Source organism: Pedobacter glucosidilyticus (genome assembly GCF_002483235.1).
GTDB lineage: Bacteria > Bacteroidota > Bacteroidia > Sphingobacteriales > Sphingobacteriaceae > Pseudopedobacter > Pseudopedobacter glucosidilyticum_B.
Map to the genome: position 1 here is coordinate 115,343 of NZ_DLHN01000021.1, position 115,343 is coordinate 230,685.

The following is a 115,343-nucleotide window of genomic DNA, read 5'->3' on the forward strand; positions in this document are numbered from 1 at the left end:
TTCGGTAATAGCAAAGTCGCTTTCATCAATACCTATAGTTGATGGATTATCATTGCCATATATTTCTAACGTTGAGCCATTTACATCTTTGCCAAATAGGGTGGGAGTTAATGGATTAGAGCCAGCTTTTAATCGGGTATTGGCAGATAAACCTAGTTTGTTAACATCAAATTGTTGGTCTGCTGGTGGTACAAAAGCTCCTGTTGCTTGAATCCTGAGATCAAATTTGCCTAAATTTTTAGTTTTTGCAGAGTTAAACCAGCCACTGTTCATCCCAAAGCCGAAACCTTTAAAAAAAGGATTAAAATAAGCTTGAGCTAATTTGGTAGCGTCTCCGGTACCTGCTTTTACAATAGCTCCAATATCATCTTGGGCAAATGTAAGCGTAGAAACACTCAGAAATGTTAATGTTAAGGCAAAATTTTTAGAAAAATATGCTATTTTTTTCATTTTAGGAATGATTTAGTTCAATTCCTAAAGTATATCTTTTTAATAAGAAATGGAAAAAAATTAAGTACAAATACAAATTTTTTAGTAAAGTCTTTCATCATGGTTTTTCTTAGTTTTTCTGATAGTACGAACCTTTAGTCAAATGTGATACCATTTTTTTGTAATTGATTGAAAATTATTTAAAAGGTTTAATTTTGTTTATGGATTTTAATGAAGAAGCATCAGAATTAGAGGAGAGCGACTTATATGAGCATCTTAGAATCAAGGTTGATAAGGGGCAGTCTTTACTAAGAATTGATAAGTTTTTGATGCATCGTGTAGAAAATGCTTCAAGAAATCGTATTCAAAATGCTATAGAGATGGCCAATGTTCTGGTAAATGATAAACCAGTGAAAGCCAGCTATAAAGTAAAACCAGATGATGATATTTCTATTGTTTTACCCCATCCACCAAGAGATACAACTGTTTATCCGGAAGATATCCCTTTAGAGATTGTTTACGAAGATGATGATGTGCTTTTGGTAAATAAAAAAGCCGGAATGGTAGTTCATCCAGGTTTTGGTAATTGGAATGGTACTTTGGTAAATGCCTTAGTTTTTCATTTTACACAACTGCCACAATTACCCGGAAATGATGGCAGGCCAGGGTTGGTGCATCGTATAGATAAAGACACTTCTGGCTTACTCATCATCAGTAAAAACGAAAGAGCCATGACTTTTCTGGCTAAACAGTTTTTTGATCATAGCATTAGTAGAAGGTATATTGCTTTGGTTTGGGGCGATTTGGAAACCGATGGAACCATAAGCGGTTATATCGGCAGAAGTGCTAAGGACCGTAAAGTGATGGATGTTTATGAAGATCCGGAAAAAGGAAAATGGTCTGTTACGCACTATAAAGTTTTGCAACGTTTTAACTATGTTACCTTGGTAGCTTGCGAGTTAGAAACAGGCAGAACCCATCAAATAAGAGCTCACATGAAGCATATAGGACATCCCTTATTTAACGATGCCCCTTATGGTGGAGACAAAATTAGAAAAGGAACCTTGGTAGCCAAGTATAAAACTTTTGTAGAAAATTGTTTTCAGATTATCCCTCGGCAGGCTTTACATGCGCAATCATTAGGCTTTATACATCCGGTAAGTAAAAAATATATTCATTTTGAAACAGCATTACCTGATGATTTTAAGCAGGTTATAGAAAAATGGACGAATTATATCCAACATCACTAAAATCTTATCATAAAAGAAACGTTCAATTTCTAAATTTGCAGCATGGCTAAACGCTTTATCAATTTTAATGGGGAGATTTATCAGGAAGAAGAGAAGCTACTGACTATTGCAAATAGAGGCTACAGGTATGGTGATGGCATTTTTGAAACCATGCGTATGTCAAAAGGAAAGCTAAATTTTGCTGATTTACATGCCGATAGGTTGCAAAGCGGGATGAAGACTTTGAAAATTGAGGGATATTCTCAATTAGATGCCTACTTTTTAAAAGATAAAACTGAAGAGCTTTGTAAGCGGAATAAGATTGCGCAAAACGCTAAGTTTAGATTAACAATTTATAGAAATGCAGGCGGATTGTATACCCCAGATCAAAATAAAAGTGCTTATAGCTTAGAGATTAGCCCTTTAGACTCTCCTTATTATGATATGAATACGAAGGGTTTAATTTTAGATGTTTATGAGGATATTCCAAAAGCAGTTAACAAATTAGCGAATCTTAAAACCTGCAATGCCTTAACTTATGTGATGGCAGGTTTATATAAAAAACATCACAAATTAGATGAAGCTTTTATTTTAAACCAACATGGTTTTTTATGCGAAGCTATCAGTGCAAACGTATTTATTGTTTACGAAGGTAATATATATACACCAGCTTTAAGTGAAGGCTGTGTAGGTGGTGTTATGCGCCAAGTGGTTATGAAACTAGCACAAAAAAACAATTTACGAGTTGTAGAAGCACAAATAAACCCCGAGATATTAAATATGGCAGAAGAAGTTTTTTTAACCAACGCTACCAAAGGCATACAATGGGTAATGGGCTTTAACAGAAAAAGATACTTTAATGAAGTATCAAGGTTTTTAGTAGAAAAACTCAATCAACAAATTTAACTAACCATCTAACTCCCGATAGCTATCGGGACTAACCATCTAACCACCTACCTAAACCTTAACCCCTCTCAAAAACTCCTCTATCTGCATTCTTTTTTTGCCTTCTAGTTGAATTTCCTTTACGGTTATAAAGCCATCTAAGGCAGCAAATTTCAGATATGTTTTACCATCTGTTAAGTATGCGCCTGGCTGTATATGAACCACAGCATTTTCTATCTGGGCAGAGAAAATTTTGAAAGTTTTATCCTGTAAATAAGTAAAAGCAGCAGGGTATGGGCTTAATCCTCTAATATGGTTATAAACCTTTTGTACCGGTTGGTTCCAGATAATTTTACAATCCTCTTTAAATATTTTGGGTGCATGTTTAAGCACAGCAATATCAAAATCATCTTGTGGTTTTTCCTGATAATTGCCTTCTTTAATAGCTGTAACAGTTTCTGTAAGCAATTTAGCACCCACCATCATCAATTCATCGTGTAACTGTCCAGCAGTCATATCATTGGTAATAGCAACTTTCTCAGAGAATAAAATATCGCCAGTATCTATTTCGTGTTTTAAAAAAAAAGTAGTTACACCAGATTCTTTTTCTCCGTTTAAAATAGCCCAATTAATAGGTGCAGCCCCACGGTATTGTGGTAGTAAGGATGCATGAAGGTTTATAGTTCCTAATTTAGGCATATTCCAAACGGCTTCTGGCAACATTCTAAAAGCTACTACAACCTGTAAATCAGCAGCTAATGCTTTTAGCTCTTTTAAAAATTCTGGAGCCTTTAATTTCTCGGGTTGTAAAATATATAAATGATGCTCTTTAGCATATCTTTTTACAGCAGATTCTTGTATTTTTTGCCCTCTCCCTGCTGGCTTATCAGGTGCTGTAATAACGCCAACAATATCAAAACCAGCTTTTACCAAGGCATCTAAAGATGCTACTGCAAAATCTGGTGTACCCATAAATACGATTCTCATACTTATATTTTCAATTATGTTTTAGTTGTATAATAAATATTTTTTTCTTGTTGCTTTGTATGATTCCAATCCGTTTGCCCAGCTAGCTCTTATTTCTGCTTCTGTTTTGCCGTCTTTAATTTGCTGCATCAATTGAGCATTACCTGCTAGTTTGTTAAAAAATGGGGTAAAGAATTTTTCTTTATCAGGAAAATCTTGGTAAAGTTGCAATAAGATACCCAAATTAAGTTGTGTTTGATTTTGAATATCCTTTAAAGCTGTATTTCTAAAATCAATACCATAGCAAACCTGATTTTCTAGAGGAGGGTTTTTACTCATCCCAACAATACTTATTGGTGTAAAATTAAATTCATACTTTCCTTTCAATGCCGGATGCCCTAAAACTTGGAAAGGATAAAGCGTTCCTCTACCTTGGCTTATGGCTGTACCTTCAAACATACATAAACTTGGGTACAGGTAAATAGATAAAGCATTAGGCAGGTTAGGAGATGGTTTAACTGGTAAGGTATAAACCATATCATGGTTGTAATTTTTAACCTTAATAATTTTTAATTCGCACTTTACTCCATTGCTAAGCCATTTTTCTCCGTTTACCATTTGTGCAAATTCTGCTGGTGTTAAACCATGGCCAATAGGGATTTTATGCATCCCCACACCAGATTTAAATTCTGGTTCTAAAATAGGGCCATCAATTAACTGCCCATTAGGGTTAGGCCTATCTAATATCAGTAGAGGTATTTGATTATCGGCGCAAGCCTGCATCACATAGGCTAAGGTTATTGTATAGGTATAAAACCTTACGCCAACATCCTGTATATCGTAAACTAAAACATCAATATTGGCTAAATCTTCTTTGGAAGGAGCGTGTTTCTTACCATATAGAGAGATTACCGGTAAACCAGTTTTTTTATCCGTATAGTTTCCAACTTTTTCGCCAGCATCAGCATCACCTCTAAAACCATGTTCGGGACCAAAAATAGCTTTAATATCAACACCTAAACTCTTTAAGGTATCTACTAATGATACTTTATTGATTTCTGCAGTTTGATTAATCACTAAACCTACTTTTTTACCTTTTAAATAGGGTAAATAAGCCTCTGTTTGTTGTGCTCCGGTAAGTATATTTTTCTCTGTTTGTACTTCTTTATGAGTATTAGAGGTTTGATGATTACCTGCCATACAACCGTAAGAGGACAATATGAAGGTTACAATAAGGCTGATTTTATACATAGAATATTAATTAAACGTGTTTTTTTGCGTAAATGGTCGCATATTTGTGGCTTACAAATAAACAAAAAGAATTTTTGAATCTTGCATTTTTTATAGCCAAAAGGCTTTCCTTTAAAGCAGAGCGTACATTTTCTAAATTGATTGTACGTATTGCCATCCTAGGCATAACGCTTGGTTTGTGCGTAATGTTATTGGCTATTGCGATTATGAAAGGTTTTAAAACCGAAATAAGAGAAAAAATAAGAGGTTTTAATGGCGATATTCAAATACTTAAATACGATTTAAATTCTTCTTACGAGAACTCTCCTTTTAATCTGGAGCAACAGCATTTAAACCAAATCAAACAGCTTCCTCAGCTAGCTGTGGTAGATGCTTTTGCTACAAAGCCTGGTATTATAAAAACCGATGACGAGGTAGAAGGTGTTGTTTTTAAGGGGGTTGATAGCACTTACCATTGGGATAATTTTCAAAAAGTTTTGATGCAAGGGAAAGTTCTGGATTTTACAAAACCCAATCATCAACAACAGATTTTAATTTCTGAATTGGTTGCCAAGAAACTAAATTTAAAAGTTGGCGATAACTTTTTGATGTACTTCATTCAGGAATCTTTACGTAAACGTAAGTTTGAAATTGTTGGTATTTACCGTACTGGAGTAGAAGAAGTAGATAAGATTTTTGTTATTGGAGATATGGATTTGGTGAGGAGGTTAAATAAGTGGGATGATAACCAAGTTGGAGGTTATGAGCTAAGAATTAAAGATTTTAATCAGCTAGATGAAGCTAGTTACGCCGTAGGCGACGAACTGCCCCCACAACTTAAAGCTGTATCTGTAACAACTAATTTTCCCAGTATTTTTGAGTGGCTTTCTTTACTTGACATTAATGCACAAGTGGTTTTGGTTTTGATGTTGATGGTGGCTATCATCAATATGATTTCTGCTTTACTCATCATTATCCTAGAACGTACACACATGATTGGCTTATTGAAAGCTTTGGGCGAGTCTAATTGGGGTATCAGAAAGATTTTTCTTTATAATGCGTTTTACCTGGTTGGTTTTGGTATGTTAATGGGGAATATTTTTGGACTAGGTTTAGGCTACATACAACAACAAACCCACTTTTTTAAGCTAGATGAAGCTTCTTATTACATGAGCTTTATCCCTATACAGTTTGAATGGTTAGATATTGTACTCATCAATATAGGAACATTGGTAATTTGCTTAGCCGTTTTAATTATTCCATCTATGTTGGTCAGTAAAATCTCTCCGGTTAAAGCTTTATCATTTAAATAATGATTTATTTAGGTTTAATCTGAAACTTACACCACTCGAGCCAATTTCTAACCTTTCATTACCTACTGTTCTTAAAGGATATTTGATAAAAGGTTCTATCGCTAAAGACGTAACATTTTTTACCGGAATATTAATGCCCACAGAGAAATTTAAAGTACGGGCAAGCTGTAAATTTGAAAATAAGTTGTTATTATTTTCCTCTTCTAAAACAATGTTATTGGTTTCTACGCCTGTGAAACTATAATTTACAACCGAAATATTATTTAAATAACGCTCGTTTAACAAGGTATACGAGCTAAAACCGCTGCTGATAAACCAGTTTATCTTTTTCGAGCTAGAAGTGTATTTGACCTGTAAAGGAATATCTATACCCACCAACCTGGCATTAGAAAAATTTTGTGTAACTACTGCAGCCACAGCGTTGGTAAAAGCTTTTTCTGTAGCCGTATTATTTTGCTGAGGATTGTTACTGATAAAAGCTGCTGTTTGCTTATTAAGGTTAAAACCAGAGCTTATACTAAACTTATTAGACAACCTGTACTCAGAAATAATTCCTATAGCTAAGTTTAAATCTTCATTAACACCTTCTTGTGTAAAATTCATGAAGGTAGAAGCATCTAAACCTAGTCTCATTTTTTTTAAAGTTTTAAATGGTTTAGCAATAGGATTTTTTACATCTCCTGTATAAGCATTTTGTGGTGTAGCAGCTAAAGCCAGAATAGAAGATGTTTGACCATTTGATGTGCGATGGTTTCTATCAGCCGTGATAACTTCACTTGTTGGTGGAGCAAAATCTACCGGAGTGATGCGATGCTGTGTAAGCTGCGTCATGAGGCTGATATTTTTAGCACTAATTTCTACCGGAGAAGCTGATGTATCGTTTAAGAAAAAATAGTCATCTACCACAAAATTGCTTGCTAAAGCCATAGAGGCTTCTGGATGAGCTTTCGGAGTTTTAATAAAAGTTTCTCTTTTCTTTATTTCATTTTCTGATACTTCAATGGTTTGATTATCCATCGCTATTTCAATTTCTTTTGAAACTGTTTTATCTTTAAGATGAATATTTTTAGAAGGTTTTTGTATAATATTTTTACCTATTTGAAGAGGTTTTAACGCTTCTTGGTTTTCTATTTGAACCGTGATATTCAATAACCATAGTATAGCTAATGCAGCCGCCATACCGCTAGGTACACTCCATAATAAAAAGGCTCTTAACTTTTTACGCTTTACTTTTTGTTGATATTTTTTCCAGCCGTCATCAGCCATTTGATCATGGTAAACATCAAATGTATCTTTTATATGATCTCTCAGCTCCTTATCAAATTGCTCGTTCATAATTCAGATAAAAGTGGTTATTTACTAGTTTTCTTAATTTATCTTTCGCTCTAGATAAATACACCCTTGAGCTACTGGAAGGGATGTCTAAAATGTCTGAAATCTCTTCATGCGAATAGCCATCAATCTCATAAAGGTTAAAAATTAACCTGTGTATTTCTGGTAATTCATCCAATAATTTTAAAATATCCTGTGCATTTATTTTAGAGATAATTTGGTTATTGGCTGGTTTCTCTTCGGCATATTCTATATCTAAAACCGTAGAATGTTTAAGATTTTTTCTTCTGCTATCTATGGCCGAGTTTACTACAATTTGTCTAAACCAAGGTTTTATCAATCTTTCATTTTCAAAAGTTTTAATGGTTTTAAACAATTTAATAAAAGCATCATTAACAGTTTCTAAGGCATCATCACGGTTAATACAGTAACGTAAAGAAATACCCATAGCATAGGCATAAAAGCGCTTATAAAGCATTTCTTGTGCTTTAACATCGTCTTTCCTACATTTTATGATAAGCTCTTGGTCGCTTAAACTGCTATAAGGATGCTTCATTTTTATTTTTCCAGTTTATAAATGTAGCTGGAATTTCCGTTTAATCTAGTGAGTATTAAATATTTATCTTGATTAGTGATTTCAAATGTACCGTTGAAAATGAAACTCCAATCAAAATCTGCTGTCCAAAAGTTTTCATCTCTAAAAATAGCTTGATTACCTTCTACACTAAAAGAGCCGCTGCCGCCTCTCATGGGCGAGTTTAAACCAGGTATAAAACTATATTTACCATTTTTTAGCTGGAGCACAAAAGGACTAGGCTCATAACGATAAGAGCTATTTTGAATGTAAAAAACACCTTTATAATCTTTTTCGAGGAGCTCTACCCGACTGGTTTTTTCACAGGCAGCAAATCCTATAAATAAAACAAGAATAAGACTGAAAACAGTTGATTGCAGATTATTCAAATACATAAAAGCGGTTTTATACCACTACTTACGTATGCTTTCTTCTTACTGATACACCGTTATCAAAGTTTTTTTGCTTCATTCCAAAATACATCCATTTCTGCTAACGACATATCTTTTAAAGATTTGCCCGTTTCTAAAGCTTTACTTTCTAAATATTGGAATCTTTTAATAAATTTTTTATTTGTTTTCTCTAAGGCGTCTTCCGGGTTAATGTCTAAAAAGCGGGCATAATTGATGAGTGAAAACATCAAATCACCAAACTCATTTTCTGCTTTTTCTTTATCTATTGCATGTTTATCTGCAATATTAAATTCGTTTTTGAACTCTTGAAGTTCTTCTTCAACTTTTTCCCAAACTTGGGTTTTATCATCCCAATCAAAGCCTACACCACGGGCCTTTTCCTGAATTCTGGATGCTTTAATTAAAGCAGGCAAGGATGCAGGTACACCACCCAGAACAGATTTATTTCCTTCTTTTAGTTTAATTTTCTCCCAGTTTTGCTTTACCTCTTCTTCTGTTTCTGCTTTGGTATCGCTGTAAATATGCGGATGTCTGTTAATTAATTTTTCACAAATACCATTTAATACATCAACCATATTAAAATCATGAGTTTCTGAGCCTATCTTGGCATAGAAAACCAAATGCAACATCAAATCGCCCAGTTCTTTTCTAATTTCTTGCATGTCTCCTTCTAAAATAGCATCAGAAAGTTCGTAGGTTTCTTCTATGGTTAAGTGCCTTAAGGTCTCCATGGTTTGCTTTTTATCCCAAGGGCATTGAGATCTTAAATCATCCATGATAGCTAATAACCTTTCAAAAGAAGTTGCAGGACTGTGCTGGGTATCAAATACGTTCATGGTTTAATACTTGTAAGTTAAACCCACTCCATACTGTTTAATAATAGTTTGATGGGTTGGGTGAAGCGCAAAAGGATTTCTAGAAAATAAATAGGTGTCTAATTGATGACTGCCTTTTTTAAAGTTGTAAGCTAAATAAAGATTTTCTAACCTTATGATTTTTTCCTCAATATCAATTTGTCTTGTTGGGCTTGATAGAGAAACTGTTTTATAATTAAAATCAAAACCGTAGAGCATATTAATTCCCAAATTGAAATTTTTATAGTTTAAACGATTGTTGAAGCTTCCAGTTTTATAATCATCAACCATATTAGGTTGAGGGATATAATCTGCGTCAATCTTACTATTATACCAATTAAAATTTAAAGTAGTATTCCATTTAAAATTAGAATTTTCAAAAATTACAGACTCTAGGTTAATGGATTGCAATACACTAGAGTTGATTAAAACATTTGGAATATAGACGATTTCAGAAAATCCTGGTAATAAAATATTATCTATAGTAGGATATTCAAATTTCGACCAATTATAGGTTAAAGAGTTTTTTTTGTAACTAATTTTTGCTGCTGCTTGGTAATAATCTAAATTACTTTCACTTTTTTCGAATGGAACTAAAAAGTTATAATTCAAATTTATAGGGCTTGTAATTAAACCTCTAGATACTCCTGTCAACTGAGGATTATTGTTTAAAGTAATATTTCTGAAATAAGATGAGTTTAATAAGATTTGCAAATCTTTCTGTTTGATAGGATAAAAGTCTAGACCAATAAATGGTGTAGGTGAATTTTTTTTATAGGATGGATTATTTTTGTTAAAATCAAACAGCCATGCATTTCTAAAAGCTAAAAGGTTTTTATAGTTAATTTCAAGATATGGTGTTAAGTAGGATGATTTGAAATTTGCTGTGGCTGAATCTGAACCTCTAGATGATAAATTATTATTGAAATAATTAGTAGTGCTCGTGTTTTGATCATAAGAGTTTTTTGCAAGCTCTAAATCTATAGCTGTTAAAATGCTAAATAAATTCGTTTTTTTAGTGTATGATAAATGATTTCTTAATCTTAATGATTCAAGTTTGGCATCTTCTAAATATAAATTATTTGAATTATAGTTTGTCATTTGAGAAAATCGCTCAATATTTATATCAAATGCTGATTTATTATAACCTAAAGAAAGTAAGTTTTGGAAACCTATTTTGCTTTTGTACCTGATATCAACACCATTTTGAAATAAATATTGTTTACCTGTGTTTTTTGATATACTGGTTTGAGAGTAATCAAAGTTGGAAAGATTACCTTGGGTATCTTGTTCTTGTTGAAAATAAGCGCTATTGAGGCTAATATCAAAATTCTTATTTAATGAATATGAAAATAAAACATTTGCCAGGGGTGAGCTTATCGAAGGCAAACTAGAAGTAAAGCGTCTTCTGTTGTTAACAAGGTTACTATTAGATAAACTAGTAAATTCTGGGTTCTTTTGTTTACTAAAAGCACCAGATATTTTGAATGTAATTTTATCTGACGAATAATTTAAAGAAGAATAGTACTGCTGGTTAAATTCTAAACGAGTACTATCTTTAGAAAAATTAGAATACAAAGATTGAGTTGAAGTAAAAGGATTATTAAAAGCAAATAAACTCTGCGGTTTTCTGTTTTCATAATCTTTAAAAGATAGTTGAGTAGAAAAGTTACCTGACCACCCTTGTCTTTTTTCCTTTTTAATTTTAATGAGAAAGATTGGCCTACTTTGTGTATTCCCAAAAAGAACTCTAGCACCTAGATTTTCAATTAAGCTAATGCTTTCTATATCAAACAAACTATAAACCGATATATTATTCATGATAGAACCTTCTACAAGATATAATGGTTCAAAGTAGGGTTGTGTAGTTATATTGCCTAAGAAAAATGTTTTAATGATATCATCAATATTATCAATAGGTAAATTTCTAAAATCTTTACTTTCGATAGTTTTGGAGATAATTAAATCCTGATTTAGAGTTAATCGCCCGACATCTAGCCTAGAAGTATCCTGAGCAAATAAGAAGGAGCTACTAAAAAGTAGCAAAAAAAGTAGATGTTTCAACTATAGATTTTTTTGTAAATATAAAATTTTAACAAGAAAAATGAAATATTACGGTATAACCTTTGATAGCTATAAACTATATCCACAATTTATGAAAGACATGAACCAAGAACCCATTCATCTAAAAATAAGATTAGATGGTGAAGAAACTCAGCTGAATGCTAAAAAAGAGGAAACTACTGATGGAATTAGTTTTTTTAAAATAGAACAGCAAGGTAAACTCATTACGCAAATAAGAAAAATAGATAACAAGTGGGAACAGCTTTGGGGCGATTTAAATCAACAACAAATTGATGAAATAGGTACAGCATTAGATAGGGAAGAAGATTAGTTTATACAGAATATAGAAATTTAGAACCTCCGTAAATTTTCATTACGGAGATTCTAAACTTGATTTGTTTAAAAAAAATCAACCCCAAGTAGGAAACTGTGTTTTATTTAAATCTAAAGCGGTAATAGTGGCCATATCAGCTTTGCTCAGTTTAAAATCAAAGATGTTGAAGTTTTCAATGATATGTTCTTTTTTAGAACTTCTAGGGATAGCAACAACGCCTCTTTGGTAATGCCATCTTAAACTCACCTGAGCATTTGTTTTATTGTATTTTTTGCCAATTTCGGCCAAAACAGGATTGGTAAATAGACCATTTCTACCTTGGGCAAATGGGGTATAGGCTTCCATTTGAACCTTATTTTCTTTTGAATCTTTATAAGTATCTACCTGATGGAAAAAAGCATGAGATTCTACCTGATTTACTGTAGGGATAATTTTAGCTTCTTTCATGAAATCTGCATATTGGGCAGGTGTAAAATTACTGAGGCCAATAGCTCTTATTCTACCTTCTTTATAAAGTTCTTCCATCATCTTCCATGAGCCTTTAAAATCTCCTCTTGGGCGGTGGATGAGGTATAAATCCAGATAATCAGTACCTAATTTTTTTAATGAAGTCTCAAAAGCAATTTTAGATTTTTCATAGCCAGAATCGGTTACCCATACTTTTGAAGTGATGAAAAGTTCTTCTCTTTTAATTCCGCTTTCTTTAATAGCTGCACCTACGTATTCTTCATTTCTATATAAAGTAGCAGTATCAATTAGTCTATAACCTACAGCAAGTGCCTCCGCTACGCTTTGCTGACATACAGATTCTCTTAACTGAAAAGTTCCGAAACCTAATACAGGCATTAAAACACCATTATTAAGCTTTACATTTGGTACTGATTTAGTCTTTAACGGAGGGTTTACAAAACCGTATGTATCATCACTTAAAAAAGGAAGCATTAAGGCAGAAGCAGCAAACAATGCACTTTTCTGAATAAAAGCTCTGCGTTGTATATGATTTTCTTTTTCTTCTTTCATGTTAGTCATCAAATTGGTTCATAAAATAATTGATTTGCTTGTGTGAGCAATAACAAATCAATAGGCAATTTATAGCAATTCTATATCAAACCGTTATACTTGATGAGCAATAAGATATGGTAGATTGGCATTTTTTTCTATTGATTGATTTTGTATCAGTCACCAGTTCTAAGTTCTTTTTCGATTTCATTAGCCTTCCGCCTTCTGCCTTTAGCCTTCTGCCTCTTCAGCTTTTCACAGCTCTTAACATCTCACGCTTTCCTGCTGCTCCAGGGGCTTTTTCTATTTTCATGTTAAGTGATTTCATGATGCGTTTTAAATCGCCTGTGATGGCATAAGTAACAAACACACCACCTGGTTTTAAAAAAGAAATGGTTTTAGTGATGGCTTCTTTGGTCCACATTTCTGGTTGGTTAGAAGATGCAAAAGCATCAAAATAAATCACATCAAAAAGTTGTGCGCTAGAGAAGCTTTCTAGTGGAATAGGTGCAATATGAAGCTCACAAAATTCATTTAAAGCAACAGGCTTTTGTAAAGCTTCATCATATAATTTGGTAAACATCCCCCAGGTATTAGCAGATACAATTTCTTGGTAAGCTGTTTCTTCAATCAAACTTAAATTAAGTGGATAAGCTTCTATACCCACATATTGGAGCTTTATTTCTTTGCCTTTACAAAAATCAGCAGTTAGTAAGAAGTTTAAGCCTGTACCAAAACCAATTTCTAATACAGAAACTTCTGTATGTTGTTTATCAGCCAGATAATAACGTAAACCAGAATTTAAAAATACATGGTTACTTTCTTGTAAAGCACCGTTTCGGCTATGGTAATTTTCTTTGATAATAGGATGATAGATGGTTTTAGAACCATCTGCTGTAGTAACAACTGTTAGCCTATCAGGCTCTAGCATATAACAATGATATTTAAATTAAAAAACTTTTGTGCCTCTTGATACCCATTTAGACCATTTCTTATTGTAGGTATGTACCTCAGAAGTTTGTACACCGTCTGATTTATATACAGGATATCCCTGATTGACCCATTCAAATATACTTCCATACAAATTAAAAACATTTTTATACCCGTTTTTAATAAGTTTTTCTCCTATTTTCTCGCTTCTATAACCTACAGAGCAATATACTACTATTGTAGCATCTTTTGGAATATCGTAAATATCTCGCATATCAAACCAGATATAACCTACATTTCGAGCGTGTTTTAAATGACTAACTTCAAATTCTTCTTTTTCTCTGGTATCTAATAAATACACATTCTTTAGCTGTTTTAAAGAATCAACAGTAATGAGAGGTACATGATGACTGTAAATACTATCTAGCATTTCTTTAAACTCAGGGTTTTTTATTTGTGCTGATATAGACTGTGGTAAAGCCAGCAGAAGTAAATAATAAAATTTTTTAAACATCATAAATTAACGCTACGACTCATATTTGCGTATAAATATACGGAAGCAAATACATTTTTGTTTGCCTGATGGCACAGGATTTTAATTTTAACTCCAAATAAAAAGCCGTTTATGAAATAGCTAAACTATATCATAAACGGCTTAAATAGCAAACACTTTGATTACCAGATTTTTATTCTATTTTCTGGTGCTTTATAAAGTTTGTCTCCTGGTTTCACATCAAAAGCAGTATACCATGCATCCATATTTACCAAAGGTCCAATAGTTCTGTATTCGTTTGGCGAATGTGTATCTACAATAATTAGCTGAGCTGCTGTTTCTGGTAAAGAACTACCTCTCCACACTTGTGCCCATGCTAAGAAAAATCTTTGATCTGGCGTAAAACCATCTATTTTAGTATTTGATTTTCCTTGCTCGGTCATTTTAAACGCTTCATAAGCAATATTTAAACCACCAAGGTCGCCAATATTTTCTCCCAAAGTTAATTTACCGTTTACTGGGATGGTATCTAACACCCTGTATTGATTAAACTGTTCTACCAAATCAGCAGATTTTGCTTTAAATCTTACTAAATCATCTGCTGTCCACCAATTCCGTAAGGCTCCATCTTTATCATACTGGCTGCCAGAATCATCAAAACCATGAGACATTTCATGCCCAATAACAGCACCAATACCTCCGTAGTTAATCGCATCATCTGCATTAGGGTCAAAGAATGGAAATTGTAAAATACCCGCTGGGAATACAATTTCATTCATTACTGGGCTGTAATAAGCATTTACGGTAGGGGGTGTCATTCCCCATTCTGTTTTGTCTACGGGTTTTCCTAGTCTGCTAATCATTTTTTGATAAGCCCAAGCTCCAGCATTTCTAACATTTTGGAAGTGCGTATCCGGCTTAATAACCAAACCATCATAGGTTTCCCATTTATCTGTATATCCAATTTTAGGTGTAAAGGCATGTAGTTTATCTAAAGCTTTCACTTTAGTTTCCTCACTCATCCAGTCTAAAGTTTTAATCCTTTTCTCAAAAGCTACAGAAAGATTATTTACCAATTCTTTCATTCTGGCTTTAGCTTCTGGCTTAAAGTATTGTTGTACATACAATTGTCCTAACAAGTCGCCAATAGTACCATCAGTTAAAGAAGACATTCTTTGCCAGCGTGGCGTTTGTACTTTTTGACCGCTTAAAACTCTTGAATATTCAAAATTTGCCTTTACAAAGTCTGAACTGAGGTGAGAAGCAGCATTTTTAATGATATTCCACTTTAGATAAGTTTTTAAATCAGCAACAGCTGTTTGGGTTAATAAGCTATCAGCAGATTTGAAAAATTTGGGATTGCTTACTAAAATGGTATCCTCTCCCTGAACTTTCATTTTAGCCAATAAATCCTTCCAATTTAGGTTGGGTGTGGCTTTAGAAAAATCAGTAACAGCAAACTTATTATAAGTTTTGTAAGGGTCTCTCATCTCTAAACGGCTCATTTGTGCCGCAGCGAATGATTTTTCTAAGTTAAAAACAGTAGTAGCATGTTTTTTAGCATCTTCTGCCGATGAACCTGTAAGTATAAACAGCTTTTGAACGTATTGGTTATAGGCTTCTCTAATTTTTATACTTCTAGCATCATCTTTAAGATAGTAATCTCTATCGGGTAGGGTAGTACCTCCCTGACTTAGCTGAGCGACCATTAGTTGCGGATTTTTTCTGTCTTGGGCAATGTAAAATCCAAAAACTGGAGATGCTATACCTTGTGTACGTAAAGTAGCAATAGCATGAATGATATCATTAGTGCTTTTTAAGGCGTCTATTTTAGCTAAATCTGCTTTTATTGGGTTATAACCCAGCTTCTCTATGGTTATACTATCCATAGCAGCTTTATAAAAATCTCCAACTCTTTTTTCTGGCGAACCAGCAGGCGCATTTGTTTTAGCCGCAGCACTATTTAAAATCGTTTTAACGGCATTGATATTGAAATCTCTCAATTCATAAAAACTTCCCCATCTGGTTTCTTTAGCAGGTATAGGATTATTTTTAACCCAAATACCATTGGCATATTGTGCAAAATCATCGCCTGGCTTCACACTAAAATCCATATTGGCAGGGTCAATAAATTTTTTTACTTCTTTTTTGCTCTTGTCATCAGAGCTTTTGGGCTCTGTAGCAAATAATGTTGAGGCAGCCATACTTAATCCTATGGCTGATAGGGCAATGCTGAATTTCATAATTCTGTTAGTTAATTAGCTGATTAAATTTACCTTTTACACCAACAAAATGTTTAAACATCAATAATTTTGTTACTAACGATTAAACCAGTTATAAATAAATCTTAAACCTGTTTTGGATAAAAAGGCATCAAGAATGTGAGCATTCATTCTTATTTTCATGGTGATACGAGATTATACAACTATTAACTCATGATACATAAAAATATTGTTACAGGGATGAATAGTGTTAAGAATTGATGAATAGCATTTGCTGATGATATAAATCTCATAAGAAAGCTTATTTTTGCGGCTTATAAAGATTTCTTTAACAAATATGAGCATTTCTAAAACCTACAACCCTAAAGAGGCAGAGGCAAAGTGGTACCAGTATTGGCTAGATCATAAATTCTTTAAATCCGTTCCGGATGAGAGAGAACCTTACACTATAGTCATTCCTCCGCCAAATGTTACTGGGGTTTTACACATGGGGCACATGCTTAACAATACTATCCAAGATGTATTGATACGCAGGGCCAGAATGAAAGGTAAGAATGCTTGTTGGGTACCAGGTACAGACCATGCTTCTATTGCTACCGAAGCTAAGGTTGTTGCTATGCTTAAAGAAAAAGGCATCAACAAAAAAGATATTTCTAGAGAAGAGTTCTTAAAATATGCTTACGAGTGGAAAGATAAATATGGTGGCATCATCCTAGAACAATTAAAAAAACTAGGCGCTTCTTGCGATTGGGACAGAACTGCTTTTACCATGGATCCTGCTTTGTCAGAAGCCGTGATAGATACTTTTATTCATCTACATAAACAAGGACTTATTTACCGTGGTGTTAGAATGGTAAACTGGGATCCTAAAGGTTTAACCGCTGTTTCTGATGAGGAAGTTATCCGTAAAGAGGTAAACCAGAAGTTATATTACATTAAGTATGCTTTAAGTCCGATGTCCGAAGACGGAAGTATGCAATCTGAAGAGTCTCAAATCTCAAATCTCAATACGCAATACTTAATAATTGCTACTACACGTCCAGAAACCATTATGGCTGATGCTGCAATCTGTATCAATCCAAATGATGAACGTTATAGCCATCTGCAAGGTAAAAAAGTCTTTATTCCATTAATTAATAAAGAGATTCCGATTATTACCGATGAATATGTGGATATGGAGTTTGGTACCGGATGTTTAAAAGTTACTCCAGCTCATGATTTAAATGATTATGAATTGGGTATTAAACACCATTTAGAGGTTATCGATATTTTAAATGATGATGGTACATTAAATGAAAAAGCACAAATTTTAGTAGGCGAGGATAGATTTATCGCTCGTAAGAAAATAGCTAAATTATTAGAAGAAGCAGGGCATTTAGAAAAAGTTGAGGATTATAAATCTCAAATTGGTTTTTCTGAACGTACCGATGCTGCCATAGAACCAAAATTATCCATGCAATGGTTCTGTAAAATGGCAGAAATGGCTGGTCCGGCTTTAGATTATGTGAATAATGGTGATATCAAACTGATACCAGATAAATTCATCAATACCTACCGCCATTGGATGGAGAATGTGAAAGATTGGTGTATTTCTCGTCAGCTGTGGTGGGGGCAGCAAATACCGGCTTGGTACGCACCTAACGGAGAAGTAGTAGTTGCTAAAACCGCCGAAGAAGCTTTACATCAGTTCAAAAATCTAAAATCTGAATTCGTAAATCTGACATTAAACGATTTAAGGCAAGATGAAGACGTTGTAGATACCTGGTTTTCTTCTTGGTTGTGGCCAATATCGGTTTTTGATCCAACGGTTTGCGGTCATCCAGAAGCTAAGGGTAATGCTGATGTAAATTATTATTATCCCACCAATGATTTAGTTACAGCACCTGAGATTTTATTTTTCTGGGTAGCTCGTATGATTATGGCTGGTCATGAGTTTAGAGGCGAAGTACCTTTCAAAAATGTTTACTTAACGGGTATTGTTAGAGATAAACTAGGCAGAAAAATGTCTAAATCTTTAGGAAACTCGCCAGACCCATTAGACTTAATAGAGCAATATGGTGCAGATGGGGTTCGTGTAGGAATGCTTTTATGTTCGCCAGCAGGTAATGATATCATGTTTGATGAATCATCTTGTGAACAGGGCAGAAACTTCGCTAATAAAGTATGGAACGCCTTTAGATTGGTGAAAGGTTGGGAAATTGATGAAACCTTACCAAACGTAAACGAAACAACTATAGCTTGGTTTGATGCTCGTTTTAATGAAGCTTTAGCAGAAATAGAGAACAATTTTAACCAATATCGCTTATCAGAAGCATTAATGGCTTCTTATAAATTAGTTTGGGATGATTTCTGCGCCTGGTACCTAGAAATGGTTAAACCAGCTTATCAACAACCTATTGATGCTGCAACATACAAAGCAACCCTAACTTATTTCGAGAATATTTTAAAGTTATTGCATCCATTTATGCCTTTCTTAACAGAGGAGTTATGGCATGATGAGGTTTTTGGCTCCAGAACATCAGCAGATTGCTGTATCATCGCTCAAATGCCAGAAAGTAAAGCGGCAAATGCTTCATTGCTAAAAGAGATAGAGGTGGTTAAACAAGTGGTGTCAGAGATTAGAAATATCAGAAATACCAAACAAATTTCGCCTAAAGAAGCTCTAAATTTAGCTATTAAGGTAAGTTCTGATATCAATTTCGAATCTTATAAAGCTATTATTGCTAAGCTGGCAAACATCAGCGAAATATCTTATACGCCAGATAAATTAAGTGGTGCTGCTTCTTTCTTAGCTGGCAGAGATGAGTTTTTTGTTCCTTTAGCGGGAAATATAGATGCTGAAGCAGAAAAAGAAAAAATCAATAAAGAAATTGTTTATTTAGAAGGCTTTTTAAAAGCTGTTGATGCTAAATTAAGTAACGAGCGTTTTGTGCAAAATGCAAAACCTGAAGTAGTAGCCAACGAGCAAAACAAAAAAGCCGATGCCGAAGCAAAAATCAAAATATTAAAAGAAAGCTTAGCTGCATTTTTGTAGTGATATAGTAGAAAGTACAGAGTAGAAAGTAGAAAGAAGCAATTATCAATAAAATGAGATTGCTTCTTTTTTTGGAATTAGAAAGTTAAAAATTAAAAATTCAAAAACCTTTAAAACGTCTAAAATAGATACAACTGGTAACAGGAAACTGGCAACTGATTTCAAATCAATCCTTCACTCATTCAAAAATCAATCAATATTAAAAAGATTGCTTCTTCGTTCCTTATCGCAGTGACCTAACCAACTAACAAACTAACCACCTAACCAACCAATGCCTAATGAACTACTCCCTAACCAACTAACTCCCGATAGCTATCGGGACTAACCAACTAACAACCCATCTATATGGTTAGCAGGTTTTAGTTCTTCTATGTGATTTCTTAAAAATTCTTTGATTTCCCAACGCTTGGTATCGCATTTTACATTGTCTAAACCAACGCGATAGGTTTCTCCGTTTTGATGGTGAAAAATAATAGCGTTAAAGCGAGTTTCAAAACCTCTTAAAGAAGTAAAGGATAACTTTAAATCTTGCTGCTCGATACCCGAGTTATCTTTTATCAGCAGAAATTCATCTGTGATTAAGATAAATTGGTTCTCCTCAATTTTAAAGATGTAATAGAGATGAAATACCAATAAGGTCACAATTGGGCTAATGGTGTAAACCAAATAAGAAAATAAATCCTTAATAAGCACCTGATTAAAAAATAATAAGCTGGTAATGATACCAATGTTGAGAGTCGTGAGATAGATTAAAATTTGATGCTTAGAAAGCTTAGGCTCCTTGCATTTGATGTAAATTTTATCACTCATGATTTATTGTTTAATTATCCGTTTATACGGAGTGATTCCATAAAGGTTATCCTCTCAAATAAAAAATCAAACGGGATAAATCATTATTTATGTATGTATAAAGGCAGTTCTTCTAAGAATTGATAAGTCTGGTTTACGTAATCCATCCTACAATAAGCATGTGTAATACCATTGGTAACAACCAAATAATTTACCTGATGAATCATGTTGTAACGGGCTGCTTGGTCAAAAACATCCTGATTTATTTTTACGTGAGTAGCCTTACATTCTACCAAAACATCGGCTTTACCATCTTTATCAAAAACAACAATATCAGTACGTTTCTTTAGTTGATGCAGGTTTAAACCGCCTTCTAGTTTGATTAAACCTTTAGGGTATTTTTTTTGGATGATGAGATATTGCACAAAATGCTGCCTCACCCATTCCTCTGGCGTTAAAACCAATTGCTTTTTCCTCAGCTCATCATAAATAAAAAGCTGCTCTTCTTTTTGAATAAGCTTAAAAGGGTAGGGCGGAAGGTTTAAGGCTACAGGTTTAAACATGCTGCTAAATTAGAACGAATTTTAAATATGCTGAATTATTTTGATGATTATAGCTAATTTCGTTCATCATGACGGCAGAAGAAATCATTAAAGATATTAAGGCGAGAAAGCTAAAACCTATTTACCTTTTGCATGGCGAGGAAAGTTATTATATAGATTTAATTGCTGATGCGCTAGAACAATATGTCTTGTCTGATGCCGAAAAGGGATTTAACCAAACCATTTTATATGGTAAGGATACCGAAGCTATACAGGTGATCAACGCCGCCAAACGCTACCCTATGATGAGTGATTATCAATTGGTTTTGGTAAAAGAAGCTCAGGAATTAAAATTGGATAAAGCTGCCGACCAGTTTCAGGCTTATTGCGAAAGGCCTTTGCCTAGCACTATTTTAGTGCTTTGCCACAAGTATGGAAAGTTTGATAAGCGTAAGAAAGTTTATAAAGTTTTAGAGAAAACAGGCTTAGTTTTCGAATCTAATACCATTTACGATAACAAAGTTCCAGCTTGGATAGAAGATTTTATCAAAAGCAAAAAGCATCATATAAATCCTAAAGCATCAGCACTTTTAGCAGAATATCTGGGGAACGATTTAAGCAAAATTGCCAACGAGCTAGAAAAATTAATGCTGAATGTGCCACAAGGACAAGAAATTACCACCAAAGAAGTTCAGGATAATATCGGTATCAGTAAAGAATTTAATGTTTTTGAGCTGCAAAATGCTTTGGCTAGAAAAGATGCATTAAAAGCTAATCAGATTGTCAATTATTTTGAGGCTAATCCTAAATCAAATCCTATTGTATTGGTGATGGGCAATTTAAATACATGGTTTACCAAGATTTTGAAGTACCACTATGTTCAAGATAAATCGCAATTGGCTAAAGAATTAGGTGTAAACCCTTATTTTGTGAAGGATTATGATTTAGCTGCTCGTAACTACAACTTAGGTAAAACATTTCAGGTGATTTCTCTATTGCGAGAATACGATTTAAAATCAAAAGGTGTAGCATCTACTGGTAATACAGAACATGGTGACTTAATGCGGGAATTGGTGTGGAAGATATTGCATTGATTGAGTTCTTTTAGAATCTTGATACTTAATATGAACTAAAATTGCTATTTATTGTTTTTAGTTTAAGTTGTTAATCTAATTTAGAAACGCTGTTTTAAAAAAATCAAAAAGAGTATTTAACTATTGAGATGATGATCTAAAATCTAAAGTCACAAATATGAGTTACACCTATTCTTGTTCTTCAATCCATTTAGCAGTCATTAATAAAAAGTCTAAACTCTTTTTATAATTCAACTCGCTATATTCTAGTCCTAGTACTTTAATATGATTATAATAATTACTTAATTTGATATAGTAGTTTTTCTCTAATTGAATTGTTGTTGCCTCTGGTCCAATTTTTTCAAGTAAAAACCATTTCTCTAACAGTCTTGCCGTTCTGCCGTTACCGTCTTGAAATGGGTGAATTTTAACGAATACTAAATGGATAAGCGATGCGTAGTAAAATATCTCATATTGATTAAGCGCTAACTTTAAAAGTTTTTCTATGTCTCTAAAAAGTTTTTCTAATTCATCATTAACCAATCTAGGTTCGGCTGCTACATACTCAATCTGATCATTGCTGTTTAAAACATACATTGGGTTTTGCCTGGTAACTCCTTGATAAGAAACAGGTAAAATATTTGTGGTAATAAGTGCATGAGCTTGCTTCAGATTCTCAAGATTCAAACGATTAGTGTCAATAAAGTCGTAAGCAGCGTACAAATCATCAGCCCTTCTGGTGTAATCTGGCTTGAATTCTACTTTTAGAAATTTATGCTTAAAATAGCTGTCAAAATCAATATCTTCTCCCTCTATCTTGGAGGAATAAACAGATGAAACAGATTTATAAAACTGAAAGTAATCTACAGGAATCTCATTCTTCTTAATCTTAGATAACTTATCAAGTGGTAATACATTAATGGCTCTTGTATAATCGTCTAACAGTTCACTATTAAGTATTTCAAATGTCATATTCAAAGATATGTAATTAAGCTTAATAGTGTTTAAAATGTTAGTTACACATTAAGGTGTTAGATAAGGTTTTAGATAAAGTTTTAGTAGGCGTCTTTAAAAAATATTATTCACAATTAGGCATTGTACTTATTCTATCCTCTTATTAAATCGTTTTATTCCAAATGATTTTACAGCAATTCCAAGATTCCATTCAAGGTATCCATTATCTAAATCAGGATGAACTTTTTTATAATCTGTAAAGCTATACCCAAGGGTTCCAAAAACAGACAAATAACCGTAATTTTTTAGTTTAAAATACTTGTTTAAAGTTGTACCAAAAATAAGCCCGCCAGTTTTATTGAAAGTAAATGCTTGATTCAATTCATCCTCATTAATCACAAAAAAAGATGTTTGATTGTATCCTGCATAGGGCTCAATAGAAATTAGTTTTTCAAAATCAAGCGAATATCCTACATAATAATCAAGTTTTATATTATTGAGTGTAGCGGTTGTTGGAAGCGTTTGTCCATTAAAATTCAATTCCTTTTTAGGGTTAATAGACCAAGGCTTAAATCTAAAACCGAAATTAAGTTTATCAACGGTAAGAAAGAAGTTAAAATTCGGCCCTCCGTGTTGCCCAATCCAGCTTGTTGTTTTATTTCCATAATAATAATTAGAAACGGCAATATCCATACGAAATCCAACTCTGGAACGTGTATGGCATTGCACCACTTTATAAGGTTCAATGTTAATTGTATCCTTTTTTTTAGAAAGATACTTCATTGAAATATAAGGCTCTATAACTAAGGTGTCTGTTGAACAGATTATTTCAGGAGTCCATATTTGTCCAAAAGAGTTTAAGTTGATTAAAATCGTTGATGTAAGTATGAAAAATAATTGTTTCACAGTATTCTAGTCAATAAACTGATGATGCAAAGTTTTTATGATTAGTATTCAATTGTTAATTTTAGTTTCTCGAACTCTTGTTTTTTTCCTTGTTTTCCGTTGTCAAAAATCAAATTCAGCCAATGTCTTGAAGACTCTATAAATTGAATTTGGTTTTGATGCTTAAAATTTTCTAAAAATGTTTTATCAGAAACTGATTTATACTCAAAAATTGCATTTGTTAAAACAGAAATATCATTTTTATGTGTTTTAGGTTCGTTGTCATGTTTATTTTCTCCTTTGAATGGCAATCTAAAAGTCCATGGTAAATCAGATTGGTCTTCATTTTTTATAATGTCAATTTCCATTCCTTGTGGAAAATAATCAGGTTGATATTTAAAGGCATTTTTAAAAATTGTTTCACTGTTTTCAGTGTTTACTATACATAGTCCAAAAGGCGAAAAATAGTTAGTTTTATATGCTGCTCTTTGCCAAAGCCCCATAGATTTAGTCTTGTCGCTAGTAATCTCATTTACATCATGCACCCACAAAATTTCTAAGAAAAAGTTGTCGAAATAAAACTTGCGGTTTGCAGTCCCTTGTCCTACGTGAACTCTGTTACTTCCTTCAGTTAATCCGAAGTTTACCAATTCGTCAGCACCCTTTCCATTAATGTCTGTAAAAATAAAAATATGGTCAATACTCATTGATTAGCATTAATGTTAGTATATGGTTTTTCTGCTGTCGTTGGCCATACGAATTATTTCACCTCATCAATCACCCTTTCCGGTGGGTTAAATAAATGCTGTTGTTTTCTTTTACATTCAGCATAAAATTGGTTATAAGCTTTTTCCATTTCTTCTACCTCATTTATCCCCTTGTATTCCATAAAATATACCCTGGCAACAGGTTTGAAATTTTCGAGGTAATCAAGCAGGGTAACGCCAAAAAAAACCTGAAGAGGTGTTTCTTTTATACGTTTAAAAATATAGTTAAGTCCGCTTCCAAAGTGAATCTTATTCAAATGCATAGAGTACATTCCGGCCTGAGGGTAAAGTCCCAACATGATGCTAGGATCTCGAAGTAATCCTGCTGCATAATTTAAAGATTCGATCATTTTCCTCGACTTTCTATCTATCGGAAAACAGCCAACATACTTTAGAAGTGGAAATATTTTTAGTTGTGACTCAACACTCATCGCTTTAAATTCCTTTTTTAAAACTGATCGGCAAACGCGGTGTAAAATTGCACCATCGTTATAGCTGTAATGGTTCATCAGCATTAAACAAGAACGGTCTTTTGCCACATTTAAATCACCGATAAATTTAATAGAAGAGAAATGACGCAAAACCCATCTTTCTACAATATTTGCAGCAATCCATTTTACAATTTTATTAGGAGGGTAGTCTTTTATCATTTTTAATATAAATAGTTTTTAATGGTATGTGTTGTGTGACGAGCAAAGATATTTTTTTTAAAATAATTAAAGAAATTGTCTGTTGATTTACAATTAAGTAATCTCCATGTACTAAATAAATTTTTTCAGGATAATAATCAACTTAATTTGATTATTTTTTATATAATTATAACGAAGTATTTTTACTTATATATATTTAACCTGGTTTATAAAATAATACGCTTACTTAATATCATTAAATCATACATGCCCATCATTAAATCCAAATATCGACCTCCATTTTATCTTTTTAGCGCTCATTTACAAACTATTGTGCCTGCAATAAGCTTTAAAATAAATCATAAGCTTTATACCACAGAAAAGTTAGAGACATCAGACGGTGATTTTATTGAGTTAGATTGGATTAAGGGTAGTCAAGAAAAGCTCATGATTCTTTGTCATGGTGTTGAAGGTAACTCCAGAAGTCATTATGTACAGCAGATGGCTATCCACTTTAGTAAACTTGGGTGGACAATATTAGCTATTCATGCAAGAAGTTGTGGTCGAGAAATGAATCGTTTGCCGCAGGCTTATTACGGCGGGTTTACAAATGATATTGAAACTGTGATACTAAAGTATGCAGAAAGCTATCGTTCTATAGTGCTTGTGGGTTTTTCATTAGGGGGTAATATGGTACTAAATTTTGCAGGCAGACACCATACACCACACAACTTAAAAGCTGTTATTGGTTTTTCTGTACCTTGTGAGTTAAGAAGCTCTGAACGGAAACTTGACGGTTTATATAATCGTATCTACTCCGTAAAAATTTTAAAGAAATTGAAGAATAAAATCCGTAAGCTGGAAGCAAATCATCCTGGTGCTTACGATTTAGAAAAGCTAGACAAAATAACCTCATTACAAGAATTTTCTGTTTATTTTACAGCACCTTTTTTTGGTTTTAAGTCTTTAGATGACTTTTATAAAGCAAGTAGTTGCTTGGAGGCTCTTTCGAATATCAAGATTCCAACCTTGTTGGTGAATGCCAAAAACGATCCTCTATTAACAAATGGTTGTTTTCCAGTGGAGATTGCTAAGCAAGCAGATCATCTATTTCTGGAAATGCCTAAGCGAGGAGGTCATTCTGCCTTTCCTATCTCTAAAGCAGAATCATGGATGCCTTTGAGAGTAGAAGAATTTTTAAAAGAGGTTAATTCAAAAGTATGTTAGTTATTGAATAGCTTTTTTTGAGAATATTTTATGATTAAGAAGTGGAAACTCTAAAAGCGAAATATGTTTGTAAAGGTTTACCGATGCCTTTTAATCATGGATGATTGAGTAGCTTTGATGTCTTCATCAACGGTTTTTTACACATGGTAAAACATAGCGTTTTTCCTGATGTTATCAGTCCATACATCATTTTTACTTTGATGATGAAATGAAGGAATTAAATTGTTTGTATAATATTTTAATACACATATAAAATGAATTATTGGTTAGTAAAGTCAGAGCCATTTAAATACAGTTGGGAGCAGTTTAATAAAGATGGTAGAACTTTTTGGGATGGGGTGCGTAATTACCAAGCCAGAAATAACCTCAAAGCCATGAAAGAAGGCGATTTAGTGATGTTTTACCATAGCAATGAAGGTAAACATGTGGTAGGTATTGCAAAAGTGGTGAAAGAGTTTTATCAAGACCCTACAACTGATGATACCAATTGGGTAGTAGTAGATTTGGCTCCGGTAGAAACACTAAAAAATCCGGTAACTTTAGAAACCATCAAAAACGACCCGTTTTTAAAAGATATTTCTTTGGTAAGACAAGGTAGATTATCTGTTATGCCACTCAAACAAAATGAGTTTGATAGAATTATAGAACTGGGCTCTTAAATACTTAGAGAGATAAGAAAACGTTAGAAATCAAAAAGTAGAAAGTACAGAGTATAAAGTAAAAAGACTTAAAAAGTTAAAAATCAAAAGTAAAAATTAAAAAGAACCTAAAGAGTAGATGTTTAGGAACTGCCTTTGATGTTAAACTAAGCCTCTCCGAAGAACAGAGACGGCCTATGAATATTTGGATTGAAGTCAAATAAATCTTTTGCATAAACTTTCATTTAGAACTAGCGGAAAACAATCCGACGAGTGTTGTAGAAACTTTCATCAAGTAAAACCATTCATACCACTCAGGATTGTAGATAAAGATTTATTTAGACGAAACAACAAATATTCATCAGCCTTGAATTATTCATTTTTTGTTTATTTTTTTCTTAGGCATTCATGAACTCGTTCCTCGTTTTTTGTTCACTTTTTTTTCGAGAAAAAAGTGGCTAGGGTTGGCCGCCTATGAGGCCGAAAAGCCTTGTGTGTAAAGGTATTTTTTCTTAGATTTAGTATAAATTATTAAAGATGGATATTTCGTTAAAATATAAGATAGTAGAGAAAATTATCACGAGTAATGATGAAGCTTTATTGAATGAGATACAATCTTTAATAGGTTTATCAGAAAGTGATTTTTGGAGTGATATTCCTTTAGAAGTAAAAAAAGCAATTCATCAATCTCAATTAGAACATGATCATGGTAAGGGTATTCCAAACCATCAAGTAATGGAAGAGATGAAGAACCGCTTTTTAAACAGATAATATGGGATATTATCCAATCATTTGGTCTCCCATTGCGAAAAGTAGTTATTATAACATTCTAGAATATTTAGAACATCATTGGACAATAAAGGAGATTGAAGCCTTTTTTAATCGGACAGAAGAAGTATTAGAACACATTTCAGTAAATCCTTTGCTTTTCCCTTATTCTAAAGAAGGCAGTATACATAAATGTGTGCTTTTGAAGCAAGTAAGTTTATTTTATAGAATTAAAGCAAATAATGTAGAACTTTTGGTGTTTTGGGATACACGCCAAGACCCAGCTAAATTAGTTTTATAGAGTTGTTTTTAATTTTTGCGTTTTTGATGAATCCCAAGCTTCATAAATTAAAAAAACACCCAATAAACCATATTCTACCATCACCAAAGCCATACTTTCCTGATAAGGCTGTGTGCTGTACGTATAATAACTAAGGCAAATCAATAAACTCCAAACCATACCAAATCGCCATTTAACAAAAGGGCTAAGCGCTACTAAAAATAATATATACCAAGGGTGTACAATAGCGCCAAAAATATTGTAAATAAAAATCAGCCAAAAAATGCCCTCAAATAAGTTTTTGCTTTTGATATAGGTGATGATAAAACCTATCAGAGTAAGTGCAATCAGTAACTTACTGGTTTTAGCAATAGGGTTATAGTTATAAATTTCCCAGCCAATAGCTCTAAACAATTGGTAAAAGCTGCCATTAAACTCAAATTTGCCGTAGTAAAGATTTAAGCTCTCTCTAAAATTCATCCATAATTTTTCTGTGTGCAAAAAAGGTAAGAATAGCAGTAGACAAACAGAGCCTGTAATCAGGCCGATGAAAATCGTTTTTTTTAAACCTACCTTTTTGATCATCAAGGGGATAAAAATGATAGGTAAAAGTTTGCTGCAAATAGCCAATGCTAAGGAGATAGCAGCTAAAATCCATCTGTTTTTTAATAGCATCCAAATAAATAGAAGAGTAAAAAATATCATCACCGCTTCAAAATGCAGGTTCCCGGTAAATTCAATGATTACTAAAGGATTTAAAGCATACAAGAAAACCAATCGTTCATCTTTTTGATAATGGTTCAAAAGCTTTTTAATAAGGATGATATTTCCAACATCAAACAACAGGATAAAACTCCTTAAAATAACAATAGATGCTAGCAAATTTCCTTTACCCGATATAGCACTTAGGTAAAAAGCAAGCTGATTTACAGGAGGGTAAACCGAGTAATAGTCAGGAGAATTCATGTTATTAAACAAGAACATATCAAGCCAAGAAGTAGGATTTTGAACCAAATCAGAGGGTTTATATCCGAACGGATTCATCCCTTGATGCAGTAATTGTCCATCCCAGATAAAACGGTAAACATCATCACTTAAAATAGGAAAACTAAAAAGAATTAGAAATCTGATGAATATAGAGGTCCGAAAAATTAACCTGACTGAGAGGTGCTTATCGTTGATGAGTATAAAATAGCAGGCAAAAGCGATTGCCGTTCCTAACCAAAACTCAAAAATTTGCTCCCTGTCTGCTATACCGTAACTGAGGTAGCAAATACTCAACAAGAAAATAATAATTTTAATTAAATCTGAGGCTAGATAGCCTTTAATATTTAAATTCATTTAAAAATTACTTAATTTACAGGTCTCAAATTCAATTATAATTTAAGCAACAACTCAGTAAAACGCCATGTTACCATATAAAGCCATCATTGTTGATGATGAAGCTAAAGCCCGCTCTCTATTGAGGAACTTTTTAGAGGAATACTGCCCTCAAGTTTTGGTTATAGATGAAGCTGCTGATGTAAAAACTGCTGTAAAGCTCATCAATAAAAACGAAATAGACCTTGTTTTTTTAGATATTGAAATGCCTAATGAAAACGGGTTTGCTTTATTTGATTATTTTAATTCGCCCAAATTTAAAACTATATTTTGTACTGCTTATTCAGAATACGCAATTAAAGCTTTTGAAGTTTCTGCCGTTGATTATATTCTTAAACCTATAGGAATACAGAAACTGATAGATGCAGTAAACAAATTAGAAGGTTATCATCTGCATAAAGAAAATCAAATTAAAATACTTCAGGATAATTTATCAGAAAAGCGTATCAAAAAGCTGGCGGTTAATATCGGGGATGGTATGATATTTCTGGATTTGAATGATGTTTTTTATTTTGAAGCCGATGGGTCTTATACCCATGTACACCACAAAGAAGGTAAGCATTTAGCAGTAAAAAAAATAAAATATTTTGAAGATTTGCTGTATGCAGATGCTCGTTTTTTTAGAATCCACAGGTCTTATTTAATCAATACAGAGTTATTAAAAAAGTATAGTAAAAAAGAGGGCTTATTTGTGAGTTATGATGACCGGGTGATGCTGCCTATATCCAGAGAGCGAAAAGAAGAATTTGAACACTTTATGCAACAAAATAACCTTTCTTAATGAACAAAATATTTTTTATTATCCTTTTTTTTAGTTTCAGTAGCGTCTTAAAAGCCGATACCTTGAAAGATTCTTTATTAAAAGAAATCTCATCGTACCAGAAACAGGATACTACCCGGGTAAATTTATTGGTTGATTATTGTATAGCCAATATTTTTACGGGGGATAAACTAGCTTTAAAATATGCTCAGGAAGCTTTTCAGCTAGCAAAAAAGCTAAAGTTTAAAAATGGCGAAACCGCTGCATTAAACTGTTTGGGTAACTATTATTACCAGCAGGCTATTTACGATAAAGCCATTGTTTATTATATAAAAGCTTTGCGTTTAGCAGAACAAGAGAAAAATAGTAAAAACATCATCATTGGTAAAAGCAACCTGGCCAGCCTATATACCAGAACTAATCAGCAACAAAAGGCACTTCAACAATTTAAAGAAGCGGATGCTATTTTAATGAAAATGGGAGCAGGTTTATCTCAAAATAGGGCTGCTATTTTAACCAATATGGGTGCAGCCTACTCCTCTTTAGGAGATCATAAACAAGCGGTAATCTATCATCAGAAAGTGTTAAGTATTTGTGAAAGATTGCAGATTTCTTACGGTATAGCCTTATCCAAGGGTAATATTGGCGAAGAACTAAACTACTTGGGTAAGCATCAAGAGGCTCTTACTTACCTCACTTCCTCCATAGCGGTAGCCAAAGAAAATGGCTTTACTAAACTTTTAGGTAATAGTTATAAAAGTATAGGTCAGGCCTATCTTAAACTTAATCAACTAGAAAATGCGGTTAAATACCTTAAAGAAGCTTTGCAGATAGCCAAACAGGATAACGACCAAAACACGCTGTTAAAAATTAATAAAACACTTTTAGAAGTTTATGAGAAACAGGGCGATTTTAAAAATGCCTATCAGGCAACTTTAGCTTATATGGCCGTAAATGATAGTATTTATGGTAAAGAAAAGCAACAAATTATTGCAGATGTAAATGCCAAATACGAAACAGAAAAGAAAGAAGCCACCATTCGAAATCTCAATCAGAAACAAAAAATAGCCCAATTACAATCAGCCAAAAAAAATATTTACATCTACAGCATCATTGGAGCCTTTCTAGGGATTGCCATTATTGCTTATTTCTTGTTTTCGAGATACCAAATCAAACAAAAGAATGAATTGCTAAAAACACAATTGGCAGAAGCAGAAAAGTTATTGATAGCAGAAAAGAAAGTTACCGAAAGTGAGCTTAAGGCTTTAAAAAGTCAGATGAATCCGCACTTTATTTTTAATGCCTTAAACAGCATACAAGAGCAGTTTATGTATGGCGATAAATTAAAAGCTAATGAGCAATTGAGCAATTTCACCTATCTAACCCGACAAATTCTGGAAGTATCAGGTAAAAAAAGTATCAGTTTAAGTACAGAAGTAGAACTACTTACCAAATATCTGGAACTGGAAAAAATGCGGTTCCAACAAGATTTTTTTTATAAAGTAAATGTAGATGAAAATCTGGATGATGATTATCTGAAAATACCACCTATGTTGATACAGCCTTTGGTAGAAAATAGTATTAAACACGGTTTGATGCATCAAACAGGATCTAAATTTTTAGAAGTTATTTTCTGTTTATCGGATGATGAAAACTACATTTTGTGTACGGTAACCGATAATGGTATCGGTAGAGAAGCATCAGCTCAAATCAAGGCGGTTCAACATGAATCATTTTCTACCAAAGCCATTGCACAAAGGTTACAGCTGTTAAATCCAACACGTACCTTAGATGAGGTCTTTAGCTATACAGATTTAAAAGATGAGCAGGGTTTACCAGCAGGTACAAAAGTAGAAATGAAGCTACCTATTATCTTTTCTGTATAAATCTTATGAAATAAAAAATACAGTTCATGAAGCTAAACCTTGGTTTCATGAACTTATAATTTTAAAGATGTTGATTTTAAACACTTTTGGATTAATAAAACTAAAATCTAAAAGTCATGAAAAAAATTCAACTCTTATTTTTACTACTTGTTACCTTAACAACAAGTATAACATTTACCTCTTGCAAAAAAGATGAAGAACCAAGCAACCAAACGCTATTGGTAAAGAAATGGTATTACAAATCTTTTGTAAGACAAGGATATAGTACTACTGCATTTTATGCAGATGATTACTGGGAATTTAAAGCCGATGGTACTTTTGAAGAAACCTGGGATTGGGGGAATGGTAATTATACTTTAACTAATAATCAAAATACCATTTCTATAACTTTTCCGCCGGGGGATGCAGCTTTAAGAGCCTTAGCTGAAACGGTTAGCAATCCTAAGTTTCCTGGGGTGAAAGCAGAAGCTGCCGTTGCTATTACTTATCAGTTTAGCATCACCAAATTAACAGCTACAGAATTAGAATTTACGTATACAAGCGGAGATAATTTACAAACTTATAAATTTTCTACCACACCAAATCCCGAAAGAGTTAGAGCCAAATAATATTAAATTCAGAACTTTATAAAAGAAAGTCGGTACTATAATGAAGTATCGACTTTTTTATATTTTAACCTAGAACATGCTTCTTATACGCTCATTAAAAGAGTAAAAACTAGTGACCACCCATACTTTTTGAGTTTACTTAATTTTACCATTGATCATCATATCCTCAGACAATTCCTCATCATCCGGACAGATACAAAATCCAAATATCCATCATTTCATCTACCCATGTTATGAAATAAAAAATACAGTTCATGATATTAAATAGGAGTTTCGTGAACTTTCGCTTTTAAAGTGGGTCATTTTATACACTTTTGGATAAACAAAATCAAAATCTAAAAGTCATGAAAAAAATTCAACTCTTATTTTTACTACTTGTTTCTTTAACAACAAGTGTAACTTTTACCTCTTGTAAAAAAGATGATGGTCCAGACAACCAGACGCTATTGGTAAAAAAATGGTATTATAAATCTTATGCTAGTGGAGATTTTAGTACAACCTCATTTTATGCAGATGATTATTGGGACTTCAAAGCCAATGGTACTTTTGAAGAAACTTGGGATTGGGGGAGTGGTAATTATACTTTAATAAATGATCAAAAAACCATTTCTATCAGTTTTCCCGGTCCTCGTAAAGCTGTAGCTAATATGAAATTAGGAAATCATGTATCTGGAGTTAGTAATGGTACCTTAGACTCAGACATAAGAACTTTTGAATTTAATATCACCAAATTAACAGCAACAGAATTAGAATTTACTTACGGAAGTGGGGAAGATTTACAAACTTATAAATTTTCTACTACACCAAATCCGGTTGATAATAGATAATTGGAGCTATAAGGTGTGAAGCAAAGTCGGTGCTGTTAAAGTCCCGACTTTCTTTTTTTATATTAATTTTGCTGTTCATGCAAAACAAAATATTTACAGACCAACTAGGCAGGACAATTAGCATAAATTATCCACCCCAAAGAATCATATCTTTAGTGCCCTCACAAACAGAATTGTTGTTTGATTTGGGTTTGGATGAAGAAGTTGTTGGTATTAGCAAGTTTTGTATTCATCCCGCAGAACAATTCCAAAAAAAGACTAAAATAGGAGGGACGAAAACCCTAAATATCGATAAAATTAGAGCCCTAAAACCCGATTTAATCATCGCTAATAAAGAAGAAAACCAACAAGAACACATAGAAGCGTTGGCACAAGAGTTTCCTGTTTGGATAAGTGATATCCATATCTTAGCAGAAGCTTTGGATATGATAATACAGGTGGGTAAACTTACGGGTACAGAAGCTAAAGCAAAAGAAATTGCCACTACTATTAGGTCTGATTTTGAAGCTTTAACTCCTTCATCCAAACCATTAAAAGCCGCTTATTTCATTTGGAAACACCCTTATATGCTGGCTGCTAAGCATACTTTTATTGATGATATGTTAAAGTATTGTGGTTTTGAAAATGTATTAACCGAAACCCGATACCCAGAAATAACTTTAGAGGCTTTGCAAGAGCTACAACCTCAGGTCATCTTACTTTCTACTGAACCTTATCCATTTAAGCAGAAACATATAGAAGAGCTTCAAAAATATTTTCCAAAAGCTTTTATCACTTTGGTTGATGGCGAAATGTTTAGCTGGTACGGCAGCAGATTATTAAAAGCACCAGCGTATTTTTCTAACCTTTATAAAAATCTAACCATAAATTTACCTATCAAATAAGCTTTACTCTGCCTAAGTATTGGCTATCAGATATAAAAAATCTGATTAAATTAGAAGCAATGATGCTATGTCTAAAGGTTTGTCATAAAATTTATGAAAAACTGATAGTGAAATATCATACTGTTATTACCAATAGTTTTTAAAAGCAAGACTATACTTTTAATGTATTTTGTTGAAAATGTATGAAGAAATAAAAACATTAATATATTTTGCTTGTCAGAGTCAAAAAACAAAGAAAAAATGAGTAAGAAAGAAAATAAACCCTTAGATTCTAAGGATATAATTCGCTCTTCAACAGCCGAGTACTTAACATTTATTGCAGCTACTGGAGAAGGTGGAGTTGAAGCTATTTATGCTGATGAAAATATTTGGCTATCACAAAAAATGATGGGAACGCTCTATAACGTGAATGTAAGGACTGTTAACGAGCATCTTAAAAAGATATTTAACGATAATGAAATGCAATCCGATTCAGTTATCCGGAATTTCCGGATAACTGCCGCAGATGGTAAAAACTATAATACTCAGCATTACAATCTTTCAGCAATTATTGCGGTTGGTTACAAAGTAAATTCTGAACGAGCTGTTCAGTTCAGAAAATGGGCTACACAAATTGTGAAAGAGTTTACTATCAAAGGTTTTGCTATGGATGATGAGCGTCTAAAAAATGATGGTACTATTCTAGGTAAAAAATACTTTGAGGAACAGCTACAACGTATCAGGGAAATACGTTTGAGCGAGCGGAAGTTCTATCAAAAGATAACAGATATTTATGCAACGGCTATCGACTATGATTTGAGTGCGCAAGCTACCAAACGTTTTTTTGCAACGGTACAAAACAAACTACATTGGGCTATTCATGGTCAAACAGCAGCAGAGGTAATTATAAACAGAGCAGATCACCAAAAAGAAAATATGGGATTAGCCACTTGGCAAGATGCTCCAAATGGGAAAATTCAAAAATTTGATGTGAGCGTGGCTAAGAACTATTTGTCCGAAAATGAAATGCAGCAACTACAGCGTTTGGTTTCTGCCTATTTAGATATTGCAGAAGATATGGCTATCCGTCAAATCCCTATGACTATGGAAGATTGGGAAAGTCGCTTAAACAAATTTATAGAAGCTACGGATAGGGAGATACTACAGAATGCAGGTAAAGTAACTACCGAAATAGCCAAAGTCCACGCAGAAAGCGAATTTGAAAAATATAGAATCTTTCAGGATAGATTATTTGAAAGTGATTTTGATAAGATCATCAAAAATCAACTTCTACCTAAAAAGGATTAAACGATAGAGAGGCTAAAAAAACTATCATCAGTCGCAATCAAAGCTAAAGCAGTTCAGCTGGTACGGCAGCAGATTATTAAAAGTACCAGCGTATTTTTCTAACCTCTATAAAAATCTAACCATAAATTTACCTATCAAATAAGCTTTACTCTGCCTAAGTATTGGCTATCAGATTGTCTGGAACGGTCGGCTGCCATAAAGCCCATATAAACATCAACTTCTCGCTTAGTAAAATCTAATGGAAGCTGTAAGCTAAAATTTCCACTTTTACGTAATGTTCCATCATATACAACGCTTATTCCTTCTTTAGCTATAGGATCATAAACCAAAGCGAGTAATTGGTCTGCTAATCCTATATTTTGTGTCGCATCCCATGAGAATTGCAAAACACCCTGCTCGGTATGGTTAAAATTAGGGTTTAAGGCCTGCTCAAGGTCTCCACCGCTTATCTTAAATAAAGCTGGGTCTATATAAAAGCCTGCATCATCAGCTACTAAAGCATGTTTTCTGGTATAGGCAATAGCAGCCCGATAGCCACCAGTTTTGGTGAAATATCCTTTATATCCAACTGTTAAAAGTTCTTGGACTGGCTTAAGATAATCCTGTATCAGTTTAAACTTAGCTTGATTGAGTAGTTCTTTTTCTGTGAAAACAGTTCTTTTTCTAGGCAAAGAGCGCATATAATTACCTCTGCTACTTTGTACGCCTACCACTGTTCCTACTTTTCCGCTAAAGGCACCTAGTATGCCTTCTTTCAATTTTCCCATAGTTTGATGTAGATTGATTTATATAAAACTAGTTAATTAATATGTAATTACAAAATATTTATAAGAAGTTTACAGGGTTAAAAAACAAGTGAGTACCCTGTTATGACCCTGTTAGCACCCTGTTAGTACCCTGTTAGCTCTGGAAAATTAATAACCAATGATTTTTTTACTTAAAGGAAATATTTCATGTTTTTATAAAAAAAAGTGTTTTTTGAAGATGATAAAACTGATTAGTGATATTTGCCTAAGGCCCCTCGGTTTATAACAAGCACATCCAGAATCTGATACAGAAATATCACTGTGTTATTTTATTAAACTTTTAAAAGCAATGCCTAGCTAGCGTTTGGATGATTCCTTAAAATGTATAAGGAAATATGATAAAAGATACATTGTTTGTGAAGCATAAGAAAAAGTTGAAACCCTTAATTAGCTAAGCACCGGAAGAAACCAACAGATTTTATAAAAGCATTTTTTATCCATTCAAGAAAATAAATATCTTCGTAGCCAAAATAAATATGGTTATACCTATGAAGAAAATTTTACTTACTACAATAGTAATTACGATTGTAACAAATTTAAAAGCACAAACAACAACAACCAATTTAGCACCGAAACCAGTTATTGTTAAAACAACTGATACTTTAAAGAAAGACAGTGTTTCAAAGCCAGTAACACCATCTTTTTCTAAGTTTAGGCTAAGTGTTAGCGGAGGTTTAAGTTTTTTGTTAGCTAAAATTAACGATCAAGTACCTGCCGAGTCTAAAGATTATGTTAGAGATCTTAAATCCGGAGCTCATTTTAGTGTGGATGCAAGTTACTTTTGGAGAGAGCAAATTGGTTTAGGGTTAAAGTACATCAATTTTAATTCTAAGAATCAGGACGTTACTTTTTTTGATGATGGGTTTGGTCCTTCTCTCCAAGAAATAAGAGATAACATCACTACACAATTTATTGGTCCAGTGCTTTATAGCCGTTACTATTCTAAAAGTAGAAAAACAGAATTGGTAACAGGTTTTGGGTTAGGATATTTAGATTATAGAAATAATGCAAATTATGCAGGTTCTTATGTCCTCATAAAAGGAGGTACTTTTGGTGCGAGTATAGATTTTAGTGCAGATTTTTGTCTTACAAAAAAGCTTTCTTTAGGTCTTGGTTTAGGTTTAGTAGGGGGTACGCTAAAGAAGTATGACTTGCAAGTTGGTAATATGACCCAAACCGTTGAACTAGAAGAAGGCAATTATGAAAGCTTAACCAGACTTGATATTTTCACAGGTTTAAGATGGAAATTATAAACCTATAAAGCTTTAATAGATTGCAACCTATTGATGATGAAATGTTTATAAGGATAATATTAGGCTTATCCCTTAAAAATCAAAAAAAATAAGAAAAGCATTTGATTTAAATAAGACAAATTATATCTTTGCAGTCCCAAAACGTTAAAGCCTTTTGGAAATAAAATCCTAAATGCGGAAGTGGCGTAATTGGTAGCCGCACCAGACTTAGGATCTGGCGCTTCACGGCGTGGGGGTTCGAGTCCCTTCTTCCGCACAAACCAATCCCTTTCAAGAAATTGAGAGGGATTTTTGTATAGAGTCGTATCATTTAAAAAATACTCAGAAATGAACATTACACAGGAAAAAACCGGTGATCTTAATGCAGTGGTAACCGTAAAAATCAGTCCTGATGATTACCAGGAGAAAGTAAATAAAGCCATTAAAGAACAGGCTAAAAAAGCTAAAATTCCAGGATTTCGTCCAGGAATGGTTCCTCCTTCACATATCAAAAAAATGTATGGTAAAAGTATTTTAGTGGATGAAATCAATACCTTGCTTTCTGATACTGTAAATAACTATTTACAACAAAATAACATCGAAATTTTAGGGCAGCCGCTTCCAAAAGAAGATGATAGCCAGTTTAATTGGGATTTTAACGATGAGTTTGTATTCAACTACGAGCTTGGTCTAGCACCAGAAATAAATGTTGAGTTTACTTCAAAAGACAAGTTAACGCAATACGTAGTAAAAGCAGACAAAGAAACTTTAGATGCTCGTATCAAAAACATCAGAAGAAGTTATGGTAAAATGACTAATCCTGAAGTTGTAGAAGCGGGTGATGTTATTTTTGGCGAGTTTGTTCAGCTAGATCAACATAACGAAGTTTTAGAAGGTGGTATCAATGTAACTTCTTCTTTAAGATTAGAGATTGTAAGTGATGAAAAAGTTCAAAAGTCACTTATCGGCTTGAAAAAAGGCGATGTTGTTGAAGCTTTTGATTTAGTAAATGCAGTTAACGACAATACACAAATCGTTAAAATCTTAAAATTAGATGAGGAAAATCCAATCATCCCTCAAACTAAATTTAAGTTAACCGTTAAAAATATCAATAGATTAGAAGAAGCTGATTTAAATCAGGAGTTTTTTGATAAACTATTTGGTGAGGGTGCAGTAACTACAGAAGCAGAATTTGTAGCAAAAATTACAGAAGAAGTTGAGTCTATGATGGCTCAGGATGCAGACCGTAAGTTAGCAGCAGATTTATACCAATACGGTGCTTCTAAAGCAGATATGCAATTGCCTGATGATTTCTTGAAAAGATGGTTAAAAATGACCAATAAGGAATTAACAGACGAAGAATTAGAAAAAGGTTATGATGATTTTGCTAAAAACCTAAGATGGACTTTAGTAGAAAATAAAATCATTAAGGATAATAGCATCGAAATCAAGTATGAGGATGTTTTAGAAGCAGCTAAGCAACGTTTAGATGCGCAGTTTAGAATGTATAGCCCTCAAGCCTTAACAGAAGAGCAATTGAGCCAATATGCTGTACAGTTTTTACAAACTAAAGAAAATGCTAACCGTATTTTTGATGAGGTTAAAGCTCAAAAAGTATTTGATTTCTTGAAAACTGTTATCACGTTAGATAAAAAAGAAATTGATTATGTGAAATTTCAAGAGTTAGCTTAATTTAAGTTACCTCGGGCAAAAAGCAGCTTCAAAAGAGCTGCTTTTTTTTTTTCTAATTATGAGAAGTTAAATTTTTAATTAAGTTTGAAAATTATAAATAACTATTTATGAAAAATAACTTTACACTATTTTTATTATTAACTATAACCACGTTCATAGGTTGTAAAAAAGATAATAACACTTTAGATACCCGTTTAAAAGGAAGGTGGGACGCAAAAAGTTTTGTGCATGAGGAATTTATTAATGGAGTATTGCAGCAGCCCAAACCTAATGAAATTCACTATTCTAGCACTAAATATATCATATTTACTGATAATGAAGCAAGCTTTTATGATAAGAATGATATATTGATAGAGCAGTGGACCTATACCTTAAAAGATGACAAAATAACTTTTAAACAATATGATATTACTACAGTCTTTCCCATTAAATTTAATGGTGCTGATGAGTTTTTTACTGTTTTTCGTTATGATATATCGATTCAAAATAAGGAGTATGCAATAAATACTAGTACATATACAAGAAGTAAATAATATCTTTTATATCAGGGTTGGTATCTCATGCCTATAAAAATATAACTTTAAATGTTTAGATTAAAGATTATAATAAAGGGGGTATATTGATAAAAATTACAACCAATTGATGATGATTTAACTTAAATATGAATTTTATTAAATACTTTGGCAATTGAAAACAAAGCAGCAATAAGACCGTTAAAAAGAAGAAATACAAGATTTAAATTCCAGTTTAAAATCGATAAAATAGAAATAAAATATAATCATGAATATAGATAAAAACGAGTTCCGTAAATATGCCGTTAAGCACCACAGAATAGGTGGTATGCATGTAGATAAATACATCAATAATGTAGAAGGGATCATGATGCCAAAATCCATGACACCTTATATCATAGAAGAGCGCCAGTTAAATGTTGCTCAGATGGATGTTTTTTCGAGATTGATGATGGATCGTATCATTTTCTTGGGCGATGCCGTATATGATCAAAATGCCAATATCATTCAAGCACAGTTGTTGTTTTTACAATCTACAGATGCTAAACGTGATATTCAGATATACATCAACTCGCCAGGAGGTTCTGTATATGCAGGTTTAGGTATTTATGATACCATGCAATTTATATCTCCAGATGTGGCAACCATTTGTACAGGTATGGCAGCATCTATGGGTGCGGTATTGATGTGTGCGGGCGCAAAAGGTAAAAGAGCTGCTTTACCGCATGCCCGTATCATGATTCACCAGCCATCTGGTGGGGCACAAGGTGTGGCTTCAGATATGGAAATCAATTTAAGAGAAATGCTAAAGCTTAAAAAAGAGCTTTATGATATCATTTCTAAACATTCTGGTCAAACTTATGAGTGGGTAGAGAAAGCATCAGACCGTGATTATTGGATGAAAGCAGATGAAGCCAAAGAATTTGGAATGATTGATGAAGTGTTAAGCGTAAATTCAAATAAACAATAATGAGTAAAAATCAAAAAGATATCAAATGCTCTTTCTGTGGTGCTGGTAAGCAGGATTCTTTAATGCTTATTGCCGGATTGGATGCGCACATTTGTGATAAATGCGTGGCACAGGCTAATGATATTCTGGCAGAAGAATTTACCCTAAGAAAAGGTAAAAATGCACATGCCACCCTTACTTTATTAAAACCACAAGAAATAAAAAGCCATATAGACCAATATGTAATAGGGCAGGATAGTGCCAAAAAAGTATTGGCCGTTGCGGTTTATAACCATTATAAAAGGCTTAACCAAAAAATTGGTAAAGATGAAATAGAGATTGAAAAATCTAACATCATGATGGTAGGCGAAACAGGTACAGGTAAAACCTTGTTAGCTAAAACTATTGCCAAAATTTTAAATGTACCTTTTTGTATTTGTGATGCTACAGTTTTAACCGAAGCAGGTTATGTTGGCGAAGATGTGGAGAGCATCTTAACCCGCTTGCTACAAGCTGCCGATTATGATGTAGCTGCGGCAGAAAGAGGGATTGTGTATATTGATGAGGTTGATAAAGTAGCTCGTAAAAGTGATAATCCATCTATTACAAGAGATGTTTCTGGTGAAGGTGTGCAACAGGCCTTGCTAAAAATATTGGAAGGTACTATTGTAAATGTACCTCCTCAGGGCGGTCGTAAACATCCCGATCAAAAAATGATTCCGGTAAATACCAATAACATCCTATTTATTTGCGGAGGTGCTTTTGACGGTATCGAAAAGAAAATTGCCAACCGTTTAAGAACACAAACTGTAGGCTATAAAATTAAAACGGAAGATAGTGAGGTAGATCTAGAAAATCTGTATAAATACATCACACCGCAAGATTTAAAATCTTTCGGGATGATACCAGAGTTGATAGGAAGGGTGCCCGTATTAACTTATCTTAATCCTTTAGATAGAGAAACTTTATTAAACATCTTAACAGAACCTAAAAACTCATTGATTAAACAGTACAAAAAACTGTTTGAGTATGAGGATATCAGTTTAGAGTTTACCAAAGAGGTTTATGAGTTTATTGTAGATAAAGCTTTAGAGTTTAAGTTAGGAGCTCGTGGTTTAAGATCTATTTGCGAAGCCATCATGATTGATGCGATGTTTGAAATACCATCACAGAAGCAGAAGTCGAAAACTTTACTGATAGACATGGATTATGCCCGGGAGAAATTTGAAAAATCAGATCTCAAAAAATTAAAAGTTGCATAATTGAAGCGCCCCGGACAAATATCACGGGGCGTTTTTGTTATCAACCATGGTTATAATTAAAAAAGAAATTTATGAACGAAGAGAAAGACGTGAAAAAGAAAACAGTTAAGGTACCAGAACATGAAGTAAATAGTCCTGTAAAAGTTGGACTGAAATCTAAAGATGATATCGTGAAAAACTGGCTGCCACGTTATACTGGCAGAGCTTTAGATGAATTTGGTGATTACATCATCTTAACTAATTTTTCTAAATATGTGCAGCTATTTGCTGATTGGCATAACGGAGCGCCCATATATGGTTTAGATAAACCTATGCAAAGCGTAACTGCAGATGGTATTACCATTATCAATTTTGGGATGGGGAGTGCCTTAGCGGCTACCATGATGGATTTATTAACTGCCATAAAACCCAAAGCAGTAGTTTTTTTAGGTAAATGCGGTGGTTTAAAAAAGAAAAATCAAATAGGGGATTTGATTCTTCCTATTGCTGCCATTAGAGGAGAAGGAACTTCTAACGATTATCTGCCGGCAGAAGTACCAGCATTACCTGCTTTTGCTTTGCAGAAAGCTATTTCTACTACCATAAGAGACCACTCTAGAGACTATTGGACGGGAACCGTTTATACTACCAACAGAAGGGTTTGGGAGCATGACAGAGAGTTTAAAAAGTACTTGAAAGGTTTGAGGGCTATGGCTATTGACATGGAGACAGCTACCATATTTACCACCGGCTTTGCCAACAAAATACCAACCGGAGCTATCTTATTGGTATCAGACCAACCCATGATTCCGGAAGGTGTTAAAACTGCAGAAGCAGATGCCTCACAAACAGCCGTAAAACATGTAGAGTCTCATTTAAAAATAGGTATAGACTCTTTAAAACAATTAATCAACAACGGATTAACGGTTAAGCATTTGAAGTTTTAAGGATTGATTTCTATCAGAATGGTTAGAAATCCTGTTAAGTATCCGAGGGTATCGTCTGTTAAAGTAGTTTTATGATGTTTATTTAAATTGTGATAAAGATAATTTTACAAACCAATATGTTTGTATCTGATAAGGTTAAGGGATTTTTTAGGATATATGTTTTAAACTTATTTTAACAGAATGAAATAAATAGTTTTAATTTATCTAGCTATGGAAAAAGAAAACGAGCAATTGCTTGAAAAGATTAAGGGATGCATCAGCTATTATTACCCTAAAGGTTTGAATGAGATATTTGATTGGGAGGAAATGTATGAAACTGTAGAGTACAAATCCTTAATGCAAAAATTAGAAGAATCAGGCAGCGATTGGTCGCAATGGAATTTATTTAAAGAAAATTTGGATAGTATGGGAATTGGTTTTTTAGATTATTCTACACCTGCTAGTTATAATGGATGTTTTCATATACAAATTAAATTGTTCGAATCACTTCTTTTATTGATATGTGTAAGTCCAATATTTCCAGCTTATTTTTTTATGATACTTGAAACTAATTCTAAAGAAACCTTTTGGTGTAAATGTCCTTGGGAACATGAGCAACTTCATCAAGTACTCGAACTTTTTAAAAGCATATATCCAAAGCATATTTTAATCCCAGAGGAAATATTAAAAGTGAAAATTCCTAATTATTCGGTAGATCCTTTTGATCTGGGAAAAGCCAGAGTTATAAACTATTTATTTACCCATCTGACTCAATTCGATGATATGCTGATTTGAGATTTATTAGTTTAATAGAAAAGCTGTAAAGTTATAGAATCTCACTTAAAAATAGGTGTAGTATCTTTAAAACAATTAATCAATAACGGATTAACTGTAAAGCACCTGAAGTTTTAAGGATTAATGATTGATTTTGTATCAAGAAGGTTATAAATCCTGCTAAATATCAAAGGTTATAACCTTTTACGGTAACTTTATGATGGTTATTTAAATTGTGATAAAGATAGTTTTACAAATATACTAGTGTCTGATAAGGTTAAGGGATTTTTTAGGGTATATATTTTAAATTCATTTTAATAGAATGAAATAAATAGTTTTAATTACCTAGCTATGGAAAAAGAAAACGAGCAATTGCTTGAAAAGATAAAAAGCTGCATCAGCTATTATTACCCTAAAGGTTTGAATGAGGTATTTGATTGGGAGGTAATGTATGAAACCGTAGAGTACAAATCCTTAATGCAAAAATTAGAAGAATCCGGTAGCGATTGGTCGCAGTGGAATCTGTTTAAAGAGAATTTGGATAAAATGAAATTTTTTTTTGTAGATTATTCCATGCCTACGAGTTATAATGGATGTTTTTATATGCAAATTTGCTTGTTCGAATCACTTATTTTAACGATATGTGTAAGTCCAATATTTCCAGCTTATTTCTTTATGATACTTGAAACTAATTCCAGAGAAACCTTTTGGTGTAAATGTCCTTGGGAACATGAGCAACTTCATCAAGTACTCGAACTTTTTAAAAGTATATATCCAAAGCATGTTCTAATCCCAGAGGAAGTATTAAAAGTAAAAATCCCTGATTATTCAGTAGATCCTTTTGATCTGGGAAAAGCCAGAGTTATAAACTATTTGTTTACCTATTTGCCTCAATACGATGATTTGTTGATTTGAGATTTATTAGTTTAATAGAAAAGCTGTAAAGTTATAGAATCTCACCTAAAAATAGGTGTAGTATCTTTAAAACAATTAATCAACAACGGATTAACGGTTAAGCATTTGAAGTTTTAAGGATTAACTTATTTATATATCTTAGAAAAACCCGTAAAGCAAGTGTTTTACGGGTTTTTGCGTTTTTATATAAATTTATTTGCAATAATTTGCGTTTTTAATTTTATTTTTTCTTAATATTACGTAAGAAAACGCAAAATATGGTGATAAGATTTACTTTGCTATTCCTTTTTGTTATAAACTTAAACGCTGCTTTTGCTCAAAACAGTACAAAGAGAGGGCTTAGAGGCGCATGGCTAACCACTTTTTCTAATATAGATTGGCCTGTTAGAACACAATCTGTTGCTCAGCAAAAAAGTGCATTAATCAATATTTTAAATCATCATCAAGCAACCGGTATCAATGTGATATACCTGCAAGTAAGAAGTCAGTGTGACGCTTTATATGCAAGTACCATTGAGCCTTGGTCTGCCGATTTAACCGGAACGCAAGGGCTTGCGCCTTCTCCTTTTTGGGATCCTTTACAATTTGCTATAGAAGAGTGTAAAAAAAGAGGGATAGAGCTTCATGCTTGGTTGAATCCTTACCGGGCGATTAGTAATGTAGCCAGTATCAATACATTTGCAGCATCACATGTGGCCAGAAGGCATCCCGAATGGCTGTTACAAGCTGGTAATTTAAGAACGCTTGACCCCGGTTTACCTGAGGTTAGAACTTATATCAATACTGTTATCTCGGATATTGTTAACCGATATGATATAGATGGGATACACTTTGATGATTATTTTTACCCTAATGCTACTTTTAATGATGATGTTACTTTTCAGAATCATGCCAGAGGCTTCACCAATAGGGATGATTGGAGAAGGGATAATGTGAATCTTCTAATACAGGGAGTATATCAATTGATTAATGCAGCTAAGCCCTGGGTTAAGTTTGGGGTGTCGCCATCTGGAATCTATAGAAATAGTACCAACCCAGATATTGGAACACCAACTTCCGGCCTGCAACATTACTCACAGTTATATGCTGATTCTAAAAAATGGATTGCAGAAGGGTGGGTTGACTATTTAACCCCGCAGGTATATTGGTATATAGGGCAGCCCGGTGCTGATTATAGCCGTATAGTGCCATGGTGGAATAATAATGCTGCCGGCAGACATATCTATATTGGTATGGCTGGTTATAAAGTTAATGATGCTACCCAAGGAACAAATTGGACACAGCGAACAGAAATACCAAACCAAATTAGATTAAACAGAAGTTTTGCTAATGTTTATGGCGAAGTGTTCTACAATACCAACAGCCTGTTAAGTACCACAAGGCTTAATTTTAGAGATTCTTTAAGACTACGTTTCTACAATACAAAAGCACTATTGCCTTTAATGCCTTGGAAAGATAATGTTGCTCCGCAAGCGGTTGCTAACCTAGAAGGGGCTAAGTTTGGAGCAGATTCTTTGGTGTTAAACTGGTCTTTACCCAATCAGAATAGTTTAGGAGAGTTTGATAAGGTAAAGCAAATTGTGGTATATAGGTCTTTAAGTACTACCATCGATTTAACAAATGCAGCAAATATTTTAGCTATAGTACCTGCGGGTGTAGGTAGATTTGCCGATAAAACTATAGGTAGTGGAAATTATCATTATCAGGTAACAGCCTTAGATCGTTTTCATAATGAAAGTGTTGGGTCTAATATCGTTTCAACCCTAACCACCAGCTTGCCAGGCGAACAGGAAATTAATCATCAAGTCGTTAAGATTTATCCTAACCCGGTTACACAAAATCAAGTTCATTTGGTTTTTCCTGATGCTTACAAAGAAGATGAGATAACGGTATCCATTGCAGATTTAACAGGGAGAAAAGTCTTTGAGGAATTTTTATCTACAAGAAGGCAATCCAGTTTCTTGCTGAATGTAAATCTGCAATCAGGCTTATATATTTTATATATACAGGGGAAAGGTTTGATAGAACGTTCTAAAATAATCATTCAATAAATGTTAAAAGAAAATTAATCCAACTATATCACTTAAAAATTATTATTATGAGAAAAATTGTACTTTGTATGTTGCTTACTGCTACAAGTTTTATTGCTGCTGCGCAAAATTCAGTAAGGAATTGGGAGAAAACTGCGATTGTTGCAGGGACTAATCCTATACCTGTAAATGGATATTCATGGTTTCAGACTACAACAACAACTAATAATATAGCTAGTTGTGCTTACAATCCTGTAACTGATAGATTGTATGTTGCCAATAGAGGTATAGACATTTATATCATTAATCCAGCAACTGGAGAGCAAATAGGAACATTGAGTAAAGTAGGAATTACGCAAGGCACTTTTGGATTTCAAAAAGTTAGGGTTACTTCTACAGGGGAAATTTTCGCCGCATCTCTAAGAACTTCAACCGCTAATGGTAATACTTTTGTATATTATTGGGCAAATGAAACTGCTAATCCAGTTCAATTAGGAAACGCTTCAACTGGTATTACTTTGAACAGCGAGAGAACGGGAGATTCCTTTGCTGTTACCGGTTCCGGACAAAATGTTGTGATGTATTTTGGTGGTAATCCTAGCATCGTAGCCCCTGCTACTCATAGTGTACAAATAGTAAACAAAAATGGACCTGGAATCACAGATTTTGTTAAGGTGAATAATATTTCGTTAACTGCTAATAGCGCAAGATCTGGTATTGCGCCTGTAACTACAGGCATAACTTCCGATTTATGGATAAGTGGTGTTACTGTAGCGAAAAGACTAATTACATCAACTGGTGTTGAAACTAAAGTTGTAGTTTCTACAAGATTAGGACCTTCTGCTTCTGATCCATCAATTCCTGTAGGGACTTATACCCCAACCACTGCAGGTTCTATTAGTGATAAATTTAGTGCTTTAGAATATTTTGAAATTGGAGCTAAGAAATTTTTAGCAACAACAGGTGCAAATGATAATCCATTTACTGGTGAAGGACTTATACTTCATATATATGATGTAACAGATGTTAATGCAATTAAATTAATTGAAAGTACGCAACTCACCAATACATATTACGCTAATACTAATGCTACGGCTGATATTGCAATGAAGAGAGTAGTAAATGGTAATGGTTCTGTAGCCATGACCTTTTTTCAGTTAATTACTAATAATGGTTTAGCATCTTATACTTTGAATTTTGCAGCAGACGGTACCCTTCCAGTTTCTTTAACTTCATTTACTGCTGGATTATCTAATGGTGTTAGTAAATTAAGTTGGACAACTGCTTCTGAGTCTAATAATAGTGGGTTTGATGTTCAAAGATCTACAGACGGAGTGGAATTCGCCTCAATTGGTTTTGTTGCTTCTAAAGCTGTACAAGGTAATTCTTCATCCGTAATTAATTATAGCTATGAAGATAAAACAGTGCCAGCAGGTACCCAGTACTATCGTTTAAAACAAATTGACTTAAATGGCGATGTTGAATACTCAACTATTAAGGTAGTAAATAATGTTTTAAATGAATTAGCTGTTAAAATTTATCCTAATCCTGCTCAAAATACTTTGACCCTAAGTACACCGCTTTCTTTAAAAGGAGCTAGTTATACCGTTTATAATATGGTAGGTCAAGATTTTATTAAAGGAAAAGCTGATGAACTTACCAATATTGATGTATCCACTTTAGCGCCAGGTATCTATTTTATTAAAGTTATAAGCTTACAAAACGAAGTACAATCGCTGAAATTTGTAAAACAGTAGTAGCTGTACATAGAAATTATAAAAAAGCAGGCATACTTAGCCTGCTTTTTTATAGACTTAACAGTTTTTGCGGTTTTATACAGTGTGGAAAAATAAAATTGCATAAAAACGCATAATTAAAATTTTATGTTTATATTAGCTTAAAGCAATCTTAAAAATCAATAAATAATTAATTAACAGCCAATTATTCTTAATTCGTGAACTGTACTCAATCAAATTTAACATTATGAAAAAAAGACTAATCGCGAGTGTTTTTGGACTAGTCTTGTTCTCTTTGCAAGTTTTTGCACAACAAAAAGAGATAAGTGGAAAAGTAACAGATGCTGGAGACGGACAACCGCTTCCTGGCGTTGCTGTGTCTTTAAAGGGGTCATCAAAAGCCACGCAAACCAATGTAGATGGAAATTATAAAATTTCTGTGCCGGAAAATGCAGTTTTAGTATTTTCTTTTGTGGGTATGCAAACTACAGAAAAACCAGTAGGCGCTTCAACTATTATAAATGTAGCTTTAAGTGCGGATGCTAAAGCTTTGGGTGAAGTTGTGGTAACAGCCTTAGGTATAGAAAGAGATAAACGTACACTTACCTATGCCGTTCAAACCGTAAAAGGTGATGATTTAAGAGATGCTAATCAATCTAATATCATCAACAGTTTGCAAGGACAAATAGCTGGTGCGCAAATTACCTCGTCAGGTGGTTCTCCAGGTTTACCATCAGAAATTATTTTAAGAGGGGTTTCTTCGTTAACGGGAGATAATCAGCCGCTTATGATTGTAGATGGTATTAGGGTGAGTAATGCATCTACAAATGGTACTATTAATAGATTGGCCGATTTTAATCCAGAGGATATAGAAGATATTTCTATATTAAAAGGAGCTGCAGCAGCAGCTTTATATGGAATCGATGCAGCCTCTGGAGCTATCATCATCACAACTAAAAAAGGTAAAACTGGTGCTGTACAAATTAGCGGTGGATACAAAAGCTTTGTAGAAACTGTAGGAAAAACCCCAGGTCAGCAAAAATTATTTACCACAGGTATTGGAGGTGTTTTTGATGAAAGATCAACTTCTTCTTGGGGTCGTAAATTTAGATACGATGAGCCTATTTACGATAACATCAATCGTTTTTTTGAAACCGGTTTAGTAAATGATGTTAACTTAAATGTAAATGGAGGTACCGAAAAATACAATTATTACATGAGTGGTAATTATAGAGATGGTTCTTCGATCATTCCAAACACTGGTTCAGAAAGAATTACTTTTCTTTTAAAAGGTACTGCAAAGCTTTCTAAAAACTTAAGTTTAGGGGGGTCTGCCAATTATATTTCTAACAACATCAAAGAAGGTATAGTAGGAGGCACATCAGGTGGTTATGCAAATAGTATTTATAATTATCCATTACGTTATGATATTTTAAGGTATGAGCAGCCCAATGGTTCTCCTTTTTATGAGTATTCGGATATCACAGGTTCGGATGAAACCTTAATCCTTTCACCTATGTGGAATGTGATGAAAAATCCACGAAATACGAACACCCAACGTATAGTTGTTAACGGAAACTTAGATTATAAAGTTAATAACTGGATAAATCTTTCCTACAGGATAGGTCAGGATTTTTACAATCAAACCTATTCTAACATCACAGTAGAAGGTACACCAGGTTTATTAACAGGTCGCCTTTTTGAAAACAAAGGTAATTACAAGTTTATAACCAATATCTTAAACAGTACTTTCGATAAAAACATCACTAAAGATTTAAGAGCGACCTTAATTCTTGGAGGTTCATCAGAATATTTTGAATCAAGAACAAATGCTATCTCAGGGGAGAATTTTATTGTACCGGGTATTTATAGTGTCAATAATATCGACAGAAATAATTTAACTGTTACAGAAGCTTTTCCACGTAGAAGGCGCTATGCAACTTACGGCGATTTTAAGTTAGATTATAAAAGTATGTTAACTATCGGGATTACCGGTAGAAACGACTGGACATCTACTTTGCCAGAACAAAACAGGTCTTTTTATTCACCATCTTACTCTGCTAGTTTTACATTTTCAGAGTTATTTGAAAACAAAGGTACTTGGTATGGTAAATTAAGAGCCAGCTATGCAAAAGTAGGTAAAGATGCTCCTATTTATAGAACAAATACAAACTTAAGGCAGTTTTTGGGTGTAGGTGGTGGTTATCAAAATGACCCTACCGGTGGAAATGCAGACTTATTACCAGAAACTACGATTGAGAATGAATATGGAGCTGAATTTAGAATACTTAAGAACAGGCTAGGGATTGATGTTGCATACTATGATAAAGAAAGTAGCAATCAAATTGTTACTGCCAGAGTACCACTAACAACAGGTTTTGTTATTAAAGCTTTTAATGCTGGTAGATTAAGAAACAGAGGGGTTGAAGTTTCATTAAACGGAAGTCCAATAAAAGGTAAGAACTTTAATTGGGACGTTACCTTAAATGGTTGGAGAAACAGGTCTAAAATGCTAGAATTCCCAGGTCAAATTACGGTATTCCCTTATACATTTGGCCAACCTTATACAGCTGCTATCGCAGGGTCTATGATTGATATGCCTGTATTAGGTATTATTGGTACCGATTATCTTAAAAATGAAGACGGATTTACCATTATAGATAATACGGGTTATCCTGTTATTAACTCACAAAGTTCACAATTATATATTGGTAACAGAGAGCCAAAATTAAATCTAGGCTTATTAAATAAGTTCAGTTATAAAACATTTACCCTATCATTTTTATGGGACTTCCGTTTTGGGGGTGATGTATATAACGCCACACGTTTAGGGATGGTTTCTAGAGGGTTGGCAGAAGATATAGGCGAGTACAGAGATAAAATGTATGTTTTTAACGGAGTTGTACAGCAGGCAGATGGTTCTTTTATCAAGAATACCAGAGAAGTAGCATTAGATTTTGCGTTTTTCACGAATAGATATACACCTGTTGGAACTAATTTTATAGAGACTGTAAACTGGGCCAGAGTTAGATACATTACTTTGGGTTATAGTGTACCTAAAAAAATGGCAGAAAGACTTAAAGTAGGAAGATTAAGCTTTGAAGCATCAGCTCAAAATCCAATTTTAATTACCAATTATAGCGGAGGTGATCCGGAAGTAAATAGTGCAGGACCTAATGCCGGAGGCGGAGGGGGAAGTACCATGGGTGTTGACTTTGGAAATATTCCCTTATCAAGAACATTTTCATTAGGAGTAACTGTAGGATTTTAATCAAAGAATGATGAAAAATATTTTTAAAACATTTTCGATATTACTGGCGGTATTTCTATTAACATCGTGTTCTAAACTCGATATTAATGTAAATCCAGTAAACCCGGTAACCTCACCATCTAATTTAAGGTTACCAGCCATTTTAGGAAATATGGCCTATCATAATTATTCACATGCTCGTTTTGCTAGTTATCACTCTTTTTACCTTACTACAAGGTTATCAAATACAAGAATCGAGTCTCAATTAGATTACAACGCTATTACACGTTTAGGTGCATGGAGATGGCATTATTTTGATGTTGGAAGTAATTGTAGAGGCTTAATTGAAACTGCACAAAGAGAGGGTTCATTTAATTATTTAGGTGTAGCTAAAATTATGTTAGCTTACTCTTACCTTACTGCAACAGATTCTTTTGGAGATATGCCTTATTCTCAGGCTTATAGTGCGAGTTTTAATCCTGTTTACGATCCTCAACAACAAGTATATGCAGGTATTGAAAGCTTATTGAATGAAGGTTTGGCTGATCTTGAAAAGGCAAGCCCTTCCGATAGGCCCATGAATGCTACTTCCGATTTAATTTTTAGTGGCGACTTAAGAAAATGGGCTGCCTTTGCAAAAGCGGTAAAAGCCAGGATGTATTTACATACTGCAAATTTTGATAATGGATACGATCGTTTAATTACCACGGTAGACGATGCATTGACTAATTTTGATGATGCGATATACAAATATCCAGCTGGTGCTACCAGAGAATGGGAAATGAATTTATGGGGCCCGCAAGTTGCAAGTCCTGAATTTAACTTTGCTGATATTAGAAATGTATTGGTGGAATCTATGCACACCGATTTCTTAATGAATTATTTAACACTAAATGAAGCCGGCTTAACTTACGATCCTAGATTGTTTAAACTTACAACGCCAGGAGCCAATAACAGGTATTTAGCTGCTAGAGCTTCAGAAGGTTTGTCTACATTGGGTTTACCTACAGGAACTACTATGGCAGATTTTGCGAACTTGTACAATGGTTTTTGGACAAGAAATGATTCTCCTGCGCCATTTATCCTAAAGGAAGAGCTTTATTTTATAAAAGCGGAAGCTTTGTTTTATAAAGGAAATCTTGAGGCTGCACACGCTGCTTATGAGTTAGGTATAGAAACTAATTTAAGAAGATTAGGAGTTTCTGATGCTGATATTGCGGCATACATGACTACCTCTAAAGTAGTTGCAGATCCTGCAGTATTAAAAATTAGTGATATCATGATGCAAAAATATGTTGCCATGTATCTTCAAGGAGAAACTTGGGTAGATATGCGTAGGTATGGATACAGTACAACAGCTTATCCGGGAATCTATTATCCAAGAAATGCGCTTGCAGAATGGCAAGGAAGATGGATTCAAAGACTTCCTTACGATAGGCAAACTGAATATATTTATAATCCACAGGAGATTGCAAGATTTGGTGCAGACGCCAGAGATTGGGTATTTAATCCGGTATGGTGGGCAGAACAGTCACAATTAAAAAACTAACGACATGAAATGCATTAACATATTTTTAATTGCAGGATTGGCCCTAGGACTGCTATCCTGTAAAAAAGAAAGTCCGATAACAGATTTAGGTAATACACTTGATAATAATGCCCACAGAGCAACTTTAAGAGTTACTTTAAATAACAGAGCACCTGCAATAGGAGATTCTATTATTCTTACAGCCTCTACATGGCATATTAATGATATTATTGATAAAGTAGAATTTTCTGAAACTATAGTAGAAAAGTATGCAGTAAACCTTGTTTTGAATAATACTACTTTAAATTCTTTTGTAGATGATGTGCCCGTATATCTTGTAGTAGATTCTGTTGCAACAGATAATATCTACTATACCATCATAAACGAGAATAATGAGCTGAATAAATTTTACGAAACACTTAGCGATGCTTACGTTATCAGAAATGTTTATAAAAAGTTTATGCCGCAGGATATTAAGGATGCAGAATTAATCAATGCGCTTTCTGATGAAGGGTTTGCCTCTTTGAAAGATCATTTGAGTAGAAATATCAATGTTTTAGATTATAGAGCTTTATTTCCAACGGCACCTGCTAGTGATATTAGTGGTGGTTCCTTAACAGCAGCCGGAAGAGCTAATTTAAACGCCAACTTAACCAGGCAGCTTTTGATTAATAATGCTTTACGGACGGCCACTAAAAAAGGAGAGCTGATTACAAATCTGAAGGTAAAGGTAACCTCACAAAATAAAGCCTTTAATGAAGTGTTAACAGTCTTTCAGGCTAAATATTAGACATATTAAAGATGAAAAAATATTTATTGTATTTAATGGCGGTTTTTTTGTTTGCAGGAGCTTGCAAGCAAGATGAAATCAGCAGAATTGAGCCTACGGGAGAATTTGATGTTTATTTTGATTTTCCTCAGGGTAATATCACTGCTCCAACCAAACTTATTTTAACAAACCGTTCGAGGTTTTCAGAAAGGTTTTTATGGAACTTTCCACAAGGTAAGATTTTAACTAATGAAGGATTACAAGATGTATCTTCTAGTACCAAAATTGTACCTGATACCATAGTTTACGAACTGCCAGGTACTTATAAAGTAACCTTAACAGCTTGGCAAGATGGTAGGGTAGATTCTTTGGTTAGAGAGCTTGTTGTAAGAAAGAGAACCCCTGTTATTACAGCACCAGCCAATATAGAGGTGTTTAATGATTACGAATTTCAGGCTTCTGCCTTTAAATTTCCAGATAGAGATATTACATTCTCATGGGATTTTGATGAGCCAGGTTTAGTTTCAAATGAGCAAAATCCAACTGTTGCCTTTGAAAGAGAGGGTCTTCATACCATAACTTTAACAGTTAATGATGGTGAAGAAATATTAACGGTAACCAGAATTATTGAAGTAAAAGGTGAGCTGGCAAGAAGCTTGTATTTTACAGATGCCATTACCCAGAGGATTTATAGACTAAGTTTTGCGCAAAACGCAGTTGTTCAACAAACTAATATTGCTACAACTTTACACCCATTATCTATGAGTGTTTTTAATAACAGAATTTATGTTGTAGAGACAGGTAAAGGATTAAGGTTTAGTTCAGGTGTAAATGCAGCCCCTGATGGGAATATTACTTCTTATGATATCAATGGTTCTAATCCGGTAATTTTAACCAGGTCTTCTAACTTTGTAGCACCTCCTGCACCACAAGTTGTTGATTATAGAAATGATCCATGGATGCATACTTTTGATAATAGCGGAAATATTTGGTTTACAGAACGAAACGGTGGGGTAAGAACAGTACCTCTTAACGCTGTGGATGCACAGTATCCATTATCAAGATTTGCTCTAACTGCGGCAAATGCTGGGGTATCTACTGCTACTTATTTTGATGGTGATATAAAATTTGTAAATAATGAGCTTTGGCTTTCTAAAACCGGTACAACAGGAAAAGGAATCTGGAGATTTAGTACAGCTGGAAACTTCATTGCACCATTAGGTGGAAACATCATGAATTATGCCATCAGATCATTTGTAGTAGACCAAGTGCATGGTAAAATTTATTTTGCTGTTAATGTTGGGGCTTATGGTTTGTACAGAGCAGATCTTGATGGTAACAATGTAGTAGCTATTGATAATGGCCCAAGTATGCAAGTAGCAGCAAATGCTTTTTCACAAGAAGGTTCTGCAAATGAATGGGTTTACATAACTGGTTTAGCATTAAATTTAGATGCCAGTTTACCAACAGGAGGGTATTTATATTATGGATACCGTAGCGATTTGGATATATCAGGTGATCCTAACGCCCCTACAATTAGAAATAATCCTGCAGTAAACTCAGGTGTGAAAATATATCCTTTGGATGGTAGTACTGCCCCAGCCTTTATACCAGCTACCAGAGGTTATGCACCTTATGGTATTGCTATAGACAATGTTAGAAGATAAATGAATATTAAGACTGTCCTTTTTTTAAGGGCAGTCTTCTAAAAATTTAGAATGATGAAAAAAGTATTTTATATCTATTTTTTAGTCCTGATAACCATTCAGGCTTGTCAGAAAGAGGTGGCTATAGTTCCTGACGGTTATAATACTGGAGCCGTGAGAGAGAAACCTACAACCCCTTATGTGTCAGATAGAAATTTTAAGGTTGTGGCTTATTATGCCGAAGGCAGAGAACCAGATTCTATAGAATTAGCTAAGTTTAAAATGATCACCCATTTACATTTTGCCTTTGCTTATCCAAATGCAAATGGTACACTTAAAGCTATTGCTCGTCCGGCTAATTTTGAGAAAATGAAAAAATTAGCTAAAGAAAATGGGGTAAAGTTTGGTGTTTCTATAGCTGGAGTATCAGCCGCAGAAAAGCAGATTTATGAAAATATTGTAAAAGACCCTGCATTAAGGTCGGTCTTTATAAAGAATATCGTAGATTTTGCGGTTGTTAATGACCTTGATGGTATAGATATCGACTGGGAATACCCTACAGCAGATAAAGGGCAACACATTACTTATGAAAGTTTCATGAGAGAGCTTTCTACAGAACTACACGCTTGGCATAAATATTTAAGTGCAGCGGTTACTGCAGGTGTTTTTCCTGGTGGAATTAGAGATGGTATTACCCTTGGTGCTGTAGAGGCGATGGATTTTATTAATCTTATGGCTTATGATGGCGCTGGTTATAGGGGAAATCCTAACCATGCTTCATTGGTACTTACTGAGGATGTTATCAATTACTGGTTAAACCAAAAAGGTATCCCTAAAGAAAAAGCTGTAGTAGGTATACCTGCTTACGGTAAAAATGCAGCTAATGCTGCTTTAACTTTCAGAGATTTGATACGTCTTGGTGCTGATCCTGACGCTAATTCTTTTACTAATTCTGATAATGTAACCTATTATTATAATGGTATCCCTACTGTGAAACAAAAAGCACAAATGGCAAAAAATAACGCTAATGGTATTATGTTTTGGGAATTTTACCAGGATATAAATGGTGATAGATCTTTATTGAAAGCTGCAAATGATGCTATAGGCAGAACTTACTAAGCTTACCAAAATCTTTATTATTAAAGAGGCTGTCTCCAAAAACCGTATTTGTCTTGATTGGAGCAGATTCTAGATGTTCTCTAATACGCTCAGAAAAGGCTTCGACTCCCTGCCTAAAGCAGGTGCTCGGCCTGATACAACGTGTACCAATTTGAGACAGCCTCTAAAAAAAACTTTTTATGAACAAAAGGTATAACCTGCTATTGCCTATACTTTTCTTTTTATTAGGTGGTAAATTAGTTGCACAGCAAACACCTAAAACAGAGTTTAGAGCTGTTTGGGTTGCAACAGTTAAAAATATCGATTGGCCTTCAAAACCAGGACTTCACTCTTCTTCACAGCAAGAAGAATTGATTAAATTGTTTGATGAGCATGAAAAAAATGGTATGAATGCTATTTTTTTACAAGTAAGACCATCAGCAGATGCACTTTATGCCAAAAGTAACGAGCCATGGACAATGTTTTTGTCTGGTAAACAAGGTTTAGCACCGCAACCATTTTATGATCCATTGGCTTTTGCTGTAGCAGAAGCACACAAGAGGGGGATGGAATTGCATGCTTGGTTTAATCCTTACAGAGCAACAAATGATTTAGATACGGCTAACATATCTTCTAATCATTTACTTTATAAAAAACCTGATTGGTTTTTTACCTATGGTACAAAGAAATATTTTAACCCAGGTTTACCCGAAGTAAGAGACTATATCACTCAAATTATCACCAATGTGGTAAGAAATTATGATATAGATGGTGTTCATTTTGATGATTATTTCTATCCATATCCAGATAAGCAAGCCATGCCTGATAGCTTAACTTTTAAAACATACCCTAGAGGGATAATGACAATAGAAGATTGGAGACGAGATAATGTTGACTTATTGATTAAACAAGTATCTGATAGTTTAAGAGCTATTCAGCCCTATCTAAAGTTTGGTATTTCTCCGTCTGGGATATACAGAAATATTAAAGAGGATCCACAAGGTTCTGAAACTACAGGTTTTCAACATTATAGCCAACTCTATGCTGATAGTAAAAAATGGCTACAACAAGGTTGGATAGATTATATCAATCCTCAAATATATTTTCCGTTTAACTATGCACCGGCTGCTTATGAAAAGTTAGTGGATTGGTGGGCTAAAAATGCTTTTGGTAAACATGTTTACATAGGACATGGGGTTTACCGTTTAGTAGAAGATAAAAATGGTTGGAATGATAAGCAACAAATGCCTAATCAAATCAGGTATTTAAGAAATAATCCTCATATACAAGGGAGCGTTTTTTTTAGTTCTAAATCTGTAACCCATAACCTTGGAGGTTTTCAGGATTCTTTAAGGCAAAATTTTTATAAATATAAGGCTATACCACCTGTAATGACATGGTTAAGTGATACTGCGCCTTCGGCACCAGAGCATCTTATAGCAAAAAAGGAAAAAGGTAAAATTATATTGAGTTGGAAGTCTGCAAAACAAATAGGTGTTTCATCATCAGTAAGAAAATATGTATTGTATCAGTTTGATAAGAAAGAAGAAATTGATCTGGATAATCCTGCAAAAATTATTAAAGTTATTTGGGCTCCGGCTAATCAAATAGAACTTCATATTAATAAGCATAAGAAACATCAATACATCTTAACAGCCTTAAATTTTAATAACAGAGAAAGTGATCCATCAAATATGGTGAAAAGATAATGCGTTTTTATGCGTTTTTATTTTTGTTTAAATGCGTTTTTTTGCATTTTTGTATTCAATAGGGAGAGTTATCATGCGTTTTAAACTTGTTGTGCTTATTTGTTTGTTTTTAAAGTTTGATGGATTTGCTCAACCCTTCAAATTTGCTCATGTTACAGATACCCATATTGGTAATGTAACAGGTGCTGATGATTTACGTAGAACCGTTCGGGATATCAACCGTAACTCTGAACTTAAATTTGTTATCGTATCAGGCGATGTAACTGAATTTGGCTCTGATGAAGAGCTAAAATTGGCTAAACAGATTTTGGATAGCTTAAACAAACCTTATTATGTAACTCCGGGTAACCATGATACCAATTGGTCTGAGAGTGGCGGAAATTCATTTTTAACTACTTTTAAATCTGGTACTTTTACCTTTACTTATAACGGATACAGGTTTGTGGGTACGGGTTCTGGTCCGTATATGAGGATGGGGCCTGGCCAAATTCCTAGAGAAGATATCGTGTGGCTAGACTCTGTTTTAAATACCGTTAAAGATAGAACTCCAATTATTTATGTGAATCATTATCCACAAGATTCTTCTTTAAACAATTGGTACAGCGCTATCGATATTCTCAAGAAAAAGAATACCCAATTGATGCTCTGTGGACATGGTCATCAAAACAAAAAATATGAATTTGAGGGTATTCCAAACGTGATGGGACGCTCTAATTTGAGAGCTAAAGATACTGTTGGGGGGTATAACATCATCACTATCGCCAATAACGAAGCTACTTTTACCACTCAAAAACCTTTAACTGATATAAAGGAAACTTGGTTAAGTGTAACGCTTAAAGATCATGCTTTTCATCTTCAGCCAAGTAACTATCCACGACCAAACTTTGCTGTTAATAAGCAGTATCCTCAGGTAAAAGTGAAATGGGAATTTCAAGATGATAGCGATTTGGGTGTTGGAATAGCTCAATTTAAGCATTTATTCATCAGTGCTAATACCAAAGGTGAGGTTTATGCTTTAACCAAGACTAAAGGAAAGCAGCAATGGAAATTTCAAACACAGGGTAAAATATATAGTACTCCTTATGTTTATCAAAATAGCGTTTTAATTGGTTCTACAGATGGGTATTTATATTGTTTAAACGCTAAAACTGGGAATTTAGAGTGGAAGTATAAAACAGCTAGAGCTATTTTAGGTAGTCCTTTAGTTGTGGATGGGATGGTTTATTTTGGCTCTTCAGATGGGCATTTTAGAGCTCTATCTATAGCAGATGGAGGTTTAATCTGGGATTATAAAGAAGTTAAGGGTTTTGTAGTAACCAAGCCACTTTTGTACCAAGGCAAACTCTATTTTGGTAGCTGGGGCAATTATTTTTATGCTTTAGATGCCAAAACAGGTAAAGAGGCTTGGAAATGGACCAATGGCTCTGCCAACAGGATGTACTCGCCGGCTGCATGTTGGCCTGTTGCTGCAAACGGTAAAGTTTTTATAGTTGCACCAGATAGGTATATGACCGCTTTTGATGCCGAAAGTGGAAAAGTTATCTGGCGGGAGACTTTAGCCAATAACAGGGTAAGAGAATCTATAGGTTTATCTGATGATGAACAATTGGTGTACGCTAAAACCATGGATGGTAAAATTATAGGCGTTTCAACAGCTGCCGAAAATTTTAAGGTTAGCTGGGAATCTCCACTACAATTGCCCTATGAGCTTAATCCGGCAGCTATTACAACCTATAAAAATCAGGTTTTTATACCTACCCATTCTGGTTTAGCTGTGGCGCTTAACCAAAAGGATGGAGCGGTAATTTGGAAACATAAAACCTCAAATTGTTTAATAAATACCATAAAACCCATCAGTAATAATGCGGTAATGGTAAGTACAATGGATGGCAAAATCAGCTATCTAAAATATAAGCAACATGATTAAAAAACTCATTATATTTTCTCTGGTATTATTATCAGGCGGAGTGCAGGCGCAAGAATTTTTACAAGTTTCTAAAGCTTCGCAACGATGGGCAGATAGCGTTTATAAAAAGCTAAACAGGAGAGAGAAAATTGCTCAACTCATGGTATTGAGGTTATCAGAAAAAAGTGGTGATTCTGCCATTTTTTATACCAAAGAAGTATCAAGATATATCCAAAAGTATAATATAGGGTCTATTTGCCTTTTTCAAGGGAAAGCTATCCAACAAGCCCTAACGGTTAATCAGCTACAACAGCAAGCCCGTACACCTTTAATGGTTTGTATAGATGGCGAAACTGGTGTTGGGATGCGTTTTGATGACATCTTGCGTTTTCCCAATCAATTAACTTTAGGTGCTGTAGCCAATGCAGATTTAGCTTATCAAATGGGGCAAGCTATAGGTATACAATGTAAAAGGGCAGGTATACAGGTTAATTATGCACCTGTTGTGGATATTAATAATAACCCTGCTAATCCGGTAATTAATGTAAGGTCTTTTGGGGAGAGCAAATACAAAGTAGCTAGATTTGGCATAGCGCTTACGCAAGGCATGCAGCAAGCAGGTGTGATGGCTTGCGCTAAACATTTTCCAGGGCATGGTGATGTAAGTGTTGATTCTCATTATGATTTGCCGGTAATCCCTAAATCTAAATCACAATTAGATTCTTTAGAGATTTATCCCTTTAAAGAAATGATTAAAGCTGGCGTTGGCAGTATGATGATGGGACATTTATACATCCCCGCTATTGATGCTACGGTTAACCAAGCTTCCTCCTTATCCAAAAAAAATGTGACTGATTTGGTAAGAAACGACTTAGGTTTTAAAGGGATTAATTTTACCGATGCGCTGGAAATGAAAGGTGTTGCTAAGTTTTATCCGCAAGGTGAGGCTGCTGCACAGTCTTTAATTGCTGGTAATGATATGTTATGTTTGCCTGGCGATATTAAAGGTAGCATTAAAAGGATTAGAAAAGCTATCCGTAAAAAAGAATTAAGCTGGGATGATATACAAGCGAAAGTAAACCGTGTTTTAATTGCTAAATACAATTTAGGTCTTTATCAAGTACCAGTTATTGATACTTTAAATTTAGTTAACGAGCTTAACGAGTTGGTTATTCCTTTAAAAAAGGAAATCTATAAGCAAGCTATTACAGTGCTTAAACAAACAGATTCTGCTATTACTCCGCTTAACTATAAACAAAAAATAGCATTTGTAGGTGTGGGTTTAAAAGCTGAAAATCATTTTTCAGAGCAGTTAAAAAACATCTATAAAGCAGATAGCTACTGTTTAGCGTATAACTCATCTGAAGAAGAGGCTAATGCTTTATTGCAACAGGTACAAAATAAATATGATGTTATTATTGTGGGTGTACATCAATATGCGAAATACCCGGCTAACAATTTTGGTATTAGTCAAACGGTTATCCATTTTGTTAAGCAGGTTAATCAACAAAATAAAGCTATTAATATTGCTTTTGGTACACCTTATGCCATGAGTAATTTTACAGATTTAAACAATCTGATAGCTGCTTATGAGGATGATAATTTGATGCATGAAGCCGTTTTAAGTTTTTTAAAAGGTGAGATAAAAGCCAATGGTACTTTGCCAGTAAGCATTGGTGGTGATTATCATTTTGGGTTTGGCATTGCAAATAAATAAAAGAGAGAATTAAAAAAAATAAACATGGAAATTGTAACAGAAAAAGAATCTAACTACCACGACTTAGATAAAATGAGCGTTGGAGAAATTTTATATAACATCAATAAAGAAGATCAAACAGTTGCCGATGCTGTTGCTAAAGCTATTCCTCAACTAGAGAAATTAGCAACCATTACGGCAGAGAAAATGAAAAAAGGTGGTCGCTTATTTTATATAGGTGCTGGTACTAGTGGCAGGTTAGGCGTTTTAGACGCATCGGAATGCCCGCCTACTTTTGGTGTTCCGTTTGACTGGATTGTTGGTATTATTGCAGGTGGAGATACTGCCATACGCAGAGCCGTAGAGTTTGCAGAAGACGATACCGAGCAAGCCTGGAAAGACTTGCAAGAATTTGATATTACCGAAGACGATGTGGTAGTAGGTATTGCAGCATCAGGCACTACACCTTATGTGATAGGAGGATTGAATACCGCCAATGCACATGGTATTGTTACAGGTTGTGTGGTTTGTAATGTAGGTAGTCCGGTGGCTGCAGAAGCACAATACCCAGTAGAAGTAGTTGTTGGTCCTGAGTTTGTTTCTGGCTCTACCCGTATGAAATCTGGAACGGCTCAAAAACTTATTCTCAACATGTTAAGTACCAGCGTCATGATTCAGTTAGGTCGTGTAAAAGGTAATAAAATGGTTGATATGCAACTGACTAATCATAAGTTGTTTAGCAGGGGTATTAACATGATTATGCAAGAAACAGGGAAAGACCATGATGTTGCAACGCAATTATTAGAGAAATATGGTAGCGTAAGAAAAGCCATAGAAAGTGTTCTTATCAGCCACTAAAAAATAAAATCATACATGGAGCCCATTACGCTATTATCTTTTTTAATCATCTACTTCTTGATACTTATAGGGGTGTCATATTTTACCTCTAAAGGTTCATCAGATAACGCTAGTTTTTTTATTGCCAACAGAAACTCTAAGTGGTATTTTGTTGCCTTCGGGATGATAGGTACCGCACTTTCTGGTGTTACTTTCATCTCTGTTCCTGGTGCTGTAGATAAGAGTGCTTTTGGTTATTTTCAATTTGTTTTGGGAAATGCTGTGGGCTTTGTTTTGATAGCTACTGTATTACTGCCTTTGTACTATAGGTTAAATATCATTTCTATTTATTCTTATTTAGAGCGCAGGCTGGGCTTCTGGAGCTATAAATCTGGAGCCATGATTTTCTTGATTTCCCGTACCATAGGCTCTGCTTTTAGACTGTATTTGGTAGCTATAGTGTTACAGAAATTTATTTTTGATGCCTGGAATGTGCCTTTCTGGATAACCATCATCATTTGCTTGTTATTGATATGGTCTTACACTTTTAAAGGAGGTTTAAAAACCATTATCATTACAGATACCTTACAAACAGTATTCTTACTTTCGTCTGTTGTATTGTCTATTTATTTTATCGCTAAAAGTTTAAATCTTGATATTGCAGCCACCATAGAAACGGTTAAAACCAGTAGCTATTCGCAAATTTTCTTTTGGGATGATTTTGTGGGTAATAAAAATCATTTTATTAAACAATTTTTAGGTGGTTTATTTATTACCATTGCCATGACAGGCTTAGATCAGGATTTGATGCAGAAAAATCTGAGCTGTAAAAATATAGGCGAAGCACAAAAGAATATGCTCACCTTTACAGGGATATTTGTTTGTATCAATATTTTCTTTTTAAGTGTGGGAGCTTTACTTTATACTTTCGCTGCAGCCAAAGGTATTGATGTAAAAGCTTTAGGTACACCAGACCATCTTTTTCCAGAAATAGCCTTAAATTATCTAGGAGTAGTGCCAGCCATTGTTTTCATGTTGGGTTTAACTGCCGCTACATTTGCTACAACAGATTCTGCCTTAACAGCGCTAACAACATCTTTTTGTGTAGATTTTTTAGGTTTCGATAAAAAGCAAGATCAAAATTCATCAAAACTGGTTAATATCAGGCATTATGTTCATATTGTTTTTTCTGTATTGATTTTTCTTGTGGTATTGATATTTAAACTTATCAATGATGATTCTGTTGTTAATGCTATTTTTAAAGCTGCAGGCTACACTTATGGACCTTTGTTAGGGTTATTTGCTTTTGGGATGTTAACTTACAGAAATGTAAAAGATAGTTTAGTTCCTATTATTTGTATTTTATCGCCAATTTTGTCTTTTGTTATTGACGCTAATTCTTTAAGCTGGTTTAATTATTCGGTAGGTTTCGAATTGATCATCATCAATGCAGCGATTACCTTTTTATGCTTGTTAGCCATTAGTAATCAAAGAGAAAAAGTATTGAAATTTTAGATTAAAGCTATTCTTATGCAACATATAGGCGAGTTACTCCTGTCAGTTTTTCCAAAAGAAAGAATTAAAACCCGACTGATAGATTTAGTAGCTTATGCTTCAGATGCAGGTTTTTACCATTTACAACCTAAAGCCGTTGTACAACCTGTTTCTGTTGACGAGGTTATTGCACTGTTTCATTTCTCTTTACAACATCAAATTCCTTTGACCTTTAGAACTGGCGGAACCAGTTTGTCCGGACAATCCATCACAGATGGTATTTTGGTAGATTTAAGTCAGTATTGGGATAAGATACAGGTAGAGAACGAGGGTAAACACGTAAGGGTACAACCTGGGGTTATTGGTGCTAAGGTAAATCATACTTTAAAGAAATACGGTAAAAAAATGGGTCCTGATCCATCTAGCATCAATTCTGCTATGATGGGAGGGATACTTTCTAACAACTCTAGCGGGATGTGTTGTGGTGTTAAATATAACTCTTACCACACTACTAAATACATACGTTTCGTTTTACCAAATGGGCTCGTTTTCTCAACCGAGCACCCACAAGATTACGAAAGGTTTAAAACAGCATGCCCTGCTATTTATCAGCAAATCCTTAATTTAAAAGCTCAAATCAGTACTGATGAAACTATCCGTAATTTCATCAGAGCTAAATATCTAACCAAAAATACTGTAGGTTACTCGGTAAACGCATTTATAGATTATGATGAGCCTTTAGATATTTTAGCTCATTTATTAATTGGTGCCGAGGGAACTTTAGGTTTTATAGCCGAAGCAGTTTTAGAAACTTTAGACGATTATAAAGAGAAATCTACTGCTTTACTTTACTTTCCTGATATTTATGAAGCTTGTAAGGCTATCATCCCGCTAACGGTTTCTGGTGCAGAAGCAGTAGAATTGATGGATAGGGCTTCTTTACGTTCTATAGAGCATATTAAAGGTGTTCCTGATATTTTGAAATCTTTACCAGATAGCGCTTCGGCTTTATTAATCGAGTATCAGGCTCATACACAAGAAGATTTACAATTCAAAATCAATCAGTTTTTTGCTTTAGCACCAGATTTAAAACTTTTAAATAGTGCAGAGTTTACTACTGATCCTTACGAGCAGGAGTTTTTATGGAAGTTACGTAAGGGGATGTTTCCATCAGTAGGTGCGGTAAGGGCTAGTGGTTCTACCGTGATTTTAGAAGATATTGCTGTCCCGGTAGCACATTTAGGTGATGCCATTTCTGATTTGCAAGTACTTTTTAAGCAATATCAATATGATAACGCTATCATATTTGGGCATGCTAAAGATGGTAATATCCATTTTGTAGTCACGCAATCTTTTAACACAGCAGAAGAAATAAAACGCTATGATAGCTTTTTAAAAGATGTGGTTAATTTGGTTGTTCACAAATACAAGGGTACTCTAAAAGCAGAACACGGAACAGGCAGAAATATGGCTCCTTTTGTGGCTACCGAGTGGGGAGAAGACATTTACCAGGTGATGAAGACTTTAAAAGAGTCTATTGATCCTCAAAACCTATTAAATCCGGGTGTTATCATCAATGCTCATAAAGAAGCTCATATACAGCATTTAAAGGATTTACCATCTGTAGAAGAAGAGGTAGATAAGTGTATGGAATGTGGCTATTGCGAATATATTTGCCCAAGTAGGAATATTACGCTAACTCCTCGCCAGCGTATCGTTGTGAGACGTGAGTTGGTTAACTTACGTGATAAAAGAGCATATCAAAAGCATGAAGAATTGTTACAACAGTTTCAATACGATGGTATGGATACCTGTGCTGTTGATGGTTTATGCGCAACTGCTTGTCCGGTAGAAATCAATACCGGAGATTTAATTAAGCGCTTGAGAAGAGAAAGTCATAACAGGTTTGCTAACCAAACAGCACTTTTGGTGGCTAAAAACTTTGCTTTGGCAGAAACTTTTGCTGGTTTAGGTGTTAAAATAGGAGAAGGCTTAAATGCAGCTTTTGGTAAAAATAGCATGCGTAGTTTTACAAAGGCTGTAAAAAAGCAAATCCCGAGTTTCCCTTTATGGTCTAACCAATTAAAAACTACTGGTAAAACAGCTGTTTTTAAACAGCATGATGTCTTAAGCGGTGTCGTTTATGCGCCTACTTGTATTTCCAGAACAATGGGAGGAAGTGTAGAAAAAGGGAAAAAGAATATCATTTCTACCATGGCTGCTATTTCAGAAAAAACAGGTTTAAGCTTTATCATTCCAAAACAGATTGATGGTTTGTGTTGCGGACAAATTTTTTCTTCTAAAGGTTATCAGGATGCTTACCAGTATACCAGTAACCAAACTATAGAAAAATTGTGGGCAGCATCAGACGGTGGCAAGTTACCTGTGATGTTAGATATCAGCTCTTGTACTTATACATTACAAGGATGTAGAAGGGTGCTTACAGAGGCTAATAAATTAAAATTCGATGCGCTTAAAATTATAGATAGCATTGATTATATAGCAGATTATATCATTCCAAGGATTCAGCATATCAATAAAAAGAAAAATATTGTGCTGCACCCGGTTTGTTCTTTAAAGAAGATGGGTTTACAGCAAAAATTTATAAAAGTAGCTCAGTTTTTTGCAGACGAAGTAATCGTACCTTTTAGCGCAGGTTGTTGTGGTATGGCAGGAGATAGGGGTTTCTTATTCCCTGAATTAACAGCATCAGCAACTTTACCAGAAGCCCAAGAAGTTAATGCTTGTGGTACTTTTGATGGGTATTACTCTAGCGGTAAAACTTGTGAGATGGCCATGTCTGAAGCTGTTGGGCATAACTATGAGTCGATTGTTTATTTGGTTGATGAGTGTTTGGGGGAGTAGTTGGTTAGGTTCTAGTTGGTTAGATGGTTAGTTTTTAGTTGGTTAGGTTCTGGTTTTTTGGTTGTTAGTTCCGATAGCTATCGGGAGTTAGTTCCAAATATGGGGACTTATCTCGTGTTCGTTTGCAACGAGAGCTTAACATGGTTTTACGATTTCATCGTTTTTAACCCCAAAGGTTTGATGTTTTTTAACCCCAAAGTGCGCAAAGGACACAGAGTTGGGCGGATATCCTAGACACGAGATAGTCTATAAAATATTTATTTATCAAATTCTTAAATAACCCAGCTAAGTCTATTTATCTTGCGCTCGTTTGCAACGAGAGCTTAATATGGTTTAACGATTTCATCGTTTTTAACCTCTAAGATTTAATATTTTTTAACCACAAAGTTCGCAAAGGTCACGGAGTTGGGCGGATATCCTTAACGGGGTAGTTTATTATCTTGCGCTCGTTTGTAACGAGTTTTTAACATGTCTTCACGATTTCATCGTTTTTAACGCCAAAAATATTTATCATAACCTAGCTAAGTTTGCCACTTTTAGTTCCTCTGAGCACTCTGTGCCCTCCGCGGTTAAAAAAATAAAACAGCTTTCAATCATAAAATAAAGCTTTTTATCTTGCACTCGTTTTGCAACGAGAGCTTACCTGTCTTAACGATTTCATCGTTTTTAATCTAAAAGGTTTAATTTTTAACCACAAAGTTCGCAAAGGTCACGGAGTTGAGCGGATATCTTTAATCTAACGGGGTACACAATAATTATTTATAGAATTAAAAATTTGTCTAAGTCTACCTTTTAACTACCGTTGGGAGTTCTGTGTTTTTGGTAAAGAAATAGTGTTTTGGGTTATTAAATATATAACCTACATAGTATTTAAGTGTTAAATATAAGTAAACAATATTCTAAACTTCGAACGTTAATGATTTCTAAAAATTATAGTAAAGTATGTTTGTGCTAATAGCTTGCTTATAGTATGAGTATAGGTTAAACCTTCTGTAATCTTGCTATAAGATTGCTGTAACCTTGCTATAACAGGTTTAATGTAGTGATTTTAAATAGAAAATTAAATTTGAAGGTACGCATTTTTTTAGAAAAATCAACAAAAATTAAGTCTACTTTTTTAAGTATTTAAAGAGAGGAAAGTTAAGCAGGCAGGGTTTAATATTAAGCAGAAACTCTAGCTATGTCCATGTATATAATTAAAGTTTTATTTAATATCTCTATTAAAGCCTTGATAATCAGATTGGAATATTGATTGTTTACAAGACTCCTTATGGTATTTGTGTGTTAAGTTTTTTATTTTGAAGGATGTGTTTTTAAGTTTTTTTTAATGTTTTTTTAATTTCGAGTAGTTATAAGAAATAAAAATTATTTCTTTAAAAATAATTTTATTTAAAATTTTCTTTATATAGTATTGTGGTTTATTTATGCCTATGAATAAATTTTTACTATCAATTCTGATATTTTTTGCCACTCATAGTTTTGCTTTCCAGTCATCTGGGAATGAAAATTTTATTTCAAGCGTCACTTTTTCTGCTAACTATGTTGTGGGAGACTACATAGAGTTTGTAAAAGTAGTTCCTTATGATGCAGGTGCTAGTGGCTATTATGAGATAAGCATCTCTTATACTAGAGGGAATATTGCTGCATCTTCGGTACATCTGGCTAGTATATCACATGCTAATCCAAGTGTATGGAGAGAAGTAGCTATGATTAATAGCAATTCTTACATAACCCCAGGGCAAAGAAACTTTACTATTGATTGTAATACAGATTCAGCAAATCCTAGGTTTAGAGTAAGAGCCACTCAAACGTTAGGTGTAGCAGCTCCTATAACAGTCAATATTAAAGTAAGATCTATAAATCTCAATGGTTTTTGGACAGCTTTATCACAAACGGGTAATGATGTAAGTATGGATAAGTTTTTACCCATGACTGATGAATGGAATCTTTATGTAGGTAATAATATTACAAATGAAGGAGCTAAACTTGCACTTAAAGCTATTCATAATGGTAATGTCGGCATTGGTACATCAACCCCTGATGAAAAACTCACCGTAAAGGGCAAAATCCATGCAGAAGAAGTTCGGGTTGATTTAAATGTACCGGGACCTGATTATGTATTTGAACAAGATTATCAGCTAAAATCTCTACCAGAAATACAAGCTTTTATAAAAGAAAATAAACATTTGCCAGAAGTTCCTTCTGCTAAAGAAATGCAAGAAAAGGGGATTAATTTGAGTGAAATGAATATGCTGCTTTTGAAAAAAGTAGAAGAATTAACCTTACATCTTATAGATCAAAATAAAGCTTTAAGAGAGTTGAAAGATTCTAATAATTATCTCATCGAACAAATAGAACTTCTTAAGAAGAAATAAATTCATGAAAATAAAAAATACTTTAATTTTATTATTTGCTTGTCTTACGGTTCAGGCGCAAACTAATCTTTTTCCACCAGATGGAAATGTTGGAATAGGAACCACTAATCCACTAACAAAACTAAATATAAATGTCGGTTCTGGCGGAGCGAATGGTAGCGTGGGTTTAAGCATAGGATCTGTCTTAAACTATCCTAGTTTAGAATTAGGTATTGAAAATGATTACGATGGTATGATTAAGACCTATGGGAATGATCTTAAAATTTATGCTGGTCATTGGAAAACTTTAGGTGCAATCTCAACAGAAAATCATAGCATATCATTCCATACTAGTAGAGTCGGTTTTTCAGATTGGAGCACTGCTAAAATGATACTAAATCATATGGGGAATGTAGGCATTGGTACCACCACTCCAGATGAAAAACTCACTGTAAAGGGTAAAATACACGCAGAAGAAGTTCGGGTTGATTTAAATGTACCGGGACCTGATTATGTATTTGAACAAGATTATCAGCTAAAATCTCTACCAGAAATACAAGCTTTTATAAAAGAAAATAAACATTTGCCAGAAGTTCCCTCTGCTAAAGAAATGGAAGAAAAGGGGATTAATTTGAGTGAAATGAATATGCTGCTTTTGAAAAAAGTAGAAGAATTGACTTTGTATTTGATTAAGCAGAATGAGATGCGAAAAGTCCAAGAAAGTAAACTCATTAAATTGGAACATCAGAATCAAATTTTGTTTAACATCGTTGAAAAACTCAATCGCAAAACTTATGATTAAATTATCCATTTTGTTTTTTACTGCTATTTTTTTAGAAGTAAATGTGGCTAATGCGCAGGAAACATTGCAATCTGTTATGGACAGAGGAAGTACTACGAGCAATGATATCAGTTTTTCCATTGATGGTAGGGCGTTAAGAATTAATCCTGGAGGATGGTTATCCACTTGGCTTATTGGTAAAGGTTATGATCTTAATCTTGGAGATTATACAAAAATTGGAGTTGCAGGAGGTCCGGATTATTCAAATAAAGGAATTTGGATTTATGGCGGTACAGGGAATGTTGGTATTGGAACTAACAATCCTATTGAAAGTTTAGAATTAGGAGCTGGTTTCTTAAAATCAGGTCATATATCTTTTGGACATGATATTATAAGCGGTAAAGGTCCAAAAAATTACTCAACAGTAGGTATTGATAATCATGCTTCTTTTTTTTTAGGTTCAAATCTTTATATTTCTGACGATGCAGTTTTGAAAATAGCTAAAAATCATTCAACTTTAAGTGGTGCCGGTATTCTAATCCCAGGTAACGGTCAGGAAAACCAGGGTTCTATCATTTTTAATACTGCAGTACCGGCTAATGTAATTGCAGAAACGCCTTATCATAGCCCAAGAATGATTATCAATGGAACGGGCAATGTCGGCATAGGTACCACCACTCCAGATGAAAAACTCACTGTAAAGGGTAAAATACACGCAGAAGAAGTTCGGGTTGATTTAAATGTACCGGGACCTGACTATGTATTTGAGCAAGATTATCAGCTTAAATCTCTACCAGAAATACAAGCTTTTATTAAAGAAAATAAACATTTACCAGAAATTCCTTCGGCTAAAGAAATGGAAGAAAAGGGGATTAACTTGAGTGAGATGAATATGCTATTGTTGAAAAAAGTAGAGGAGTTGACTTTGCATTTGATTAAGCAGAATGAAGAGATAAAGGAATTAAAAGATGAAATAAAGGCAATTAAGACAAAACTGTAGAATGAAGTATACTTTTACCTTTTTAATGAGCTTGTTTGTTACAAGCATTTCATTTTCACAAACCAATGTTTTTCCATTAGATGGAAATGTGGGTATAGGGACTTTAACACCATTTCAGAAATTAGAAGTTTCAGGAGGAATAGGTTTTTCTAATCAAAATTCTCAAGATAAGAAACTTTATTCTCCAGCAGATGGAACACTAGAGTGGATGACACATAATGCTGCTGTTGAACATGGTTTTGCTATAAGTCATCAAGGTTTTAAAACCGTTTATCTAAATACCTCGGGTATAAGTTATTTTAATGGCGGTAATATTGGTATAGGAACTACTAGTCCAGTGAGTTTATTGGATATTAGAGGCAGATTAACAGTTCCTGAAATATCATTTGCACTAAATGGTACGGACGATTCTGATCCTTATAGATTAAGAAAAGTTCAATCATCATCTAATGTTAATTGGCTTGAGTTACAATTGAATGATGATTACAATGAATCTTTCAGAATTTATGGAAATTCTTGTGAAGGATTTAATTGTTTAGAATATAGTGGTAATTTATATCATTCATTTGATGCCTCAGGAAATGTTTATCATAAAGGCAATGTAGGCATAGGTACCACCATTCCAGATGAAAAACTTACCGTAAAGGGTAAAATACATGCGGAGGAAGTTCGGGTAGATTTAAATGTACCGGGACCTGATTATGTATTTGAAGAAAACTATCAGCTAAAATCTCTATCAGAAATACAAGCTTTCATAAAGGAAAATAAACATTTACCAGAAGTTCCCTCTGCTAAAGAAATGGAAGAAAAGGGGATTAATTTGAGTGAGATGAATATGCTATTATTAAAAAAGGTAGAAGAATTAACCTTACATCTTATCAAACAAGATGAATATTTAAAAGCCAGTCAGTATCAGCAGGAAAATATTCTTAAACAGTTGGCCATCCTGATGAAGCGTAATGAAGATTTAGAAAAACAAATTAACCAGTTCATAAAAAATGATTAAACATCTACTTTTAGTTTCTTTATTTTTTAGTTACTACCTAGTTCATGCACAAACTCAAACCAGAGATAATGCAGGTTTGCAAGGTAATCAAGGTGCAACCTCTGGTTTTTTTGAAACTTACCAACCTATTAATTACCCGGCTGGAGCAAGTGATTGGTGGCATTTACTTGATGTTAGACATACTAACCCTAATAATAATTACGCTATGCAATTTTCAGGGTCTTTTTTTGACCAAGAATTATATTTCCGTAAAACTAATCATAATCCTGCTCAAGCGTGGTCCAGAATACCAACCGAAAATGGTGGTGCATTTACTGTAAAAGCAAAATCATGGTTTTCTCATGGTAATACAAGTATACAGGGCTATTCATGGACGGATGCTGCTTTAACTACCAACAGTATAGAAATTGTTAATAATGAGGGTACTGTAAATAATAGTTCGCCTACTTTAGCATTCCATCGATATGGAAGCGGTGGTCCGCAATTTCGACTATCTGCAGATGGCTCAAATATTCTTTATTTAGAGAGTTCAGGAGCAAACTCTGCCCGAAGCCCTTTAGCTTATGGAGGTGGGCCTAATAGTTATTTTACTAAACTTCATATAGATGGGGCTTTATCTGTTAAAGGCCAAATACGTTCTTCAGAAGTTAAGGTAGAAGTTGGTCCATGGCCAGATTATGTTTTTGAAGATAAATATACCCTAAGAAGCTTAGATGATGTAGCTGCTTTTATTAAAGAAAATAAACATTTACCAGAAGTTCCGTCAGCAAGTACCGTAAAAGAAGAGGGTGTTAGTTTAGGCGAGATGAATAGTATTTTATTAAAAAAGGTGGAAGAACTTACCCTTTATCTTTTAAAACAAGACTCGCAAATGAAAGAAATGGCTTCTCAAATTCTACAGTTACAGCAGGAAATAGATACCATTAAGAAATAAGATAATCTAAAGGACACTTATGAAAACGTTAAACATTTAACCTAAGCTTATGAAAAAAATATACTTCATCATTTTATGTACTTGTTGCTTAATGCTTAAGTTGCAAGCACAAGAGCGACTTACGTTTACTTATGATGCAGCAGGTAACCAAACCCAACGTAAATGGATTTGTGCTAACTGTAGCTCAAGCGCTTACAGGCCAACTGAGGAGCAAGTAAAATTATTAAATGATTCAAAATTTGCTGATGAAGATAAAGAGCCTAAAAGAAGTTTAGAAGGCTTTCCTAATCCTGTAACAGAACAAATGCAGGTAAAATGGAGCTCTAATGAGCAAATTTATGTAAAGCAGCTCATGCTTTTTAGCGTTTTGGGTGTTAAAGTGCTAGAAAAGACATTTCAGAGTTATGAACAAAGCACCATTTTAGATTTTACTTCATTGGCTCCAGGTATCTATGTCTTACAAGCCATTTATTCAGATAACCTTAAAGAAACCTTGAAAATATTTAAAAAATAAAACATCTATTTATGAAAAGAGTTCTACTTATTTTTCTTGTTTTAAATGAGTTAAGTTTATTTGCAAATCAAGATACTATAGTTAATAATCATATCGTAAATCAAGATAGTATTAGCAAAAGCTTGTTAAATGTTAATGATAGCATAACTTATAGTAAAGAAAATAGTATAGTTATCTTAAGAGATACTTTTAAATTAGATGATGTTTCGTCTAAGAATATTAGTTCTTTGCCGATATCAAAACAAATTGATCAAACAAATACTTTTCAGAGCACATCCTTACCTGAAATAGCAGTTGGGAAAACAAATGGTGTAATTGATGTTAGTCCTACAGGAGCTGCCACTTATACTATTCCAATTTCTTTGCCTCCCGGTATAAATGGTTTTGTTCCACAAATAGCCTTATCTTACAATAGTCAAGGTAACATCGGATTAGCTGGAATTGGCTGGAGTATAAATGGATTATCTTCAATAACACGTGTACCTGCGACTAATTTTCATGACAATAGGGTTGGAAATATAAATTTTGATTCTGGCGATCGGTATGCCTTAGATGGCCAGAGATTAATTCTTAAAAGTGGTGTTTATGGAGGTGACGGAGCTATTTATGAAACTGAAAACTATTCTAATATAAAAATTATTTCTCATGGTACTTCTCATTATGGAGCTACTTATGGACCAAATTATTTTGAAGTAATTTATCCAGATGGTACAAAATCTTTTTATGGAATTTCATATGAATCAAAGACTATTTTAACTTATGCTATAACATATTCTGAAAATATTAAAGGCTTAAGAATTAGTTATAATTATACCAATTCTAATAATACTTTAATAATAGAAAGTATTAAATATGGGGGTGTAGGAATAACCCCCGCTATTAATCAGATAAATTTTAGTTATAGTGCCTCCTTAAGAACAGAACAAGGTTATATTGGAGGATTTAGTTTTGGTAATAGTAAAATATTAACTGAAATTAATGTTTTAACTGATGGAGTAGGTTTTAGAAATTATAGTTTAAGTTATGACGCTGTTCCTTCACTAAAATATCAACGATTAATAAGTTTAATAGAATATAATGGAGATAAAACAGAATCTTTTGTGCCGATTAATTTTACATATGAAAATTCTTTAAATAGCTTAATATATGCGGGTAAAGAACAATTTGGTCTTTCTGGGATGAATAGTGCAAATTGCAAAGTTCTTAATGAAGATTTTACAGGAGATGGTAAAACTGATTTTATTATTAGTCCTAATAATCCAAACTCTTCAGTAAAAGATAAGATTTATCTTTTACTAGATCCAGATTATGTGATTGATAATTCACAAGTAGTTTCGACAGTAAATACTGGTACTTATCTTGATGTTTTTCCTGCTAAACAACTGGATAATAATAATAAATTATTAAAAAACTCAGGATTAATTTTTATTAAAAACGATGGGGATTATAAACTTAAGTTTCAAACATATTCTATAGTTCGACCTTTAGGTATCTATGGTATAAAATTAGAGGATGAAAAAGTGTGGGAAGGAGTACCCTCACATAGTTATTTTTCAGAATGTACAAGTGAATATGTTGTAGTAGGAGATATACCAAGAACCTTTTTATCAGGTGATTTTAATGGAGATGGATTAACAGATTTAGTTTCGGTAACAAAGCCTTACGAGCAGTTTTTTGATTATAAAGTTGATAATGATTATTGTGTTGATTGTTGTTATCAATCTAGTTACACTATTAATTCAGCCGTAGTAAATTTTATCAATCTTGATAGAAGAATAGAATCAAATTTTGTTTTATATGCAGGATCTTTATTAGCTCCAAACAATAATAATAACCAATTAATAACGGCTGACTTTAATGGAGATGGTAAAACAGATATTTTACAGATTACTTCAGGTAAAATGTATGTTTATGGATTTAATGACAATAATAATATTTATAAGATTTGGGAAACATCTGATAATAGAATTACTACCAATCAGGATTTTAAGCCATTACTAGGAGATTATAATGGAGACGGAAAAGCCGATATTATCTTTCCTACAGTTTTGCAGACGTTTTCTAATAGTTATAATTTTTATCATACAAATAGTCAGATTTATGCTGTATTTTTATCTACAGGAAAAGATTTTTTTAAGACAGAAAGAAGTATGCCTTTTGGTAATGCTAAAGTAAATCCTTATAATGGTCATTTTAAATTTATAAATTATATCTCAGCTGATATAAATGGCGATAATAAGTCTGATTTTATAAGAATAACTACTGATACTTACAACAATCAAATACAGGGGCAATTACAGGTTTCTACGTTTAGCAATATAGGAGGTGAAAATAATTCGAATGTTGCAATGGTTGAAGCAGGCCCTTTTATGAATACAATTACCACTAGTCTTATTCATTATCCTATTCCAGTGTTTAAAACAGGTGATAAGCCTAATTATAATTTAGAGTTTGGGTTGCTGAGTAATAATGGACTTCATTCTTTTAAATTTACAAAAGATTTTAAAAAAGAGTCTGTAATTGACCAGATAAGTCAACAAGCAATTTCATACAAAATAACATATAAACCTTTAATCTATAATGTTGATAATTATGATGAGCTTCAGATTTACCAACAGGACTTCAACCAAATTTTTCCTTATATTGATATTCAAAATGCTCTCGGACTAAAAGTTGTTAGTAAAATAGAACGGCAAAACTATTATTCAACTGGAATAGCATTAAAACAAGTTTTATCATACCAAGGAGCCGTTACTCATAGTAATGGATTAGGCTTTCTTGGTTTTAAAAAAATAACACGTAGTAATTGGTATTATGATGAAGATCCAAACAGATTTTATAATATAACTATAACGAGTCCGATTCAACGCGGAGCTGTAATTAAGAAATTTGCTACTAAATATCCTTTTATAAATGATATAATAGAATCTAAAAATATTCCAGAACTAAATGTTTTAAGATTTACCTCTGTAGTTGGTCAAGAAATTGTTACAGCATCTCAATCTGTAACTCTTTTACCTGGATTTATAGCAAATGGTTCAAATGGTACATTTTTAGCTAAGATTAATAATCCAGCTACTGGTATAGATGATGGTGCTACAATTAGTGACTATATAACCAGAACAGATTACACATACAAAACTGAATTGCTTCCAAATAAAGTTTATAAAAATTTTACTACCTCTGTATCTGTAAAAGATAATTTAACAGGAACCAACACTTTAAAAACTTTTGAATACGATAGCTATCTAAATTTAGTGAAAGAGCAGCAAAATTTCTCAGGGCAAGGGACAACTATAACGGAGATAACTTATAGTAATTATGAAGGCAATACTAGTTATCATATAGGAAGGCCTCTTAATAAAAAAACTACCAATAATGCTGCAGGAGACGTTTTTACAACAGAAGAAGAGTATACCTATACAGATTACCTACCTATACAAATAAAAAAGAAAGGACACGGCGCCCCTTTTATTACGGAGAATTTAACTTATGATAATTTTGGCAATGTTTTGTCCAAAGCAGTAGTTACAACTGATGGGCAGCGTACATCATCCAAAACCTATGATGCTAGAGGAAGGTTTGTTGTTTCTGAAACAGACACGGAAGGAATGACAACTGTTTATACTTCTGACCAAGTAACTGGGAATATCTTATCAAAAACTAATCCATATAATCAAACCGAAAGTTTTGTATATGATAGTTGGGGAAAATTGATAGAAACTACAGATTATCTTGGTTTTAAATCAAGGATTTCATATGTAAGATCTGGTACAGAGACCTATATTTTAACAAATGATGATAAAGGAACGGAAGCCTTTCAAATAATAAATTTTATAGGTGAAAAAATACAAAACTCTTTTAAAGATGTAACAGGTCAATGGATAAGCACTAGTTTTCAATATGACACATATGAAAGGTTAAGGAAAAGAAGTGAATCCCATTTTGAACCAGGATATAATGCTATTAAACAATGGAATATAACAGATTATGATGAGTATGGTAGGACGATAAGCTTAACTAGCTATACAGGTAAGGTAACCAATATCAGTTATAATGGTTTAACAACAACTGTTAATGATGGTACTAAAACTACCACTACTACCAAAAACGCTTTAGGACAAATAACTAGTGTACAGGACCTAGGAGGCACCATCAGCTATACCTATGATGCCGTAGGTAATATGAAAACGGCCAATTATGATGGCGTAGTGCAGCAAATTACGTATGATGGTTGGGGCAGGAAAATCCAATTGACCGATCCTTCTGCCGGAACTTACAATTATGAGTATAATCAGTTTGGCGAAACCACTAAAGAAATTTCACCTAAAGGGACAACTATATATACTTACCAACCCAATACTGGCAAGCTATTAGCAAAAACGCTCACTGGCGATAATACGCAGATGAGCTGGACCTATACTTATGATGGCAGTACAAAGCTACTCAATTCTTTAGCCCTCACCAATGCTGATGGTAACAATACTAATTATACTTATACGTACGATAGCAATAAGCGGCCTGCCAGTATAGTAGAAGATAACCTACATGCCCGCTTTGTGAAAAGTTTTACTTATGATGACTTTGGCAGGATAAATACAGAAACATCAGAAGCTAAAAATAAAGCGAACAATAAAATAGCTAGTAAAACCTTACAATATCATTATCAGTATGGAGAGGTGTTAAAAGTAACCGACCAAGTTTCAGGCTTAAGAATTCATGAAATCCAGAGTTTAAATGAACGGGGGCAGGTCCTTACAGCTTTAATGGGTAATAACTTAAAACAAAATGATGGTTATGATAGCTATGGTTTACCACAAAACTTTGTTACACAAAAGCTGGTAGGCAATCCTACTAATCTCATGAATTTAAGTTATACTTTTAATGTCCAACGAGCGCTATTAACCAACAGAAGCAATAGCGCCTTTAGTTGGAACGAGAGTTTTGCTTATGACAGCCAAGACCGTTTAACTAATTTTAACGATAATCATGGTAACAACAGCCACATTTATGATAATAAAGGACGTATTACGAATAACAGCCAGTTAGGAGATTATACCTATAATAATTACCAACAAACCCAGTTAAATAATTTGGTAAGTACAGCTCAAACATGGTATCAAGATAGAGCTTTACAGCAAATTACCTATAACGCCTTTAAAAGCCCAATAGAAATAAACGAAGAGGGTAAAGAAAGGATAAGTTTCCAGTACAATGCAGGTTTACAGCGGGCCCACATGTACTATGGCAGTACAGCAACAGAAAAAATGGATCGTCCTTACCGTCGTCATTACAGTGAAGACGGTACGATGGAAATCACCGAAGATATACAAAACGGTACCACCAATTTTGTGTTTTACTTAGGAGGTGATGCTTACAGTGCACCAGCTATATGGAAAGAAATACACCATAGCAATGCCCAACCTTTAGATGCGCAGTTATATTTTCTACATCGCGACCATTTGGGTAGTATCGTGATGATTACGGATGCAACAGGTAATATAGCAGAAAAAAGGCAATTTGATGCCTGGGGAAATATTGTTAAATTAGAGAATGGAAACGGTGTTCCATTAACTGCCTTTGTTATCCTCGACCGTGGATACACAGGGCATGAGCATTTATTAGGCGTATCCTTAATACACATGAATGGCCGCTTGTATGACTCTAAATTACACAGGTTTTTACAACCGGATAATTATGTACAAGACCCATACAATAGCCAGAATTTTAATAGGTATGGCTATGTATATAATAACCCGTTAAGCCATGTGGACCCTAGTGGGGAGTTTATACATTTAATAGTAGGAGCTGTAATAGGTGGTGTGATAAATTGGGCTGCTAATGGCGCTAAGTTTAGTTGGAAAGGATTAGCACATTTTGGTATTGGGGCTTTGGCTGGTGCAGCGGCGGCTGGTATTGGAGCAGGTGTTAATGTTGCTATGGCAGGCGGAAGTTTTGGCGCAGGATTTATGGGTACGGCTGCAGGAGTTTCATCAACAGGCTTTATTGCTGGTGCAGCAACCGGAGCAAGTGCAGGTTTTACCAATGGATTTGTTAGTGGAATTGGGAATACAGCATTAAATGGTGGGAATATAGGTGAATCTTTAGGTGCCGGTTTTAAAAATGGATTTAAACAGGGAATAGCTGGAGGAATAACAGGAGGAGTTTTTGGAGGGATAGATGCTTTAACCAAGGATGTAAACTTTTTTACAGGGAAGGCACATCTTGATCTTTCAGACGGTTACGGAGCTCATGGTATTAGTGAGAAATTAACCGAAATTCAAGGGAAACATGTGGGTAAATTTGAGGGAGTCAATGTTTACGAATCTTCATCCTTAAATGGCGATGCCGCAGTTACTTTGCCCGGACGTGGTATAACCGTCGGCAAGGGTGTTTTTACCTTAAATACTAATCCTACACTTATGCAACATGAATATGGTCATATATTGCAAGTAGGAGAAGTTGGATTAATTGATTTTTATCGAGTAATCGGAAAAGAAAGCCTTATGAGTGCTGCTATGAACGGCAAATTTGGACATGTCCATCAAAAATTCTGGACAGAAACTTGGGCCAATTTCTTATCAAGTAATTATTTTGGAAGTAGGTATATTAATACAGGTAAATTCCCAATACAAGATATTAACTGGGTTAACAAGCTCAAGTTTTTTAGACTTTTTTAACAAATAAAAGTGACAAAGATGAAATATTGGTTTTTAGGTTTATTCTGCTTTTTAGAATTAGGTTGCGTATATGACCCACCAACAGCTACGCTAGAAGTTTTTAATTATAGTGATTCAGCAATTTATGTTGCAGAAAATTGCGAGTGTAATCTCACAGCACTTCCGATTCTAAGATTGTTTGAAACAAGAGATGATGGTGCTACTGATGTAAAAGGTCAAGCATTTCCCGAAATTTACTCTCCTAATTATCGAATTAATCCGTATCAGATAGGAAACATTGGGTATTTTGGTACTCCTAAAAACAGAGAAGTTCAATGTGAAAATGGTGTAATTTGCTTATTTTTTATTAAAGAGATTACAATGAGGAATTACAGTTGGGATGAAATTGTTGAAAAAAAACTATATAATAAAAAGTTAAGCTTTAATAAAGAGCAACTGGACAGTTTAGATTGGAAAATTAAATACGAACCTTAGTTCTTTTATATCCTAAGCTGGTGCTAGCTTACAACTTGCACCACTACTATAAAATCGAAGATTTATAAATATAAATTTTATAATAAAGAAAGTTTGTATTTGTAATTTCTGCAACCCCCATTTTGGCGCAAGTATGCAGCCAGGGTAATGAGAAGAGGGTACTTGTGCCTGAGTAAGAATTTTGTATAATTATAACGGTATGATAGAGGTTATTAAAGGTTTTGCTAATAAAGGCATAAGTACTCAGCCGCACATGTCTAAGGCTGCATACTTGCGCCAGAGGAGGCGACGTAGCTCCTGGTCGCACAAGGTTTAGCTTTAATAACACTTCTAAATATACTATTACTCCTGGAAATGCAGAAGTTATTGCATTTGATGATATAGCATCACCAGGTATAGAACAAGTGGACTTAGAATTAAATATTGGTAAGCAAAATATTCATCATGGTTCAACTCAAATAGATGGAAGAAGTTACCTTACTTCGGACCCTAATTCTTTATTAAAAGATTTAAATAATGGTAAATTTATAAATGCAGGGATTAATCATAGAGGCATGCCAATTGTAAAATTTAATGGTAATATAGGTAATGTTCTCAATCTTTCTGGTCAAAATTTAGGACCTACTCCATTTGGGGTAATTCATATTAATGCTAAAGGACAAATACACATAGTGCCATATTTATTTAAGAAATAAAAATAATGGAATTATCAGTAAAAATAAGATTATCTCTGCAACGAGCCTTAATTCATAATTTAAGTACACATGTTAGAGGTATATGCTGCGATTGGGATGAATCTACTAAATGGTTTAAAATAAGATATTATTTAGATATAGAGCCAAATGATGAAGAAAGAGAATTGCAATCAATAGTTATGACAGAGTTTGAATGCGATATACAAGATTTTGAAAAGCTATTTGAAGAATGTATTTTTTCAAAAGATACTTATGAAAATTTGGATAAGTTAAGATTAGTAATTATGTGGAGGAATGAAACTTCTATTTTTGGTTGAAAAATAAAGTGCCTCTAAAATTTCGCCCCCTACCACAAAATTATATAAATGCAATGGGTGGTGCAGATGGGGCTGCAATGACTGGAGTAGCAAAATCTTTTAAAAGACCTTACGGTGGTACATTCCTTTCTAAAGGTATAAATTATGATCAAATAGGAATGTATTATCAACGAGGTTATAGTCTTTTTTCTACAACGGATGCCCATGTTGTTAACCTTCGAGGCTTTACAGTCTCTAATAAATTTAATTTGTTCTTTGGAGGAACACATTCGGTAATTGGAAATGTTTCTATAATGAATCCTTTAACAGGAAGCATTACTAGCGGGAGTAACTTTATGAGAGGAGGTTCATTTATTACATGGATAAAATGGTAAGGAAAATGCGCTTAATTTTGATTATAGGATTATTGGGTATTGTAAGTAACCTCTATTCCCAAACAGAAAGAGTAATATTAGAACCAGCACTTGAAAGCTATAAAATAATATTGCCAAAATTAGAGAAACATGCTTTCAATACACTTAGGAAATTGTATAACATCAAAGATAAAAACTTGAAGAATTATCACTTCATTATCATCCCGATGTATAAACTGAGAGATGATTATATCAATTATCGTCAAGGGGATACCTTTGCAGAAAAGATTGATTTTTATAGTATATATGATTATTTTGAGGCATTTGTTTTTAAGGATACTTCCTACTTTGGATCAATAAATTTTAGTAAGAAACATGCCTCTGGGCTTTCTACAAATGATACATGTAGATATAATATTTCGGCGTTTATTGCAAATGCGAGCTTAGCAAAGCAAATTCTAAGCTTTAAGCCTGATATGGTGTTCTATCCTCAATGGGCTTTGTATATCTCTTTTATAAAAGATGGTAAATTATATGTCGGAATAGGTGAAAATAGGATGCAACCTGTAGAAAGTATTATTCCTTTTGATGATTTTATTAAATATAGGCCATCATTTATACAGGATTTAGATGACTTGAAACAGCCAGATATTAAACGATACCGAAGAGTTCCTGTTAGTAAGGAGTAGCCCCCATTTTGGCGCAAGTATGCAGCCAGGGTAATGAGAAGAGGGTACTTGTGCCTGAGTAAGAATTTTGTGTGAGTATAACACTATGATAGAGGTTATGAAAGGTTTTGCTAATAAAGGCACAAGTACTCAGCCGCACATGGCTAAAGCTGCATACTTGCGCCAGAGGAGGGCAAGTATGTATGATTTAGCAGGGAATTATGGAGCAGCTCGTGGAGGTGTAAAATTATACAATTCTATAAATTACGATCAAATTGGAGCACAATATCAACGTGGTTACAGTCTTTTCTCTACAACCGATGCTCATGTTGTTAATCTAAGAGGCTTTAGTGTTTCAGATAAAATGAACAGATTTTTCGGAGGTACTCATAAAGTTATTAGTAATGTATCAATGATGAATCCGTTAACAGGTGGTATAAGCAATGGTGGTAGGTTTATGCGAAGTGGTTCAGTTATTAATTGGATAAAATGGTGATGACTATGCGATTAATTTTATTAGTTAGTCTTTTAAGTAGTATTATAAATACTTCATATTCCCAGACAGAAAAAGAAATATTAGAATCTGCACTTAAGAACTATAGGAATATTTTACCTGACTTAGAAAAACGAGCTTTCAAACTAATACAAAAATTAGATAAAGAAAAGAGAGAACCTAAGAATAGAGAATTTAATCGGTATAGTTTTATTATAATCCCGATGTTTGAACTTAAAAAAAACCATATAAATTATGAAGAAGGCGATTTTTTTGCTAAAAACATTGATTTTGATAAATTATATGATGATTTTACTGCTTTTGTATTTAAAGATACAATTTTTTGTGGATCTTTACACATGAGTAGTTATGATAATTCATATTTTTCGGTAGATAAGTTAAACGCCTATAACACTTCGGCTTTTATTGCTCTTTCTAACTTAGTAAGACAAATTATAAAGTTTAATCCAGATTTAGTCTTTTACCCTCAATCCCCGTTGTTTATTTCGTTTATTAAAGATGGTCAGTTATATGTGGGTACCGGGAAAAAGCAAATGAAACCAGTGGATAAGATTATTCTGATAGATGACGTTATAAAACTAGACAATTTATTTATAAAAGAATTATATGAATTGAGATATCCCTAACTGGCAAGTATGAGTTTTGAGCAGTATGGTAAAAGCTACTTGTGCCTTTTGTCGTAGTTTTATGAAACAGTAAGAGTATAAGCGGAAGACTGCGGATTATCAATAAAAATAGAGTTTTAAACTCGTTTGTTTTTTGAATATAAATTAACTATAACGCTTTCAAAAGCCCGGTAGAAATAAACGAAGAGGGTAAAGAAAGGATAAGTTTCCAGTACAATGCAGGTTTACAGCGGGCCCACATGTACTATGGCAGTACAGCAACAGAAAAAATGGATCGTCCGTATCGTCGTCATTACAGTGAAGACGGTACGATGGAAATCACCGAAGATATACAAAACGGTACCACCAATTTTGTGTTTTATTTAGGAGGTGATGCTTATAGCGCACCAGCTATATGGAAAGAAATACACCATAGCAATGCCCAACCTTTAGATGCACAGTTATATTTTCTTCATCGCGACCATTTAGGTAGCATCGTGATGATTACAGATGCAACAGGTAACATAGCAGAAAAAAGACAATTTGATGCCTGGGGAAATATTGTTAAATTGGAAAATGGAAACGGTGTTCCATTAACTGCCTTTGTTATCCTCGACCGTGGATACACAGGGCATGAGCATTTGTTAGGCGTAGGCTTGATACACATGAATGGCAGGTTGTATGACCCAAAATTACACAGGTTTTTACAACCGGATAATTATGTACAAGACCCATACAATAGCCAGAATTTTAATAGGTATGGCTATGTGTATAATAACCCGTTAAGCCATGTGGACCCGAGTGGGGAGGTTGCGTGGTTTGTACCAATATTAGTTGGAGCATTTATAAGTACGGCAACTAATGGTATAAATAATCTTGTAAATGATATGCCATTTTTTCATGGCGCAGGAAAAGCAGCTTTACTTGGAGGTATAGGTGGAGCGTTTTCTATGGGTATTGGGAGTGCCGTTCAAGGAATGTCAGGTTTTGGGAAAATTGCAATTCAAACATTAGCTCATGGACACCTTGGAGGTGTAATGTCTGGTATGAGCGGGGGTAGTTATGGGTCAGGATTCTTATCAGGGGCGTTTGGTTCTTTGGCAGCAGGAGGCACTCAATCTTTAATATCGGGAGTAAATAACCAGGTTTTACAAGCAGCAGGAATAGTAGCAGGTGGAGCCTTGGTAGGTGGGATATTATCAGAATTGGGTGGAGGAAATTTTTGGGATGGAGTTAGAAATGGGGCTATAAGTTCTGGATTAAATCATGCTTTTCATTCTTTAATGCAAGATGATAAAACACCTGAGCAGATACAAAAAGAAAAAGATGCTGCTGCTCGTTTATACATGAAAGAAATGTTATTGCCTTTTAATGAGCTTATGATTGAACTTTATCAATGGAGGTTAGCTATTGAAGGATTAGCAAATATATCTTGGTCTTCTGTTCCAAAATGGTTTGCATCTAATCCAAGTAAACTCACTATTCAGTTTGGGAGAGACGCTAATCAGATCAGTCACGCATTTAGGCATACAGATGCACTTGGATTGAGTCGGGTCACGATCCAATCTGCAGTTAAAAGTCATTTGCCAACTATTGCAACAAAAATGGTTGTAGGTAAGCCATATAATCAGATAATTTCAGTTTCTGGACATAGAATTCAGTATACAGCTTACAAGCTTTCAAATGGTATAATTAATATTGGTAGAATACATGGAATTAATTAGAAAACCAACTCGGCAAGAAGAAGGATTGATTAAGTTTTTAATTACAAAAGCCTTCAAAAATATAAATATAGGACAAGAACTTTTAGTGCGTTCTATGAACGATGGAAATATGGGGGGATTATATCTATATCCTTTTGGGATTATTGATAAAAAACGTTTCTTAGGTGAATTAGTGAGTGAATGTCAGTTTATAGATGAAGATGGCGTAAAAGTAATTGCTTCTTTAAATGTTGACCAGGATGGGCAAATATTTGAGGTTGATATTTGGAAAACTGATTTTAGTCCCTTAATTAAAATACCTGAACCTGAAAGTTGGTGTTAATGATTTTATAGTTAAAAAGCTTTTTTGATTTAAAGTATTCTTTTGGTGAAGCAACGGACTTGACTACAACTTCATTCTTTGATAGATATGATTTTGATCCGAAAGCCTAGGGTATAAGGACATTTATAAATGAGTTAAATACGCTAGGGTATAATTTCTATTCAAGTGGAAAAGCTTATAATATAATATATAATGGAAAGTAAATTTTTTTATATCATTTTAATGCTTTCAATGCTGTTTTCATGTTCTTTAACCCCAAAGTATATAAAACAACTGAATACGCAGTTTGGATTAGATGTTCAAAAAAATGCAGTATCGGTTATATCAGAAAATGAGAAATGGGGTCCTAATGGAGATGGTTTCTATCTTGCAATGTTATCTTTTAAAGATACTTCAGAAGTTAAGAAGTTATTAAAACAAGGAAAGTTTAGATCTTTACCTATAAAAGAGGACTTACCTATAAGTGAAATTCATAGGGAATTAAGCTATTTGCAAAAAGGATATTATTTGCTTGAGGTAGACCAATCAGATTCAAGAGACTTTAGAATAGTAACCTTTGATTTAGTAAAAAATGAGGTGATTTTTTACTACCAATTGTATTGAATACTTGATACTGATCTAAGCGCACTTGCCCATTTTGGCGCAAGTATGCAGCCGGGATAACGAGAAGAGGGTACTTGTGCCTGAGTAAGAATTTTGTATAAGTATAACGGTATGATAGAGGTTATTAAAGGTTTTGCTAATAAAGGCACAAGTACTCAGCCCCCATTTTGGCGCAAGTATACAGCCGGGGTAATGAGAAGAGGGTACTTGTGCCTGAGTAAGAATTTTGTATAATTATAACGGTATGATAGAGGTTATGAAAGGTTTTGCTAATAAAGGCACAAGTACTCAGTCGCACATGGCTAAGGCTGCATACTTGCGCCAGACGGGGGTATATATATTTAAAAAGACGATTGGAAATAAGTAATATTGAGAGTCAATCAGTGATTTACGAATACCTTCAGGGGGTAAAAATGGCAATATATTCTGTAATAATAATTGGGATTACTTTTTCTGTTATAATTTTTTTTGAAATATAACTATTACGTGTTTGATGAGTATATTAGGATTTAAAGAATAGATGTAAAAGCGCCTAACCGTCGCAAGTCTTACAAGTGTTGACAAGCAGCGGTCATTGAATTGCGCATTAGCGGAAATTTATAATAGGCACAAGTCAAGCTTGCTCGCATACCTAAGCAATAAAGCTGCAATTATATACAGGGCGTACACTAGACCATGAAAAAGTATTTAAAATACTCGTTATTAGCTCTTTTATTATTTAAGACGAACGAGACTTCAAGGGGATTTGATCTTGCTAATTGTTTTTTTATCGAATATGCATCTAATCGATATATAAAATTACCTTCTGTCAAAAATTACATTGTATATAATGAAAAAGGGGAAAAATTGAATGCATATATTTTTTTTAATTATCAAACAATCGATGGTAAGAATACTTCGGAACTTTTTATTTATTTTGATATTAAGCCAAGTTTTTTTGTACTAGTTATAGCTTTACCTCCCAAATTAATTGGTATACCTGAGCTTTATAAGACAATGAAAATAGATAGTTTGGGCAATTTGAATATAAACAGGAAATCTTTAATGTTTACACCAATTAATATTGGTATTGAAAAGATGATTGATAAATATTTCATAAGCGAAAAGTATATATATTTCGACACCTTCGGCAATCTTAAGAAAGTAGGTAATAAAGTTTACATTAAGAAAGTAAATTAGCTTTATTATACCCCCATTTTAGCAAGTATGCAGCCGGGGTAATGAGAAGAGGGTACTTGTGCCTGAATAAGAATTTTGTATAATTACAACGGTATGATAGAGGTTATTAAAGGTTTTGCTAATAAAGGCACAAGTACTCAGTCGCACATGGCTAAGGCTGCATACTTGCGCCAGAGGGGACACAGAGCTGGGTGGTGAGTTTTATTGATTGATTTTTGAATGAGAGAATGATTGATTTTGCAGAAGTTATAGGTTGTAGGTTACCAAGTTACCAGTTCTGGGTGGTGAGTTTCCTATTTTTAATTTTTCCTTTTTAATTTTTCTTTTTCTGCTCTCTGAGAACGCTGTGTTCTCCGTGGTTAAAAAATAAAACAGCGTTCACCAAGAACATAAAACTCTTTTTAGTTTTAAAAATCTCTGCGAACGCTGCGTTTAAAAAAATTACTTCTTATTTTCTATTGTTGGTTTTAAAAATCTTACCGGGCTATTAAACTCTCTAGAAGTTTTTACTACATAATCCTGAAAAGAAGCTGCGGTATTTAAAACTGCTCCATCTTTCCAAGCAGCAAATATGGCATACTCAAAGCTATTGTCTTTTGGCGCCTGAATTCTAAAAGTATGGTTGCCGCCGCGTTCTGCTGAGAATTGGTATTGTGGCTTGTAAGTGTCTTTTACAACAATAGCTTTACCAATAAAATCCATTAGGTACTCTGCTCTATCATCAATTTTTTCAGGGTCTTTAATACCTTCTGGTCCGGATGAGATGATGATACCATTTTGTTGATATAAATCTTCTTTACCCGGTTTTTTACGTATACCGCATCCCATTAAAACATCTAAATTTTTTGGAAGAAACTTGGTGTAATTTACTTGGCAAGTGCTATAGTTTTGATGTGCATAAGCGGTGTAAAATTGTTCTAACTCATAAAAACCTTTACCAGAATCCCAGTTCATGGTTTTTATTTTAATGATAGAACGTAAAGGACCATTTACTACAACATCATAAGCATAACGGGTATCACTAATCTGACCGGCATTCCACATACTTTTAGGTGCCATAGCGGCTTGGGCAGGGGTGAATCTTGGTCGTGTTACAGCATCTGGCTTTGCCGGGTTTTCAAAAAGGCAGATAGCGCCACCTCCAAAACTATCTCCAACACTTTGTATATCAGAACCTAAATCTTTTGAAATATTGCTTACACCATAACCATCTAAATTTTCCATGTATAAGCGTTGCGACATTAATAAGGGCTTTCTTTTAGCAAAAACATCTACCGAGTTTGCAAACCATATTTTCCAGCCAACATGTTCAGATTCCCAGAAAGGCATAATATGACGCGTATAGCTACCTATGTTTGCATGGGTATAGTGTTTGTTCCAACCTCTAATATTTTCGCCCATGTAAATGTAAATGGTTTTACTTTCTTTAGGCTTTAAATCGGTCATAAAGAATAATTCATCCCAAATCCCATCTTTATCCAAATCATCTAACTGATGAAAAATAGCATGTCCATTAGTTTCTTTCCTTAACTCATGTCCGCCTTGATTTCTTAACTGCTGTTCGCTAGGTTCTGGTGCTGGAGGTAAAGAAGGGTCTACCACGGTTACCCACATTTCATGAATATCAGGAATTGGGAAATCTTCTCTTTTGATGATGATAGGACAGTTTTCTCTGCTGATATCTAAATCATTTACCAAAGTGTAAGCAATTCTTTGCGATGGATAAAAATCGCCTTGTGTGTACCATGGTTTGGTTTGTGCGGCAACATACAAACTACACAGCGTTAGCAGAGCCGAGAGGGTTGTTTTTGTGAACATGTTTTTAAAATATGATGTGCAAAAATTGGTTTATCGATATAGAAATCGATTTCAAATATAGCAATATTTTAAAAAGATGTATTGAAGAAGTGGAGATTTCAGCTTTAAATAACGTGTACGCTTTTGGCGTAATTTGTTAATAAGCTATCCTGAGCATTTAAATCTGTAATGAGGTAATCAATACTATTAAGATGGCAAACTTTAAGCTTTTGGATAGAATTTAATTTTTCTGCAATACTTACAATAGCAGTTTTTTGTGCCGATTTAATCATGGCTTTTTTTACTTGTACCACTTCCCAGTCAGAATCTGTAACACCTTCTTCTAAAGAAACGCTATTGGCACCTAATAAGCATAAATCAACTTTAATATCACTAAGTTCGCTGATTACTTTAGAGCCTATGCTTATTTGAGCATTTCTAGAGAGTTGGCCTCCTAACAAAATAACCTGTAAATTTGGTTTTTCTGCCAGTTCTAGCGCTACTAAAGGGCTAATGGTAAAAAAAGTACAAGATAAATGATCAGGAATCATCCTTACCAGTTCTATCATGGTGGTACCACCGCTGGCCAGTAAGGTCATGCCGTTTTGTATCAGCGATAAAGCTTTTCTAGAAATTTCCTTTTTAGCATCTTTAGCGTAAGCGTCTACTTGTTGGAAGGGGTAATGAAAAGATTTTGATAAAGCACCGCCATGTACTTTTAAAATCTTACCACTTTCTGCAAGTTCGTTTAAATCTCTTCTTATGGTATCTTCAGAAACTACCAATTGCTCGCTCAAATCAGATGATAAAACTTTATTATGTAAGTTTATTTGTTTGAGGATATAGGCATGACGTTCTTCTTTTAACATATTTTTAGGTTTAACACAGCAAATGTATTTAAATGCGACTTAAAACTCAAATGGTATTTATCTGTAATAAAAATTAAAGTTTCTTTCAAAATTATCTATGCCACCAAACAGGGTATTGAAAATTTGTTCAGTATTGATTCCTTTTCTCATCATATTGGCCATTTTGCTAATTAATAGTGGGTTTTGTTTGATGATGTAATATACCATACAATAAGAAATGGTATACATATCATGCACTCTGTTTTTGTCTTGCCAACTGTTATGGCTGTTTAAGAAAGCACTGATGTTTGCAGGGATATTTCTATTATCTGCTTTCATTTTATCCAAGTAATGAAATTGTGCATTTACCTGTATTTTATAATTTTCTTCTTTTAAAGATTCTAAAAACTCTGCCAACCCTTCATTAAACCATCTGGGAGGATTTCTGATACTATTCCTTAAAAGAGCATGGCTCATTTCATGTAAGATAATTTCTATATCTGCTACACTTTGGTAAAGTACATAAGATTGGTTGGTTATGGGCGAATAAAAACCGGATTCTGTTAAGCCTTTTAGACCAAATTGCTGTAAAACATCTCTAAAATCTTTCCCTTTGTGGTATAAATTGATGTGGATGGTTAAGCTGTCATTTTCTGCATCTTTAAACAAACCATTAAATATTTTAACTTCATAGGTTGCCAGGCGTTCTATTTTGGCTCTGTCTTCTGGTTTTAAGCTAAAACCGATTTCTTTGATGGCTAATTTCTGGCTGTAACTGCTAAAGCTGCAAAGCAATAGTAATATAATGATAGGTAGTTTCACGAGTTTTAATTTTGCCACCATTTTGTTGTTTTATCCATTTTGATGAAGGATAAAGGTTCTCCAATACGTGGTGTTTGTAAATTTAGGTTTTGAGCAGTATCGGCAATATCGCTAAGTTTATTGATGGGCTCTGTCCAAGCGTGTAAGGCCAAGCTAAATTTAGCCCAATGAACAGGTAGAAGTTGTTTGGCTCTTAAATCAGCGGTAGCTAGGGCAACCTGTTCTGGAAACATGTGGATGAGCGGCCAGTTAACACCATATTGTCCACATTCCAGAATAACTAAATCAAAAGGACCGTATTTATCGCCAATGGTTTTAAAATGGGTATCATAGCCAGAATCTCCACCTAAATAAATACTCAATTTATGACTTTTAAAAACAAAAGAACTCCACAAGGTATTGCCTCTGGTAAACTTTCTGCCAGAAAAATGCCTTGCCGGGGTAGCTGTTATTTTAAAGTCTAAAAGCTGAGTTTCATCATACCAATCTAAGGATTTGATAGTTTCAGTTTTTGCACCCCAGTAGATTAAATGAGCCTCAACACCCAAAGGAACAATGAAGTTCTTCGTCTTTGGAATTAATTTTTGGATGGTTGGATAATCTAAATGGTCATAATGATCATGTGTGAGGATCAATAAATCAATCTCTGGAAAATCGGCAGCACTGTAATCATAGCTGTACTTGAATGGTTTCCCGAAAAGTGGGATAGGAGAAGCTCGGTTAAAAACTGGGTCTACCAGAATGGTTTTTCCATCAATAAGCATCAAATAGGACGAATGCCCAAACCAAATGATTAAGGGCTCATCAGATTTAAGGTTTTTTAAATCGGTTTTAATAACCTTTATAGGCTGCTTAGGCTCTGTTTCTTCTTTGTTAAGAATAAACTCTTGTAAAACTTTAAAAAAAGACGATTCTGGTAAGCTTACCGTGGTTGGCGAAAGGTTTTGGAAGCTTCCGTTTTTATAATTTGGAGAAGCTTCTATTCGTTTGACTTGTGTTTCGGTTGGTGAACCACCAAAAACCGCCGACTGTAAAAATAAGTAGGTTGCCATTGCTGCTATCACAATTATAACGAAGAAATATATCATCATTTTTTTAAATACCCGCATCGTTAGAAACTCCTTTGGCTATACTTTCTGCCCAATCTTGTTCTCCTTTACCCTGTGCTATAGCGCCAAGCAAGCGGTTGTAAACCAAGTTAAGTAAGGGGGCAGGCATTTCTGCATCTAAAGCCATTTTTGAGGCTAAGCGAGCATCTTTAAAACCCAGTGTAGACTTAAAACCTACTGGTTGATAATTGTTGTTGGCAATTAAAGTTCCGTAATTCTTATAAATAGGAGCGTTAAAGACTGTATTACCGAAGAAATCGGCTACTTGCTTGCGGTCTAAACCATTTTTTTCTGCTAGGGTAAAGGCTTCTGCCATGGTTTCCATAGAAGCCATAATCATGAAATTGCCAGTAAGTTTAAGCACATTGGCTGCTTTAACATCCTCACCAAAATCATAAACGGCTTGTCCAACTTGTTCTAATAAGGGTTTAGCAAGTTTTTTAGCCTGCTCTTGTCCTGATAAACAAATGAATAATTTTGCTTCTGCAGCAGCTGTTGGTCGGCCAAAAACGGGGCTACTTAAGTAAAAAGAGCCATTTTTTTGGTGTATTACATTTAAGCTGGCAGATGTTTCTGGTGCTATGGTGCTCATGCTGAGGTGTATAGCACCCTTTTTTAAGGCTGGGATAAAACCACCATCTCCCTTGCATACTTGGTTTAAAGCATCATCATCAGCCAGCATGGTAAAAACAAAATCTTTATCCGCAACAGCTTCTGCTGGGCTGCTTGCCAGTTCAAAATTTCCTGTAAGTTGTTGCGCTTTTATGGCAGAACGGTTATAGACACTTACTTCATGTCCGGCGTTGATGAGGTTTTGTGCTATGGCAATACCCATATTTCCTAAACCAAGGAAAGCTATTTTTTCTCTCATTTTAGTTGATATAATCACGGTCTTCATCACTTAAACCTTTTTTGTCATTATGGTTTAAGTAATCATCCTGAGGTTTATTTACTTCAAAAGGGATGTCTTTTGTGTTTTCTGTTGCCAAAGGTGCTTTCTTTTTTGGCCTGGCTATAATTAATCCAATGATAAAACCAAAAATGGTTACAATCAACATCATCAGAAGTTTTGAAACGTAAATTTCTTTCCAGAGGATGGTAAACAAAACTTCATCTGTGTTTTGCATAAATATCACGGTAATTAGTACCGATAATACAATAATTGTTAATGTTTTAAAGCTCATATCAATAATTTAAAATCAAACCAAATTCTAATATCGGTTTTTTGTTGATGCTTTCTTCTGCTGGCATGATAATTTTTGTTCCGAAATCTACATTTGGCAGATAAAATCTTAGGATATTCAAATCCATTCTAAACTCGGCACCATAAGACCTTAACCCGTTTCCCTTTCCTATGTTTTCAAAATCTGTAAAAATGCCACCTTTAAAGCGCTTGATGTAAGCTAGAGGTCCTACTTCCCAATCGGGGTAAGCTATAGGGAAACGATAATCAAGCAATAAGGAATTATGGAGTTTGTTTAGTGCCGGTAAATTCAGAAAACCACTTGCTCTAGCAATATCTGTATTGAAAGTATAAACACCACTATTGCTTTGCCAGTTAAAGTTAAGCTGTAAGCTGTGATTGCTAAATAAGCCGGGTGTATTCACAAAAGTTTTTAAAATGAGGTTGCTACCATCAAAATTATTATCGAAAGGTAAGTGTTCATATAAGATATTGAAATTAACCAGCCATGGTGTAGCTAAATCTCTCTCGCTTCTTAAAGTGCCTAAACCCATGTAAAATTGGTACTTCATAGGGAAGCTTATTTGCATAGGAAAATTATTGGGTTGCAAACTTAAATTATACCTGCTGGTATAACTACTACTGATGTTAAAGCCTGTTGAGAAGCCCTTATTGAGCCAGTTGGTGGCAAAAGGAATCGTGATACCAAAATTACTCACATGTTCTCTCCAGGTGAAAGGTGCAATAGTTTCGCCGCTAGGACTAACTAATCTTACATAACTAAGCCTGCCACGGTTTTCATAATCAGCAGTAAAAATAGGGTAGTATTTTTTAAAGCTTAGGGCAGCCCGGTATTCGCTGGTTCTTAATCCACCATTATAGGTATATCCTACGGTAGATGAAAAAGTGTTGAGTTTATTATCTGATGCTAAATCAAAACCAATGACGTATTGATTGTCTATTTCACTTTCTGTACTTATTGGTCTTAAGCTATGGAAATTAAAAAGATGAGCCGCCTCTTTGTAAGGTTTAATCGGATATTCCTTTTTAGGGATGTCTTGAAAAACGTTAGAAGTGTTTTCTTGCGATATAAGCGGTTTAAAATACTCAACAAAGTAATTATCGTCTTTAGTTGATAAAGTTGTTTCAACGGTGTTTAAATTGATTGATACAATGCGGTGGCCAGTATGTTGGTAGTCGCTAAAATAAATTTTATGATTTTTAGCATCATAAGAAGGTTGGTAAGCCCCAAATTGGGCGTTGCTGATTCTACTTATTGCTTTTGTTGCTATATCTAAACTATAGATGTTGTCTGTGCCGTTAAAGTGCGCTTTAAATAAAATTTGTTGTTTGGCAAATGTTGGTCTAGAGATGAGTTGCCTTACCGGAGCAAATAATTTCTCTATAACACTATTTCCTAAATCATAAACCAATAAGGTTTTGCCATCTTGGTTTACAGCTGTTACTACTACTTTTTTACCTGTATCATCATATTGTGGCGTTTGTAAAATATAGTTTTGGGGGTTTGGATAGCTTTTTAACTCTTCACCATTTTGTGCGTCAAGCTCAGCCAGAGAAAATTGATTATCGTAACTAACTTTTACCACAATGATTTTTTTGCCGTCTGTGGATAGGGCAGGAGAGAAATACCTGCTTTTGTGTGTTAATTGTTTAAAGCTTCTGTCTTTAAGGTTGTAAATGCAAATAACATTGAAAGATTGCTTACCATATCTTTTATCCTGACGGTATTCATCCCAAACCACCATATTAGCCGCATAATGTAAATTTGGCTCTAACTGAAAACCTATGCTTAAAAGTGTTTCTTCTTTTTTGTTTTTGATGAGCGTGATAGCAGGTGTTTCTGCATAAGACTTTTTGAGGCATACCAAATCACCTTCTTGGGTTAGGTAAGGTAATTGATAAAAAGTTGGAAGTTTAGCTTCTTGATGATAGGCTGTTTGGTATAGGGTTTTACCCGATGAATCTGACTGCCTTGCCCAAAGCGAGTCTAGCTCTTTCATGGTGTTCTTGTAAAGCTGAGAAGTGCCTACACCAGCATGTTTTTTTAAGGATGATGAAAAGTTGTAGGGGCGTATAGGAAAGCGGGCCATTCTGCTTAAAGTTTTGTCTAAAATTTGCTCGCCAAAATCTCTTCTCATTTTGCTCGTGAGGAAGTATCCTAAGGTGTAATAATTGGGTACAATATCTTTAAAAGAACCCAGATAATTTTTAGAATAAGAGTAGTGTTTGTTGCTGCCTAAATTGGTTCTTAAAGCTAATTCAAAATAGGGTTGTCTTCCTCTTCCTCCGGGACTTAAAACTGTCTCCGTAACAACAGCATCTCCTTCAAAAAACCATGGCGGCAAATTGATACCGAATAGTGCCAATTTTAACTCTTCAAAAATTGGAGCTCCTAAATCAGGTGCCAATTTATCAAACTGTACAACGTGTCTTAGTTCATGTAAAGCCAATCCGTTTAGCCAGTCTTGTGAGTCGAACTCCTGAGAGGGGATAGTGTAAAAATCTGACCTTCTTGGAGCCATTTGTACAAAGCCATTTGATACTACACCACGGTTTTGTAAGATGATGGAAATAGGCTTTGGTTTGCGACCTAAAGACTTGCTTACATCTTCTATCATCTTCTCTAACAAATTGGCCATTCGCTGCGCATCTTTTTCTAAGAGGGTAGGGTAGATGATTTGAAACTGAGGCGTGTTAATTTGGTTAAACTTTACACTTGGTGGGTTTTGTTCGCTACTAAAAAGCTGTCCAAAAACCTTATGTGAATAAAAAGTTAAAATTAATAAGCTTAATATACTGATTGTTAATATTTTATTTCGATTTTTTGGTTTCATTAAATTTGTATGCTAATATATTTAGTATTTGTAATTTTTTAAATGTTAAATTATTTGAATTTTAAATTTATTTGATTTTCATAAATAACTGATTATAATATATTTATTTTATATTATGTAAAATCAAATATGATATGATTTAATGTTTTTAAATAGCTATTTTTCTTTGAAATAGGCCTCTTTTTGCAATTCCAATATAGGCTTTTTAAATCATTAAAAAAATACACTAAGAATAACTTTTAATGTTCCTTTTTGTTGTTTAAGGAAGCTCTAAAAATTTTCATTTTTTAAAAATTATATACAGCATACTAAAGTTATTCATCCTAAAACTATCCCTTAGATTCAGATTTTTTTGTCGTTTTTTTTCCTGTTCGAGCTATAGAATAAGCTCAATTTAAAACTGCTATTTTTGATTTTTGTAATAATTATTAAGTATACTTAGTGTATTTTATTTTATTTTTTAACGATGAATCATTTGCGATAAATAGTCAAATTGATTTGCTATAGCTAAAGGATGTAAGAGGTTAAAAGGAGAGATTAATGTAATAATTGATGCCGCAAATGCGATAAGATGAGTGTTGTTATAAGGATTTATTATGGCTATAAAAGTTGTTTAAAACTAAGCTTGTGGATAGGAAATATCTTATCTAAATAATTCCCAAACCAAGCCATGAAATTGCGAAAAAAATAGAACGTAAATTGCTTTTTTATGGGTGTAAATTCTTGCTTAATTTTCTTTTTTCTAGCCTGGTTTTTACAATAGGATATAAGAAAATAGTGGCTAAAATAATGCTTGCTCCACCATAAAATCCACTGGTCATTTGTTCGTCTTTTCCGAATATAAATAGGGCTAAAATAATAGCATAAACAGGCTCTAAATTGGTGATTAAAGCTACCCTAAAAGCACTCAATTCTTTCATCACCATTACCCCCGCTACATAAGCTACAGAGGTACAAATGACACCTAAAATGAGTAGATAAATGATGTCTGATTTGCTTAAAATCATGGCTTCTGTATAGCCATTGGTAAGTAATAAATAGAAAGAAATCCAACAAAAAGCACCTATCAATTCGTAATAAGTAATCACTGTAGCTGCTCTATTTTTTACTTGTTTAGCGTTGATGATGGAAAAAATACTGGCACAAAATGCGCTAGAAATCCCCATTATAATACCCGTTTCGTACTCGGTTTCGAACTTAAAAATCATGTAAATACCTAAGATAATTAAAAATCCGACTAAAATTTCGAGTTTTGAAACAGATTTTGAGCTAAATAAAGGCTCCAGAACGGCTGTAAATAAAGTTAGGGATGAAAGACACACCATAGCAACGGATACGGTAGACGCTTTAATAGCGCCAAAAAACAAGATCCAGTGTAAACCAACAATGCCGCCAGTTAAAAAAAGCTTGATAAATTGCTCTTTATTGACACTGAAATTTATCTTTTTATACTTAAACCAGAGGTATAAAGAGCTAAAAGCTATCAGTACCCGATACCATGTTAAATGAGTCTCATTGACTGTAATGAGGGCACCCAAAATAGCAGTAAATCCCCACACAAATACGGTTAAGTGTAAGATAAAAACATTACTCAGCTTAAATTTCATGATTATTTTGGCGCTTTGATAGCTAAATATACACCTAAAAGTGCAAAAATTATATTAGGTATCAATACTGCTATAATAGCTGGTAAGCCTCCTTTAAGCGCAAAAACATTAGCAAATTGTATAAAAAGGATGTAAACAAAGCTTAATAAAATACCCAAACCAAGGGGTAAGCCAACACCACCTCTAACCTTTCTTGAGGATAAAGCAACACCAATTAAGGTTAAAACATAGGTAGAGAAAGGGTATGTCCAGCGTTTATATTTCTCTAATTCAAGGTTTACCATAACACCAGTTCCTCTTATTTTCTCTTTTTCAATTTTCTCGTTAAGTTCCCAATAGTTCATGGCCGAGTATATATTATCTCTAATATCAAAATCTACTGGTTTCATATCTAAAGTGGTATCTTTTTCTACGCCACGTTCCATCCGCTCTTTTAAACCATCAACATGTCTGATGCTATAGTTTTGGATTTTCCATTTTCTGGAAACAGAATCCCAGCTAATTCTATCACTCATGAGCTTCGATTTAAGCTCTTTATCTTTAAATTTTTCTAAAGAGAAACGATAACCTGTATTATTCAGGTTATCAAAAGATTCCATGTAGATGTAGGTGTTTTCATCTAATTGCAGGTGCACATGCTCTCTGGATGTATCTTTGATTTTGGTGTAAGTATTCTCAAAATTTATCATTAACCTGTTTGTTTCTGGAATGATGAACAGGTTAAAAATCATGTTTACGATAAAGATGACTGTTGCAGCAATAAAATAGGGGCGTAAAAAGCGGTTAAAACTTGCTCCGCCACTTAAAATAGGAACAATCTCTGTTTGATCGGCCATTTTTGCTGTAAAGAAAATAACCGAAATAAAGTTGATTAAAGGCGATAAGAAGTTGAGATAAAATGGGATAAATCCACCATAATATTCAAAAATAATTTGGCTAATGGTGGCTTTACTCTTTAAAAAATCATCAAGCTTTTCAGATATATCAAATACAACAGAGATCACAACAAAAATCCCTAGTGTAAATACAAAGGTTCCGAGGTATTTTTTAATGATATACCAATCTATCAGCTTGATGTAATTATCTAAAAATTTCATTTACAATCTTTGTGCAAGCGCTTTAACCATTTTATTTTTCCAGTTGTAAAATTCTCCTGCGATAATTTTTTCTCGGGCTTCTTTTACCAGCCATAGGTAAAAATGTAAGTTATGCAAAGTAGCAATTTGTGCGCCTAATATCTCTTTAGAGTGGATTAAATGCCTTAAATAAGCTTTAGTATAAAAATGGTCAGAGAATAAATCACTATCGGGGTCAATAGGAGAGAAATCATCCTTCCATTTCTCATTTTTGATGTTGATGATGCCATGTCTGGTAAATAACATTCCGTTTCTGGCATTTCTGGTAGGCATTACGCAGTCAAACATATCAATACCTAAAGCTATATTTTCCAATATATTAATAGGTGTACCTACACCCATCAGGTAACGTGGTTTGTCTTCAGGAAGTATTTCACACACTACCTCCGTCATCCCGTACATTTCTTCTGCTGGTTCGCCTACAGAAAGTCCGCCAATGGCGTTTCCTTCCCGGTTTTGTTCAGCTATAAATTCGGCAGATTTTCTTCTTAAATCCTTATAAACAGAGCCTTGTACAATAGGGAACAAAGTTTGCGAGTAGCCGTATTTAGGTGCTGTGCTATCAAACCTATCTATACAACGCTTTAACCAACGATGCGTCATATCTACTGATTTTCTGGCATAGGTATAATCACATGGGTATGGTGTGCATTCATCAAAAGCCATAATGATATCTGCACCAATGGTTCTTTGGATATCCATCACATTTTCTGGTGTAAACAAATGCTTAGAGCCATCAATATGCGATTTGAACGTAACGCCCTCTTCTCTTATCTTTCTTACCTCTGTTAAAGAATATACTTGATAGCCACCGCTATCGGTTAAAATAGGTAAATCCCAACCATTAAATTGATGTATACCGCCAGCTTTCTCTATCACATCTAAGCCCGGTCTTAAATATAAGTGGTAGGTATTTCCTAAAATAATTTGGGCTTTAATATCATCTTTTAGCTCACGCTGATGCACCGCTTTTACCGTACCGGCAGTACCAACAGGCATAAAAATGGGTGTTTGAATGGTTCCGTGGTCTGTTGTTATTTCTCCTGCTCTGGCTTTTGATAAAGGGTCTTGCGCTGCTAGTATAAACTTCATTAACTTTTTTGATGATAAAATACCTGCAAAAGTAAGAAAAAATAAAGCATTTAGGGATAAGCATTAGTTAGTTAAAAGCACTTAAAAATATCTTTTGCTGGATGATGATTTTTTGTTAAACAAAGTATGATTATATTATACTAAAGTTTGAATTTTGGCTAAATTTGAGAACTTTCTAAACTTATTCACACATATTGGAAGCTTATTTACATTACTCTTTACTTATACTGTTACAAATTGCTTTCGTTGTACAATTATATTATTTATGGGTTGTTCAACATAGATTTATCACCTATAAAATACCGCAGGTGGTATATGCTAGCCATCAAAAAGTTTCTGTAATTATCTGCGCCAGAAACGAGGCTTATAATTTAGAAAGAAATTTACCTTTTATCTTTAATCAGAAAGGGATTGATTATGAGGTAGTGGTGGTAAATGATTGCTCATCAGACCAAAGTGAAGAGGTTTTGAGGATGTTTCAGGCTCAGTATCCAAATTTAAAAGTAGTTGTTAAAGAAGAACATCCACGATTTAAAACAGGGAAGAAGTTTGCTGTTACTTTGGGTATTAAAGCTGCTAGTCATGAAATACTAGTTTTTACGGATGCAGATTGTAAGCCATCCTCTGATTATTGGTTGGTAAATATATGCGAGCATTATTTGCATCCACAAACAGAAATTGTTTTGGGTTTTTCTCCGTACGAAAAAAAAGCTGGGTTTTTAAATAAGCTTATCAGGTATGAAACGTTCCAAACGGCACTTAATTATTTCTCTTTTTCCCTTTCGGGAGATGCCTATATGGGTGTAGGCAGGAATTTATCTTATAAAAAGTCGCTCTTTTTTAAAGGGAAAGGTTTTGCTGCTCACATGCACATACCTTCTGGTGATGATGATTTATTTGTTAATCAAAACGCTACGGCTACCAATACAGCTATAGAAATAAGACCAGAAACGTTTATGCTTAGCGAGCCTAAGCTTACTTGGTTAAGCTATTGGAACCAAAAAATAAGGCATTTAGGTGCGGGTAAGTTATACAAAGCATCGCATCAAAAAAGTTTAAGCATGCAGGCTATTTCTGCTATTTCATTTTATGCTTTTTTAATAGCCTGTTATATACTTCAAATAGAGGTTCTTATCATCAGCATTTTAGTGTTTTTAAGATTTTTAGCTCAAATTTTTATCTTTTACAAAGCTATGTTTAGGTTACAAAGTAAAGATTTAATATATTGGGCACTCATTTTAGATTTTGTTTATTACTTATACCTTATCATTTTAAGCATAAGAGGCTTGTTTAGAAAGAAAATTGTATGGAAATAAATCCAAACTTTTCGGAAAATGCCAGAAACGATTACCATCTGGTTTTGAGTGCTAAAACAGGCAATCAGAAGGCTTATGCTGAGCTCATGCATCGCTATAAAGATTCTATCTACTTTATGGTTTTGAAAATGGTTAACCATAAGGACGATGCAATGGATTTAACGGTTTCTACCTTTGCCAAGGCATTTGAAAATATTGAAAAATACAAGCCCGATTTTGCTTTTAGTACCTGGTTGTTTAGGATTGCTACCAATAGCAGTATAGATTTTATCAGAAAAAAGCGTTTGCAAACTACTTCTTTAGATAGCTTTAATCATGAAGAAGGAGAAGATAGGGTTTTAGAAATTAAAAGTGATGTTTTAAATCCCGAAGAATCATCCATTAAAAAGCAACAAACAGAGCAGTTAAAGGAAATTATAGATAAACTTCCTATACGTTATAAAACATTAATCATCTTAAGGTATTTTGATGAGCTCTCTTACGAAGAAATTTCTGTACAATTAGATTTACCTTTGGGTACAGTAAAAGCTCAGCTCTTTAGAGCAAGAGATTTACTATCAAACATATTGAATAAAAGAAAAAAAGACCCTGGTAGTGAATTCTAGAATTATCTCTCTATATTTTCCGGATTTATCGGATACCCAAAAACAACAATTTGATCAGTTGTTTGAGTTGTATTCTTTTTGGAATGCCCAAATAAACGTCATTAGTCGTAAGGATATAGATTTATTGTACGAGCGTCACATCTTACACTCTTTGGGTATTGCTAAGGTTTATACTTTTAAACCCGGTCAGCAAGTATTAGATGTTGGTACTGGAGGAGGTTTTCCTGGTATTCCCTTAGCTATTTTATTTCCAGAAACCGAGTTTTTATTGGTAGATTCTATTGGAAAGAAGATAAAAGTAGTAAACGAAGTAGCACATGGTATTGGCTTAAAAAATTTAAAGGCTGTACATAGCCGGGCCGAGCAAATTAATCAAAAGTTTGATTTTATAGTTTCCAGAGCTGTAACACAGTTGAAAGATTTTTATCCATGGATAAAGGGCAAATTTAAAAAGCAAAATTCTGAAGGCTTAAAAAATGGTGTTCTTTATTTAAAAGGTGGAGATTTAACTCAGGAACTTCAGGAGTCTGGGCTTAAACAAATAAAGCTTTACCCTTTGCAAGATTATTTTAAAGAAGAATTTTTTGAAACTAAATATGTAGTTTATTTGCCAGCACAATAATATTTACCAAAATCTATTTAAAACATGCTCTATGAAATTGGTCTAACCTTGATAAAAGGTATAGGAGATGCTACCATTAAAACATTATTAAGCTATTGCGGTAGCCCTGAAGAAATATTTAGAACCAGTAAACAGCACTTGGAGAAAATACCGGGTATAGGTTCTAAAACTGCCGATTTAATTATCCATCATTCATCATTTGATAGAGCCGAGCAAGAACTGAAGTTTATAGAAAAATACAAAATACAACCTATTTTTATTCAAGCTGAGGATTATCCAAAACGCTTAAAAAGTTGTTATGATGCTCCGGTTATGCTGTACTTTAAAGGTAATGTAAAGCTTAATCAGCAAAAAGTTATAGCTATTGTGGGCACCAGAAATGCTACAACTTATGGCAAACAATTTTGTGAACAACTCATTAGTAGCTTAAAGCATCATCAACTGTTGATTGTGAGTGGTTTAGCTTATGGGATAGATATAGCAGCACATAAAGCTTCATTAGCGCATGAAACTCATACTGTTGGGGTTTTGGGGCATGGTTTAGATAGGATTTATCCCGCTTTACATCGCTCTATTGCAGAGAAAATGATTCATCAAGGTGGTTTACTAACCGAGTTTAGGTCAGAAACTAATCCAGATAAACAAAACTTCCCTAAGCGAAATCGTATCATAGCAGGTATGGCCGATGCTACTTTGGTAGTAGAAGCTACTAAAACAGGCGGTGCACTTATCACAGCAGAAATAGCAAATTCATACAATCGGGATGTTTTTGCGGTACCTGGCCGGGTAGATGATGAACTTTCTGAAGGTTGTAACTTCTTAATTAAAACCAATAGAGCTCACTTATTAGACCGTGTAGAAGATTTGGAATACATTATGGGTTGGGATAGAGATGAGGTAAAGCCAGTGAAGCAACTTCAGATTTTACCTCATTTAACTAAAGATGAAGAGAAAATTGTAGCTATCATAAAAGACTATAATGCTATTGCTATAGATGATTTACAGGTTAAATTAGATATGCCCCAGAGTAAATTGGCTATGTTGTTGTTAAATTTAGAAATGCAATCAGTGATTATATCATTACCCGGTAAAGTGTATAAAATGAATCATTAGTTAGGCTTCAAAAGGGTTTTTAGGATAATCAAAAAGCACCATATTACCTGTGTTTTTACTCACCATTTTCCAACTATCTAAAGGAAACTCTAGCAATACCATACCACAGGTTGGGATATTGTAAATATCAGCATTACTGAGGTAAAGTGCTAGGTCTGTGATTCCATTATTATGACCAAAAAGGGCTATAAAATCATGTTCATCAGAAAATTGATTTACAATATTTAATAAAGTTTGATGGTTGGCTTCGTAAATTTTAGGCTCTTGTATAATATCTGTTTCCGAGTATTGAATTTCTTTAGCTATAATTTTACAGGTGGTGATGGCTCTTAAAGCCGGACTAGAAACTAATTGTTGAGGATTTAATATTCTGGAAACTAATCTTTTACCCATTTCTGGAGCGTTTGACAGGCCCCTACTGTTAAGTGGTCTATCAAAATCTTTTGTATTTGCAACTCCCCAATCTGATTTAGCATGTCTTACAATTAAAAGTCTTTTCATCTGTTGCTAAAAGTAATAATTTCTTCTTCTTTTATGAGGTTCATACAATTAAAATGTTGAAGTGGACATTTCTCTAGGCCAAATTTAGAGCAGGGTCTGCAAGATAAATCAACATCAACAATTAAAGACTCGTTAATTTTATAGGGCGATACACCCAGTAACTCTGGAGTTGTACCTCCCCAAATAGAAACCAAGGGTTTGTTAAAGGCTTCAGAAATATGGGTTAAACCGGTATCAAAGCCAATAACGGTATGTGCTTGTGAAACCAAATAAACCGATTGGTCTAAATTAATTTTACCGCAAGTATTAAAAATTTTTGGTCCAATAGCCTCCTCGATAGCTTTTGCATTTTGCGCTACATCATCACCACCTAATAAAACAATAGGTTTTGCTATTTCTTTACAGGTTTTAATGATTTTCTCAACCGGCATTCTTTTGGTAAAATGCGTTGCCCCGATAATAAAAGCTACATAATCTTGCTGGTGTGAAGAAGGTAATAAATCTGTTTTCTCATAACTTCCATTGATGTAATAATCTATAGGTTTATCGTCGTTTTTAACACCTAAAAACTCAACTGTTTCCAGATAACGTTCTACCAAGTGCTTAGGATTAATAAAACGCTCGCTTTTAAACTTCAAAGCCAGCCATTTTTTAATTCTTTCTTTTTTATAAGTTGATGCTGGTATACCTGTTCTTAGTTTGATGATGCTGGTTCTTAGATTGTTATGTAAATCTATGATATAATCAAAATTCTCTTTTTTGATATCAGCTATAGTTTCATTTAAGCTAGGTTTTAAGATGTGAAGTTTATCTAAATAAGGATTGTTGTTATAGATATACTTGAACTGTTGTTTGGTTAAAAAATGAATTTCTGCTTCTGGCAACTGTTCTTTTAGGCATCTTACCACAGGTGTGGTGTAAATAATATCACCCATAGAGCTAAAGCGGATCACTAGAATTTTCTTAACCATTTGACAAAGCTTTAGCTGTTTTTAATTTTATCGATGATTGATGTACTAGAATAGCCCGGTAAAAAGCTCAATGTTTTTACTTCGCCACCATTGGCTAGCACTTCTTTTGCACCTACAATATTATCTAAAGTATAATCCCCACCTTTAACCAAAACATCCGGAAGGATGTGGCTAATTAAATTTTGAGGAGTTTGCTCTTCAAAAATCACAACGGCATCTATAAATTGCATGGCTGCCAGTAGGAGAGAGCGGGTTTTCTCATCATTTACCGGTCTTGATGGGCCTTTTAAAACTTGAACAGATTTATCAGCATTTAAACCAATGATTAATTTGGTGCCCAGTGTAGCAGCTTCACTTAAGTAAGTGATATGGCCAGCATGTAGTAAATCAAAACAGCCATTGGTGAAAACTACTTTTTCGCCGGTAGCTTTCCATTGTTGACGAATCTCAACGGCCTGTTCAAGGCTTAAAATTTTATCTTGTATCGTCATGCAGTCTTAAAAATTATCATCCACAGCTTTACAAAAGATATGCCCTATTAAAATGTGCATTTCTTGTATTCTGGCTGTAACATCATCTGGCACAACAATGTTTAAATCGCAAATTTCATTCATTTGGCCACCATCTCTTCCGCTAAGACCGATGATTTTACAGCCCAATTTTTTAGCTGCTTGTATCGCAGAAATGATATTCTCGCTATTGCCACTGGTAGAGATAGCTATAAACAAATCATTTTCTTGTGCGTAAGCATTTATTTGCCTGCTAAAAACATTTGCAAAGCCATAATCATTACTAATAGCGGTTAAGGCCGATGTATCTACTGTTAACGCTATAGCTGGCAAAGCTTTCCTTTCTTTAACAAAACGACCGGTAAATTCTGCTGCAATATGTTGAGCATCAGCGGCGCTACCACCATTACCTGCCAATAAAATTTTACGACCGTTTAAGATGGTTTCTTTAACCAACTCACAGCCTTTTTCAATATCGGGCACCAGTTGCTCAATAACTTTATTGATGGTAGTTTGATGTAATTTTAATTCGTTTAAAACCATGTTAATCTTCTATTTCACTGATGATTTCTTCTATGGATGTGGTAGCGCTTCCTACGTGTTTAATTACGATAGCAGCGGCATAATTAGCAATTTGACAAGCCTCATGTAAATTAAAACCTAATGCTAAACAATAAGCCATTGTTGCAATTACCGTATCGCCAGCACCTGTAACATCATAAACTTCTGTGGCTTGTACAGGTAACACTTCACAAGATTGAGGCGTTAAAATAGCCATTCCCTCTTCTGATAAGGTTACTACCAAATTCACTGTTTGGGTATTCTTGAAAATAACATCAGCGGCAGCTTTTAACTTTTCTTGATTATTGATGTTCTCTATTCTGGAAGTTTCGGATAACTCTTTACGATTAGGTTTAATTAAAAAAGCACCTTTATACTTGCTATAATCTATGCCTTTTGGGTCTATCACCACTTTTTTATGGAGGCTATTAGCGTAGTTGATAACGCTTTGACAAAGTTGGTAAGTGAGTAATCCTTTATTATAATCAGATAAAATAATGATATCAACATCTGAAATTAAGGGTTTTACAGCTTCAAATATTTGTTCTTCCAAAGCGCTATCAATATCATGAAGATTTTCTCTATCTATCCTTACAATTTGATGATTACTAGCTAAAACTCTGGTTTTAATAGTGCTACTTCTGCTCTTATCAAAAAATAAAGCATCGCTATGGATGTTTTTTTCTTTTAGTATGTTTTTAATTTCTTTTCCAAAATCATCGGCTCCAACAACACTAGCGATACTAACTTTACCGCCTAAAGCCGTAATATTATTAGCAACATTACCTGCACCTCCTATAATTTTAGATTCGTTTCTCACATTCACCACTGGAACTGGTGCTTCTGGCGATAAACGGTTGGCGTTACCGAAGATATAATGGTCTAACATGACATCGCCAATAACTAATATATGAGGTGTTTTTTGTTGATTTAAATCTGATAATTTTTTGGAAAGCATTTCTTCTCTTTGATTCAAATATAGCTAAAGATGTTTTTATAAAGCTTGTTTTTTATGACCAAAATAAGTTTGGATACTGGCTAAGTCAAACGCATTTAAACATTTTTCTTTAGTTAAACCGCCTTTTCTGGCAACATAAACGCCATAATGCATATCGTAAAAACCTTCATTACGATGGGCATCTGGATTTATAGCTAATAAAACTCCCTTTTCTAAAGCGTATTGATGCCATCTCCAATCTAAATCTAAACGTAGCGGGTTGGCATTAATTTCTATGGTCACTTGGTTTGCAGCACAAGCGTCAATAACTTTTTTAAAATCTAAAGGATAACCACTTCTACTTAATAATAAACGACCTGTTGGGTGACCTAAAATAGTGGTATATGGGTTTTCTATGGCTTTTATTAAGCGTTGTGTAGCTTTATCTTCATCCATTTTTAGATTTGAGTGTACAGATGCTACCACAAAATCAAATTTAGTAAGGATTTCATCGGGGTAATCTAAACTTCCGTCTGATAAAATATCTGATTCAATCCCTTTGAATATCTTAAAAGGCGCTAATTTTTGGTTTAACTTCTCTATTTCTTCATGTTGTTGTAAAACACGTTCTATACTTAAACCATTGGCGTAAACTGCAGTTTTAGAGTGATCGCACAAACCTAAATATTCGAGTTTTAAGGTGTCTCTGCAATAAATAGCCATTTCTTCTATGCTATGGACACCATCACTCCAAGTACTATGGTTGTGTAAAGTGCCTTTTAAATCTGCGTAAGTGATTAAAGAAGGTAATTGTTTTGCTTGTGCTAGGGCTATTTCGTTAAAATCTTCTCTTAATTCTGGTTCTATATACGCTAAGCCCGCAGCTTCGTAAATGACATTTTCTGAAGTATAGGTTGTTGAATGATCAGGTAAAAGTGCTTTAACTTTTTCTACATGAGCCTCAACACCTGTGGTTTCAAATAAACGGTAAGCTAAAGTGGTTTCGTCTGCTTCGAAGCATCTTATGGTTAAGCTGTTTTGATCTTTAAATCTGATGCTATTAGGTGTAGTTTCAAGATTAGAGATGTTTTCTAATTGTTGGATTTTATCTATAAATAGCTTAAAATTAGGAGCAACAACTATAAAAGCTAATTCATCTATAATTTCACACTTTCTTCTAAACTCTCCGGTAACTAATATTTCAGTAGCATTGCTAAGTTTAGCTAATAAGTCTTGGTATTGTGTAACTATGGGTTCTAAACGGGCATATAAAAAACGACCATTACTCGCCATTTTAAACTCAATAGCTTTTTTTATTTCCTCCTGAGTTTTTAAACCAAATCCTTTTGCTTCAATCAGTCGGTTTTCATTACAAGCATAGTATAACTCACCAACATTTTCTATCCCTAAGGTTTTCCAGATGATAATGATTTTTTTAGGTCCTAAACCTTTGATGCTGAGCATATCTAAAATCCCGATAGGGGTGATAGCTATCAAATCATTTAATTCCTTTAAACCTCCGGTATTAAAAAGCTCTATAATTTTAGTAGCGATGCTTTTTCCGATACCATCTATTTTATCGAGCTCATCTTGGGCTTTATCTTTTAATTTGAATGGAAGTTTATCAACCTTAAAAGAAGCATTGGCAACAGATTTTATTTTAAATGGATTTTCATCATGAAGCTCCATCAATTGTGCTAATAGTTTTAAGGTTTTTGATATTTCTTTATTTTCCATCTTGATTTAAAAAAGATACCAAAGTTAAGATAATGGAACAAAACAATAGAAAATAATACACTGCATTTTGAAAGACCAAATTAGTATATTTGATTATGGTTACAATTATTCAGAAAGGCACCCCATTAGAAGAGATTAAAAAAAAGATAGATACAGTTGTTGCGAAGAAAAAAAATAACATCAAAAAATTTGCTGGAACAGTGAAGTTAGATGTAGAACCTATGGAGTGGCAAAATAAAATAAGAGATGAGTGGAGATAAGCTTTTTATCGACTCTAATATTTTGTTATATTTTCTTAAAGGAGAAAAGGAGATTGTAGAAATTATATCAGAAAAGGAATTGGTGATTTCTTTTATAACGGAGTTAGAATTGCTTTCTTTTTCTAATTTATCTTCTTCCGATGAGAAAAATATCAAAGGACTTTTGAAAAGCTGTCAAATTATCAACCTTAATGAAGAAATTAAAGCTTTAACCATAGAGCTTAAAAGAAAATATAAGTTGAAACTTCCGGATGCTATAATTGCTAGTACAGCTTATTACTTTAACCTACCTATTCTAACTGCTGACAAACAATTTAAACAAGTTGAAGAGCTAGAAGTTATTATTTATCAATTTTAAATATGGCAATTATTTCTTAATCACTTTAAACACTTCTGTTTTTTTATTTGGGTATTCAACTTGAAGTAAGTATAGTCCTGAAGCTGCATCAACAAAAAAATCTACGTGTTGCTGGCCTTCGCTTAAAAGTTTGCTGTGTTGTTGTAAAATAACACCATTTAAGGTGGAAATATTAAATTTTACAACTCCTTTTTCTGGGTTATTAAAGCTTAATTTAAAATCGTTTTCAAAAGGGTTAGGAAAAACTGTTGAAGTAGAAGCAGTAGACGTAATGTTTTCTTGTTCTTGATTTGTTTTGTTAATTACGGTTGTGGATGATTCCGTTTTTAAACTATCAGTATTAGATTTTAGGCTGGCCAATTGTGTTTGTTCCCCAAGTTGTTTAATCACCAAATCATCCAATTCCCAAACAGATTTTAAGCATTGCTGTACTCCTATATGCGAGCCTTTTACAGGAGTTATTTTATGTGTTAGAACCGTTACGTTATTTATTTTAACCCATAAAAGGCCGTTTTCCTGCCTTATTTCGTAGCTATTTGCTTTCGTTTTATCAAAATTTTGATTTTTTAAAAGATGAGCAATGTCTTTATAAACCATATAGTTCCAAGCATTATTAAAAAAGGCTAACCTAATTTTACCTTTTAAATCAAAATCAACCTGAAATATTTCTCTAGAATTACCTTCTTCCTTTTTAACAGAATTTCCCCATTGGAAATCTATCATATCGGTCTGGTCTCCACCACTTATGTAACTGGCTTTAAATAAGATAGAAAAGTTTTTTTCGGTATTAAATCCTTTAATGTTTTGCGTTTGCCATTGGCAACCACGATTTGTATAGTTAATGAACTTCTTTTCTAGCCTAAGTTTTCCATTAGTGATAGAGACTTTAAAATCTTTATTGTCTTTAACCTTCCACTGATGCTTATTATCCTTAAAACTCTCTTTAAAAATGATTTTTTCTTGGGCAATAATTTTTGTAGAAATGAGAATTAAAGTGATGTATAAAAATATTTTCATAGGGTTTAGAAGGTATAAAAAGTTAAAAATAAAAAATCCCCTTAATAAACCTATTAAGGGGATGTTAAATTCTTTTAGTTCGTTATTCTACAACCAAATTATAAGGCATTTTTGCTTGTATACCTTTCATTTGGGTAATTTCTTTGATGTTTTTGTAATGAATATAGCTATCGCCTAATTCTTGTTTTACAAAATAGGTTTTGATGTTTTCACCAGATTTATCTAGAAAACCTAGGAGACCATCTTTTTTCTCAGGATAGTTTACAATTCTATACTCTTTGATTTTAGCTTTTTTAGCAGCAGCTTTAATAGCATCTTCAATATGCCCTATGCGGTCTACCAAACCTAATTTTACGGCTTGTTGGCCTGTCCAAACGCGACCTTGCCCAATACTATCTACATATTGCTGAGAAATTTTTCTTCCATCAGCAACTCTCTTGGTAAAATCATTATAAGTACGATTTACTTCTTTTTGTAAAAGCATTTTTTCTGCCCCAGTTAAAGGTCTTGAAATATTACCTAAATCTGCATATTCGCTGGTTTTAACGCCATCAAAAGTTACCCCAAGTTTCTCATTAAAGAAACCTTTCATGTTAGGTAAAATGGCAAATACACCTATAGAACCTGTAATGGTATTTGGTTCAGCAAAGATAGAATCGGCAGCACAAGCAATATAATAACCGCCAGATGCGGCGTAATCTCCCATGGTTACCATAATAGGTTTAACTTTTTTGGTCAATACTACTTCCCTCCAAATAACATCAGAGGCTAAAGCGCTTCCGCCTGGGCTATTCACTCTTAGTACAACAGCCTTAATTTTATCATCTTCACGGGCTTTTCTTAATGCTCTAGATACAGTTTCAGAACCAATAGTGTTTTCATCTCCTTCGCCACCCATAATATCTCCGTTGGCATAAACCACCGCAATTCTGTCTTTTGCAGTGCTGGTATTTTTGATAGATGAAACATAATCTGATAAACCAATGGTAGTTAAATCATCTTTTAAATCTGTTTTAGTAAGTTTTTTTAGCTCAGCAAGAACTTCATCTTTATATTTTAAGCCATCTATCAGCTTAAGTTTAAGGGCATCTTCTGGAGAACGAGATTGTAATTTGTTAGCGATAGCATATACACTGTCTTGCGGTATTTTTCTGCTTGTGGCAATTCCTTTAGTGAAATTTTCGAATAAAGAGCCTAGTAAAGCTGTCATTTGTTGCTTATTAGCATCGCTCATGCTTTCAAGAATAAAAGGCTCAACAGCACTTTTATAAGTTCCTACTTTTATAATTTGAGGTTCAATAGCCAGTTTTTCTAAAGCACCTTTAAAAAAAGTAATTTGTGAGCTAAAACCTTTAAGCTCTAAAATACCTTGAGGGTTTAAATAAACTTTATGAGCTACTGATGCTAAATAGTAAGCCCCCTGGCTATATACTTCACTATATGCGATGATGAATTTACCAGATTTTTTGAAGTTAATCAGCTCGTTCCTGATTTCTTCTAAAGTTGCCATACCAGTTAAAATATAGCTTACATCCAGATAAATACCTTTAATTTTATCATCCTCTTTAGCGTTTCTGATACTTTTTAGGATATCATTTAAACCTAACACTTTTTCACTCTTAATAGGGCCAAAGTCAACATCCTCAAAAGGGTTTGTTTCTGAACGCTCTGTTATAGGATAATTAAGATTTACGTAAAGAATGCTATTTTCTTTAACTTCTGCGGTTTTCTCTGTACTACTTACCAGTGCTGTAATCCCTCCAATAAGGATAACTGTAAATATGATTAATGTTAGGAAGAAACCTAACATAGATGCGAAAACAAATTTGAAGAATTGTTTCATAAAAAGAATTAATGTTTTAACTATGCAAAATACAAATATAAGTTTTAGACAAGCAAGGTTTTCATTTGTTACAACATTTATGTGTCAGGTTTATTTAGGTTTAGGTACTAATTTAGGAGATAGGTTAAAAAACTTAGAAAAAGCTATTGCTTTAATTGCAAAACAGGTAGGGGATATTGGTGCATGTTCTTCTATTTACAAAACAGCAGCTTGGGGTAATACCCATCAGCCAGATTTTTTAAATATGGTGGTAGGTGTAAAGACGGATTTTACTCCCGAAACTTTATTAGAAAAAACACAGCAAATAGAATTATACTTGGGAAGAAAGCGTATAAAACATTGGGGAGAGCGTATTATTGATATAGATATATTGTTTTATGAAGAATTTATTCAAAATTCAAGCAACCTTATTATCCCTCATCCGTATATAGCCCAAAGAAAATTTGTTTTAGCCCCATTGAACGAGCTTATTCCTGATTTTTATCACCCTAACTTAAAACAAACAGTAGGGAATTTGTATTTATCATGTGAAGACAAGTTGCAGGTAGAGAAAACAGCTTTTAAACTAAATTAATTACATGGATAATCATGAAATAATTATTGACCTTTCATACTTAAAAGAAGTGGCTAGCGGAAATATAGAATTTATGGTGGAGATGATTGATATCTTTCTTGACCAAACACCAGGGTATCTGGTTAATTTAAAAGAGGCAATTGAAAATAAGAATTGGCAAAAAATTGCTGAATCAGCACATAAAATTAAACCAACATTGGGTTTTATGGGGATAGAATCTGCTAGGGAAACCATGGCAGAAATAGAGTTAAATGCCCGTAAGCAAGAGAATTTCGAAAATATAGTTTTAAAGCACAACCAAATGCAAGAAGTCTTTAAAACTATATTTGTTAAATTAGAAGAGAAGAAGCAAGAGCTTCTTGCTCAAGACAATTAAATTTCTTTTATTTCAAAATTATAGCTTTCCATAATCAGGTTAGCCAAAAGTTTCTTACAAGCTGTTTCTACTTTTTCAGAAGCAGCTTCTTTATTTTCTGCCTCTACTTCTAAAGTAATATGTCTGCCAATTCTTACATTGCTAATTTCTGGAAGACCTAAATTTTTCATGCTTCCGGTTACTGCTTTACCTTGAGGGTCAAGAATCTCTTTAAGCGGCATTACATCAATCTCTGCTAAAAACTTTTTCATTTTATTGTTTAAGGGTCATATTTGATTAAGTTGCGAACTTAACCAAAGAATTTAATTTTTTGAATAACTAAAATGTATTTGTGATAATATGATATACCAAACTAAAATAAGCGGTATGGCGGCAAATTTAAGAAAAGCAAGGCATACTACAGAAATAATCAGGAAAATGAATTTGTATTGATTTTCTTTCCAACGTAAGTTGCTGATTTTCATTGAGAATAATCTTATCTCGCTTACCAAAAGCCAGCATAAAATAAGCGTTAGAGCTATTAAAAACCATGGGTTACTTACAAACGTAAAGCTATCTGCTAGATATGGTAAAGAAATAACTAAAAAAGTATTCATAGGCGTATTTAAGCCGATGAAATCTTCTGTTTGACGTTCATCCACATTAAATTTAGCTAATCTTAAGGCTGAGAAAACGGTTATCAAGAAGCCAACATAAGGTAAATAGGGGATAGATGCTACTTGTAACATTTGATAAATGATGACACCAGGTAAAAAACCAAAGCTTATCACATCTGCCAGAGAATCTAGTTCTTTACCTATTTCTGATTTTACATGAAGCAAACGAGCTGCAAAACCATCAAAAAAATCAAATATTCCTGATAGAATAACAAAAAAGGCAACCGTTTTAAGGTCGCCATTAAATGCGTATATAATTCCTATACAACCAGAGAAAAGGTTAGCACAGGTTAACATATTAGGAATGTGTTTTTTTATCATTTTTTAGAGGATAAAGGAGTAAGGAATAAAGATAAAAGACTTATGCCTCCTATTCCTTGTTCTTTATTCTTTTTTCTCTATTTAGCTATTCATGGATACTAAAAACTCTTCATTAGATTTTGTTCCTCTAACTTGAGTAAGTAAGAATTCCATTGCTTCCTGCGAGTTCATATCTGCTAAGTGGTTTCTTAAAATCCAAACTCTTTGTAAAGTTTCTTTATCTAACAGTAAATCATCTCTTCTGGTGCTTGAAGCTGTAAGATCAATTGCAGGGAAAATACGTTTGTTAGAAAGTTTTCTATCTAATTGAAGCTCCATGTTACCGGTTCCTTTGAATTCTTCAAAGATAACCTCATCCATTTTAGAACCTGTATCTGTTAAAGCAGTTGCTAAAATAGTTAAAGAACCGCCGTCTTCAATATTTCTTGCTGCCCCAAAGAATCTTTTTGGTTTATGTAAGGCATTAGCATCAACACCACCAGAAAGAATTTTACCAGACGCTGGTGCTACTGTATTGTAAGCTCTTGCTAAACGAGTAATAGAATCTAATAAGATAACCACATCGTGGCCACACTCTACCATTCTTTTTGCTTTTTCTAATACGATGTTAGCAATTTTTACGTGTCTTTCAGCAGGCTCATCAAAAGTTGATGAAACCACTTCTGCTCTTACGTTTCTAGCCATATCTGTAACCTCTTCCGGACGCTCATCAATCAATAAAATAATTAAATAAACCTCTGGATGGTTAGCTGCAATAGCATTGGCAACTTCTTTAAGTAAGTTTGTTTTACCTGTTTT

The 115,343-nt window shown here is 33.9% G+C and carries 104 protein-coding genes, 1 tRNA gene and 2 pseudogenes (2 of these 107 running past the window's edge); 66 read left to right on the forward strand and 41 right to left on the reverse strand.

The features are described 5' to 3' along the window. On the reverse strand, positions 1-450 hold the start of the coding sequence (locus B2745_RS07085; RefSeq protein WP_304064703.1) for a DUF6588 family protein. Its footprint begins 642 nt before the window's first position; 450 of the gene's 1,092 nt are visible here — the first part of the coding sequence; its start codon is at positions 448-450; its stop codon lies beyond the left edge, outside the window. 200 nt (positions 451-650) lie between these two features. Here B2745_RS07085 and B2745_RS07090 point away from each other — a divergent pair, with 200 nt between their 5' ends. After that, on the forward strand, positions 651-1,679 hold the full coding sequence (locus tag B2745_RS07090; protein ID WP_304064706.1) for an RluA family pseudouridine synthase: 1,029 nt from the start codon (positions 651-653) through the stop codon (positions 1,677-1,679). A 42-nt stretch (positions 1,680-1,721) separates the two neighbouring features. Further along, a complete protein-coding gene (locus B2745_RS07095) occupies positions 1,722-2,564 on the forward strand; it encodes an aminotransferase class IV (RefSeq protein ID WP_304064709.1) in 843 nt (280 codons plus the stop codon). A gap of 51 nt (positions 2,565-2,615) precedes the next feature. Here B2745_RS07095 and fmt read toward each other — a convergent pair whose 3' ends face one another. Together fmt and B2745_RS07105 are read right to left on the reverse strand one after the other, a co-directional pair. Continuing rightward, entirely contained in the window at positions 2,616-3,530 is a 915-nt protein-coding gene (gene fmt / locus B2745_RS07100; RefSeq protein WP_304064711.1) for a methionyl-tRNA formyltransferase, read from the reverse strand. 21 nt (positions 3,531-3,551) lie between these two features. After that, positions 3,552-4,760 (reverse strand): exo-beta-N-acetylmuramidase NamZ family protein, encoded by a 1,209-nt coding sequence (locus B2745_RS07105; RefSeq protein ID WP_304064714.1) that lies wholly within the window; start codon positions 4,758-4,760, stop codon positions 3,552-3,554. Positions 4,761-4,834: 74 nt separating this feature from the next. On the opposite strand from B2745_RS07105, the gene B2745_RS07110 reads away from it, so the two are divergent. Beyond that, entirely contained in the window at positions 4,835-6,052 is a 1,218-nt protein-coding gene (locus B2745_RS07110) for an ABC transporter permease (protein WP_304064717.1), read from the forward strand. Here the strand turns inward: B2745_RS07110 and B2745_RS07115 are convergent. The 5 genes from B2745_RS07115 to B2745_RS07135 are packed head-to-tail and all read right to left on the reverse strand — an operon-like array spanning position 6,041 to position 11,289. After that, positions 6,041-7,387 carry a hypothetical protein gene (locus B2745_RS07115; RefSeq protein ID WP_304064719.1) on the reverse strand — a complete coding sequence of 449 codons (1,347 nt, stop codon included), beginning with the start codon at positions 7,385-7,387 and terminating at the stop codon, positions 6,041-6,043. The genes B2745_RS07110 and B2745_RS07115 overlap by 12 nt on opposite strands. Continuing rightward, positions 7,371-7,940 carry an RNA polymerase sigma factor gene (locus B2745_RS07120; protein ID WP_026902574.1) on the reverse strand — a complete coding sequence of 190 codons (570 nt, stop codon included), beginning with the start codon at positions 7,938-7,940 and terminating at the stop codon, positions 7,371-7,373. Before B2745_RS07120 ends, B2745_RS07115 begins: the two co-directional genes overlap by 17 nt. 2 nt (positions 7,941-7,942) lie before the next feature. Beyond that, entirely contained in the window at positions 7,943-8,353 is a 411-nt protein-coding gene (locus tag B2745_RS07125) for a hypothetical protein (RefSeq protein WP_304064721.1), read from the reverse strand. 56 nt (positions 8,354-8,409) lie between these two features. After that, positions 8,410-9,207: a nucleoside triphosphate pyrophosphohydrolase gene (gene mazG, locus B2745_RS07130; protein ID WP_304064724.1), complete on the reverse strand. Its 798-nt coding sequence runs from the start codon at positions 9,205-9,207 to the stop codon at positions 8,410-8,412. Positions 9,208-9,210: 3 nt separating this feature from the next. Continuing rightward, positions 9,211-11,289, reverse strand: a complete 2,079-nt coding sequence (locus B2745_RS07135; RefSeq protein WP_304064726.1) for a hypothetical protein — start codon at positions 11,287-11,289, stop codon at positions 9,211-9,213. A gap of 40 nt (positions 11,290-11,329) precedes the next feature. Here B2745_RS07135 and B2745_RS07140 point away from each other — a divergent pair, with 40 nt between their 5' ends. Then, the gene (locus B2745_RS07140) at positions 11,330-11,620 is read left to right on the forward strand and encodes a hypothetical protein (protein WP_304064729.1); all 291 of its coding nucleotides are present in this window, start codon (positions 11,330-11,332) and stop codon (positions 11,618-11,620) included. Between the two features lie 78 nt (positions 11,621-11,698). On the opposite strand, the gene B2745_RS07145 is transcribed toward B2745_RS07140, so the two are convergent. From B2745_RS07145 to B2745_RS07160, 4 genes are all read right to left on the reverse strand, one after another. Then, complete coding sequence (locus B2745_RS07145; RefSeq protein ID WP_304064731.1) at positions 11,699-12,643, reverse strand: aldo/keto reductase; 945 nt, start codon at positions 12,641-12,643, stop codon at positions 11,699-11,701. A 226-nt stretch (positions 12,644-12,869) separates the two neighbouring features. Next, positions 12,870-13,553, reverse strand: a complete 684-nt coding sequence (gene mnmD / locus B2745_RS07150) for a tRNA (5-methylaminomethyl-2-thiouridine)(34)-methyltransferase MnmD (protein WP_304064733.1) — start codon at positions 13,551-13,553, stop codon at positions 12,870-12,872. Positions 13,554-13,571: 18 nt separating this feature from the next. Continuing rightward, a complete protein-coding gene (locus B2745_RS07155; protein ID WP_304064735.1) occupies positions 13,572-14,069 on the reverse strand; it encodes a rhodanese-like domain-containing protein in 498 nt (165 codons plus the stop codon). Positions 14,070-14,227: 158 nt separating this feature from the next. Further along, complete coding sequence (locus B2745_RS07160; protein ID WP_304064737.1) at positions 14,228-16,288, reverse strand: M13 family metallopeptidase; 2,061 nt, start codon at positions 16,286-16,288, stop codon at positions 14,228-14,230. 316 nt (positions 16,289-16,604) lie between these two features. Between B2745_RS07160 and B2745_RS07165 the strand changes: the two genes are divergently transcribed. Continuing rightward, the gene (locus B2745_RS07165) at positions 16,605-19,301 is read left to right on the forward strand and encodes a valine--tRNA ligase (protein WP_304064739.1); all 2,697 of its coding nucleotides are present in this window, start codon (positions 16,605-16,607) and stop codon (positions 19,299-19,301) included. A 321-nt stretch (positions 19,302-19,622) separates the two neighbouring features. Here the strand turns inward: B2745_RS07165 and B2745_RS07170 are convergent, their stop codons facing one another. Then, entirely contained in the window at positions 19,623-20,111 is a 489-nt protein-coding gene (locus tag B2745_RS07170; RefSeq protein ID WP_304064741.1) for a hypothetical protein, read from the reverse strand. 83 nt (positions 20,112-20,194) lie between these two features. Continuing rightward, positions 20,195-20,653 carry a type I restriction enzyme HsdR N-terminal domain-containing protein gene (locus B2745_RS07175; RefSeq protein WP_304064744.1) on the reverse strand — a complete coding sequence of 153 codons (459 nt, stop codon included), beginning with the start codon at positions 20,651-20,653 and terminating at the stop codon, positions 20,195-20,197. Positions 20,654-20,721: 68 nt separating this feature from the next. On the opposite strand from B2745_RS07175, the gene holA reads away from it, so the two are divergent. Then, entirely contained in the window at positions 20,722-21,726 is a 1,005-nt protein-coding gene (gene holA / locus B2745_RS07180) for a DNA polymerase III subunit delta (RefSeq protein WP_304064746.1), read from the forward strand. 168 nt (positions 21,727-21,894) lie between these two features. Here holA and B2745_RS07185 read toward each other — a convergent pair whose 3' ends face one another. From B2745_RS07185 to B2745_RS07200, 4 genes are all read right to left on the reverse strand, one after another. Then, complete coding sequence (locus tag B2745_RS07185) at positions 21,895-22,677, reverse strand: Fic family protein (protein ID WP_304064749.1); 783 nt, start codon at positions 22,675-22,677, stop codon at positions 21,895-21,897. Between the two features lie 129 nt (positions 22,678-22,806). Then, complete coding sequence (locus tag B2745_RS07190) at positions 22,807-23,565, reverse strand: hypothetical protein (RefSeq protein WP_304064751.1); 759 nt, start codon at positions 23,563-23,565, stop codon at positions 22,807-22,809. A gap of 41 nt (positions 23,566-23,606) precedes the next feature. Further along, the gene (locus B2745_RS07195; RefSeq protein WP_304064754.1) at positions 23,607-24,251 is read right to left on the reverse strand and encodes a VOC family protein; all 645 of its coding nucleotides are present in this window, start codon (positions 24,249-24,251) and stop codon (positions 23,607-23,609) included. Positions 24,252-24,304: 53 nt separating this feature from the next. Beyond that, on the reverse strand, positions 24,305-24,961 hold the full coding sequence (locus tag B2745_RS07200; RefSeq protein WP_304064756.1) for a 1-acyl-sn-glycerol-3-phosphate acyltransferase: 657 nt from the start codon (positions 24,959-24,961) through the stop codon (positions 24,305-24,307). Between the two features lie 246 nt (positions 24,962-25,207). Here B2745_RS07200 and B2745_RS07205 point away from each other — a divergent pair, with 246 nt between their 5' ends. From B2745_RS07205 to B2745_RS07220, 4 genes are all read left to right on the forward strand, one after another. Then, the gene (locus B2745_RS07205) at positions 25,208-26,167 is read left to right on the forward strand and encodes a YheT family hydrolase (RefSeq protein ID WP_304064759.1); all 960 of its coding nucleotides are present in this window, start codon (positions 25,208-25,210) and stop codon (positions 26,165-26,167) included. A gap of 254 nt (positions 26,168-26,421) precedes the next feature. Further along, complete coding sequence (locus B2745_RS07210) at positions 26,422-26,826, forward strand: EVE domain-containing protein (RefSeq protein WP_026902557.1); 405 nt, start codon at positions 26,422-26,424, stop codon at positions 26,824-26,826. 516 nt (positions 26,827-27,342) lie between these two features. Then, entirely contained in the window at positions 27,343-27,576 is a 234-nt protein-coding gene (locus tag B2745_RS07215) for a hypothetical protein (RefSeq protein WP_304064761.1), read from the forward strand. Position 27,577: 1 nt separating this feature from the next. Further along, positions 27,578-27,874, forward strand: a complete 297-nt coding sequence (locus B2745_RS07220; RefSeq protein WP_304064763.1) for a type II toxin-antitoxin system RelE/ParE family toxin — start codon at positions 27,578-27,580, stop codon at positions 27,872-27,874. Here B2745_RS07220 and mptB read toward each other — a convergent pair. Next, complete coding sequence (gene mptB / locus B2745_RS07225; RefSeq protein ID WP_304064765.1) at positions 27,869-29,194, reverse strand: polyprenol phosphomannose-dependent alpha 1,6 mannosyltransferase MptB; 1,326 nt, start codon at positions 29,192-29,194, stop codon at positions 27,869-27,871. The genes B2745_RS07220 and mptB overlap by 6 nt on opposite strands. A gap of 67 nt (positions 29,195-29,261) precedes the next feature. On the opposite strand from mptB, the gene B2745_RS07230 reads away from it, so the two are divergent. The 6 genes from B2745_RS07230 (at position 29,262) to B2745_RS07255 (ending at position 35,485) form a co-directional block, all read left to right on the forward strand. Then, the gene (locus B2745_RS07230; protein ID WP_304064767.1) at positions 29,262-30,014 is read left to right on the forward strand and encodes a LytR/AlgR family response regulator transcription factor; all 753 of its coding nucleotides are present in this window, start codon (positions 29,262-29,264) and stop codon (positions 30,012-30,014) included. Beyond that, positions 30,014-31,879 carry a tetratricopeptide repeat-containing sensor histidine kinase gene (locus B2745_RS07235; RefSeq protein WP_304064769.1) on the forward strand — a complete coding sequence of 622 codons (1,866 nt, stop codon included), beginning with the start codon at positions 30,014-30,016 and terminating at the stop codon, positions 31,877-31,879. The genes B2745_RS07230 and B2745_RS07235 overlap by 1 nt, the downstream gene beginning before the upstream one ends. A 116-nt stretch (positions 31,880-31,995) precedes the next feature. Continuing rightward, positions 31,996-32,487 carry a hypothetical protein gene (locus B2745_RS07240; protein ID WP_304064770.1) on the forward strand — a complete coding sequence of 164 codons (492 nt, stop codon included), beginning with the start codon at positions 31,996-31,998 and terminating at the stop codon, positions 32,485-32,487. A gap of 344 nt (positions 32,488-32,831) precedes the next feature. Further along, entirely contained in the window at positions 32,832-33,314 is a 483-nt protein-coding gene (locus B2745_RS07245) for a hypothetical protein (RefSeq protein WP_304064772.1), read from the forward strand. A gap of 77 nt (positions 33,315-33,391) precedes the next feature. Continuing rightward, on the forward strand, positions 33,392-34,198 hold the full coding sequence (locus B2745_RS07250; RefSeq protein WP_304064775.1) for an ABC transporter substrate-binding protein: 807 nt from the start codon (positions 33,392-33,394) through the stop codon (positions 34,196-34,198). Between the two features lie 240 nt (positions 34,199-34,438). Further along, a complete protein-coding gene (locus B2745_RS07255; protein WP_304064777.1) occupies positions 34,439-35,485 on the forward strand; it encodes a virulence RhuM family protein in 1,047 nt (348 codons plus the stop codon). A 134-nt stretch (positions 35,486-35,619) separates the two neighbouring features. On the opposite strand, the gene B2745_RS07260 is transcribed toward B2745_RS07255, so the two are convergent. Next, complete coding sequence (locus tag B2745_RS07260) at positions 35,620-36,252, reverse strand: DUF6266 family protein (RefSeq protein ID WP_304064779.1); 633 nt, start codon at positions 36,250-36,252, stop codon at positions 35,620-35,622. 527 nt (positions 36,253-36,779) lie between these two features. Between B2745_RS07260 and B2745_RS07265 the strand changes: the two genes are divergently transcribed. From B2745_RS07265 to B2745_RS07460, 42 genes and pseudogenes are all read left to right on the forward strand, one after another. Then, complete coding sequence (locus B2745_RS07265) at positions 36,780-37,544, forward strand: hypothetical protein (RefSeq protein WP_304064781.1); 765 nt, start codon at positions 36,780-36,782, stop codon at positions 37,542-37,544. Positions 37,545-37,718: 174 nt separating this feature from the next. Beyond that, positions 37,719-37,800 (forward strand) — tRNA-Leu (locus tag B2745_RS07270). A 71-nt stretch (positions 37,801-37,871) separates the two neighbouring features. Further along, a complete protein-coding gene (gene tig / locus B2745_RS07275; protein WP_304064783.1) occupies positions 37,872-39,215 on the forward strand; it encodes a trigger factor in 1,344 nt (447 codons plus the stop codon). 107 nt (positions 39,216-39,322) lie between these two features. Then, positions 39,323-39,748, forward strand: coding sequence for a hypothetical protein (locus B2745_RS07280; RefSeq protein ID WP_304064784.1), 426 nt, complete (start codon positions 39,323-39,325; stop codon positions 39,746-39,748). A gap of 247 nt (positions 39,749-39,995) precedes the next feature. After that, positions 39,996-40,697, forward strand: a complete 702-nt coding sequence (locus B2745_RS07285; protein ID WP_026902547.1) for an ATP-dependent Clp protease proteolytic subunit — start codon at positions 39,996-39,998, stop codon at positions 40,695-40,697. Continuing rightward, the gene (clpX, locus tag B2745_RS07290) at positions 40,697-41,938 is read left to right on the forward strand and encodes an ATP-dependent Clp protease ATP-binding subunit ClpX (protein ID WP_026902546.1); all 1,242 of its coding nucleotides are present in this window, start codon (positions 40,697-40,699) and stop codon (positions 41,936-41,938) included. Before B2745_RS07285 ends, clpX begins: the two co-directional genes overlap by 1 nt. Before the next feature lie 71 nt (positions 41,939-42,009). After that, entirely contained in the window at positions 42,010-42,864 is an 855-nt protein-coding gene (locus B2745_RS07295) for an AMP nucleosidase (RefSeq protein ID WP_304064786.1), read from the forward strand. Positions 42,865-43,074: 210 nt separating this feature from the next. Continuing rightward, positions 43,075-43,638 carry a hypothetical protein gene (locus B2745_RS07300; RefSeq protein WP_304064788.1) on the forward strand — a complete coding sequence of 188 codons (564 nt, stop codon included), beginning with the start codon at positions 43,075-43,077 and terminating at the stop codon, positions 43,636-43,638. 33 nt (positions 43,639-43,671) lie between these two features. After that, positions 43,672-43,755 (forward strand): annotated as a pseudogene (locus B2745_RS16985) (AMP nucleosidase); the annotation flags it as partial. Between the two features lie 213 nt (positions 43,756-43,968). Next, positions 43,969-44,532, forward strand: coding sequence for a hypothetical protein (locus B2745_RS07305; protein ID WP_304064789.1), 564 nt, complete (start codon positions 43,969-43,971; stop codon positions 44,530-44,532). Positions 44,533-44,565: 33 nt separating this feature from the next. Further along, positions 44,566-44,649 (forward strand): annotated as a pseudogene (locus B2745_RS16990) (AMP nucleosidase); the annotation flags it as partial. 140 nt (positions 44,650-44,789) lie between these two features. After that, the gene (locus B2745_RS07310) at positions 44,790-46,583 is read left to right on the forward strand and encodes a glycoside hydrolase family 10 protein (protein ID WP_304064792.1); all 1,794 of its coding nucleotides are present in this window, start codon (positions 44,790-44,792) and stop codon (positions 46,581-46,583) included. Positions 46,584-46,630: 47 nt separating this feature from the next. After that, entirely contained in the window at positions 46,631-48,319 is a 1,689-nt protein-coding gene (locus B2745_RS07315; RefSeq protein WP_304064794.1) for a T9SS type A sorting domain-containing protein, read from the forward strand. 226 nt (positions 48,320-48,545) lie between these two features. After that, entirely contained in the window at positions 48,546-51,569 is a 3,024-nt protein-coding gene (locus B2745_RS07320) for a SusC/RagA family TonB-linked outer membrane protein (RefSeq protein ID WP_304064796.1), read from the forward strand. Between the two features lie 10 nt (positions 51,570-51,579). Beyond that, the gene (locus B2745_RS07325) at positions 51,580-53,097 is read left to right on the forward strand and encodes a SusD/RagB family nutrient-binding outer membrane lipoprotein (protein WP_304064799.1); all 1,518 of its coding nucleotides are present in this window, start codon (positions 51,580-51,582) and stop codon (positions 53,095-53,097) included. A 4-nt stretch (positions 53,098-53,101) separates the two neighbouring features. Continuing rightward, positions 53,102-53,866, forward strand: coding sequence for a hypothetical protein (locus B2745_RS07330; RefSeq protein ID WP_304064803.1), 765 nt, complete (start codon positions 53,102-53,104; stop codon positions 53,864-53,866). Positions 53,867-53,877: 11 nt separating this feature from the next. Further along, the gene (locus B2745_RS07335; protein WP_304064806.1) at positions 53,878-55,512 is read left to right on the forward strand and encodes a PKD domain-containing protein; all 1,635 of its coding nucleotides are present in this window, start codon (positions 53,878-53,880) and stop codon (positions 55,510-55,512) included. Positions 55,513-55,566: 54 nt separating this feature from the next. After that, positions 55,567-56,610, forward strand: coding sequence for a glycosyl hydrolase family 18 protein (locus B2745_RS07340; RefSeq protein WP_304064810.1), 1,044 nt, complete (start codon positions 55,567-55,569; stop codon positions 56,608-56,610). 179 nt (positions 56,611-56,789) lie between these two features. Continuing rightward, positions 56,790-58,298 carry a glycoside hydrolase family 10 protein gene (locus tag B2745_RS07345; RefSeq protein ID WP_304064813.1) on the forward strand — a complete coding sequence of 503 codons (1,509 nt, stop codon included), beginning with the start codon at positions 56,790-56,792 and terminating at the stop codon, positions 58,296-58,298. 73 nt (positions 58,299-58,371) lie between these two features. Continuing rightward, positions 58,372-60,225: a PQQ-binding-like beta-propeller repeat protein gene (locus B2745_RS07350; protein WP_304064816.1), complete on the forward strand. Its 1,854-nt coding sequence runs from the start codon at positions 58,372-58,374 to the stop codon at positions 60,223-60,225. After that, the gene (locus B2745_RS07355) at positions 60,218-61,921 is read left to right on the forward strand and encodes a glycoside hydrolase family 3 protein (RefSeq protein ID WP_304064819.1); all 1,704 of its coding nucleotides are present in this window, start codon (positions 60,218-60,220) and stop codon (positions 61,919-61,921) included. Before B2745_RS07350 ends, B2745_RS07355 begins: the two co-directional genes overlap by 8 nt. Positions 61,922-61,945: 24 nt before the next feature. Beyond that, on the forward strand, positions 61,946-62,758 hold the full coding sequence (gene murQ / locus B2745_RS07360; RefSeq protein WP_026902534.1) for an N-acetylmuramic acid 6-phosphate etherase: 813 nt from the start codon (positions 61,946-61,948) through the stop codon (positions 62,756-62,758). 15 nt (positions 62,759-62,773) lie between these two features. Continuing rightward, positions 62,774-64,252, forward strand: a complete 1,479-nt coding sequence (locus tag B2745_RS07365) for a sodium:solute symporter (RefSeq protein ID WP_304064822.1) — start codon at positions 62,774-62,776, stop codon at positions 64,250-64,252. A 15-nt stretch (positions 64,253-64,267) separates the two neighbouring features. Continuing rightward, positions 64,268-67,096 carry an FAD-binding and (Fe-S)-binding domain-containing protein gene (locus B2745_RS07370; RefSeq protein WP_304064825.1) on the forward strand — a complete coding sequence of 943 codons (2,829 nt, stop codon included), beginning with the start codon at positions 64,268-64,270 and terminating at the stop codon, positions 67,094-67,096. 1,430 nt (positions 67,097-68,526) lie between these two features. Then, on the forward strand, positions 68,527-69,471 hold the full coding sequence (locus B2745_RS07375; protein ID WP_304064827.1) for a tail fiber protein: 945 nt from the start codon (positions 68,527-68,529) through the stop codon (positions 69,469-69,471). Positions 69,472-69,475: 4 nt separating this feature from the next. Next, a complete protein-coding gene (locus B2745_RS07380) occupies positions 69,476-70,252 on the forward strand; it encodes a tail fiber protein (RefSeq protein WP_304064829.1) in 777 nt (258 codons plus the stop codon). Beyond that, complete coding sequence (locus B2745_RS07385) at positions 70,245-71,231, forward strand: tail fiber protein (protein ID WP_304064832.1); 987 nt, start codon at positions 70,245-70,247, stop codon at positions 71,229-71,231. The genes B2745_RS07380 and B2745_RS07385 overlap by 8 nt, the downstream gene beginning before the upstream one ends. A 1-nt stretch (position 71,232) precedes the next feature. Continuing rightward, on the forward strand, positions 71,233-72,237 hold the full coding sequence (locus B2745_RS07390) for a tail fiber protein (RefSeq protein ID WP_304064835.1): 1,005 nt from the start codon (positions 71,233-71,235) through the stop codon (positions 72,235-72,237). Next, entirely contained in the window at positions 72,230-73,171 is a 942-nt protein-coding gene (locus B2745_RS07395) for a hypothetical protein (RefSeq protein ID WP_304064838.1), read from the forward strand. Before B2745_RS07390 ends, B2745_RS07395 begins: the two co-directional genes overlap by 8 nt. Before the next feature lie 49 nt (positions 73,172-73,220). Beyond that, positions 73,221-73,685, forward strand: coding sequence for a T9SS type A sorting domain-containing protein (locus B2745_RS07400; RefSeq protein ID WP_304064841.1), 465 nt, complete (start codon positions 73,221-73,223; stop codon positions 73,683-73,685). 11 nt (positions 73,686-73,696) lie between these two features. Continuing rightward, complete coding sequence (locus B2745_RS07405; protein ID WP_304064844.1) at positions 73,697-80,365, forward strand: RHS repeat-associated core domain-containing protein; 6,669 nt, start codon at positions 73,697-73,699, stop codon at positions 80,363-80,365. Positions 80,366-80,383: 18 nt separating this feature from the next. Beyond that, positions 80,384-80,839, forward strand: coding sequence for a hypothetical protein (locus B2745_RS07410; protein ID WP_304064846.1), 456 nt, complete (start codon positions 80,384-80,386; stop codon positions 80,837-80,839). A 404-nt stretch (positions 80,840-81,243) separates the two neighbouring features. Beyond that, on the forward strand, positions 81,244-81,534 hold the full coding sequence (locus tag B2745_RS07415) for a polymorphic toxin type 50 domain-containing protein (protein ID WP_304064849.1): 291 nt from the start codon (positions 81,244-81,246) through the stop codon (positions 81,532-81,534). A 5-nt stretch (positions 81,535-81,539) separates the two neighbouring features. Then, the gene (locus B2745_RS07420; protein WP_304064853.1) at positions 81,540-81,851 is read left to right on the forward strand and encodes a hypothetical protein; all 312 of its coding nucleotides are present in this window, start codon (positions 81,540-81,542) and stop codon (positions 81,849-81,851) included. Further along, positions 81,848-82,225, forward strand: a complete 378-nt coding sequence (locus B2745_RS07425) for a hypothetical protein (RefSeq protein ID WP_304064855.1) — start codon at positions 81,848-81,850, stop codon at positions 82,223-82,225. Before B2745_RS07420 ends, B2745_RS07425 begins: the two co-directional genes overlap by 4 nt. Then, positions 82,210-82,893: a hypothetical protein gene (locus B2745_RS07430; protein ID WP_304064858.1), complete on the forward strand. Its 684-nt coding sequence runs from the start codon at positions 82,210-82,212 to the stop codon at positions 82,891-82,893. The genes B2745_RS07425 and B2745_RS07430 overlap by 16 nt, the downstream gene beginning before the upstream one ends. An 85-nt stretch (positions 82,894-82,978) precedes the next feature. Further along, entirely contained in the window at positions 82,979-83,368 is a 390-nt protein-coding gene (locus tag B2745_RS07435) for a hypothetical protein (protein ID WP_304064861.1), read from the forward strand. 5 nt (positions 83,369-83,373) lie between these two features. After that, positions 83,374-84,012 carry a hypothetical protein gene (locus tag B2745_RS07440; protein WP_304064864.1) on the forward strand — a complete coding sequence of 213 codons (639 nt, stop codon included), beginning with the start codon at positions 83,374-83,376 and terminating at the stop codon, positions 84,010-84,012. A gap of 239 nt (positions 84,013-84,251) precedes the next feature. Continuing rightward, positions 84,252-85,715: an RHS repeat domain-containing protein gene (locus B2745_RS07445; RefSeq protein WP_304064867.1), complete on the forward strand. Its 1,464-nt coding sequence runs from the start codon at positions 84,252-84,254 to the stop codon at positions 85,713-85,715. After that, positions 85,702-86,037, forward strand: coding sequence for a DUF6984 family protein (locus tag B2745_RS07450; RefSeq protein ID WP_304064870.1), 336 nt, complete (start codon positions 85,702-85,704; stop codon positions 86,035-86,037). Before B2745_RS07445 ends, B2745_RS07450 begins: the two co-directional genes overlap by 14 nt. A gap of 192 nt (positions 86,038-86,229) precedes the next feature. Continuing rightward, positions 86,230-86,640 (forward strand): hypothetical protein, encoded by a 411-nt coding sequence (locus B2745_RS07455; protein WP_304064873.1) that lies wholly within the window; start codon positions 86,230-86,232, stop codon positions 86,638-86,640. 675 nt (positions 86,641-87,315) lie between these two features. Beyond that, positions 87,316-87,819, forward strand: a complete 504-nt coding sequence (locus B2745_RS07460; protein ID WP_304064876.1) for a hypothetical protein — start codon at positions 87,316-87,318, stop codon at positions 87,817-87,819. A gap of 441 nt (positions 87,820-88,260) precedes the next feature. Here B2745_RS07460 and B2745_RS07465 read toward each other — a convergent pair whose 3' ends face one another. The 10 genes from B2745_RS07465 to tgt form a co-directional block, all read right to left on the reverse strand. Then, positions 88,261-89,637 carry a DUF4861 family protein gene (locus B2745_RS07465; protein WP_304064878.1) on the reverse strand — a complete coding sequence of 459 codons (1,377 nt, stop codon included), beginning with the start codon at positions 89,635-89,637 and terminating at the stop codon, positions 88,261-88,263. A 104-nt stretch (positions 89,638-89,741) separates the two neighbouring features. Next, entirely contained in the window at positions 89,742-90,485 is a 744-nt protein-coding gene (locus B2745_RS07470) for a DeoR/GlpR family DNA-binding transcription regulator (RefSeq protein ID WP_026902530.1), read from the reverse strand. Positions 90,486-90,542: 57 nt separating this feature from the next. Then, positions 90,543-91,304, reverse strand: coding sequence for a DUF1570 domain-containing protein (locus B2745_RS07475; RefSeq protein ID WP_304064880.1), 762 nt, complete (start codon positions 91,302-91,304; stop codon positions 90,543-90,545). Then, positions 91,292-92,377, reverse strand: a complete 1,086-nt coding sequence (locus B2745_RS07480; RefSeq protein ID WP_304064883.1) for an MBL fold metallo-hydrolase — start codon at positions 92,375-92,377, stop codon at positions 91,292-91,294. Before B2745_RS07480 ends, B2745_RS07475 begins: the two co-directional genes overlap by 13 nt. Before the next feature lie 4 nt (positions 92,378-92,381). Continuing rightward, complete coding sequence (locus B2745_RS07485; protein ID WP_304064886.1) at positions 92,382-93,266, reverse strand: NAD(P)-dependent oxidoreductase; 885 nt, start codon at positions 93,264-93,266, stop codon at positions 92,382-92,384. Between the two features lies 1 nt (position 93,267). Then, positions 93,268-93,579, reverse strand: a complete 312-nt coding sequence (locus B2745_RS07490) for a hypothetical protein (protein WP_026902526.1) — start codon at positions 93,577-93,579, stop codon at positions 93,268-93,270. Between the two features lies 1 nt (position 93,580). Beyond that, positions 93,581-96,433, reverse strand: a complete 2,853-nt coding sequence (locus tag B2745_RS07495) for a TolB family protein (RefSeq protein WP_304064889.1) — start codon at positions 96,431-96,433, stop codon at positions 93,581-93,583. 707 nt (positions 96,434-97,140) lie between these two features. Then, complete coding sequence (locus B2745_RS07500; RefSeq protein WP_304064891.1) at positions 97,141-98,040, reverse strand: DMT family transporter; 900 nt, start codon at positions 98,038-98,040, stop codon at positions 97,141-97,143. Between the two features lie 2 nt (positions 98,041-98,042). Continuing rightward, positions 98,043-99,137, reverse strand: coding sequence for an LptF/LptG family permease (locus B2745_RS07505; RefSeq protein ID WP_304064893.1), 1,095 nt, complete (start codon positions 99,135-99,137; stop codon positions 98,043-98,045). After that, the gene (gene tgt / locus B2745_RS07510) at positions 99,138-100,268 is read right to left on the reverse strand and encodes a tRNA guanosine(34) transglycosylase Tgt (RefSeq protein WP_304064896.1); all 1,131 of its coding nucleotides are present in this window, start codon (positions 100,266-100,268) and stop codon (positions 99,138-99,140) included. 194 nt (positions 100,269-100,462) lie between these two features. Between tgt and B2745_RS07515 the strand changes: the two genes are divergently transcribed. From B2745_RS07515 to dprA, 4 genes are read left to right on the forward strand one after another with little or no spacing between them, the layout of a single operon-like run. Further along, the gene (locus B2745_RS07515; protein ID WP_304064899.1) at positions 100,463-101,584 is read left to right on the forward strand and encodes a glycosyltransferase; all 1,122 of its coding nucleotides are present in this window, start codon (positions 100,463-100,465) and stop codon (positions 101,582-101,584) included. Continuing rightward, on the forward strand, positions 101,575-102,189 hold the full coding sequence (locus tag B2745_RS07520; RefSeq protein ID WP_304064902.1) for an RNA polymerase sigma factor: 615 nt from the start codon (positions 101,575-101,577) through the stop codon (positions 102,187-102,189). The genes B2745_RS07515 and B2745_RS07520 overlap by 10 nt, the downstream gene beginning before the upstream one ends. Next, complete coding sequence (gene rsmG, locus B2745_RS07525) at positions 102,179-102,811, forward strand: 16S rRNA (guanine(527)-N(7))-methyltransferase RsmG (protein WP_304064905.1); 633 nt, start codon at positions 102,179-102,181, stop codon at positions 102,809-102,811. Before B2745_RS07520 ends, rsmG begins: the two co-directional genes overlap by 11 nt. Before the next feature lie 24 nt (positions 102,812-102,835). Further along, positions 102,836-103,924: a DNA-processing protein DprA gene (gene dprA / locus B2745_RS07530; RefSeq protein ID WP_304064907.1), complete on the forward strand. Its 1,089-nt coding sequence runs from the start codon at positions 102,836-102,838 to the stop codon at positions 103,922-103,924. Here dprA and B2745_RS07535 read toward each other — a convergent pair whose 3' ends face one another. The 6 genes from B2745_RS07535 to B2745_RS07560 are packed head-to-tail and all read right to left on the reverse strand — an operon-like array spanning position 103,925 to position 109,140. Next, positions 103,925-104,425 carry a SixA phosphatase family protein gene (locus B2745_RS07535; protein WP_304064909.1) on the reverse strand — a complete coding sequence of 167 codons (501 nt, stop codon included), beginning with the start codon at positions 104,423-104,425 and terminating at the stop codon, positions 103,925-103,927. It abuts the gene before it with no gap. Next, positions 104,422-105,396, reverse strand: a complete 975-nt coding sequence (locus tag B2745_RS07540) for a glycosyltransferase family 9 protein (protein WP_304064912.1) — start codon at positions 105,394-105,396, stop codon at positions 104,422-104,424. Before B2745_RS07540 ends, B2745_RS07535 begins: the two co-directional genes overlap by 4 nt. Positions 105,397-105,407: 11 nt before the next feature. Beyond that, positions 105,408-105,887, reverse strand: coding sequence for a D-glycero-beta-D-manno-heptose 1-phosphate adenylyltransferase (gene rfaE2 / locus B2745_RS07545; RefSeq protein WP_304064913.1), 480 nt, complete (start codon positions 105,885-105,887; stop codon positions 105,408-105,410). Positions 105,888-105,893: 6 nt separating this feature from the next. Then, on the reverse strand, positions 105,894-106,448 hold the full coding sequence (locus tag B2745_RS07550) for a D-sedoheptulose 7-phosphate isomerase (RefSeq protein WP_304064915.1): 555 nt from the start codon (positions 106,446-106,448) through the stop codon (positions 105,894-105,896). A 1-nt stretch (position 106,449) separates the two neighbouring features. Next, entirely contained in the window at positions 106,450-107,442 is a 993-nt protein-coding gene (gene rfaE1 / locus B2745_RS07555) for a D-glycero-beta-D-manno-heptose-7-phosphate kinase (protein ID WP_304064918.1), read from the reverse strand. Positions 107,443-107,460: 18 nt separating this feature from the next. Then, a complete protein-coding gene (locus tag B2745_RS07560) occupies positions 107,461-109,140 on the reverse strand; it encodes a DNA polymerase/3'-5' exonuclease PolX (protein WP_304064920.1) in 1,680 nt (559 codons plus the stop codon). Positions 109,141-109,235: 95 nt separating this feature from the next. Between B2745_RS07560 and B2745_RS07565 the strand changes: the two genes are divergently transcribed. Further along, on the forward strand, positions 109,236-109,400 hold the full coding sequence (locus B2745_RS07565) for a hypothetical protein (protein ID WP_304064922.1): 165 nt from the start codon (positions 109,236-109,238) through the stop codon (positions 109,398-109,400). Next, positions 109,387-109,758 (forward strand): type II toxin-antitoxin system VapC family toxin, encoded by a 372-nt coding sequence (locus tag B2745_RS07570; RefSeq protein WP_304064924.1) that lies wholly within the window; start codon positions 109,387-109,389, stop codon positions 109,756-109,758. The genes B2745_RS07565 and B2745_RS07570 overlap by 14 nt, the downstream gene beginning before the upstream one ends. Before the next feature lie 9 nt (positions 109,759-109,767). On the opposite strand, the gene B2745_RS07575 is transcribed toward B2745_RS07570, so the two are convergent. After that, a complete protein-coding gene (locus tag B2745_RS07575; RefSeq protein WP_304064927.1) occupies positions 109,768-110,775 on the reverse strand; it encodes a T9SS type A sorting domain-containing protein in 1,008 nt (335 codons plus the stop codon). Positions 110,776-110,857: 82 nt separating this feature from the next. Continuing rightward, positions 110,858-112,618 carry a signal peptide peptidase SppA gene (sppA, locus tag B2745_RS07580; RefSeq protein WP_304064929.1) on the reverse strand — a complete coding sequence of 587 codons (1,761 nt, stop codon included), beginning with the start codon at positions 112,616-112,618 and terminating at the stop codon, positions 110,858-110,860. Between the two features lie 22 nt (positions 112,619-112,640). Between sppA and folK the strand changes: the two genes are divergently transcribed. Together folK and B2745_RS07590 are read left to right on the forward strand one after the other, a co-directional pair. Next, positions 112,641-113,192, forward strand: coding sequence for a 2-amino-4-hydroxy-6-hydroxymethyldihydropteridine diphosphokinase (gene folK, locus B2745_RS07585; protein ID WP_304064932.1), 552 nt, complete (start codon positions 112,641-112,643; stop codon positions 113,190-113,192). A 4-nt stretch (positions 113,193-113,196) separates the two neighbouring features. Further along, entirely contained in the window at positions 113,197-113,568 is a 372-nt protein-coding gene (locus tag B2745_RS07590; protein WP_304064935.1) for an Hpt domain-containing protein, read from the forward strand. On the opposite strand, the gene purS is transcribed toward B2745_RS07590, so the two are convergent. From purS to rho, 3 genes are all read right to left on the reverse strand, one after another. Beyond that, complete coding sequence (purS, locus tag B2745_RS07595; RefSeq protein WP_026902509.1) at positions 113,565-113,819, reverse strand: phosphoribosylformylglycinamidine synthase subunit PurS; 255 nt, start codon at positions 113,817-113,819, stop codon at positions 113,565-113,567. The genes B2745_RS07590 and purS overlap by 4 nt on opposite strands. A 51-nt stretch (positions 113,820-113,870) precedes the next feature. Next, positions 113,871-114,545: a CDP-diacylglycerol--serine O-phosphatidyltransferase gene (pssA, locus tag B2745_RS07600; protein ID WP_304064937.1), complete on the reverse strand. Its 675-nt coding sequence runs from the start codon at positions 114,543-114,545 to the stop codon at positions 113,871-113,873. Positions 114,546-114,626: 81 nt separating this feature from the next. Beyond that, positions 114,627-115,343, reverse strand: the final stretch of a protein-coding gene (rho, locus tag B2745_RS07605; protein ID WP_304064939.1) for a transcription termination factor Rho. Its footprint extends 876 nt past the window's final position; 717 of the gene's 1,593 nt are visible here — the last part of the coding sequence; its start codon lies off the right edge, out of view; the stop codon is at positions 114,627-114,629.

Bases quoted from the DNA above. Each gene is read 5' to 3' on its own strand.
- B2745_RS07090 (WP_304064706.1), top strand. From the start codon at position 651: ATGGATTTTAATGAAGAAGCATCAGAATTAGAGGAGAGCGACTTATAT.
- B2745_RS07095 (WP_304064709.1), top strand. From the start codon at position 1,722: ATGGCTAAACGCTTTATCAATTTTAATGGGGAGATTTATCAGGAAGAA.
- fmt (WP_304064711.1), bottom strand. From the start codon at position 3,530: ATGAGAATCGTATTTATGGGTACACCAGATTTTGCAGTAGCATCTTTA.
- B2745_RS07105 (WP_304064714.1), bottom strand. From the start codon at position 4,760: ATGTATAAAATCAGCCTTATTGTAACCTTCATATTGTCCTCTTACGGT.
- B2745_RS07115 (WP_304064719.1), bottom strand. From the start codon at position 7,387: ATGAACGAGCAATTTGATAAGGAGCTGAGAGATCATATAAAAGATACA.
- B2745_RS07120 (WP_026902574.1), bottom strand. From the start codon at position 7,940: ATGAAGCATCCTTATAGCAGTTTAAGCGACCAAGAGCTTATCATAAAA.
- B2745_RS07125 (WP_304064721.1), bottom strand. From the start codon at position 8,353: ATGTATTTGAATAATCTGCAATCAACTGTTTTCAGTCTTATTCTTGTT.
- mazG (WP_304064724.1), bottom strand. From the start codon at position 9,207: ATGAACGTATTTGATACCCAGCACAGTCCTGCAACTTCTTTTGAAAGG.
- B2745_RS07140 (WP_304064729.1), top strand. From the start codon at position 11,330: ATGAAATATTACGGTATAACCTTTGATAGCTATAAACTATATCCACAA.
- B2745_RS07145 (WP_304064731.1), bottom strand. From the start codon at position 12,643: ATGAAAGAAGAAAAAGAAAATCATATACAACGCAGAGCTTTTATTCAG.
- mnmD (WP_304064733.1), bottom strand. From the start codon at position 13,553: ATGCTAGAGCCTGATAGGCTAACAGTTGTTACTACAGCAGATGGTTCT.
- B2745_RS07155 (WP_304064735.1), bottom strand. From the start codon at position 14,069: ATGATGTTTAAAAAATTTTATTATTTACTTCTGCTGGCTTTACCACAG.
- B2745_RS07160 (WP_304064737.1), bottom strand. From the start codon at position 16,288: ATGAAATTCAGCATTGCCCTATCAGCCATAGGATTAAGTATGGCTGCC.
- B2745_RS07165 (WP_304064739.1), top strand. From the start codon at position 16,605: ATGAGCATTTCTAAAACCTACAACCCTAAAGAGGCAGAGGCAAAGTGG.
- B2745_RS07170 (WP_304064741.1), bottom strand. From the start codon at position 20,111: ATGAGTGATAAAATTTACATCAAATGCAAGGAGCCTAAGCTTTCTAAG.
- B2745_RS07175 (WP_304064744.1), bottom strand. From the start codon at position 20,653: ATGTTTAAACCTGTAGCCTTAAACCTTCCGCCCTACCCTTTTAAGCTT.
- holA (WP_304064746.1), top strand. From the start codon at position 20,722: ATGACGGCAGAAGAAATCATTAAAGATATTAAGGCGAGAAAGCTAAAA.
- B2745_RS07185 (WP_304064749.1), bottom strand. From the start codon at position 22,677: ATGACATTTGAAATACTTAATAGTGAACTGTTAGACGATTATACAAGA.
- B2745_RS07195 (WP_304064754.1), bottom strand. From the start codon at position 24,251: ATGAGTATTGACCATATTTTTATTTTTACAGACATTAATGGAAAGGGT.
- B2745_RS07200 (WP_304064756.1), bottom strand. From the start codon at position 24,961: ATGATAAAAGACTACCCTCCTAATAAAATTGTAAAATGGATTGCTGCA.
- B2745_RS07205 (WP_304064759.1), top strand. From the start codon at position 25,208: ATGCCCATCATTAAATCCAAATATCGACCTCCATTTTATCTTTTTAGC.
- B2745_RS07210 (WP_026902557.1), top strand. From the start codon at position 26,422: ATGAATTATTGGTTAGTAAAGTCAGAGCCATTTAAATACAGTTGGGAG.
- B2745_RS07215 (WP_304064761.1), top strand. From the start codon at position 27,343: ATGGATATTTCGTTAAAATATAAGATAGTAGAGAAAATTATCACGAGT.
- B2745_RS07220 (WP_304064763.1), top strand. From the start codon at position 27,578: ATGGGATATTATCCAATCATTTGGTCTCCCATTGCGAAAAGTAGTTAT.
- mptB (WP_304064765.1), bottom strand. From the start codon at position 29,194: ATGAATTTAAATATTAAAGGCTATCTAGCCTCAGATTTAATTAAAATT.
- B2745_RS07230 (WP_304064767.1), top strand. From the start codon at position 29,262: ATGTTACCATATAAAGCCATCATTGTTGATGATGAAGCTAAAGCCCGC.
- B2745_RS07235 (WP_304064769.1), top strand. From the start codon at position 30,014: ATGAACAAAATATTTTTTATTATCCTTTTTTTTAGTTTCAGTAGCGTC.
- B2745_RS07240 (WP_304064770.1), top strand. From the start codon at position 31,996: ATGAAAAAAATTCAACTCTTATTTTTACTACTTGTTACCTTAACAACA.
- B2745_RS07245 (WP_304064772.1), top strand. From the start codon at position 32,832: ATGAAAAAAATTCAACTCTTATTTTTACTACTTGTTTCTTTAACAACA.
- B2745_RS07250 (WP_304064775.1), top strand. From the start codon at position 33,392: ATGCAAAACAAAATATTTACAGACCAACTAGGCAGGACAATTAGCATA.
- B2745_RS07255 (WP_304064777.1), top strand. From the start codon at position 34,439: ATGAGTAAGAAAGAAAATAAACCCTTAGATTCTAAGGATATAATTCGC.
- B2745_RS07260 (WP_304064779.1), bottom strand. From the start codon at position 36,252: ATGGGAAAATTGAAAGAAGGCATACTAGGTGCCTTTAGCGGAAAAGTA.
- B2745_RS07265 (WP_304064781.1), top strand. From the start codon at position 36,780: ATGAAGAAAATTTTACTTACTACAATAGTAATTACGATTGTAACAAAT.
- tig (WP_304064783.1), top strand. From the start codon at position 37,872: ATGAACATTACACAGGAAAAAACCGGTGATCTTAATGCAGTGGTAACC.
- B2745_RS07280 (WP_304064784.1), top strand. From the start codon at position 39,323: ATGAAAAATAACTTTACACTATTTTTATTATTAACTATAACCACGTTC.
- B2745_RS07285 (WP_026902547.1), top strand. From the start codon at position 39,996: ATGAATATAGATAAAAACGAGTTCCGTAAATATGCCGTTAAGCACCAC.
- clpX (WP_026902546.1), top strand. From the start codon at position 40,697: ATGAGTAAAAATCAAAAAGATATCAAATGCTCTTTCTGTGGTGCTGGT.
- B2745_RS07295 (WP_304064786.1), top strand. From the start codon at position 42,010: ATGAACGAAGAGAAAGACGTGAAAAAGAAAACAGTTAAGGTACCAGAA.
- B2745_RS07300 (WP_304064788.1), top strand. From the start codon at position 43,075: ATGGAAAAAGAAAACGAGCAATTGCTTGAAAAGATTAAGGGATGCATC.
- B2745_RS07305 (WP_304064789.1), top strand. From the start codon at position 43,969: ATGGAAAAAGAAAACGAGCAATTGCTTGAAAAGATAAAAAGCTGCATC.
- B2745_RS07310 (WP_304064792.1), top strand. From the start codon at position 44,790: ATGGTGATAAGATTTACTTTGCTATTCCTTTTTGTTATAAACTTAAAC.
- B2745_RS07315 (WP_304064794.1), top strand. From the start codon at position 46,631: ATGAGAAAAATTGTACTTTGTATGTTGCTTACTGCTACAAGTTTTATT.
- B2745_RS07320 (WP_304064796.1), top strand. From the start codon at position 48,546: ATGAAAAAAAGACTAATCGCGAGTGTTTTTGGACTAGTCTTGTTCTCT.
- B2745_RS07325 (WP_304064799.1), top strand. From the start codon at position 51,580: ATGAAAAATATTTTTAAAACATTTTCGATATTACTGGCGGTATTTCTA.
- B2745_RS07330 (WP_304064803.1), top strand. From the start codon at position 53,102: ATGAAATGCATTAACATATTTTTAATTGCAGGATTGGCCCTAGGACTG.
- B2745_RS07335 (WP_304064806.1), top strand. From the start codon at position 53,878: ATGAAAAAATATTTATTGTATTTAATGGCGGTTTTTTTGTTTGCAGGA.
- B2745_RS07340 (WP_304064810.1), top strand. From the start codon at position 55,567: ATGAAAAAAGTATTTTATATCTATTTTTTAGTCCTGATAACCATTCAG.
- B2745_RS07345 (WP_304064813.1), top strand. From the start codon at position 56,790: ATGAACAAAAGGTATAACCTGCTATTGCCTATACTTTTCTTTTTATTA.
- B2745_RS07350 (WP_304064816.1), top strand. From the start codon at position 58,372: ATGCGTTTTAAACTTGTTGTGCTTATTTGTTTGTTTTTAAAGTTTGAT.
- B2745_RS07355 (WP_304064819.1), top strand. From the start codon at position 60,218: ATGATTAAAAAACTCATTATATTTTCTCTGGTATTATTATCAGGCGGA.
- murQ (WP_026902534.1), top strand. From the start codon at position 61,946: ATGGAAATTGTAACAGAAAAAGAATCTAACTACCACGACTTAGATAAA.
- B2745_RS07365 (WP_304064822.1), top strand. From the start codon at position 62,774: ATGGAGCCCATTACGCTATTATCTTTTTTAATCATCTACTTCTTGATA.
- B2745_RS07370 (WP_304064825.1), top strand. From the start codon at position 64,268: ATGCAACATATAGGCGAGTTACTCCTGTCAGTTTTTCCAAAAGAAAGA.
- B2745_RS07375 (WP_304064827.1), top strand. From the start codon at position 68,527: ATGAATAAATTTTTACTATCAATTCTGATATTTTTTGCCACTCATAGT.
- B2745_RS07380 (WP_304064829.1), top strand. From the start codon at position 69,476: ATGAAAATAAAAAATACTTTAATTTTATTATTTGCTTGTCTTACGGTT.
- B2745_RS07385 (WP_304064832.1), top strand. From the start codon at position 70,245: ATGATTAAATTATCCATTTTGTTTTTTACTGCTATTTTTTTAGAAGTA.
- B2745_RS07390 (WP_304064835.1), top strand. From the start codon at position 71,233: ATGAAGTATACTTTTACCTTTTTAATGAGCTTGTTTGTTACAAGCATT.
- B2745_RS07395 (WP_304064838.1), top strand. From the start codon at position 72,230: ATGATTAAACATCTACTTTTAGTTTCTTTATTTTTTAGTTACTACCTA.
- B2745_RS07400 (WP_304064841.1), top strand. From the start codon at position 73,221: ATGAAAAAAATATACTTCATCATTTTATGTACTTGTTGCTTAATGCTT.
- B2745_RS07405 (WP_304064844.1), top strand. From the start codon at position 73,697: ATGAAAAGAGTTCTACTTATTTTTCTTGTTTTAAATGAGTTAAGTTTA.
- B2745_RS07410 (WP_304064846.1), top strand. From the start codon at position 80,384: ATGAAATATTGGTTTTTAGGTTTATTCTGCTTTTTAGAATTAGGTTGC.
- B2745_RS07420 (WP_304064853.1), top strand. From the start codon at position 81,540: ATGGAATTATCAGTAAAAATAAGATTATCTCTGCAACGAGCCTTAATT.
- B2745_RS07430 (WP_304064858.1), top strand. From the start codon at position 82,210: ATGGATAAAATGGTAAGGAAAATGCGCTTAATTTTGATTATAGGATTA.
- B2745_RS07435 (WP_304064861.1), top strand. From the start codon at position 82,979: ATGATAGAGGTTATGAAAGGTTTTGCTAATAAAGGCACAAGTACTCAG.
- B2745_RS07440 (WP_304064864.1), top strand. From the start codon at position 83,374: ATGCGATTAATTTTATTAGTTAGTCTTTTAAGTAGTATTATAAATACT.
- B2745_RS07445 (WP_304064867.1), top strand. From the start codon at position 84,252: ATGTACTATGGCAGTACAGCAACAGAAAAAATGGATCGTCCGTATCGT.
- B2745_RS07450 (WP_304064870.1), top strand. From the start codon at position 85,702: ATGGAATTAATTAGAAAACCAACTCGGCAAGAAGAAGGATTGATTAAG.
- B2745_RS07455 (WP_304064873.1), top strand. From the start codon at position 86,230: ATGGAAAGTAAATTTTTTTATATCATTTTAATGCTTTCAATGCTGTTT.
- B2745_RS07460 (WP_304064876.1), top strand. From the start codon at position 87,316: ATGAAAAAGTATTTAAAATACTCGTTATTAGCTCTTTTATTATTTAAG.
- B2745_RS07465 (WP_304064878.1), bottom strand. From the start codon at position 89,637: ATGTTCACAAAAACAACCCTCTCGGCTCTGCTAACGCTGTGTAGTTTG.
- B2745_RS07470 (WP_026902530.1), bottom strand. From the start codon at position 90,485: ATGTTAAAAGAAGAACGTCATGCCTATATCCTCAAACAAATAAACTTA.
- B2745_RS07480 (WP_304064883.1), bottom strand. From the start codon at position 92,377: ATGATGATATATTTCTTCGTTATAATTGTGATAGCAGCAATGGCAACC.
- B2745_RS07485 (WP_304064886.1), bottom strand. From the start codon at position 93,266: ATGAGAGAAAAAATAGCTTTCCTTGGTTTAGGAAATATGGGTATTGCC.
- B2745_RS07490 (WP_026902526.1), bottom strand. From the start codon at position 93,579: ATGAGCTTTAAAACATTAACAATTATTGTATTATCGGTACTAATTACC.
- B2745_RS07495 (WP_304064889.1), bottom strand. From the start codon at position 96,433: ATGAAACCAAAAAATCGAAATAAAATATTAACAATCAGTATATTAAGC.
- B2745_RS07500 (WP_304064891.1), bottom strand. From the start codon at position 98,040: ATGAAATTTAAGCTGAGTAATGTTTTTATCTTACACTTAACCGTATTT.
- B2745_RS07505 (WP_304064893.1), bottom strand. From the start codon at position 99,137: ATGAAATTTTTAGATAATTACATCAAGCTGATAGATTGGTATATCATT.
- tgt (WP_304064896.1), bottom strand. From the start codon at position 100,268: ATGAAGTTTATACTAGCAGCGCAAGACCCTTTATCAAAAGCCAGAGCA.
- B2745_RS07520 (WP_304064902.1), top strand. From the start codon at position 101,575: ATGGAAATAAATCCAAACTTTTCGGAAAATGCCAGAAACGATTACCAT.
- dprA (WP_304064907.1), top strand. From the start codon at position 102,836: ATGCTCTATGAAATTGGTCTAACCTTGATAAAAGGTATAGGAGATGCT.
- B2745_RS07535 (WP_304064909.1), bottom strand. From the start codon at position 104,425: ATGAAAAGACTTTTAATTGTAAGACATGCTAAATCAGATTGGGGAGTT.
- B2745_RS07540 (WP_304064912.1), bottom strand. From the start codon at position 105,396: ATGGTTAAGAAAATTCTAGTGATCCGCTTTAGCTCTATGGGTGATATT.
- rfaE2 (WP_304064913.1), bottom strand. From the start codon at position 105,887: ATGACGATACAAGATAAAATTTTAAGCCTTGAACAGGCCGTTGAGATT.
- B2745_RS07550 (WP_304064915.1), bottom strand. From the start codon at position 106,448: ATGGTTTTAAACGAATTAAAATTACATCAAACTACCATCAATAAAGTT.
- B2745_RS07560 (WP_304064920.1), bottom strand. From the start codon at position 109,140: ATGGAAAATAAAGAAATATCAAAAACCTTAAAACTATTAGCACAATTG.
- B2745_RS07565 (WP_304064922.1), top strand. From the start codon at position 109,236: ATGGTTACAATTATTCAGAAAGGCACCCCATTAGAAGAGATTAAAAAA.
- B2745_RS07570 (WP_304064924.1), top strand. From the start codon at position 109,387: ATGAGTGGAGATAAGCTTTTTATCGACTCTAATATTTTGTTATATTTT.
- B2745_RS07575 (WP_304064927.1), bottom strand. From the start codon at position 110,775: ATGAAAATATTTTTATACATCACTTTAATTCTCATTTCTACAAAAATT.
- sppA (WP_304064929.1), bottom strand. From the start codon at position 112,618: ATGAAACAATTCTTCAAATTTGTTTTCGCATCTATGTTAGGTTTCTTC.
- folK (WP_304064932.1), top strand. From the start codon at position 112,641: ATGCAAAATACAAATATAAGTTTTAGACAAGCAAGGTTTTCATTTGTT.
- B2745_RS07590 (WP_304064935.1), top strand. From the start codon at position 113,197: ATGGATAATCATGAAATAATTATTGACCTTTCATACTTAAAAGAAGTG.
- purS (WP_026902509.1), bottom strand. From the start codon at position 113,819: ATGAAAAAGTTTTTAGCAGAGATTGATGTAATGCCGCTTAAAGAGATT.
- pssA (WP_304064937.1), bottom strand. From the start codon at position 114,545: ATGATAAAAAAACACATTCCTAATATGTTAACCTGTGCTAACCTTTTC.